The 112,385-nt window shown below is 68.5% G+C and carries 113 protein-coding genes, 3 tRNA genes and 1 pseudogene (2 of these 117 running past the window's edge); 62 read left to right on the plus strand and 55 right to left on the minus strand.

The window, feature by feature from the left end:
- The 3 genes in view from ABZ796_RS00300 to ABZ796_RS00310 are tightly spaced (at most 14 nt apart) and all read right to left on the minus strand, a layout consistent with a single transcriptional unit that may run on beyond the window.
- Positions 1-435, minus strand: the 5' portion of a protein-coding gene (locus ABZ796_RS00300) for a S8 family serine peptidase (protein WP_357333593.1). 1,080 nt of this gene lie to the left of the window's left edge; the window shows 435 of its 1,515 coding nt (coding positions 1-435); its start codon is at positions 433-435; its stop codon lies beyond the left edge, outside the window.
- A 14-nt stretch (positions 436-449) separates the two neighbouring features.
- On the minus strand, positions 450-962 hold the full coding sequence (locus ABZ796_RS00305) for a hypothetical protein (RefSeq protein ID WP_357333595.1): 513 nt from the start codon (positions 960-962) through the stop codon (positions 450-452).
- On the minus strand, positions 962-1,573 hold the full coding sequence (locus tag ABZ796_RS00310; RefSeq protein ID WP_357333597.1) for a sigma-70 family RNA polymerase sigma factor: 612 nt from the start codon (positions 1,571-1,573) through the stop codon (positions 962-964). The genes ABZ796_RS00305 and ABZ796_RS00310 overlap by 1 nt, the downstream gene beginning before the upstream one ends.
- A gap of 290 nt (positions 1,574-1,863) precedes the next feature.
- Here ABZ796_RS00310 and ABZ796_RS00315 point away from each other — a divergent pair, with 290 nt between their 5' ends.
- Both ABZ796_RS00315 and ABZ796_RS00320 read left to right on the plus strand, forming a co-directional pair.
- A complete protein-coding gene (locus tag ABZ796_RS00315; RefSeq protein ID WP_357333599.1) occupies positions 1,864-3,021 on the plus strand; it encodes a peptidoglycan bridge formation glycyltransferase FemA/FemB family protein in 1,158 nt (385 codons plus the stop codon).
- Positions 3,022-3,028: 7 nt separating this feature from the next.
- On the plus strand, positions 3,029-4,081 hold the full coding sequence (locus tag ABZ796_RS00320; RefSeq protein WP_357333601.1) for an alanine racemase: 1,053 nt from the start codon (positions 3,029-3,031) through the stop codon (positions 4,079-4,081).
- On the opposite strand, the gene ABZ796_RS00325 is transcribed toward ABZ796_RS00320, so the two are convergent.
- The gene (locus ABZ796_RS00325; protein ID WP_357333603.1) at positions 4,039-5,475 is read right to left on the minus strand and encodes a glycosyltransferase 87 family protein; all 1,437 of its coding nucleotides are present in this window, start codon (positions 5,473-5,475) and stop codon (positions 4,039-4,041) included. The genes ABZ796_RS00320 and ABZ796_RS00325 overlap by 43 nt on opposite strands.
- Positions 5,476-5,487: 12 nt before the next feature.
- Complete coding sequence (locus ABZ796_RS00330) at positions 5,488-7,953, minus strand: transglycosylase domain-containing protein (RefSeq protein ID WP_357333605.1); 2,466 nt, start codon at positions 7,951-7,953, stop codon at positions 5,488-5,490.
- Between the two features lie 634 nt (positions 7,954-8,587).
- Between ABZ796_RS00330 and ABZ796_RS00335 the strand changes: the two genes are divergently transcribed.
- On the plus strand, positions 8,588-9,238 hold the full coding sequence (locus ABZ796_RS00335) for a PadR family transcriptional regulator (protein ID WP_357333606.1): 651 nt from the start codon (positions 8,588-8,590) through the stop codon (positions 9,236-9,238).
- A gap of 45 nt (positions 9,239-9,283) precedes the next feature.
- A complete protein-coding gene (locus ABZ796_RS00340) occupies positions 9,284-10,366 on the plus strand; it encodes an inositol-3-phosphate synthase (RefSeq protein WP_357333608.1) in 1,083 nt (360 codons plus the stop codon).
- Between the two features lie 83 nt (positions 10,367-10,449).
- Here the strand turns inward: ABZ796_RS00340 and ABZ796_RS00345 are convergent, their stop codons facing one another.
- The 3 genes from ABZ796_RS00345 to ABZ796_RS00355 are packed head-to-tail and all read right to left on the minus strand — an operon-like array spanning position 10,450 to position 13,495.
- Positions 10,450-11,673, minus strand: a complete 1,224-nt coding sequence (locus ABZ796_RS00345; RefSeq protein ID WP_357333610.1) for an ABC transporter permease — start codon at positions 11,671-11,673, stop codon at positions 10,450-10,452.
- Entirely contained in the window at positions 11,670-12,374 is a 705-nt protein-coding gene (locus ABZ796_RS00350; RefSeq protein WP_357333611.1) for an ABC transporter ATP-binding protein, read from the minus strand. The genes ABZ796_RS00345 and ABZ796_RS00350 overlap by 4 nt, the downstream gene beginning before the upstream one ends.
- Positions 12,371-13,495: a hypothetical protein gene (locus ABZ796_RS00355; RefSeq protein ID WP_357333613.1), complete on the minus strand. Its 1,125-nt coding sequence runs from the start codon at positions 13,493-13,495 to the stop codon at positions 12,371-12,373. Before ABZ796_RS00355 ends, ABZ796_RS00350 begins: the two co-directional genes overlap by 4 nt.
- Before the next feature lie 151 nt (positions 13,496-13,646).
- Here ABZ796_RS00355 and ABZ796_RS00360 point away from each other — a divergent pair, with 151 nt between their 5' ends.
- The gene (locus ABZ796_RS00360; protein WP_357333614.1) at positions 13,647-14,930 is read left to right on the plus strand and encodes a helix-turn-helix domain-containing protein; all 1,284 of its coding nucleotides are present in this window, start codon (positions 13,647-13,649) and stop codon (positions 14,928-14,930) included.
- A 6-nt stretch (positions 14,931-14,936) separates the two neighbouring features.
- Here the strand turns inward: ABZ796_RS00360 and ABZ796_RS00365 are convergent, their stop codons facing one another.
- The 3 genes from ABZ796_RS00365 to ABZ796_RS00375 form a co-directional block, all read right to left on the minus strand.
- Positions 14,937-15,392 (minus strand): SRPBCC family protein, encoded by a 456-nt coding sequence (locus tag ABZ796_RS00365; protein ID WP_357333615.1) that lies wholly within the window; start codon positions 15,390-15,392, stop codon positions 14,937-14,939.
- 61 nt (positions 15,393-15,453) lie between these two features.
- The gene (locus ABZ796_RS00370; protein ID WP_357333617.1) at positions 15,454-18,252 is read right to left on the minus strand and encodes a calcium-binding protein; all 2,799 of its coding nucleotides are present in this window, start codon (positions 18,250-18,252) and stop codon (positions 15,454-15,456) included.
- A 116-nt stretch (positions 18,253-18,368) separates the two neighbouring features.
- Positions 18,369-19,796: a CCA tRNA nucleotidyltransferase gene (locus ABZ796_RS00375; protein WP_357334140.1), complete on the minus strand. Its 1,428-nt coding sequence runs from the start codon at positions 19,794-19,796 to the stop codon at positions 18,369-18,371.
- A gap of 74 nt (positions 19,797-19,870) precedes the next feature.
- Between ABZ796_RS00375 and ABZ796_RS00380 the strand changes: the two genes are divergently transcribed.
- From ABZ796_RS00380 to trxA, 5 genes are all read left to right on the plus strand, one after another.
- On the plus strand, positions 19,871-22,042 hold the full coding sequence (locus ABZ796_RS00380) for a DUF6049 family protein (protein ID WP_357333619.1): 2,172 nt from the start codon (positions 19,871-19,873) through the stop codon (positions 22,040-22,042).
- Positions 22,039-23,676 carry a murein biosynthesis integral membrane protein MurJ gene (gene murJ, locus ABZ796_RS00385; RefSeq protein WP_357333621.1) on the plus strand — a complete coding sequence of 546 codons (1,638 nt, stop codon included), beginning with the start codon at positions 22,039-22,041 and terminating at the stop codon, positions 23,674-23,676. The genes ABZ796_RS00380 and murJ overlap by 4 nt, the downstream gene beginning before the upstream one ends.
- A gap of 52 nt (positions 23,677-23,728) precedes the next feature.
- Positions 23,729-25,468: a hypothetical protein gene (locus ABZ796_RS00390; protein WP_357333623.1), complete on the plus strand. Its 1,740-nt coding sequence runs from the start codon at positions 23,729-23,731 to the stop codon at positions 25,466-25,468.
- A 111-nt stretch (positions 25,469-25,579) separates the two neighbouring features.
- Positions 25,580-26,554, plus strand: a complete 975-nt coding sequence (trxB, locus tag ABZ796_RS00395) for a thioredoxin-disulfide reductase (protein ID WP_357333625.1) — start codon at positions 25,580-25,582, stop codon at positions 26,552-26,554.
- A gap of 104 nt (positions 26,555-26,658) precedes the next feature.
- A complete protein-coding gene (gene trxA, locus ABZ796_RS00400) occupies positions 26,659-26,976 on the plus strand; it encodes a thioredoxin (RefSeq protein WP_176883721.1) in 318 nt (105 codons plus the stop codon).
- A 191-nt stretch (positions 26,977-27,167) separates the two neighbouring features.
- Here the strand turns inward: trxA and ABZ796_RS00405 are convergent, their stop codons facing one another.
- A complete protein-coding gene (locus ABZ796_RS00405; protein ID WP_357333626.1) occupies positions 27,168-27,824 on the minus strand; it encodes a GNAT family N-acetyltransferase in 657 nt (218 codons plus the stop codon).
- Between the two features lie 67 nt (positions 27,825-27,891).
- Here ABZ796_RS00405 and ABZ796_RS00410 point away from each other — a divergent pair, with 67 nt between their 5' ends.
- On the plus strand, positions 27,892-29,208 hold the full coding sequence (locus ABZ796_RS00410; protein ID WP_357333628.1) for a PLP-dependent aminotransferase family protein: 1,317 nt from the start codon (positions 27,892-27,894) through the stop codon (positions 29,206-29,208).
- A 184-nt stretch (positions 29,209-29,392) separates the two neighbouring features.
- On the opposite strand, the gene ABZ796_RS00415 is transcribed toward ABZ796_RS00410, so the two are convergent.
- From ABZ796_RS00415 to rsmG, 3 genes are all read right to left on the minus strand, one after another.
- Complete coding sequence (locus tag ABZ796_RS00415) at positions 29,393-30,433, minus strand: ParB/RepB/Spo0J family partition protein (RefSeq protein ID WP_357333630.1); 1,041 nt, start codon at positions 30,431-30,433, stop codon at positions 29,393-29,395.
- A gap of 153 nt (positions 30,434-30,586) precedes the next feature.
- Positions 30,587-31,579: a ParA family protein gene (locus ABZ796_RS00420; RefSeq protein WP_357333632.1), complete on the minus strand. Its 993-nt coding sequence runs from the start codon at positions 31,577-31,579 to the stop codon at positions 30,587-30,589.
- Between the two features lie 89 nt (positions 31,580-31,668).
- A complete protein-coding gene (gene rsmG / locus ABZ796_RS00425; RefSeq protein ID WP_357333634.1) occupies positions 31,669-32,412 on the minus strand; it encodes a 16S rRNA (guanine(527)-N(7))-methyltransferase RsmG in 744 nt (247 codons plus the stop codon).
- A gap of 246 nt (positions 32,413-32,658) precedes the next feature.
- On the opposite strand from rsmG, the gene ABZ796_RS00430 reads away from it, so the two are divergent.
- Together ABZ796_RS00430 and ABZ796_RS00435 are read left to right on the plus strand one after the other, a co-directional pair.
- The gene (locus ABZ796_RS00430) at positions 32,659-32,949 is read left to right on the plus strand and encodes a GIY-YIG nuclease family protein (protein WP_357333636.1); all 291 of its coding nucleotides are present in this window, start codon (positions 32,659-32,661) and stop codon (positions 32,947-32,949) included.
- A gap of 307 nt (positions 32,950-33,256) precedes the next feature.
- The gene (locus tag ABZ796_RS00435; protein ID WP_357333638.1) at positions 33,257-34,012 is read left to right on the plus strand and encodes a L,D-transpeptidase family protein; all 756 of its coding nucleotides are present in this window, start codon (positions 33,257-33,259) and stop codon (positions 34,010-34,012) included.
- A gap of 127 nt (positions 34,013-34,139) precedes the next feature.
- On the opposite strand, the gene ABZ796_RS00440 is transcribed toward ABZ796_RS00435, so the two are convergent.
- Genes ABZ796_RS00440 through rpmH form a run of 5 tightly spaced genes read right to left on the minus strand, consistent with a single transcriptional unit; the run spans position 34,140 to position 36,482 of the window.
- The gene (locus tag ABZ796_RS00440; RefSeq protein ID WP_357333640.1) at positions 34,140-34,634 is read right to left on the minus strand and encodes a R3H domain-containing nucleic acid-binding protein; all 495 of its coding nucleotides are present in this window, start codon (positions 34,632-34,634) and stop codon (positions 34,140-34,142) included.
- Between the two features lie 23 nt (positions 34,635-34,657).
- A complete protein-coding gene (yidC, locus tag ABZ796_RS00445) occupies positions 34,658-35,647 on the minus strand; it encodes a membrane protein insertase YidC (RefSeq protein WP_357333642.1) in 990 nt (329 codons plus the stop codon).
- Positions 35,648-35,651: 4 nt separating this feature from the next.
- A complete protein-coding gene (gene yidD / locus ABZ796_RS00450) occupies positions 35,652-35,969 on the minus strand; it encodes a membrane protein insertion efficiency factor YidD (RefSeq protein WP_357333644.1) in 318 nt (105 codons plus the stop codon).
- On the minus strand, positions 35,966-36,319 hold the full coding sequence (rnpA, locus tag ABZ796_RS00455; protein ID WP_357333646.1) for a ribonuclease P protein component: 354 nt from the start codon (positions 36,317-36,319) through the stop codon (positions 35,966-35,968). Before rnpA ends, yidD begins: the two co-directional genes overlap by 4 nt.
- A gap of 25 nt (positions 36,320-36,344) precedes the next feature.
- Complete coding sequence (rpmH, locus tag ABZ796_RS00460) at positions 36,345-36,482, minus strand: 50S ribosomal protein L34 (protein ID WP_141778545.1); 138 nt, start codon at positions 36,480-36,482, stop codon at positions 36,345-36,347.
- Between the two features lie 549 nt (positions 36,483-37,031).
- Between rpmH and dnaA the strand changes: the two genes are divergently transcribed.
- The 3 genes from dnaA (at position 37,032) to gnd (ending at position 41,602) form a co-directional block, all read left to right on the plus strand.
- Positions 37,032-38,777: a chromosomal replication initiator protein DnaA gene (gene dnaA, locus ABZ796_RS00465; protein ID WP_357333648.1), complete on the plus strand. Its 1,746-nt coding sequence runs from the start codon at positions 37,032-37,034 to the stop codon at positions 38,775-38,777.
- 715 nt (positions 38,778-39,492) lie between these two features.
- The gene (dnaN, locus tag ABZ796_RS00470; RefSeq protein ID WP_357333650.1) at positions 39,493-40,632 is read left to right on the plus strand and encodes a DNA polymerase III subunit beta; all 1,140 of its coding nucleotides are present in this window, start codon (positions 39,493-39,495) and stop codon (positions 40,630-40,632) included.
- Between the two features lie 61 nt (positions 40,633-40,693).
- Positions 40,694-41,602 (plus strand): phosphogluconate dehydrogenase (NAD(+)-dependent, decarboxylating), encoded by a 909-nt coding sequence (gene gnd, locus ABZ796_RS00475; protein WP_357333652.1) that lies wholly within the window; start codon positions 40,694-40,696, stop codon positions 41,600-41,602.
- Between the two features lie 37 nt (positions 41,603-41,639).
- On the opposite strand, the gene ABZ796_RS00480 is transcribed toward gnd, so the two are convergent.
- On the minus strand, positions 41,640-42,038 hold the full coding sequence (locus tag ABZ796_RS00480; RefSeq protein WP_357333654.1) for a DUF2752 domain-containing protein: 399 nt from the start codon (positions 42,036-42,038) through the stop codon (positions 41,640-41,642).
- Between the two features lie 22 nt (positions 42,039-42,060).
- Positions 42,061-42,483: an NINE protein gene (locus tag ABZ796_RS00485; protein WP_357333656.1), complete on the minus strand. Its 423-nt coding sequence runs from the start codon at positions 42,481-42,483 to the stop codon at positions 42,061-42,063.
- Positions 42,484-42,512: 29 nt separating this feature from the next.
- Between ABZ796_RS00485 and recF the strand changes: the two genes are divergently transcribed.
- The 5 genes from recF to ABZ796_RS00510 all read left to right on the plus strand — a co-directional run bounded on the left by recF (position 42,513) and on the right by ABZ796_RS00510 (position 49,903).
- The gene (gene recF / locus ABZ796_RS00490) at positions 42,513-43,658 is read left to right on the plus strand and encodes a DNA replication/repair protein RecF (protein ID WP_357333658.1); all 1,146 of its coding nucleotides are present in this window, start codon (positions 42,513-42,515) and stop codon (positions 43,656-43,658) included.
- Positions 43,651-44,223, plus strand: coding sequence for a DciA family protein (locus ABZ796_RS00495; protein WP_357333660.1), 573 nt, complete (start codon positions 43,651-43,653; stop codon positions 44,221-44,223). The genes recF and ABZ796_RS00495 overlap by 8 nt, the downstream gene beginning before the upstream one ends.
- Positions 44,224-44,567: 344 nt before the next feature.
- The gene (gyrB, locus tag ABZ796_RS00500; protein WP_357334142.1) at positions 44,568-46,631 is read left to right on the plus strand and encodes a DNA topoisomerase (ATP-hydrolyzing) subunit B; all 2,064 of its coding nucleotides are present in this window, start codon (positions 44,568-44,570) and stop codon (positions 46,629-46,631) included.
- Between the two features lie 54 nt (positions 46,632-46,685).
- On the plus strand, positions 46,686-49,349 hold the full coding sequence (gyrA, locus tag ABZ796_RS00505) for a DNA gyrase subunit A (RefSeq protein ID WP_357334144.1): 2,664 nt from the start codon (positions 46,686-46,688) through the stop codon (positions 49,347-49,349).
- Entirely contained in the window at positions 49,349-49,903 is a 555-nt protein-coding gene (locus ABZ796_RS00510; protein WP_357333662.1) for a DUF3566 domain-containing protein, read from the plus strand. The genes gyrA and ABZ796_RS00510 overlap by 1 nt, the downstream gene beginning before the upstream one ends.
- Positions 49,904-50,102: 199 nt before the next feature.
- On the opposite strand, the gene ABZ796_RS00515 is transcribed toward ABZ796_RS00510, so the two are convergent.
- On the minus strand, positions 50,103-50,951 hold the full coding sequence (locus ABZ796_RS00515) for a hypothetical protein (RefSeq protein WP_357333664.1): 849 nt from the start codon (positions 50,949-50,951) through the stop codon (positions 50,103-50,105).
- A 155-nt stretch (positions 50,952-51,106) separates the two neighbouring features.
- On the opposite strand from ABZ796_RS00515, the gene ABZ796_RS00520 reads away from it, so the two are divergent.
- Positions 51,107-51,183, plus strand: a tRNA-Ile gene (locus tag ABZ796_RS00520).
- A 14-nt stretch (positions 51,184-51,197) separates the two neighbouring features.
- Here the strand turns inward: ABZ796_RS00520 and ABZ796_RS00525 are convergent.
- The 8 genes from ABZ796_RS00525 to ABZ796_RS00560 all read right to left on the minus strand — a co-directional run bounded on the left by ABZ796_RS00525 (position 51,198) and on the right by ABZ796_RS00560 (position 56,922).
- Positions 51,198-52,370 (minus strand): tyrosine-type recombinase/integrase, encoded by a 1,173-nt coding sequence (locus tag ABZ796_RS00525; protein WP_357333665.1) that lies wholly within the window; start codon positions 52,368-52,370, stop codon positions 51,198-51,200.
- A complete protein-coding gene (locus ABZ796_RS00530; RefSeq protein ID WP_357333667.1) occupies positions 52,367-52,573 on the minus strand; it encodes a helix-turn-helix domain-containing protein in 207 nt (68 codons plus the stop codon). Before ABZ796_RS00530 ends, ABZ796_RS00525 begins: the two co-directional genes overlap by 4 nt.
- A 12-nt stretch (positions 52,574-52,585) precedes the next feature.
- Positions 52,586-54,217 (minus strand): replication initiator, encoded by a 1,632-nt coding sequence (locus ABZ796_RS00535; protein WP_357333669.1) that lies wholly within the window; start codon positions 54,215-54,217, stop codon positions 52,586-52,588.
- Positions 54,214-54,396, minus strand: a complete 183-nt coding sequence (locus ABZ796_RS00540) for a hypothetical protein (protein ID WP_357333671.1) — start codon at positions 54,394-54,396, stop codon at positions 54,214-54,216. Before ABZ796_RS00540 ends, ABZ796_RS00535 begins: the two co-directional genes overlap by 4 nt.
- Positions 54,393-54,674: a WhiB family transcriptional regulator gene (locus ABZ796_RS00545; RefSeq protein WP_357333672.1), complete on the minus strand. Its 282-nt coding sequence runs from the start codon at positions 54,672-54,674 to the stop codon at positions 54,393-54,395. The genes ABZ796_RS00540 and ABZ796_RS00545 overlap by 4 nt, the downstream gene beginning before the upstream one ends.
- Positions 54,671-55,990: an FtsK/SpoIIIE domain-containing protein gene (locus ABZ796_RS00550; protein WP_357333674.1), complete on the minus strand. Its 1,320-nt coding sequence runs from the start codon at positions 55,988-55,990 to the stop codon at positions 54,671-54,673. Before ABZ796_RS00550 ends, ABZ796_RS00545 begins: the two co-directional genes overlap by 4 nt.
- 174 nt (positions 55,991-56,164) lie before the next feature.
- Positions 56,165-56,491: a hypothetical protein gene (locus ABZ796_RS00555; RefSeq protein ID WP_357333676.1), complete on the minus strand. Its 327-nt coding sequence runs from the start codon at positions 56,489-56,491 to the stop codon at positions 56,165-56,167.
- The gene (locus ABZ796_RS00560) at positions 56,491-56,922 is read right to left on the minus strand and encodes a plasmid replication, integration and excision activator (protein WP_357333678.1); all 432 of its coding nucleotides are present in this window, start codon (positions 56,920-56,922) and stop codon (positions 56,491-56,493) included. The genes ABZ796_RS00555 and ABZ796_RS00560 overlap by 1 nt, the downstream gene beginning before the upstream one ends.
- A 131-nt stretch (positions 56,923-57,053) precedes the next feature.
- On the opposite strand from ABZ796_RS00560, the gene ABZ796_RS00565 reads away from it, so the two are divergent.
- Complete coding sequence (locus ABZ796_RS00565; protein WP_357333680.1) at positions 57,054-57,848, plus strand: GntR family transcriptional regulator; 795 nt, start codon at positions 57,054-57,056, stop codon at positions 57,846-57,848.
- Positions 57,845-58,630 carry a glycosyltransferase gene (locus ABZ796_RS00570; RefSeq protein WP_357333682.1) on the plus strand — a complete coding sequence of 262 codons (786 nt, stop codon included), beginning with the start codon at positions 57,845-57,847 and terminating at the stop codon, positions 58,628-58,630. The genes ABZ796_RS00565 and ABZ796_RS00570 overlap by 4 nt, the downstream gene beginning before the upstream one ends.
- A gap of 670 nt (positions 58,631-59,300) precedes the next feature.
- On the opposite strand, the gene ABZ796_RS00575 is transcribed toward ABZ796_RS00570, so the two are convergent.
- Positions 59,301-59,825 (minus strand): hypothetical protein, encoded by a 525-nt coding sequence (locus ABZ796_RS00575; RefSeq protein WP_357333684.1) that lies wholly within the window; start codon positions 59,823-59,825, stop codon positions 59,301-59,303.
- Between the two features lie 136 nt (positions 59,826-59,961).
- Positions 59,962-60,891, minus strand: coding sequence for an MBL fold metallo-hydrolase (locus tag ABZ796_RS00580; RefSeq protein WP_357333685.1), 930 nt, complete (start codon positions 60,889-60,891; stop codon positions 59,962-59,964).
- A 72-nt stretch (positions 60,892-60,963) separates the two neighbouring features.
- On the opposite strand from ABZ796_RS00580, the gene ABZ796_RS00585 reads away from it, so the two are divergent.
- The 3 genes from ABZ796_RS00585 (at position 60,964) to ABZ796_RS00595 (ending at position 62,204) form a co-directional block, all read left to right on the plus strand.
- A complete protein-coding gene (locus ABZ796_RS00585; protein WP_357333687.1) occupies positions 60,964-61,911 on the plus strand; it encodes a hypothetical protein in 948 nt (315 codons plus the stop codon).
- Between the two features lie 80 nt (positions 61,912-61,991).
- A complete protein-coding gene (locus ABZ796_RS00590) occupies positions 61,992-62,111 on the plus strand; it encodes a DLW-39 family protein (protein WP_357333689.1) in 120 nt (39 codons plus the stop codon).
- 17 nt (positions 62,112-62,128) lie between these two features.
- Positions 62,129-62,204: transfer RNA gene (locus tag ABZ796_RS00595), tRNA-Ala, on the plus strand.
- 90 nt (positions 62,205-62,294) lie between these two features.
- On the opposite strand, the gene ABZ796_RS00600 is transcribed toward ABZ796_RS00595, so the two are convergent.
- Positions 62,295-63,644, minus strand: a complete 1,350-nt coding sequence (locus ABZ796_RS00600) for a site-specific integrase (RefSeq protein ID WP_357333690.1) — start codon at positions 63,642-63,644, stop codon at positions 62,295-62,297.
- Between the two features lie 157 nt (positions 63,645-63,801).
- Here ABZ796_RS00600 and ABZ796_RS00605 point away from each other — a divergent pair, with 157 nt between their 5' ends.
- Positions 63,802-65,478, plus strand: a complete 1,677-nt coding sequence (locus ABZ796_RS00605) for an AAA family ATPase (protein WP_357333692.1) — start codon at positions 63,802-63,804, stop codon at positions 65,476-65,478.
- A 196-nt stretch (positions 65,479-65,674) separates the two neighbouring features.
- On the opposite strand, the gene ABZ796_RS00610 is transcribed toward ABZ796_RS00605, so the two are convergent.
- The 3 genes from ABZ796_RS00610 to ABZ796_RS00620 form a co-directional block, all read right to left on the minus strand.
- Positions 65,675-66,064 (minus strand): ankyrin repeat domain-containing protein, encoded by a 390-nt coding sequence (locus ABZ796_RS00610; protein WP_357333694.1) that lies wholly within the window; start codon positions 66,062-66,064, stop codon positions 65,675-65,677.
- A 553-nt stretch (positions 66,065-66,617) separates the two neighbouring features.
- Positions 66,618-66,860 (minus strand): hypothetical protein, encoded by a 243-nt coding sequence (locus ABZ796_RS00615; RefSeq protein WP_357333696.1) that lies wholly within the window; start codon positions 66,858-66,860, stop codon positions 66,618-66,620.
- Positions 66,861-66,906: 46 nt separating this feature from the next.
- On the minus strand, positions 66,907-67,182 hold the full coding sequence (locus ABZ796_RS00620; RefSeq protein ID WP_357333698.1) for a hypothetical protein: 276 nt from the start codon (positions 67,180-67,182) through the stop codon (positions 66,907-66,909).
- 428 nt (positions 67,183-67,610) lie between these two features.
- Here ABZ796_RS00620 and ABZ796_RS00625 point away from each other — a divergent pair, with 428 nt between their 5' ends.
- Positions 67,611-67,919: a hypothetical protein gene (locus tag ABZ796_RS00625; protein WP_357333700.1), complete on the plus strand. Its 309-nt coding sequence runs from the start codon at positions 67,611-67,613 to the stop codon at positions 67,917-67,919.
- 120 nt (positions 67,920-68,039) lie between these two features.
- The gene (locus tag ABZ796_RS00630) at positions 68,040-68,396 is read left to right on the plus strand and encodes a DUF2750 domain-containing protein (RefSeq protein ID WP_357333701.1); all 357 of its coding nucleotides are present in this window, start codon (positions 68,040-68,042) and stop codon (positions 68,394-68,396) included.
- Between the two features lie 671 nt (positions 68,397-69,067).
- Here ABZ796_RS00630 and ABZ796_RS00635 read toward each other — a convergent pair.
- Positions 69,068-69,706 carry a TetR/AcrR family transcriptional regulator gene (locus ABZ796_RS00635; RefSeq protein WP_357333703.1) on the minus strand — a complete coding sequence of 213 codons (639 nt, stop codon included), beginning with the start codon at positions 69,704-69,706 and terminating at the stop codon, positions 69,068-69,070.
- Positions 69,707-69,827: 121 nt separating this feature from the next.
- Between ABZ796_RS00635 and ABZ796_RS00640 the strand changes: the two genes are divergently transcribed.
- The 3 genes from ABZ796_RS00640 to ABZ796_RS00650 are packed head-to-tail and all read left to right on the plus strand — an operon-like array spanning position 69,828 to position 73,356.
- Complete coding sequence (locus tag ABZ796_RS00640; RefSeq protein ID WP_357333705.1) at positions 69,828-71,180, plus strand: FAD-dependent oxidoreductase; 1,353 nt, start codon at positions 69,828-69,830, stop codon at positions 71,178-71,180.
- Positions 71,177-72,025 (plus strand): SDR family NAD(P)-dependent oxidoreductase, encoded by an 849-nt coding sequence (locus tag ABZ796_RS00645; protein ID WP_357333707.1) that lies wholly within the window; start codon positions 71,177-71,179, stop codon positions 72,023-72,025. Before ABZ796_RS00640 ends, ABZ796_RS00645 begins: the two co-directional genes overlap by 4 nt.
- A complete protein-coding gene (locus tag ABZ796_RS00650; protein ID WP_357333709.1) occupies positions 72,022-73,356 on the plus strand; it encodes an MFS transporter in 1,335 nt (444 codons plus the stop codon). Before ABZ796_RS00645 ends, ABZ796_RS00650 begins: the two co-directional genes overlap by 4 nt.
- Here the strand turns inward: ABZ796_RS00650 and ABZ796_RS00655 are convergent.
- The 3 genes from ABZ796_RS00655 to ABZ796_RS00665 are packed head-to-tail and all read right to left on the minus strand — an operon-like array spanning position 73,329 to position 74,739.
- On the minus strand, positions 73,329-73,946 hold the full coding sequence (locus tag ABZ796_RS00655; RefSeq protein ID WP_357333711.1) for an SRPBCC domain-containing protein: 618 nt from the start codon (positions 73,944-73,946) through the stop codon (positions 73,329-73,331). The genes ABZ796_RS00650 and ABZ796_RS00655 overlap by 28 nt on opposite strands.
- Positions 73,943-74,284 carry a metalloregulator ArsR/SmtB family transcription factor gene (locus ABZ796_RS00660; RefSeq protein ID WP_357333713.1) on the minus strand — a complete coding sequence of 114 codons (342 nt, stop codon included), beginning with the start codon at positions 74,282-74,284 and terminating at the stop codon, positions 73,943-73,945. Before ABZ796_RS00660 ends, ABZ796_RS00655 begins: the two co-directional genes overlap by 4 nt.
- Positions 74,285-74,340: 56 nt before the next feature.
- Positions 74,341-74,739 (minus strand): DUF1304 family protein, encoded by a 399-nt coding sequence (locus ABZ796_RS00665; RefSeq protein ID WP_357333715.1) that lies wholly within the window; start codon positions 74,737-74,739, stop codon positions 74,341-74,343.
- Positions 74,740-74,916: 177 nt separating this feature from the next.
- Between ABZ796_RS00665 and ABZ796_RS00670 the strand changes: the two genes are divergently transcribed.
- Positions 74,917-75,336: a MarR family transcriptional regulator gene (locus ABZ796_RS00670; RefSeq protein ID WP_357333717.1), complete on the plus strand. Its 420-nt coding sequence runs from the start codon at positions 74,917-74,919 to the stop codon at positions 75,334-75,336.
- 3 nt (positions 75,337-75,339) lie between these two features.
- Here the strand turns inward: ABZ796_RS00670 and ABZ796_RS00675 are convergent, their stop codons facing one another.
- The gene (locus tag ABZ796_RS00675) at positions 75,340-75,711 is read right to left on the minus strand and encodes a hypothetical protein (RefSeq protein ID WP_357333719.1); all 372 of its coding nucleotides are present in this window, start codon (positions 75,709-75,711) and stop codon (positions 75,340-75,342) included.
- A 288-nt stretch (positions 75,712-75,999) separates the two neighbouring features.
- On the opposite strand from ABZ796_RS00675, the gene ABZ796_RS00680 reads away from it, so the two are divergent.
- The 7 genes and pseudogenes from ABZ796_RS00680 to ABZ796_RS00710 all read left to right on the plus strand — a co-directional run bounded on the left by ABZ796_RS00680 (position 76,000) and on the right by ABZ796_RS00710 (position 80,813).
- Positions 76,000-77,037: a TauD/TfdA family dioxygenase gene (locus ABZ796_RS00680; RefSeq protein WP_357333721.1), complete on the plus strand. Its 1,038-nt coding sequence runs from the start codon at positions 76,000-76,002 to the stop codon at positions 77,035-77,037.
- Positions 77,038-77,177: 140 nt separating this feature from the next.
- Positions 77,178-78,080, plus strand: a complete 903-nt coding sequence (locus tag ABZ796_RS00685) for a hypothetical protein (RefSeq protein ID WP_357333723.1) — start codon at positions 77,178-77,180, stop codon at positions 78,078-78,080.
- Between the two features lie 22 nt (positions 78,081-78,102).
- A complete protein-coding gene (locus ABZ796_RS00690) occupies positions 78,103-78,981 on the plus strand; it encodes an SURF1 family protein (RefSeq protein WP_357333724.1) in 879 nt (292 codons plus the stop codon).
- On the plus strand, positions 78,978-79,313 hold the full coding sequence (locus ABZ796_RS00695; protein ID WP_357333726.1) for a DUF3817 domain-containing protein: 336 nt from the start codon (positions 78,978-78,980) through the stop codon (positions 79,311-79,313). The genes ABZ796_RS00690 and ABZ796_RS00695 overlap by 4 nt, the downstream gene beginning before the upstream one ends.
- A gap of 78 nt (positions 79,314-79,391) precedes the next feature.
- Positions 79,392-79,901: a peptidylprolyl isomerase gene (locus ABZ796_RS00700; RefSeq protein WP_091044367.1), complete on the plus strand. Its 510-nt coding sequence runs from the start codon at positions 79,392-79,394 to the stop codon at positions 79,899-79,901.
- A gap of 24 nt (positions 79,902-79,925) precedes the next feature.
- Positions 79,926-80,003, plus strand: a pseudogene (locus ABZ796_RS00705) (hypothetical protein); the annotation flags it as partial.
- 3 nt (positions 80,004-80,006) lie between these two features.
- Positions 80,007-80,813, plus strand: coding sequence for a rhomboid family intramembrane serine protease (locus tag ABZ796_RS00710; RefSeq protein WP_357334146.1), 807 nt, complete (start codon positions 80,007-80,009; stop codon positions 80,811-80,813).
- A 144-nt stretch (positions 80,814-80,957) separates the two neighbouring features.
- Here ABZ796_RS00710 and ABZ796_RS00715 read toward each other — a convergent pair whose 3' ends face one another.
- Complete coding sequence (locus tag ABZ796_RS00715; protein ID WP_357333728.1) at positions 80,958-81,419, minus strand: cell division protein CrgA; 462 nt, start codon at positions 81,417-81,419, stop codon at positions 80,958-80,960.
- A 103-nt stretch (positions 81,420-81,522) separates the two neighbouring features.
- Between ABZ796_RS00715 and ABZ796_RS00720 the strand changes: the two genes are divergently transcribed.
- A complete protein-coding gene (locus tag ABZ796_RS00720) occupies positions 81,523-82,251 on the plus strand; it encodes a DUF881 domain-containing protein (RefSeq protein WP_357333730.1) in 729 nt (242 codons plus the stop codon).
- A gap of 154 nt (positions 82,252-82,405) precedes the next feature.
- Here the strand turns inward: ABZ796_RS00720 and pknB are convergent, their stop codons facing one another.
- The 7 genes from pknB to ABZ796_RS00755 are packed head-to-tail and all read right to left on the minus strand — an operon-like array spanning position 82,406 to position 91,178.
- Positions 82,406-84,211, minus strand: coding sequence for a Stk1 family PASTA domain-containing Ser/Thr kinase (pknB, locus tag ABZ796_RS00725; protein ID WP_357333732.1), 1,806 nt, complete (start codon positions 84,209-84,211; stop codon positions 82,406-82,408).
- The gene (locus ABZ796_RS00730; protein WP_357333734.1) at positions 84,204-85,754 is read right to left on the minus strand and encodes a serine/threonine protein kinase; all 1,551 of its coding nucleotides are present in this window, start codon (positions 85,752-85,754) and stop codon (positions 84,204-84,206) included. Before ABZ796_RS00730 ends, pknB begins: the two co-directional genes overlap by 8 nt.
- Complete coding sequence (locus ABZ796_RS00735; protein ID WP_357333736.1) at positions 85,751-87,217, minus strand: penicillin-binding protein 2; 1,467 nt, start codon at positions 87,215-87,217, stop codon at positions 85,751-85,753. The genes ABZ796_RS00730 and ABZ796_RS00735 overlap by 4 nt, the downstream gene beginning before the upstream one ends.
- Positions 87,214-88,647 carry an FtsW/RodA/SpoVE family cell cycle protein gene (locus ABZ796_RS00740; RefSeq protein ID WP_357333738.1) on the minus strand — a complete coding sequence of 478 codons (1,434 nt, stop codon included), beginning with the start codon at positions 88,645-88,647 and terminating at the stop codon, positions 87,214-87,216. The genes ABZ796_RS00735 and ABZ796_RS00740 overlap by 4 nt, the downstream gene beginning before the upstream one ends.
- Before the next feature lie 13 nt (positions 88,648-88,660).
- A complete protein-coding gene (locus ABZ796_RS00745) occupies positions 88,661-89,995 on the minus strand; it encodes a protein phosphatase 2C domain-containing protein (RefSeq protein WP_357333740.1) in 1,335 nt (444 codons plus the stop codon).
- Positions 89,992-90,474 (minus strand): FHA domain-containing protein, encoded by a 483-nt coding sequence (locus tag ABZ796_RS00750; protein WP_141802030.1) that lies wholly within the window; start codon positions 90,472-90,474, stop codon positions 89,992-89,994. Before ABZ796_RS00750 ends, ABZ796_RS00745 begins: the two co-directional genes overlap by 4 nt.
- The gene (locus tag ABZ796_RS00755) at positions 90,471-91,178 is read right to left on the minus strand and encodes a DUF3662 and FHA domain-containing protein (RefSeq protein WP_357333742.1); all 708 of its coding nucleotides are present in this window, start codon (positions 91,176-91,178) and stop codon (positions 90,471-90,473) included. Before ABZ796_RS00755 ends, ABZ796_RS00750 begins: the two co-directional genes overlap by 4 nt.
- A gap of 244 nt (positions 91,179-91,422) precedes the next feature.
- On the opposite strand from ABZ796_RS00755, the gene ABZ796_RS00760 reads away from it, so the two are divergent.
- Together ABZ796_RS00760 and ABZ796_RS00765 are read left to right on the plus strand one after the other, a co-directional pair.
- A tRNA-Leu gene (locus ABZ796_RS00760) sits at positions 91,423-91,509 on the plus strand.
- A gap of 135 nt (positions 91,510-91,644) precedes the next feature.
- Positions 91,645-92,016, plus strand: a complete 372-nt coding sequence (locus tag ABZ796_RS00765) for a DoxX family protein (RefSeq protein WP_357333744.1) — start codon at positions 91,645-91,647, stop codon at positions 92,014-92,016.
- Here ABZ796_RS00765 and ABZ796_RS00770 read toward each other — a convergent pair.
- Positions 92,013-92,666 carry a helix-turn-helix domain-containing protein gene (locus tag ABZ796_RS00770; protein WP_357333746.1) on the minus strand — a complete coding sequence of 218 codons (654 nt, stop codon included), beginning with the start codon at positions 92,664-92,666 and terminating at the stop codon, positions 92,013-92,015. The two genes, ABZ796_RS00765 and ABZ796_RS00770, sit on opposite strands and share 4 nt — an antisense overlap.
- Before the next feature lie 69 nt (positions 92,667-92,735).
- Here ABZ796_RS00770 and ABZ796_RS00775 point away from each other — a divergent pair, with 69 nt between their 5' ends.
- From ABZ796_RS00775 to ABZ796_RS00800, 6 genes are all read left to right on the plus strand, one after another.
- Positions 92,736-93,851: an oxygenase MpaB family protein gene (locus ABZ796_RS00775; RefSeq protein ID WP_357333748.1), complete on the plus strand. Its 1,116-nt coding sequence runs from the start codon at positions 92,736-92,738 to the stop codon at positions 93,849-93,851.
- Between the two features lie 107 nt (positions 93,852-93,958).
- Positions 93,959-96,511: a LuxR C-terminal-related transcriptional regulator gene (locus ABZ796_RS00780; RefSeq protein WP_357333750.1), complete on the plus strand. Its 2,553-nt coding sequence runs from the start codon at positions 93,959-93,961 to the stop codon at positions 96,509-96,511.
- Between the two features lie 66 nt (positions 96,512-96,577).
- Positions 96,578-97,039 carry a cupin domain-containing protein gene (locus tag ABZ796_RS00785; RefSeq protein WP_357333752.1) on the plus strand — a complete coding sequence of 154 codons (462 nt, stop codon included), beginning with the start codon at positions 96,578-96,580 and terminating at the stop codon, positions 97,037-97,039.
- A gap of 24 nt (positions 97,040-97,063) precedes the next feature.
- Positions 97,064-98,257: a cytochrome P450 gene (locus ABZ796_RS00790; protein WP_357333754.1), complete on the plus strand. Its 1,194-nt coding sequence runs from the start codon at positions 97,064-97,066 to the stop codon at positions 98,255-98,257.
- 79 nt (positions 98,258-98,336) lie between these two features.
- Complete coding sequence (locus ABZ796_RS00795) at positions 98,337-98,870, plus strand: helix-turn-helix domain-containing protein (protein ID WP_357333756.1); 534 nt, start codon at positions 98,337-98,339, stop codon at positions 98,868-98,870.
- A 69-nt stretch (positions 98,871-98,939) separates the two neighbouring features.
- The gene (locus ABZ796_RS00800; protein ID WP_357333758.1) at positions 98,940-99,797 is read left to right on the plus strand and encodes an alpha/beta hydrolase; all 858 of its coding nucleotides are present in this window, start codon (positions 98,940-98,942) and stop codon (positions 99,795-99,797) included.
- Between the two features lie 6 nt (positions 99,798-99,803).
- Here ABZ796_RS00800 and ABZ796_RS00805 read toward each other — a convergent pair whose 3' ends face one another.
- The 3 genes from ABZ796_RS00805 to ABZ796_RS00815 all read right to left on the minus strand — a co-directional run bounded on the left by ABZ796_RS00805 (position 99,804) and on the right by ABZ796_RS00815 (position 101,112).
- Positions 99,804-100,193 carry a hypothetical protein gene (locus ABZ796_RS00805; protein ID WP_357333760.1) on the minus strand — a complete coding sequence of 130 codons (390 nt, stop codon included), beginning with the start codon at positions 100,191-100,193 and terminating at the stop codon, positions 99,804-99,806.
- A 27-nt stretch (positions 100,194-100,220) separates the two neighbouring features.
- Complete coding sequence (locus ABZ796_RS00810) at positions 100,221-100,406, minus strand: helix-turn-helix domain-containing protein (RefSeq protein ID WP_357333762.1); 186 nt, start codon at positions 100,404-100,406, stop codon at positions 100,221-100,223.
- Between the two features lie 127 nt (positions 100,407-100,533).
- Complete coding sequence (locus ABZ796_RS00815) at positions 100,534-101,112, minus strand: PadR family transcriptional regulator (protein ID WP_357333764.1); 579 nt, start codon at positions 101,110-101,112, stop codon at positions 100,534-100,536.
- A gap of 16 nt (positions 101,113-101,128) precedes the next feature.
- Between ABZ796_RS00815 and ABZ796_RS00820 the strand changes: the two genes are divergently transcribed.
- Entirely contained in the window at positions 101,129-101,959 is an 831-nt protein-coding gene (locus ABZ796_RS00820) for an alpha/beta hydrolase (protein WP_357333766.1), read from the plus strand.
- On the opposite strand, the gene ABZ796_RS00825 is transcribed toward ABZ796_RS00820, so the two are convergent.
- The gene (locus ABZ796_RS00825; protein WP_357333769.1) at positions 101,937-102,728 is read right to left on the minus strand and encodes an IclR family transcriptional regulator; all 792 of its coding nucleotides are present in this window, start codon (positions 102,726-102,728) and stop codon (positions 101,937-101,939) included. The two genes, ABZ796_RS00820 and ABZ796_RS00825, sit on opposite strands and share 23 nt — an antisense overlap.
- A 135-nt stretch (positions 102,729-102,863) precedes the next feature.
- On the opposite strand from ABZ796_RS00825, the gene ABZ796_RS00830 reads away from it, so the two are divergent.
- The 11 genes from ABZ796_RS00830 to mdo all read left to right on the plus strand — a co-directional run.
- Positions 102,864-104,174, plus strand: coding sequence for an MFS transporter (locus ABZ796_RS00830; RefSeq protein WP_357333771.1), 1,311 nt, complete (start codon positions 102,864-102,866; stop codon positions 104,172-104,174).
- Positions 104,171-104,914, plus strand: coding sequence for a fumarylacetoacetate hydrolase family protein (locus ABZ796_RS00835; RefSeq protein WP_357333773.1), 744 nt, complete (start codon positions 104,171-104,173; stop codon positions 104,912-104,914). The genes ABZ796_RS00830 and ABZ796_RS00835 overlap by 4 nt, the downstream gene beginning before the upstream one ends.
- Positions 104,911-105,864, plus strand: coding sequence for a sugar kinase (locus ABZ796_RS00840; RefSeq protein WP_357333775.1), 954 nt, complete (start codon positions 104,911-104,913; stop codon positions 105,862-105,864). The genes ABZ796_RS00835 and ABZ796_RS00840 overlap by 4 nt, the downstream gene beginning before the upstream one ends.
- Before the next feature lie 26 nt (positions 105,865-105,890).
- The gene (locus ABZ796_RS00845) at positions 105,891-106,820 is read left to right on the plus strand and encodes a 2-hydroxyacid dehydrogenase (RefSeq protein WP_357333776.1); all 930 of its coding nucleotides are present in this window, start codon (positions 105,891-105,893) and stop codon (positions 106,818-106,820) included.
- 89 nt (positions 106,821-106,909) lie between these two features.
- Complete coding sequence (gene mftA, locus ABZ796_RS00850; protein WP_357333777.1) at positions 106,910-107,014, plus strand: mycofactocin precursor MftA; 105 nt, start codon at positions 106,910-106,912, stop codon at positions 107,012-107,014.
- Positions 107,014-107,298 carry a mycofactocin biosynthesis chaperone MftB gene (gene mftB / locus ABZ796_RS00855; protein ID WP_357333779.1) on the plus strand — a complete coding sequence of 95 codons (285 nt, stop codon included), beginning with the start codon at positions 107,014-107,016 and terminating at the stop codon, positions 107,296-107,298. Before mftA ends, mftB begins: the two co-directional genes overlap by 1 nt.
- Complete coding sequence (gene mftC, locus ABZ796_RS00860; RefSeq protein WP_357333781.1) at positions 107,295-108,527, plus strand: mycofactocin radical SAM maturase; 1,233 nt, start codon at positions 107,295-107,297, stop codon at positions 108,525-108,527. Before mftB ends, mftC begins: the two co-directional genes overlap by 4 nt.
- Positions 108,524-109,726: a pre-mycofactocin synthase MftD gene (mftD, locus tag ABZ796_RS00865; RefSeq protein ID WP_357333783.1), complete on the plus strand. Its 1,203-nt coding sequence runs from the start codon at positions 108,524-108,526 to the stop codon at positions 109,724-109,726. Before mftC ends, mftD begins: the two co-directional genes overlap by 4 nt.
- Complete coding sequence (locus tag ABZ796_RS00870) at positions 109,710-110,162, plus strand: creatininase family protein (RefSeq protein ID WP_357333785.1); 453 nt, start codon at positions 109,710-109,712, stop codon at positions 110,160-110,162. The genes mftD and ABZ796_RS00870 overlap by 17 nt, the downstream gene beginning before the upstream one ends.
- Entirely contained in the window at positions 110,159-111,565 is a 1,407-nt protein-coding gene (gene mftF, locus ABZ796_RS00875; RefSeq protein ID WP_357333787.1) for a mycofactocin biosynthesis glycosyltransferase MftF, read from the plus strand. The genes ABZ796_RS00870 and mftF overlap by 4 nt, the downstream gene beginning before the upstream one ends.
- 102 nt (positions 111,566-111,667) lie before the next feature.
- Positions 111,668-112,385, plus strand: partial view of an NDMA-dependent methanol dehydrogenase gene (gene mdo / locus ABZ796_RS00880; protein ID WP_357333789.1) — the 5' portion only. It continues 575 nt past the right edge of the window; 718 of the gene's 1,293 nt are visible here — the first part of the coding sequence; the start codon lies at positions 111,668-111,670; its stop codon lies off the right edge, out of view.

Genomic DNA, 112,385 nt, shown 5'->3' on the forward strand with positions numbered 1-112,385 from the left:
GTTGAGCGGATGCGGGTCGTTAAGGGGATGCGGATCATTGAGCGGCACCGGCACGAGAACGTGCTCCAAACTGACACCGTCGGCACCGTCCGCACCCTCAGCGCGCAGGAACTGAAGGAGCGTCCAGGCGTCAGGGGCGGCAACTGCCTTGCCCGGAACCACACCGAGACGGACTCGCCGAACACCGAAGCGGAGATCGACGGCGTGCGCAGGCTCTGGCTCGGCTTCGACACGCCAATGCAGAGACCGGGCGACGTTCTTGATACGCCGGAACGTGTCCTCGAAGTCCACCGACTTGGAGATCAGAAGCGTGGTCGAGGAGTAGATCGTGGTGCCTGCAGTGACCCCATCCACAGCTACGGCATTGGTCGGGTCGAGGATGCGGGCATCGGCCCCGTACGACCTTGACAGTCGGCGCTCACTCTTGGAATGCACTTGTTACTCCTGGATCAGATCTCGAACGTGGGGGTCAGGAAGGCGGCGGAGCCGTCGGCGGGCTCGAAGCGGAGCCGGATGAGACCGGCGGGCAGCGAGGTGAGCTCGAAGCGGCCCGAGGCGCCGAGGGTGACGGCAACGATCGGCGTACGGACTTCGTCGGCGCGGATGGCGCGGACGGTCATGGGTGAACCGGGGACGACCCAGCCGTCGAGGCGGGCCGTGGTGTCGGTGTCGGACGCGACCCGGACCAGGACGTCGACACCGGACTGCGCGAAGCGCAGGGTGTAGGCGGAGCGGGCGGAGGCGGGAGCCGCGGAGCGGACGCCGGCCGCCTCAGCGCCGGACGAGGACTCCACCAGGAGCATCAGCTCCAGGTCGAGCCCGAGCCCGGACTCCTCGGCGGCGCCGGCGGCGGCCGCCTGCATCCGGGAGATCAGGCCACCCGGGACCGGATCACCGGCGACATAGGCCTGTCGAACCAGGCCCAACAGCTCCTCGCGAGTGGGCTCCTCCGAGCGACCCATCACGACACCTCCCCTTCACCGAGCTGAGCACGGAGTGCGTCCCGCAGCTTCCCGAGACAACGGCCGCGGGTGGGACCGATGCTGCCGATGGGCATCTGGAGCTCTTCGGCGAGGCCGGCGTAGTCGGGCCGGTCGGAGAAGGCGATCACGCGCAGCAGCCGCCGGCACCGTTCCGGCAGCGACTCCACGGCCGCCCAGATGAGCGAGTTGCGGTCGCCCTCGACGACCAGGGACTCGGCCGAGCGCTGTGTCGGGACGCGGGACTCGAGCGCCTCGTCCTCCACAGGTACGTCACGACCGGACCGCTTCGCGACCCGCCAGGCCTCGCGGCGTGTGGTGAGGGTGAGCCAGGCACCGACGGCCGCGGTGTCGAGGATCGAGGAGTGCTTGCGTACGAAGGTGAGCCAGGTGTTCTGGACGACGTCCTCGGCCTGCTCCGGGGTGAGCCGGTAGGAGCGCGCGATCTGCCACAGGACCGGGGTCATGGTCGCGACCAGCTCGTCGAGGGCCGCGGAGTCACCGCTGAGCCAGCGGTCGAAGTCGGCCGTGGCCCGGGACCACACGGTCGCGGGTGCGTCGGCATGACCGACCCCGCGTCGTACCCGTGTCACAGTCCCCTCCTCGACCGGCGGCCTCCGGATCGGCGCCGAGGCGCTGGGGGGCCAGATGGCGCGCGGGCGCGTCATCGTGGTGGTCATAGTTGCTGTCACGGCTCCAAGGAGGCCCAGGCCCCAGCCGTGATACATCTGGTCGCTGACAATAGCGTCTCAGAGCCCCTGACTCACCGGGTAGCGGCGCGATTGTCCCCACATTGGGGCGGTGAGACGCTCACGGGCGGTGGTCCCGACGAGCTCGACCACCGGGATTCGGCCCTACCGCCGGAGCGGGTAGCCTTCTGCGGGTGAGTCTCACCGTGCGCCCCATCACCGCTGCGGAGCATCTCGCCTTCATCGAGAAGCAACCCAGCGTGAGCTTCCTCCAGACCCCCTCGTGGGCCCGGGTCAAGACCGAGTGGCGCTCGGAGTCGGTCGGCTGGTTCGACCAGGGCGGGGCCCTCGTCGGCGCCGCGCTGGTGCTGCACCGGCCGGTGCCGAAGCTGGAGCGGTTCACCCTCGCCTACCTGCCGGAAGGTCCGAGCATCGACTGGTCGGGCGACCTCGCTCCGTGGCTGGAGCCGCTGGCGACGTACCTGAAGAAGAACGGTGCCTTCGGCATCCGCATCGGCCCGCCGGTCACGACCGCGACCTGGAGCGCTGCGCAGGTCAAGGACGGCATCGCCGACGACACCGTCCAGCGGCTCAACCAGCTCACGCCGACGCATCGCGACGCCACCGGCGCGCGGGTCGTCTCGCAGCTCAGGGCGGCGGGCTGGCGGCTCCAGTCCCCCGAGGACGGCTTCGGCGCGGGGCAGCCGCAGTACAACTTCGTCATCCCGCTGGCTCACGAGGACGGCACCTTGAAGACCGAGGACGAGGTCCTCAAGGGGATGAACCAGCTCTGGCGCCGCAACATCAAGAAGGCCGCCAAGATGGGCGTCGAGGTGACCGTCGCCTCCCCCGTCAACCCGGCGGACGGCGACTTCGAGGGTGACCTGAGCGCCTTCCACGATCTCTATGTCCACACCGCGGCGCGCGACCACTTCACTCCTCGGCAGCGAAGCTACTTCAGCACCATGTTCTGGGCGATGTCGACCGAGGACCCGGAGCGGATCAAGCTCTTCCTGGCGCGGCACGAGGGCGACCTGGTCGCCGCCACGATCATGGTCCGCGTCGGGCAGCACGCCTGGTACTCCTACGGCGCCTCCTCGACCGAGAAGCGAGACGTACGTGGCTCCAACGCCCTCCAGTGGGCGATGATCCAGGACGCCATGGCTGCCGGCGCTACCACCTACGACCTGCGCGGCATCACCCCGACGCTCTCCACCGACGACTCCCACGTGGGGCTGATCCAGTTCAAGGTCGGCACCGGGGGCCAGGCGGTGGAGTACGCCGGGGAGTGGGACCTGCCGCTGAACAAGCCGATCTACACGGCCTTCGATGTCTACATGAAGAGGCGCTGATCTCCGTATGCCGCTGAAATTGACCGTTGACGCCGATCGCTGGCGCAAGCACGTCCAGACCTTCGCCGAGGCCACCCCCGGGCTGGTCCCGGTGGCGAAGGGCAACGGCTACGGCCTGACCCTGCGCAAGCTCGCTCACCAGACCGAGTGGCTCGACGGCCTCGGCACCGGCGTCGACACGCTCGCGGTGGGCACCTACAACGAGGTGTGGGAGGTCGCGACCCGGTTCAGCGGATCGATCTACGTCCTCACCCCGTGGCGGCCCTACTCGCCCGAGATCAACCCGGAGATCGCCGACCGGATCATCCACACGATCAGTCGCCCCGAGGACCTGCCGCTGCTGCTGGAGCGCCAGCCCGACGCACGGGTGATCCTGGAGCTGGTCACCTCGATGCGGCGCCACGGGATGACGCCGAGCGACCTGTGGCCGACCGCCGCCGTCGCCCGGGAGCACGCCCGCTTCGAGGGCATCACCATGCACTTCGGCCTCGACGGTGGTTCGCTGGCCGAGGTGCGCGCCCAGATGGACGCGGTCGTCGGCGCCGAGGCCAAGACGGTGTGGGTCTCTCACCTGAGCGCCAACGAGCTGGCCCAGCTGCGCGCGACCTACGGCGACATCGTCTTCCGGCCCCGCATCGGCACCGCGCTGTGGCTCGGTGACCGCGGCGCGCTCACCGTGACCGCGACCGTCGAGGACGTGCACCCCCTCGAGCGCGGATACTCCTACGGCTACCGCGGCCGCACCGCCCTGCGCGCCGGTCACCTCGTGGTCGCCTCGGGCGGCACCGCCCACGGGATCGGGCTCGAGGCGCCGCTGGGCGACACCCACCTGCGCTCCCGGGCGCTCGCGGTCGCCCGCGGTGGGCTCGACGCCATGGGGCAGTCGCGCTCGCCCTACACGCTCGACGGCAAGGCGCTCTGGTTCGCCGAGCCGCCGCACATGCAGGAGTCGATGCTCATGCTTCCCTCCGGCGCGCGCGTGCCGGAGGTCGGCGAGGAGCTCGAGGTGCGGGTGCGCTACACCGCGACCTCGTTCGACGAGATCATCCTGGATTCCTGAGTCTGCGCGCGGGCCTCGGTCCACCGGACCGGATCGCGCCACGGCTCGTAGATCTCGCGGACCACGACCACGACCAGATAGATCTCGGCGGCGACCCGGGCGAGGATCGCGAACCAGTAGACCGGCTGGTCTCCGCCGCTGCTGGCCAGGATGTCCGCCAGGTACCACCAGACCGCGACGAAGTAGAAGAGCTCACCGGCCTGCCAGATGAGCTGGTCGCGCCAGCGCGGCACGGCCAGGACGGCCAGCGGCAGCAGCCACAGGACGTACTGCGGTGAATAGACCTTGTTGACCAGCAGGAACCCGGCGACGATGAGGAAGCCGAGCTGCGCCAGGCGCGGTGTCTCGCGGGCGGTCAGCCCGATGATGAGTACGCCGGCGCACCAGACGATGAAGAAGGCCCAGGAGACGAGGTTGACCGTCTGCGCCGAGATCGCCGCGTCGCCGGCCTGCTGGGCCACGAGCCACAGCGAGCCGAGGTCGGGGCCGCGCTCGGAGTTGAAGCTCCAGAAGACCTTCCACTCCTCCAGGCCGGTTGCCATCGCAGGGAGATTGGCGAGCACCCAGGCGAGCACGGTGGCCAGCGACGCGACCGCCAGGTCGTAGTAGCGGCGGCGCCGGATGCAGATCACCACGAGCCCGCCGAGCAGGAAGAGCGGGTAGAGCTTGGTCGCGCAGCCGAGCCCGATGAGGATGCCGGTCAGCAGCGGCCGGTCACGCGACCACGCCCACAGCGCGCCGGCCACGAAGACCACCGCCAGCATGTCCCAGTTGATGATCCCGGTCGCCGCCAGCACCGGAGCGAGCGCGAAGGCGGCTGCGTCCCAGGGCCGTCGGCGGTGCGTACGCGCCAGGAACCAGGCCGAGAGCAGCGCCGCGACCGCGAAGCCGATCACGTTGACGATGATGAAGACCCGGATCTCGTGGTGCATGCCGGGCAGGCCCCAGAAGCTCGAGGTCTCCACGAGATGACGCTCGTCCTCGTCAGGGGTGTCGGTCAGCCAGTCGGTGACGTGCGAGGTCGCCCAGGCGTAGTAGGAGATGCCGACCGGATACTCCATCACCTGCGGATAGCGGGTCCGGACGTCGGGATCGGAGGAGTAGGGCCACTCGTGCTCGGCCAGGCCGCGGTCGACATAGAGATAGGGCAGGTCGGAGTAGCAGAAGTTGGTGTATCTGGACTCGCCGTTGGTCCAGGTGGCGTTGTAGCAGGTCTGCTTGGAGACCATCCCGATCGCGAAGGTGAGCGCGGTCAGGAGCAGCACCAGGCCGACCGCGCTGAACCAGCGCCGTCGGCCGTGTGCGAGTCCGCCGAGAGGACCGCCCACGGCGGTGGAGGCGGTCCTGACGACCGGATCCTCCGCCGCCGGGGCGGTCACTGGACCATCTGTCACGAAACTAGTGCCCTATCCGGTGGTTGCCCCGTTGCCGCCACCATTATTGCCATCGGCCGGGGGCGAGGACGACTCACAGTCGCCGAACCAGTCACAGGCGGTCTCGGTGACGCTCGGGTCGGTCGCCTCGGGCTCGTCCGGCGTCTGCGACGCGTCCGGTTCGCCGTCGGTCGCGCCGTCCGTGGGCTCCTCGCTGGGCGTCGGCTTCTCGATCGGGATGCACAGACCCTTGCGCTCGTCCTTCTTGGAGCAGTCCTCGGACGGCGTGGGGGTCGGCGTCGGGGTGGTGGTCAACGACGGCTCGTGACCGTCCATCGGCGCCTCGCCGTCCATCCAGGCCGGCTCCGGGAACTCCTCGATGTCGAGGTCGTCGGTCAGCGTGCCCATGATCTGGGCCCACGTCTCGGCGGGGTAGCCGGCTCCGAAGTAGGAGTCGAGCCAGCCGTCGAGCTTGCCCGAGCCCTTGCCACGGACGTACATGACCGCGGTGGCCAGCTGGGGGGTGTAGCCCGCGAACCACGCCGAGGAGACGTCGTCCTCGGCGTTGGTCGCGGTGCCGGTCTTGCCGGCGGCCGGCTGGTTGATCACGCCGGCCGTCTTGCCGGTGCCGTTCTTCACGACCTGCTGCAGCGCGTACGAGGTGTCGTCGGCGACGTCCTCCTCCATCGCCCGCTCCGCACCGTCGCGCTGGTCCCACTCGTAGACGACGTTCCCCTCCGCGTCGACCACCTTCGAGACGAGGTGCACGGTGTTGCGTACGCCGCCGTTGGCGATGGTCGCGTAGGCGTTGGCCATGTTGATCGGGCTGATCGCCTGGCGACCCAGCGTGAGCAGATAGTTCTTCGGGTCGAAGTCGATCGAGTACGCCGGGATCGAGCGGTAGTCGGCCGGCGGGTTCTCGGTGTGCTGCTCGTCCGGCGGCAGGCCCGCCTTCACCGCCATGTCGTAGACGTCCTCGCTGCCGTTGGGCAGTGACGTCGACATCTGGACGAACGAGGTGTTGACCGACTCCTCCATCGCCTTGATACCGGTGATGTGGTCGCCGTAGCCGTGACCGGTCGGATCAGCATCGCTCTGGCCCGAGTTGCGGACGACCCGGTCGGTGCCGGGGATCTCCAGACCACCCTCACCGGTCCAGGTGTCCTTGAGCGAGTAGCCCGCGTCGAGAGCCGCGGCAAGGGTGAACGGCTTCATCGTCGAACCGGCCATGCCGCCCGAGGCCGCCCAGTTGATCTGGGAGTCCAGGTAGTCCTGGCCACCGTAGAAGCCCTTGAGCGCACCGGTCTTCACATCGATCGTGGCGGCGCCCACGTGCAGCTCGTTCTCCGGGTGCTTGGCGTTGACCGCCTTCTTGTCCTCGGGACGTACCTCGGTGACGGCGTCCTGCGCGGCCTTCATCGCCTTCGCGCTGAGCGTGGTGGTGACCTTCAGTCCCTTGCTGTCGATCTCCTCCTCGGTGAAGAGGGGGTTGCCGTTGTCGTCCTTGAGGGACTTCAGCTCGTTCTTCACCAGGGTGAGCGCGTGGCCCTTCTGGCCACCGAGGCGGCTGTCGGCCTTCGGCTTGGGGAACTTGGGCAGCGCCGCCTTCGACTTCTCGAGGGTGGCCTCGTCGTAGTCGCTGAGCGCCTTGCCCTGGCTCTTCAGGTCAGCCATGCCGTTGAGGACGTACTGGTAGCGGCCGAGCAGCTCGGTGCCGCCCGCGTCCGCGCCGGCCTTCTCGGGGTCGAACCCGTTCGGGTTGTTGAGGATCGCGGTCAGCGCCGCGGCCTCCCGGATGTCGAGATCCTGGGCCGACTTGCGGAAGTAGGTCTTCGCCGCGGCCTGGACGCCGTAGGCACCGCGCCCGAAGTAGACGGTGTTGAGGTAGCCGGTGAGGATCTCGTCCTTGGACTTCTGCCGGCTGATCTTGAGCGAGATCACCGCTTCCTTGACCTTACGCGTGTAGGTGCGCTCCTGGGTCAGGTAGAGGTTCTTCACGTACTGCTGGGTGATCGTCGAGGCACCGCCCTGGCTGCCGGTGGTGGCGTTGGAGAAGAGCGTGCGCGCGATGCCCTTGAGGTCGATGCCGTTGTTCTCGTAGAAGCTGCGGTCCTCGGCCGCCACGGCCGCGTCCTTGACCAGCGCGGGCATCTCGTCCGGGGTCAGCGAGTCACGGTTCTGGTCGCCCGCCTGGAAACGGCCGACCTCCTTCTTGCCGCCGGCGTAGTAGACGAAGCTCGACTCCGCCTGGAACGCGGCATTGGCGCTGGGGACCGAGATCATGTTGTAGGAGATGATCACCGCGGCGCTGCCGATCAGGGCCATGACCAGGGCGAAGATCGCCGCGGCCTTGCCGATCCGGACCGCCAGGCCCTTCTTGTCCAGCTCCGGGTCGTTGAACCGGTCCAGCGCAGCACCGAAGGCGGCCTTCGGGTCACGCGGCGGGCGACCGGAACCGCCCTGCTCGGGACGCGCCGGCCGTTGGCCGAGACGGTCCACCGGCGGCTCACCGGGACGACGGGGGCCCGGATAGGGCTGCCGCTGACCAGGACGGGGACCGCCAGGAGGCATCGGGCGCTGGCCGCCACGGGGATGAGGACGACCGCCTGGCGGCTGGCCCTGCGGAGAGCCCTGCGGACCGCCCTGCGGGCGGCGGGGTGCCGGAGGACGACCGCCCGGACCACCCTGCGGTGGGCGCGGTCCGCCCTGGGGTCGTCCTTGCTGCCCACCGAGATCGGGTCTGCGGGGACTGGCGCTGCGGGGGCTGGGCCTTTGAGAAAAGCCGCCGGATGGGTCGCTCACGGGTGTTGCACTGCTCCTGTGACTGCCCGGCACGTGACCGGACGGGCTGACACTGACAATCCCCCGACGTCGCTGAATCCCCCCGAGGGAATCACATCAACCTGACGCGCGACGCTTGCCTGACTTCCCCGGGTGGTTCCTCGGGTAGGTGAACGGCAGCCATCAGCGTACGCAATCGACGCTAGCGCTCCCGCATCCACGCCCAGCGTGCCTCGAGTCACCCGATGTCAACAGTTCGGTGACGGTTGCATCGAAGTGGTCACCTCAGGCTTCGACAGACAAGACTTAGGTCTCTACTTGCCGTCACGGATATATCGGTACGATAGGTCGTATGGCACGTCGCGCAGAGACGATCGAGTTGGCAGTCCTTGGGCTGCTGCACGAGTCGCCTATGCATGGCTACGAGCTGCGCAAGCGGCTCAACCTGATGCTGGGCTGGGGGCGAGTGCTGTCGTACGGCTCGCTCTACCCGGCTCTGAAGAAGATGCTGCGCAAGCACCTCATCGAGGAGGAGGCGCAGTCCGTCACGCCGGTGACCCGGCGGCCGCGGATCGTCTACCAGCTGACGCCGGCCGGAGAGCGTGAGTTCACCCAGCTCATGTCCGAGGTCGGCCCGATGGCCTGGGAGGACGACAACTTCGACATCAGGTTCGCGTTCTTCGGTCGCACCGACATGGAGATCAGGCTGCGCGTCCTCGAAGGACGTCGCAGCCGGCTCCAGGAGCGGCTCGACCGGGTGCAACGCGAGCTTGCCATGACCCAGAAAGAGGTCGACTCCTACGCCCGCGAGCTTCAGCGTCACGGCGTCGAGTCGGTCGAGCGGGAGGTCCGATGGCTCTCCTCTCTGATCGACGCCGAGCGCAACCCCAGGCCTGTGAACGACGAGCAGGCGGCGGGTCGGGGGGATCTGGGGGATGACGATGGCGTACGCGACGAAGCGGACGTCTCGCGCACAGCGCAGAGCAGCCAAGAGAACGAGTGATGACCTCCGGGCCGGTGTCGGCCAGGAGTATTGGAAGGAGCCCCGATGGGTTCGGTTCGTGTAGCAATCGCGGGAGTCGGCAACTGTGCCAGCTCCCTGGTCCAGGGTGTGGAGTACTACAGGGACGCCGACCCGGCGGGCAGCGTCCCGGGCCTGATGCACGTCACGTTCGGCGACTACCACGTCTCTGACGTCGAGTTCGTCGCTGCCTTCGACGTCGACGACAAGAAGGTCGGCAAGGACCTCTCCGAGGCGATCAACGCCTCCGAGAACAACACCATCAAGATCGCCGACGTCCCCTTCAAGGGTGTCGAGGTGCAGCGTGGCCCCACGCTCGACGGTCTGGGCAAGTACTACAAGCAGACCATCTCCGAGTCCGGCCTCGACCCCGTCGACGTCGTCTCGATCCTGCGCGAGAAGAAGGTCGACGTCCTCGTCTCCTACCTTCCCGTCGGCTCGGAGGAGGCGGACAAGTTCTACGCGCAGTGCGCGATCGACGCGGGCGTCGCCTTCGTCAACGCGCTGCCGGTCTTCATCGCCTCCGACCCGGAGTGGGCCAAGAAGTTCGAGGACGCCGGCGTCCCGATCGTCGGTGACGACATCAAGTCGCAGGTCGGTGCCACCATCACCCACCGCGTCATGGCCAAGCTGTTCGAGGACCGCGGCGTCGCGCTGGACCGTACGTACCAGCTCAACGTCGGCGGCAACATGGATTTCAAGAACATGCTCGAGCGCGAGCGCCTGGAGTCCAAGAAGGTCTCCAAGACCCAGGCGGTCACCTCGAACCTCAAGGGCGAGCTGGCCGACAAGATCGACGACCGCAACGTGCACATCGGCCCGTCCGACTATGTGCAGTGGCTCGACGACCGCAAGTGGGCGTACGTCCGGCTCGAGGGTCGCGCGTTCGGTGATGTCCCGCTCAACCTGGAGTACAAGCTCGAGGTCTGGGACTCCCCCAACTCCGCCGGCATCATCATCGACGCCGTCCGTGCCGCCAAGATCGCCAAGGACCGCGGCATCGGCGGCCCGATCATCCCGGCCTCGGCCTACTTGATGAAGAGCCCGCCGGTGCAGATCGAGGACACCGAGGGTCGCGTCCAGCTGGAGGCGTTCATCCGCGGCGAGTAGAACCTCGCCGAGTCGGCGCATCTTGACAGGAAATCCCGCCGAGTCGGCGCGTCATAACGCGCCGACTCGGCGGGATTCTTGGTTCAGAAGCGGATCGCGTCGATGATCTTGACCCGCGCGGCGATCATCGCCGGGAGGATGCCGGCGACCGCGCCGACCGCCAGGGCGACGGCAAGGCCCAGGAGGGCAGCCGAGAGCGGGAACGGCGGGACGTCGTCGATGCCCTCGAGGACGTACTTCTCCACCAGCGGGTTCTTGACCGCGGCCACGGCCAGGAGCACACCGACCAGGCCCGCGACGACGGTGGCCACGACGCTCTCCATCATCACCGAGAAGAACACCCGCCCGGTGGTCGCGCCGAAGCTGCGCCGGATCCCGATCTCACGGATCCGCTGCTGGATGGTCACCAGCGCGATGTTGAGCAGACTCAGCGCGCCGAGGAGCAGGATGATGCCGGCGATCCCGATGATCACCCACTTGATCGGGCCGATCGGGTCCTCGCCGCCCCACGCCAGGTAGTCGTCGCGCTGAGCGTCGACCTGCAACCCCGGGAGCTCGGCCCGCATCGCCATCCCGATCTCGTTGGCGAGCTCGTCGGCACCCTCGATCGGCACCCACATCTCATAGCTCGCGTCCGTGGGTGCTCCGGTCTGCCAGTGCTCGAGCGAGTCGGCCAGCATGAACGCGCGCGGCGTGCCGTAGCCCCGCAGGCTGGTCACGCCGACGATCGTGGCGGTGACCGACATCCCCTGGCCCTTCAGGTCCACCGACGTCGGCAGAGGTGTGCCCCGCAGACCGAGCTTCTTCAGGAACGTCTCGTCGACGACGAGCGCGGGCGACAGGCGCTCCGCGTCCGAGGCCTCCAGCCAGCGGCCCTGCGGCACCACGACCCGGTGGATGGCGGCGTACGCAGGGTCGACGCCCATCAGCTCGACCCGCTTGCTGGTGCTCGCGGTGGTCGCCTTGATGTCGTAGGCGGTGATCCTCGCCGACGCGTACGTCACGTCGAACCGCTCCGCGACCGTCTGGAACGCGGGCCGGACCCGCTCGACGGAGAGCGGCATGCCGCTGGTGGCGTCGTAGGCCATGACCGAGATGTGCGCCGGACGCCCCTCGACCTCATAGGACTCGGTGAACATCTGCTTCGCGATCTGACCGGCCGCGACGGTCGCGGTGATCGAGGCGACCGCCACCGCCACTCCGACCAGCGACAACAGCACGCGGAGCTTGTGGATGCGCAGCTCCTGCCACGCCTCGACGGTCGAGGCGGCCAGGCCGGTGACCAGACGCGCCAGGGCTGCCCTCACGCCACCGCCTCCTCGGTCAACGGGTGCAGCCGACCCTCGGCGAGCCGGAAGCGCCGTCGGGCCAGGGCGGCGACGTTCTGGTCGTGGGTGATCGTGATCAGCGCCGCGCCGGAGTCGTAGGTCGCCTGGTCGAGCAGCTTCATCACCATCGCGCCCGTCTCGACGTCGAGCGCCCCGGTCGGCTCGTCGGCGAGGACGACCGATGGTCTGCGAACCAGGGCGCGGGCGATGGCGATGCGCTGCTGCTCGCCGCCGGAGAGGAACTGCGGCATCGCGTCGAGGCGGTCACCGAGCCCGACCTTGTCGAGCATCGTCGCCGCGATCCGGCGGCGCTGCCAGAACTCCTTGCCCGAGGCGTAGAGGAGCGGTGCCATCACGTTCTCCAGCGCGGTACGTCCCGGCAGCAGGTTGAACTGCTGGAAGACGAACCCGACATCTCGGCCGCGGATCCGGGCGGCCTGGCGGCTGCCGATGTCGGTGACGTTGCGACCTGCCCATTCCAGGATGCCGCCGGTGGGCCGGTCCAGCAGGCCGAGCAGGTTCAGCAGCGTCGACTTGCCGGTGCCGGAGCGGCCGACGATGCCGACATGGTCGCCGCGGCTCACGACCAGGTCGACGCCGGTCAGGATGTGCAGATCCTCGCCGTCGGGGAGCTCTACCGTGCGGGCGACGCCGGTGAGCCTCAGGAGCTCCTCGCTCACATCTCCCCCGCAGGCCCGTCTTCGGACATGCCGTCCTCGGACATCCCCTCGCCCGATTCCTTCGAGCCGGGGACGTACCGCAGCACGGAGTCGCCGGCCTTCAGCCCGCTGGTGACCTCGACGAGCTTGCCGTCGGTGACGCCGAGCTCGACGGGCTGCTCGACCGGGACGCCGTCCTCGCCGACGACCCAGACACTGCCGTCGCGGACCAGTCCGGTGACCGCGGTGACCGGGACGGTGACGACATCGCCGTCGCTCTTTCCGGCGTCGATCGTCATGGTCATCGCCAGACCGTCGAAGACGGTCACCTTTGCGGGCACCAGGCAGCTGATCCGGGCGCCCGTCCCGGAGTCGCCCTCCACCCCCGGCTCCCCTTCCATCATCTCGCCCTCGGGCGCATCGCTGGTGATCGTCTCCGTCGCCGCGTCGCCGATGCTCAGATCGGTGCAGGTGAACGGCTTCGGGCCGCTCTCGATGGTCACCATCGCCCGGTCCGGGTTGCCGGTCAGCCGGTAGCGGTCCAGGGGCGAGATCGCCCCGACCGCGTGGAAGGTCGTGGGACGGATCGAGACGACCACGCCGTCCTCGGTCACCTCGCCCATCAGGTCAGCGGCGTAGCTGCCGACGATGCCGGTGGCGGGAGCCACGACCGTGTACCAGTGGTAGACCGGCTTGGGCGGCGACGGCTCGACCGGTGCGTCGTCACGATCGCCGTCGCCGGTGGCGTCATCGACGTTCCCGGACTCCTCGGCAGGCTCCTCGATCGGGTCGGCCGCCTGGGCGGGCTCCTCCTCCGCGCGCACCTGGAAGAGCTTGTCGCCCTTCCTCACCTTGGCGCCCGTCTCGGCGAACCGGTGGGCCAGCACGCCGGTGACCGAGCTGGTGGCGGAGACCGGCTTGTCGATCACGATCGTCCCGTCGACCGTGAGCGAGTTGGAGATGGTGCCCTTCTCGACGACGACCTCCTCCGGCGGGACCTTCCCCGTCGGCGTCAACGGCGCCCCGTCGGCGTCCTGCGTCGAGCCGGTGAAGGCCAGCTTGAAGAGGCTGACGGCGATGACCAGCCCGATCACAGCCCAGAACGACTTGAAAAGTACGCGGCGCACCGCCGTCTTCGACATGAGCGGACTGTAGTCCCGCGCCATGGTGCCCGGCGGCCCAATTTCGGCCCGGTTCGTCAACACTCGATCCACGTACGCCTCGAACACGTGTTCCATACCCTAGACTCCGGGGCCCGAACGATCGACCGCCTCAGCCCGGGAGAACCCCACGATGCGTCCCGACAACGACACGACCCCGACCGGCAAGGGCTCCACCGCAAGCGGACGCGGCCTCATCCTCTTCGGCGCCGTCTCGGTCGCGCTGATCTCGACGGCCGCCGCGTACGTCGCCATGGTCGGCTTCGGGCGCGACGTGCTCGCCATGGGCGCGATCAACGCCTACGCCTTCGCCGGCGTCTTCGAGCTCTCGCTGGTCACCGTGGCGCTGATGGCCCGCGAGGCGGCCCAGCAGGACCGGCCGGCACAGACCCTGCTGACCCTGACCTGGCTGCTCTCGGCCGCGTCCGGGTTCTTCGCCGGCTGGCACGAGATCCACCTCGGCCACGCCGCCACCGCCGCGGCCTTCCGGTTCATCGTCCCGCTCCTGGCCGCCCTGATGTGGCACCTGGCGCTCGTCGGCGACCGCCACCTGGCCATGGAGCGCTCCTGGTCCGACCTACGGATGGGCGCCCGGATGCACGCTCTCCTGGCCACCCGGGTCGAGTGGCGCCGGGCTCGTGACACGGCAGTGCGGAAGCGTACGGCTTCCTCGCGCCGGAAGCTGGAGCGTGCGCAGAAGCGCTACTGGCGCGCCGAGGCGGTGGCGCTGCGCTCGGTCGCGCCCGGCGCGATGCGTGACCAGATCACCCAGTGGGTCGACGCCTTCGCCGCGGTCGCCGAGGGCACCCGGCAGGCCGACCGGCTGCCGATCACCCTGCCCGACGTGCACGAGGCGCTCAGCGTGCCGGTGGTGCAGCAGGTCCCGCACCTCACGCCCGCTCCCGCTGCCGACCGTGCCATCGAGGCGCCCGCCGACATCCCGTTCGACAGGACCACCGACGCGGTCTCCGACTCGGTCACCGACGTACCCCGCGAGGTGACCCCGGCGCGGGAGACCCGGACCCGCGAGATGGCCTCAGCCCTGTCCACCACCGACACCCGCGCCCGGGTCTCGAGCCGGGTCTCCGATGCCGCTCGCACAGCCGCCGAGGTCGCCCCGGGCGCCGGGATGGCCCCGGAGTTCAGCAACGGCCGCACCGCCACCAAGCCGGTCGACGCCGACGGCACCCTGCTGGACCGGATCTCGTTCCCGGAGAACATCCCCGACCCCGAGCCGGCGATGGACTACCCCGACACATTCCCGGACGAGGAGGAGGACCTGCTCGGCAACCTGCCCTCCGAAGCCTCTGAAGCTGCCCGGATCCTGGTGCGCGCCGGCGCACCGGTCTCGAAGGTGGCCGACAAGCTAGGGGTCTCCACCAGCACCGTCCGCCGCTGGACCAAGGCCCGCGCCTGACGCCGGTCAGCCCTCGAGGTCGGCCTTGAGCTTGGCGAGCGTGGTCGCCATGCCCGTACGCAGCTCCTCGGTGAAATTCTCCTGACCGCCGAACGCGACCTTCGTCAGGGAGCGGGAAAGCGCGGAGATGCCGGTCGGGGTCTCACGGCGGTGGGTCACGACGGTCCCGTCGGCGGTCTCCGCGAGCTGGTAGGACCACACCGTGGTGTTCTCGGTGATCCGGAAGGCGAAGTCGGAGTGCGGGGTGAAACGTACGACCTTGGCGTTGGTCGGCCAGTGCTTCCAACCCTGGTGGTTGATGTTGAGGAACCGCGTCCCCTCCTTGACCTGCCCGAACACGATGGTCTTCACCACCTGCGGGCTCCACGAGGACATCCGCGGAAGGTCCGTGATCGCGGCCCACACCTGGGCCGGCGTCGCGTTGATGGTGGTCGTCGCCTCGAGATCTGTGATCGTCGTCATGCCCGGAACCGTACCGTCAGTATGGCTCCATGGACAGTAGGCGCCCAGATGTCAACGAACCTCAGCCGAGGCTGACCTTGATCTCGATCGAGGTCGAGGTGTCGGCTCCCGCGCCACCGTTGCCGTAGTCCCTGCCTGATCCGCCGTTGAGCCTGTCCGGACGGCTCCCTCCGTAGAGGCGGTCATCCGCGCCGTAGCCATAGAGGACGTCTCGACCGCCGCCACCCTGGAGCACGTTCCTGGCCCCATTTCCCTCGAGCTTGTCGTCGTAGCGGCTGCCGGTCAGGTTCTCGAAGCCGCTCGAGGTGTCGGTGCCGGCACCGCCGCTCGCACGGGTCAGGGACGCGGTGACGCGACCACCGGCGGAGGCGTATGTCACGGTGTCCGTGCCCGCCCCACCGATCAGTCGGTCGGCGCCCGAGCCACCGCTGATCGTGTCGTTGCCGTACGACCCGTTGATGACGTTCGCGCCCGAGGAACCCGTGAGCACGTCCGCGACCGACGAGCCCGTCAGGTTCTCGACCGTGCTGATCCGGTCGTAGCCGGATCCGCCGGTGTTCTGCGACGACGTCGTGGCAAGCGTGACGCGGACCCCCGTGCGGGACGCGCTGGCGTAGGTCACTGTGTCCGTGCCACCGGACCCGATCACGGTGTCATCGCCTGCACCGGGGTCGATCGTGTCGTTGCCGTCACCACCCGTGAGTACGTCGTTGCCGCCCAGCCCGTCGATGTGGTCGTTGCCGGCACCACCGGAGATCGTGTTCGCCGAGCTGCCGCCGCGGAGGTCATCGGCATACCTGCTCCCGGTGACCGCCTCGACCTCGGAGAGGTGGTCGACGGTCTGGAGGTAGTAGTCAGCCGGCATCCAGGCCCGAGCACCGGATTTCGCCGCGGCGTAGGTGACCGTGTCCCTGCCGGTGCCGCCGAACATGTCGTCGCCGTACTCTCCACGCGCCACCGGCGCGCCCACGACCGTGTCGTTGCCGGCGCCGGCCCGCACCTGGTCCACACCCGCGCCGACGTCGAGGCGGTCGTCACCGGCGTCGCCGTGGATGACATCGTTCCCTGTCCCAGCCGTCACTGCGTCGTTCCCGTCGCCCGCGTAGACGGTGTCGTTGCCCGCGCCCAGGTCGACGGTGTCGTTGCCGGCACCGGCCCGCACCGTGTCGTCCCCGGCCCCTCCCTCGAGCCGGTTCGGACGCACGTCTCCGGTGAGGCGGTCGTTACCGGCCGAACCGACGACCCCCTCCACGCCGGCCGGGACCGTGTAGTCGACCCACCCCGAGACCTTCGCGAACGAAGCCATGTCCGTGCCAGAGCCACCGTCGAACCTCGCGGACCAGTAGCTCACCCGGTAGTCGTCGACCTGGAACTCCAGGAGGTCGTCGCCATCTCCTCCGGAGATCGAGTACTCCTCGCAGTAGAGGCGCTGTCCGGCGATGAACCGATCGTCACCGTCGCCGCCGGTCACATCACAGAAGAACCCGGCCTCGACGACGTCGTCGTAGGCCGACCCGACCAGGCTCCACTCGTGACCGTCGGTGGACCCCACGCCGTACGTGTCGGTTCCCTGCCCGACGACGGTCATCTGGTTCTGCGCGAAGGAGCTCGGCGTCATCGTGATCGGGCCTCGTGCAGCCGCATACGAGATCGACGCCTCGATGTCGTCGAAGGTGTCATCGCCTGGTCCGCCGATGAACTGGTCCTTCCCGTCGCCACCGGTGAGGGTCGACCCGCTGACGCCCGCAGCGAGAGTGTCCGCAAAGCGGGAACCGGTCACGGTCTCCGTGCCCGAGATCGTGTCGCGTCCCAGCCCGGTTTCCTGAGCGGTGGTCGTCGCCAGCGAGACCGTCACGGCCACGGGCGAGTAGGCGTAGGTGATCTCGTCCTGACCGTCGCCTAGATCGAGGACGTCATCACCCATGCCCACGTAGGCCTTGTCGTCGCCCGCTCCGCCGAAGAGCTGGTCGTCGGCGACATCCTGGTCGAACGCGTACCCGTCACCCAGGCCGTTCTCGTTGAGCACGTCACCGCCGGCACCGCCGTGGAGGCGATCTGCCCCGGCATCGCCGCTGAGGAAGTCTCGGCCGGCTCCGCCGTGGATGGTGTCCGCCCCAGGGCCGCCGTTGAGCTCCTCGACCGCCCTCCACGAGCCGGGGGCTTCGATCAGGTCGGTCCCGGTGATCGTGTCGTCGCCCTGGCTGCCGGTGACGAACCGTACGCGGGGCGCGGCACCGTCGCGCGCGGCCCGGATGATGTCGGTGCCGGCTCCGCCGGTCACCTTGACGACCATGCGGCCGTCGACCTCGACCGGGTTCAGGTCGATCTCGATCGGGCCGGCGACGTCCGCGTACGACAGATAGTTGGTGTCGGAGCCGATCTCGTCACCGTCGTACGGCCAGGTCACGACGTCATTTCCGGCACCGGGCCGGACGATCCGCGTGTAGTTGCTCAGGCTCGCACAGTTCACGTGGAGGGAGTCGTCCCCGTCACCGCCCAGGTAGACGTTCTCGCCGTCGTCACAGGCCTCGACCACACCGTCGCCGATGGTGTCGTTCCCGGCACCGCCGACCAGCGTGTCGTCGCCGGACTCGCCGAACAGCCGGTCGTCACCTCCGCCACCACAGATGGTGTCGTCGCCGCCGAGCCCGTTGATGGTGTCGTCACCGGGCGTACCGAGGATGACGTCTGCCCCCTCGGTGGCAACGGCACCCGTTGCCGTGTTGAGGTCGATGGTGACCGGAAGACCGTTGCAGTCGGTGGCCTCCGTGTCCGCCGCGCCGGCGGCGGCAATCCCGACGGTCATCAGGCCGGACAGGAGAAGACCACCGACGACGTACGCCGGGGAGAGAACACGCATGTGAGACTTTCGAGCTCGGTGGGGCGAGCCGAAGGGCTCACGCAGCGCCGGACAGCCTCACGACGCGCGGGTTTACGTTAAGACCCAGCCATGCCGAGCAACATAGCCCGAACGGGCTATGCGGAGCGCTCGGACCACCAGTCCAGGAGCCGCTTGGCGGCCTCGTCCTCGGAGAGGACGCCCTCGTCGAGGCGCAGGTCCATGAGGAACTTGTACGCAGCCCCGACCTCGCGACCGGGCCCGATGCCGAGCAGCGACATGATCTGGTTGCCGTCGAGCGCGGGACGGAGGGCGGCGAGCTCCTCCTCCTCGGAGATCCGCTCGATGCGGGCCTCGAGGGCGTCGTAGGTGCGGGCGAGGCGGTCGGCCTTGCGGCGATTGCGGGTGGTGCAGTCGGCGCGGGTGAGGATGTGGAGACGTTCGAGCTGGTCGCCGGCGTCCCTCACATAGCGACGGACCGCGGAGTCGGTCCAGTCACCGTCGCCGTAGCCGTGGAAACGCAGGTGCAGCTCGACCAGCTTCGAGACCGCCTCGATCTCGTCGTTGGAGAATCGCAGCGCCTTCATCCGCTTGCGGGTCATCTTGGCGCCGACGACGTCGTGGTGGTGGAACGAGACCGTGCCGTCGTCGTGGAACTTCCGGGTGCGGGGCTTGCCGACGTCGTGCATCAGCGCCGCGAACCGGGAGACGAAGTCGGGCCCGCCACCGAGGCGCGCCTCCTGGTCGATCGACTGCTCGAGCACGGTCAGGGTGTGCTCGTAGACGTCCTTGTGCCGGTTGTGCTCGTCGCGCTCCATCCGCAGCGCGGTCAGCTCGGGCAGCACCAGGTCGGCGAGCCCGGTCTCGACGAGCAGCGAGAGGCCCCGGCGCGGGAAGGGCGCACAGATCAGCTTCACCAGCTCGTCGCGGACCCGCTCGGCGGAGATGATCGAGATCCTCGAGGCCATGTCCTTCATCGCGGCGACGACCTCGGGCGCGACCGTGAAACCGAGCTGGGCGGCGAACCGCGCCGCCCGCATCATCCGCAGCGGGTCGTCGGAGAAGGAGTCCTCGGGGGTCCCGGGGGTCCGCAGCACCCGGGTCGCCAGGTCGACGACACCGCCGTAGAGGTCGACGACCTCGCGGCCCGGCAGCCGCACCGCCATCGCGTTGACGGTGAAGTCGCGGCGTACGAGATCGTCCGCCAGCGACGTGCCGTAGGCCACCGCCGGCTTGCGGGAGTCGGCTGAGTAGGCCTCGGAGCGGTAGGTGGTGACCTCGACCTGCCAAGGGCCCTTGCGGGTGCCGATGGTGCCGAAGTCGCGGCCCATGTCCCACAGCGCCTCACCCCACGTACGCAGGATCTTCTCGGTCTCCTCGGGGCGGGCCGAGGTGGTGAAGTCGAGGTCGTTGTGCGGACGACCGAGCATCGCGTCGCGCACGGGGCCGCCCACAAGCGCCAGCTCGAAGCCCGATCGAGCGAAGACCTCACCTAGGGAGTCGATCACCGGTGCGATACGGTCCAGTTCAGCAGTCACCGATCGCTGAACATCGGCGACGCTGATCGGGGGAAGCTGGCTGTCGGACACAACGCCGCAGTCTACGAGGACCGCACCCCCTGAAAGATATTCTCGAAGTCATGCCAGTCCGCCAGCATCAGGCGAGGCCGCCACGGCCACGTGGGCGAGTCACCGCCGCACTCGTCCTGACGCTGCTGGCACCCCTTCTGCTGATGCTCCCGGCGCCCGCGCAGGCCGACGAGGAGTCTGTTGAGCCCGACCCGCTCGCGGTGAGCATCGACCAGCTCGACACGGTCAGCCTCGACGGCCGCACCAAGGGCCGGATCACCGTACGCGGCAAGGTCGTGAACACCACCGAGGAGGAGTGGAACGGCGTCAAGGTCTACCCGTTCGTCGGCGACACCCCGATGACCACCTCCGAGGAGCTGGCCGAGGCGGCCGAGATGCCCGCCGACGCGCTGGTCGGTGAGCGGATCGTGGCCGAGGGGGCGTACGCGACGATCCCCGACCTCGCGCCCGGCGAAACCTACTCCTGGTCGCTGACGGTGCCGCGCAAGCTCCTGCACGTCACCGAGCCCGGCGTCTACTGGTTCGGGGTCCACGCGCTGGGCGCGACCACGCCCACCACCGCCGACGGCCGGGCGCGCACCTTCCTTCCGCTGGTCAAGGAGCCCAACAAGCGGGCCAAGGCCGAGAAGGTCTCGCTGGTGATGCCGCTGCGGCGCAGCGTGGTCTACAACGCCGACGGCAGCGTGAACTACCTCCCGGGCTGGACCCGCGACCTGGGCGCCGGCGGACGCCTCTTCCGGATGCTCGAGACCGGCGCCGAGATGCCCGGCCTGACCTGGGCGATCGATCCCGCGCTGATCGATGCCGTACGCAACCTCGCCGAGGGCAACCCCGCCCGCAACCTCGGGCCGACCGACGGTGAGGAGGAGCCGGAGGAGAGCGGGAGTCAGAGCGCGTCGCCCTCTGCCTCCGCGCTGCTGCCGAGCCCCTCGCCCAGCACCGACACCGACGCCGAGGAGACGATCGACGAGGAGGCCGCTGCCGCGCAGCAGGCGGCGACGGTCTGGCTGAGCCGCCTCGAGGACGCGCTCGCCGGCCACGACCTCGTCGCCCTCCCGTACGCCGACCCGGACCTGTCCGCGCTCGCCACGACCGATCCCGACCTGCTGGCCACCGCGCGTGAGCACACGGCCCAGGCGCTCGCCGAGCTCGGCATCAAGGCGACCTCCGCCGTCGCTCCGCCGACCGGCTACCTCGATCGCGCCGCGGTCAACCTGCTCGAGCCGGGTGCGGTCAACCTGGTCAGCGACAAGATGTTCCGCGGCACCACGCCGGTCATCGCCGACCTCGACGGCCACCAGATGATCGTGACCTCTTCGGGTGCTGCCGCCGGTGGGCCCGGACCCAACGACCCGATCGACGCGATCTCGGTGCGGCAGCGTCTCGTCTCCGAGGCCGCCCTGCTCCGCGGCTCCGGCAAGCCGCTGATCGCGGTCCTCCCCGACGGCTGGCACCCTCCGCAGAGCGCCGCCTCGTTCGTCGCCCCGTGGAAGAAGGCCGCCTGGATCTCGTCCTCGAGCCTGAACGAGGCCGTCGCCGGGCAGAAGGCGACGTCGGTCACCGCCGACAAGCTCCGCTACCCCCGCCGTGAGATGAAGGCCGAGATCTCCGCCGACCGGATCGGGACGGCCAACGAGCTCATCGGCGCCGGCGAGATGTTGCAGCGGATCCTGACCCACAACGACGAGGTCGCCTCCGACATCGCCAACGAGGCCCTGACCACGACCTCCTACTCCGCCCGCAAGGGCGACGCCGACCCGGCCGCCGACGCGCTGAGCGCGGTCAGCTCCGAGCTGAGCTCGATCACCGTGGCCGTACCGCCGAAGGTGATCCTCTCCAGCATGAAGGGCGGCGAGTTCCAGGTCACCCTGAGCAACGAGCTCGACGAGCCCGTCACGGTGCGGCTGGACGCGATCACCGACGAGTCGCTGCGGGTCGCGACCTCCGAGCCCGTCCAGCTCGACGCCAACTCCAAGGCCAGCTTCAACCTCGCCGCGAGCATGCGCGACACCGGCACCCACACCGCCCTGATCGTCGTCACCGACACCAAGGGCAACCCGCTGGGCGCCCACGCCTCCGTCCCGATCCGTCCCTCCCAGGTGAGCGGGGTGATCTGGTGGTTCGTCGGGACCGGCTGCGCGCTACTCTTCGCGGCGATCGCCGTGCGACTCACCCGGCGCATCATGAAGGCCAAGAAAGCACGTACGTCAGGAGTGTTGTGACAGCCACCGAGCAGAAGTCCGGCGGAGGCTCGGTCCTGGCCAACAGCGCGGTCATGGCCGCGGGGACGCTGTTCTCGCGGGCCAGCGGGTTCATCCGCTCGGCTCTCCTCGTCGCAGCCCTGGGTTCCGGCCTGCATGCCGATGTCTTCAACATCGCCAACACCGTGCCCAACATGCTCTACATCCTGCTGGCGGGCGGCGTCTTCAACGCGGTGCTCGTGCCGCAGCTGGTGAAGGCGCAGAAGAACGACGCGGACGGCGGCGCGGCCTACACCGACCGGATCATCACGCTCGCCGGGCTGTTCCTCGGTGCGGTCACGATCCTCCTGGTGATCGGTGCGCCGCTGCTGATGCGCCTCTACCTCGGCGCCGACTGGTACAACGCCGATCACGAGGCCCAGCTCGAGTCGGCCATCGACTTCGCCCGCTGGTGCCTGCCGCAGGTCTTCTTCTACGGGATGTTCGTGCTGGTCGGGCAGGTGCTGAACGCCCGCGGCAGCTTCGGCCCGATGATGTGGGCCCCGATCGCCAACAACATCATCGCGATCTCGACGCTGGTGATCTACCTGGTCGTCTTCGGGCCCTCCGACGTCGGTGGCTTCACCACCGGCCAGGAGATTCTGCTGGGGCTGGGCTCGACTCTCGGGATCGTCCTCCAGTTCCTGCTGCTCCTACCGGTGCTGTACAAGGTGGGGGTTCGCTTCCACCCGCGCTTCGACTTCCGCGGAGCCGGGCTCTCGCAGACCGCGAAGCTGGGCATGTGGACGGTGCTCTTCGTGGTCGTCAACCAGGTGGCGTACACGATCGTGACCCGGCTCGCCTCGACCGGTTCGGCCGCGGGCGGCACCGGTTACACGGTCTACTCCAACAGCTTCCTGGTCACCCAGGTTCCCCACTCGATCATCACGGTGTCCCTGGCGACGGCGATCCTGCCGCTCCTGTCGCGCTACGGCGCCGCCGGGGAGCTGCCTGAGCTGGGCCGTACGCTGTCGCACCAGCTGCGAAACGCGCTCGCCATCGTGATCCCGATCGCCGCGCTCCTCCCGGTGCTCTCCGAGGACATCGCCCACATCCTGTTCGGCTACGGCGCCGGAGCCGACGCGTTCAAGGACTATGCCCCGACGCTGTCGGTCTTCGCCGTCGGGCTGGTGTTCTTCACGATCCACTACCTGCTGCTGCGCGGCTTCTACTCGCTGGAGAAGAACCGCACCGTCTTCTTCATCCAGTGTGCGGTCGCCACCACCAACATCGTCGCCGCGCTGCTGCTGACCAGGGCCTTCTCCTCGGAATACACCGCACCCGCGCTCGCCGGCGCCTACACGCTGTCCTACCTGGTCGGCTCCGTCGTCTCGTACGTCGTGCTCAAGCGCACCCTCGGCGACCTCGACGGTCGCGGGCTGCTCGGTTTCCTCGCCCGCCTGGTCATGGTGACGGTGGTCGCCGCTGCCGCCGCATGGCTGCTGCGTACGGCACTGGGCATGATCAACGACGAGCCGACGATGGTGCTGGCCTTGATCGGGGCCGCTATCGTCGGGGCGCTGCATCTCGGCATGCTGCTCCTCGGGGCGCAGGCTGCCCAGGTCAAGGAGCTGACCACGATGGTGCAACAGGTTGCCCGACGGCTGCGCCGTTGACCATCGGACAGCCTCATCACTGTCTGGCAAGGTCTGAAAGAATGGGTCCGATATGGAGTTCACGCAATCAGGCGACGTACTCGCCGGCAGATACCAGCTGACGGATCTGCTGAGCGAGTCCCGTGAGGGACGCTTCTGGCGCGCCCAGGACGCGGTGCTCGGTCGCCCGGTTGCCGTGCACGTCCTCGACGCCCGCGACGAGCGCGCGCCGCGCCTGATGGCCGCGGCCCGCAACTCCGCCGCCGTCGGCGACCCGAGGATGCTGCGCGTCCTCGACGCCGCCCAGACCGACCAGGTGGCGTACGTCGTCAACGAGTGGGGCGAGGGCGCCTCGCTGGAGAACGCGTTGGCCGCCGGTGGACCGCTGCCGCCGCAGCAGGCCGCCTGGATCGCCTCCGAGGTCGCCGACCTGCTCGTCCTGGCCCATGACCAGGGCCACGCCCACGGTCGGCTCAACCCCGAGGCCGTGCTGCTCGACGACCTCGGCGCGGTGCGTGTCATCGGCTTCGGTGTCGACGCCGCGCTGCACGGGATCGACCCCGACACGCGTGACTCCCAGCGACGCGACCGGGTCGACGCCGTCGGCGTCCTCTACGCCGCACTGACCGGCAAGTGGGCCGGCGAGACGCTGTCCTCGATGCCTCCCGCGCCGCGCGACCACGGCCGCGTGCTCCGCCCCCGGCAGGTACGCGCCGGTGTGCCGCGGCCGCTCGACGACCTGTGCGACCGGGTGCTCGGCAGCGGTGCCGACATGCCGCCGCTGACTGCGGCCGAGCTGCACTCCGCGCTCGCCGGCTTCTCCGGTGAGCCGACCGCCCCGCTCAACCGGCCATCGGCGGTCGACGAGGAGACCCAGGCGATGGCTCCGCCGACCCAGGCCGAGCCGGCCGAGGCGCGGGCCGCGTCGAACGCCATCGGCGTGGCTCCCGACGCCGTACGCCCGCAGCGCCAGCGGCCGTCCTCCCCGCCGCCGATGCAGGACCCGACCCCGTCGAAGCCGCTGTTCGCCGACGAGACCCCGGGCTACGTACCGCCGCAGCGCCCCCAGCAGGCGCCTCCCGCCGCCCGGCGGCCGGTGGCCCCGGATGCCTCCTACAACGGCTGGCAGGGCCCGTGGACCGGCGCCAACGTACCGATCGCCGAGGAGCCGGACTACAACCAGAAGCCCGGCGCCAGCTGGCTCCGCATCGCCATGGGCGTCGCGCTCGTGGTCCTGGTCCTCATCGCCGGCTCGATCGCCTGGAACATCATCAGCGACGACCCCAACACCACCGCCGAGAACCCCGGCACCGGCAACAACGGCGGCGACAGCACCGCTGAGGCCAAGCCGACCCCCATCAAGGGCATCACCGCCAAGGACCTCGACCCCCACGGCGACCCGCCCACCGAGACGCCCGATCTGGTCGACCTCGTGGTCGACGGTGACACGAACGGGCTGGCGTGGCGTACGTCCCGCTACAACGACCAGATCGGCGACCGCCCGCGCTCGCTCAAGCCCGGCATCGGCTTGGTCCTCAACCTCAAGGGCGAGTACGCCATCGACTCCCTGAAGTTCAACATGATCGGCGAACCCACCGAGATCGAGGTCTACGTCGGTGACTCCCCGTGGAGCGATGACCCCAGCGGCACCCCTGCCGCGAAGGGCAGCGTCGGCACCGAGGGCGAGATCAAGGTCGACGACGCCCCCGAAGGCAGCTACGTACTCGTCTGGATGACCGGCCTGCCCCAGGTCGACGGCGGCTATCGGGCCGAGGTCAAGGAAGTCCAGGTCCTCGGCACCCCCGTCTCCTGACGAGACGTCGCTCCCGTCGGCCGAGGCGTCCCCCGCCGTTCAGGGCCCTGGAATGTACGTGGCCTACGATCTGTTGTGCAGTTCGCCAGCCACACCTGAGGAGCCTTTGAGATGCCGACCCCGTCGTCCCCGACCGACCCCCGCAACGTGATCGTCGTGGGTTCCGGCCCGTCGGGCTACACCGCAGCGGTCTACAGCGCCCGTGCCGGACTGCAGCCGCTCGTCTTCGAGGGCTCGGTGACCGCCGGCGGTGCCCTGATGAACACCACCGAGGTCGAGAACTTCCCCGGTTTCCGTGACGGCATCATGGGTCCTGAGCTGATGGACAACATGCGTGCCCAGGCGGAGCGCTTCGGTGCCGAGCTCGAGCCCGACGACGTGGTCGAGGTGGACCTCACCGGGCCGGTCAAGATCGTCAAGACCGCGACCGACACCCACTACGCGAAGTCCGTCATCCTCGCCACCGGCTCGGGCTACAAGAAGCTCGGCCTGCCCCGCGAGGACGAGCTCTCCGGCAAGGGCGTCTCCTGGTGTGCGACCTGCGACGGCTTCTTCTTCCGCCAGAAGCCGATCGTGGTCGTCGGCGGCGGTGACTCCGCCCTGGAGGAGGCCCTCTTCTTGACCCGCTTCGGCTCCTCGGTGACCCTGCTCGTACGCCGCGACGAGCTGCGCGCCTCCAAGATCATGCAGGAGCGCGCCTTCGCCGACCCGAAGCTCGAGATCGCCTGGAACTCCGTGGTCGAGTCCATCAACGGCGAGCACTCCGTGGAGAGCATCACCGTCAAGGACACCAAGACCGGCGAGCTGCGCGACCTCGAGTGCGCCGGGCTGTTCATCGCGATCGGCCACATCCCGCGGTCCGAGCTGCTCGTGGGCCAGGTCGACCTCGACGACGAGGGCTACGTCCTGACCAAGGACGGCTCCACGGCCACCAACATCGAGGGCGTCTTCGCCGCCGGTGACCTGGTCGACCACGTCTACCGCCAGGCGATCACCGCCGCCGGCACCGGCTGCCAGGCCGCGCTCGACGCCGAGAAGTTCCTCGCCCACCAGGCCCACGCCGAGGCGGCTGCCGCCTCGGCCTGAGCCGGGCCCCTACGGTGGGAATGCGCGATGCAGACCCAGCGTTCTGACCACAGACCTCCCCAAACACGTCCCTACCCGAGAAGGAACCCATCGTGGCTGACAACATGACCGCCGTGACCGACGCCGAGTTCGACTCGACCGTTCTGAAGTCCGACAAGCCCGTACTGGTCGACTTCTGGGCCGAGTGGTGCGGCCCGTGCCGCCAGGTCTCCCCGATCCTCGAGGAGCTCGCCGGCGAGCACGGTGACAAGGTCACCTTCACCAAGATGAACGTCGACGAGAACCCGGTCACCCCCTCCACCTACCGCGTGACCGGCATCCCGACCATCAACGTCTACCAGGGCGGCGAGGTCGTGAAGTCCATCGTCGGCGCCAAGCCGAAGGCCGCGCTCCTCAAGGAGCTGCAGGAGTTCATCGGCTGACAACAGCTGTCACCCGCATGGCGCGCCACTGTCACAGTGGCGCGCCATCGTCATTTCGCCGAGACGTCACCCCCGTCGGCCGAAACGTCACTTACGTCGGCCGAGTTGGCACTTGTTGCGGGCGAGATTGCTGTTGCGCGGCAACGAGGTGGTCTCGACAGGCTCGACCGCCTACGTTTCACGGGAAACATTCACTCGCCGTCGCGGTGCAGCTCGGTGGAGGCCGGGGACGGGTGGCTGCGTGGACGTACGACCTCCCGCAGCCGCTCCCAGGCGGACTCGAAATCGTCGATCCAGGTGACCGTCTGCTTCAGGTCCATCCGCATCCGCGGGACGGTGGGGTGGTCCCGGTGGGTCTTGAACCCGACCCGTCCGAGGAAGTCGGCGGGGGCGGCGCAACGCCGGCCGTGGATGCCGCTCAGCGGCCCCACGTCACCGAAGGCCTCGATCGCCCGGAACTGACCGCGTTGCACCAGGTCACGGGCCATTCCCTGGACCAGCATCCGGCCGATCCCGCCGCCGACATGGCGCGGGTCGATCCACACCGTGGTCATCAGGACCGCGTCGGCAGAGACCGGCCCGGACGGGAACGAGGCCACTCGCGGGACGAAGACCGGCGGCGCGTAGAGCACGAAGCCCACCGGCGTACCGTCCACCACGGCCACCCGGCCGCACGATCCCCACTCGCGGAGCACCTCGGAGATCCAGGCCTCCTTGACCCCGATCGTCTGCGCGGAAGAGACGCGGCGATGGCCGACGGGATCGCGCTCCCAGAACAGACAGGCGCGGCACGGCGCCGGGACCTCGGCGAAGAGGTCCAGCGTCAGCGGCAGGATGCGGCGTGCCATGTCTCACCCTTGTTCATCGGTTAAGGGTCTGTCACCAGCGTATGCGATCCTTCATGATGGTGACACCATGACTGATCTTCCCCAGCGCGCAACATCATCCCGCCTCGACCCCTACGCCGACCGCTACGCCGCACGCACGGCAGGTATGACGGTCTCGGAGGTGCGAGCTCTCTTCGCAGTCGCAGCGCGCCCGGAGGTCGTCTCGCTGGCCGGCGGAATGCCCAACATCTCCAGCCTCCCGCTGGACGTGGTCGGGGACTCGATCAGGGACCTGGTCCTGACCCAGGGCCCGACCGCCCTGCAGTACGGCGGCGGTCAGGGCGATCCGGTCCTGCGTGAGCAGATCTGCGAGGTCATGCGCCTGGAGGGCATCGAGGCCCACCCCGACGACGTCGTCGTCACCGTCGGCTCCCAGCAGGCCGTCGACCTCGTCACCCGCGTCTTCTGCGACCCCGGCGACGTCGTGATCTGCGAGGCTCCTTCGTACGTCGGGGCTCTGGGTGTCTTCAAGGGCTATCAGTGCGACATCGTGCACGCCGAGGTCGACGCCAGCGGCCTGATCCCGAGCGCGCTCGAGCAGGCGATCGTCTCCACGAAGTCCGCGGGCCGCAAGGTGAAGTTCCTCTACACGATCCCGAACTTCCAGAACCCGACCGGCGTCACCATGACGCCCGAGCGCCGCACCCAGATCCTCGAGATCTGCCGGCGCCACGACATCCTGGTCCTCGAGGACAACCCGTACGGCCTCCTCGGCTTCGACGACGAGCCCCGCCCGGCGATGCGCGCGCAGGACCCGGGTGTCATCTACCTCGGCTCCTTCTCCAAGACGTTCTCCCCCGGCCTGCGGGTCGGCTGGGCCCTGGCGCCCTCCGCGATCCGCGAGAAGCTCGTTCTCGCCCAGGAGTCCGCCACGCTCTGTCCGCCGCCGTTCAACCAGATGGCCGTCTCCGCCTACCTCGCCAACCACGACTGGCAGGGCCAGATCAAGGAGATGCGGGAGATGTACCGCGAGCGCCGCGACGCCATGCTCAACGCGCTCGAGGACTACATGCCCGCGGCGTGTACATGGACCAAGCCCGACGGCGGCTTCTTCGTCTGGCTGACGCTCCCCTCCGGCATCGACAGCAAGGCGATGCTGCCTCGTGCGGTCACCTCGCGCGTCGCGTTCGTCCCCGGCACCGGCTTCTTCGCCGACGGCTTCGGCGCCTCCTCGATGCGGATCTCCTACTGCTATCCCACCCCGGAGCGGATCCGAGAAGGCGTACGTCGCCTGGCGGGTGTCATCGAGGCCGAGATGGAGCTCCTGGAGACCTTCGGTGCCACCGGCCCCATCCCCGGCCTTCCCATCCGCGGCGCCGAGCACCCCTCGACGAACACGCAGTAGGCCAGCGTCGGGTGGTCGAGCCTGTCGAGACCACCTGATCCCGTTCAAGGGTCAACTCGTCAAGCTCGATGTCTGGTGGTCGAGCTTGTCGAGACCACTCCGGGCTGGGTCATCTCGACAAGCTCGACGACCGATTCGAAATCCCTCTAGCTATTTGTCGACAAAACGCTTTAACGCTTGATGGCTAAATGGCTTCGTCGGGCGCGGGCGACATCAGCTCGACGATCCGACGCAGGTCGTCCAGCGTGGCGAACTCGACGGTGATCTTTCCCTTGGAACGGCCCAGATCGACCTTGACCCGAGTGTCGAAGCGGTCCGAGAGCTTGTCGGAGATCTCCTTGAGCCCAGGAGCAGTCGGCTTGGCTCGCCTCACCCGCGGCGTGGCGAAGGCGTCACCCTCCGGGTCGCCCAGGGCGACGATCTCCTCGAGGCCGCGTACGGAGATGCCCTCCGCGACCACCTTCTGAGCGAGCTTGTCCTGCTGCGGCTCGCCGTCGACCGCGAGCAGGGCGCGGGCGTGACCCGCCGAGAGCACCCCGGCGGCGACCCGGCGCTGGACCGACGGGGAGAGCTTCAGGAGCCGGATCGTGTTGGAGATCTGCGGCCGCGACCGGCCGATCCGCTGGGCGAGCTCGTCGTGGGTGCACTCGAAGTCGTTGAGCAGCTGCTGATAGGCCGCCGCCTCTTCGAGCGGATTCAGCTGTGAGCGGTGCAGGTTCTCCAGGAGCGCATCCCGGAGCATGTCGGTGTCGTCGGTCTCGCGGACGATCGCCGGAATGACTTCGAGGCCGGCCTGCTGGGTGGCGCGCCACCGGCGCTCACCCATGACCAGCTCGTAGGAGTCGGTCGCCACTTTCCGGACGACGATGGGCTGCAGAAGGCCGATCTCGTTGATCGAGTGGACCAGCTCGGCCATCGCCTCCTCATCGAAGACCTGACGCGGCTGCACGTGGTTGGGATGGATCTGCTTGACCGGCAGCTCGGCGAAATAGGCGCCGTCGACCGGCGCCAGATCCGAATTCTCGATCTGGCGGCCTGCCGTCGAGTCGGTGGACCCCGGGTCCACGGATTGGCCAGAAGTCGCTCCAGCGGAAAGGTCCAAATGCCGGACGTCCGGCTGGACAGAAGCGCCGTCCGCCGATTCGTTCCCGCCAGCAGGAGGAGCGGTCGGGATCAGTGAGCCCAGACCTCGTCCGAGACCACGCTTCGGCGGCTGCTTACTCATTCTTCATGTCCCCCATGTCAGATTCTTGCTGCTTTGCGGGTGGTCTCGACAAGCTCGACCACCGGGGTTCCGCCCGCTTTGCGGGTGGTCTCGACAGGCTCGACCACCGGTGGGTTGCCTGCCTTACCAGCGGTCTCGACACGCTCGGTCACCTCAGTGCTCGACCTGTTTGGCGAGTTCCTTGGCGGCCTCGAGATAGCTCAGCGCACCCGGCGAGCCGGGGTCGTACGTCATCACCGTCTGGCCGAACGACGGCGCCTCGGACACACGCACGGCGCGGGGGATGAAGGTGCGCATGACCGTGTCGCCGAAGTGCTCACGCACCTCCTCGGCGACCTGCGACGCGAGGCGGGTGCGGGCGTCGTACATCGTGATCAACATCGAGGAGACCTTGAGGGTCGGGTTGAGCGCGGCACGCACCATCTCGACCGTCTTGAGGAGCTGGCCCAGACCCTCCAGCGCGTAGTACTCCGCCTGGATCGGGATCATCACCTCAGTGCTCGCGACGAGCGCGTTGACCGTGAGCAGGCCCAGGGACGGCGGGCAGTCGATGAGGACGTAGTCCCACCGGTCCTCGGCGTCACCGACCCGGGGGGACTTGGCCAGTGCCTCCTTCAGGCGCTGCTCACGTCCGTCCTCCTCGACGAGCTCGACCTCGGCGCCGGCCAGGTCGATGGTCGCCGGCACCAGCTCGAGGCCCTCGAGCTTCGGGACCGGTACAACGACGTTCTCGAGAGTGGCCCCCTCGACCAGGACCTCGTACGTCCCCGGCGTGCCCTGGAAGTGGTCGACGTCGAACGCGGTGCAGGCGTTGCCCTGCGGGTCGAGATCGATGACCAGGACCTTCTGACCGAGCTGAGCAAGCGCCGCGGCGATGTTCACCGTCGACGTGGTCTTGCCGACGCCACCCTTCTGGTTCGCGGAGACGATCACGCGGGTGCTCGCCGGGCGCGGCAGCGGTGGCCGGTTGCTCGCCGCACCCCGCGCCAGGAGCGTGTGCTCGGCAGCGGCCGCCAGCGGCGTCGCCTCCGTGGCGAAGTCGTTCTCGAGAGAGGCGATGTCCCCGGCCGTACGGAGCCTGATCGACACCGGTTCGTCGGTTTCACGTGAAACGGCGTTCTGTGGGCTCTCGTCGTCGTACGGCATGTTTCCTCATCCTCATCGTTCGGTCATCGAGCTTGTCGAGATGACGTCTCACGCCCGAAAGCTCGTGGTCTCGACAAGCTCGACCACCTTCAGCGGCGACGGCTCTTCTTTCGGGACCCGCCCTTGGGCCCCTTCTGGCCGCCGCCCTTCGGGACCGGCGGCCAATCTACCCGTGCAGGATCCGACCAAACCACCCGAACCGCGACAGTTGTCGTCTCCAAAACGCCTACACCGAGCTCCGAGACCGTCGGCGGCGCGCATCCCCACTTCCTCAGGGCCGCATCGGCCTCGTCGATCTCGGCGTCTATGCTCGACCCCTTCATCGCGACGAGTGCTCCGGTGGGAACGACCAACGGCATCGACCAGTCGAGCAGCTTGCCCAGGCCGGCGACGGCTCGCGAGGTCACGACGTCGAACCCGAGCTCGCCGTGGAAGGCATCCGCCCTCCCCCGCAGCACGGTGACGTTCTCGAGCCCGAGATCCTCGGCGACCTCCTCGAGAAAGGTCGTACGCCGCAGCAGCGGCTCGATCAGAGTGATCTGCAGATCCGGCCGGGCGATCGCGAGAACCAGGCCAGGGAGTCCCGCACCGGACCCGATGTCCGCCACCGCGACTCCCTCGGGGATCACCTCCCCCAGCACGGCGCAGTTGAGGATGTGCCGATCCCACAGCCGCGGAACCTCCCGTGGTCCGATCAGACCCCGCACCACCCCCGCATCGGCGAGCCAGGCGGCGTACCTCTCCGCGAGCTCCAACCGATCAGCCGGAAAGACCTTCTCCGCCCGAGGGTCGAGCCCGCCCAGACCACCCAAGTCCCCACGTTCCTCGCTCACACGCAAACTGTTTCACGTGAAACGCACAACCAAGAACTCCCCATGACCACCGGTGGTCGAGCCTGTCGAGACCACCACCCCACCCGGTGGTCGAGCCTGTCGAGACCACCACCCCACCCGGTGGTCGAGCCTGTCGAGACCACCGCCCCACCACACAGAGGTCTCGACAAGCTCGACCTCCGGGACCACACGGTCTCGACAAGCTCGACCTCCAGACCTGTCGGTGGTCGCACTCATGATGAGGACATGGCTTACACCTACATGCTTCTCTGCGCCGACCGAACTCTCTACGTCGGCAGCACGACAGACCTCGAACGCCGCATGTCCGAGCATCGCATCGGGCTCGGTTCGGAGTACACCCGCCATCGCCTGCCTGTGGAGCTGGTCTGGTACGAGCAGTACGACGACGTCGAGCATGCCTTCCAGCGGGAGAAACAGATCCAGAACTGGAGCCGGGCCAAGCGACTGGCGCTCGTCAGAGGGAAGCCCGGCGAACTCCCCCGCCTGGCCAACACCTCGACGACCCCGCACCCCTGACACTTTCGGGAGCAAGGGTCATCTCGACAAGCTCGATGACCTCGGGGTCGAGCTTGTCGAGACCACCCGTTTCACGTGAAACACACCCCGCTGGAGACGCCTGGAAGAACGTCAGCCCAACGAATCCGCGGAAGGGTTCCGAAAGGCGTCGTGGGGGCGTCGGGTGCGCTAAAGTCCGCGAGCAGCCTCGCGAATCTGATGCAACCGCGCACGCTGCTCGAACGTCTTAGTCGTAGAAGGTCGCACTCTGGGTGCGACTCCAGCGGCCCGTGCGACCGGGCCACCATCCATGACCCACGGAGCTGATGTGAACGTCCGTAGAACCCCGGTGGCGATCTTCCTCACCACCATCCTCGCCTTGGGATTTTCCCTGGGCTCGATCGCGGCGCCGAGCAGCGCCCGGGCCAGTGCCCCGTCAGCCTCCGTCGGACAGACCGGGCTGCACACGGCGTACAAGGCGCTCTATCAGCAGGGCTCCACCGGCCTCGGGGTGCGCAAGATCCAGGCTCGGCTCAAGGAGCGGCGCATCTACAGCGGTCGGGTCACCGGCAACTACGGTTCGAAGACGACCGGTGCGGTGAAGGCCTTCCAGCGCAACCAGCGTCTGGCCATCACCGGCAAGGTCAACCAGCGCACCCTCGACCGGCTCCGCTCGCTGACGAAGACGCCGACCGACGCGGCGCTCTACAACCTCGACCGTCGCTGCCTCACCGGCCGCGTGCTCTGCGTCGACAAGACCGACCGCCGGATGCGCTACGTACGCGGTGGCAAGATCGTCCGGGCGATGGACGCTCGCTTCGGTTGCTCGGACACCAAAACTCGCGAGGGCGCGTTCAAGGTCTATCGGAAGAGCCGCAACCACGTCTCCTCGATCTACCACACGCCGATGCCGTACGCGATGTTCTTCAACGGCGGCCAGGCGGTGCACTACTCGTCCGACTTCGACGCCCGCGGCTACAACGGCTGCTCCCACGGCTGCGTGAACGTACGCAACAAGTCGTCGATCGCCTGGGTCTTCGACCAGATCCGCGTCGGTGACCGGGTCGTCGTCTACTGGTCCTAGCCGCACCACCCGCACGCGGTCCGTGGTCTCGACAGGCTCGACCACCGCACGTTCCACGTGAAACACCCCAACAAAGAGATCGCCCCTCGTGCCACACGGCACGAGGGGCGATCTGTTTGTGTCAGCGTCAGTCAGGCAGGACGACCACGTAACGTCGCGGCTCGACACCGGAGGACTCCGAGGTGAGCCCGGCGGCGGCGACGGCGTCGTGGACGACCTTCCGCTCGAAGGGCGACATCGGCTTGAGCGAGACGGGGGCCCCGGACTCCTTGACCTTCGCGACGGTCTCCTCGGCGAGCGCCATGAGCGTCGAGCGACGGTCGGCACGGTAGCCGCCGACATCGAGCATCAGGCGGGACCGCTCGCCGGTCTCGCGGTAGACGGCGAGCCGGGTCAGCTCCTGGAGCGCGTCCAGGACCTCGCCGTGGCGGCCGACCAGCTGCTGCAGGTCGCCGCCGACGATCGAGACGGCCGCACGGTCGCCTTCGACGTCCATGTCGAGGTCGCCATCGAGGTCGGCGATGTCGAGAAGCTCCTCGAGGTAGTCCGCCGCGATGTCACCCTCCTGCTCGAGCTGCTTGAGGCGGGTCTCGTCGCTGACCTCCTCCACAGTCTCAGTCACGGTCTCGCTCACATCCTGAGTCGTCACTTGGTTCCCCCATCCTTCTGGGTCGTGGAGCGACCGGCGCTCGTGCCGGCCTTCTTCCGCTGGCTCCTGGTCTGGCTCTTGGGCTGGGTGCGCTGCACGGGACGCTTCTCGGTCTCCGCCTCGTTGGCCTCGGCGATGTCGATCTCCGCGTCGGGCTGCCCCTTCTTACGGCGCTTCTCCCGGTCGCGCTCCTGCTTGGCGTCGAACGCCGGCGTCCCCGGTGCGGGGTTGTTGCGGATCACGTAGAACTGCTGGCCCATCGTCCACAGGTTGGAGGAGGTCCAGTAGAGGATCGTTCCGACGGGGAAGGCGATACCACCGACGGCGAAGACGACGGGCAGCACGTAGAGCAGCAGCTTCTGCTGCTGGGCGTACTGTCCGGTCATGGCGTCGGCCGGCATGTTCTTGGACATCAGCTGACGCTGCGTGAGGAAGGTCGTCGCGATCATGGCCACGACCAGGAAGCCGGTCAAGAAGTACGTGCTCATGTGGTCGGCCGTCGTGAACTGGTCCGAGAGCAGCGACCCGAGCCAGGTCGACGTCGCGAACTCGTGCGCCGCTTCGTCGCTCAGGAAGCCCTTGCCGATTCCGTCCGAGGCGTGCTCGAGCATGCGGAACAGCACGAAGAAGATCGGCATCTGCAGCAGCAGCGGCAGGCAGGACGCGAACGGGTTGGTGCCCGAGTCCTTGTAGAGCTTCATGGTCTCGTTGGCGAGCTTCTCGCGGTCGTGACCGTACTTCTTCTGCAGCTCCTTGACCTTCGGCTGCAGCAGCTGCATGTTGCGGCTGGAGTTGATCTGCTTGACGAACAGCGGGATCAGCAGCGCGCGGATGGTCACGGTCAGGCCGACGATGGCCAGGGCCCACTGCCAACCTTCAGACGGAATGACGTACGAGAACGCCTTCTGCCATACGAGCAGGATGCCCGAGATGGCGTAATACAGCGGTGTTGCGATCCATCCGAACAGATCGCCTATGGCTCCCACGGAATCAGGCTCCTCGGTTTGGGGAGTCCGCACTTACACGGACAAGGTCTTCAGGGTCTCTTCGCATTTTCTGCGGGGTTGGCACGGGATCGAAGCCCCGGGTCTTCGCCCAGGGGACACAGCGGGCCAGACGGCGCGCCGTCAACCAGCTCCCGCGCCAGGGGCCGTGCGTCTTGACGGCCTCGAGCCCGTACGCCGAGCACGACGGGTAGTAGCGGCACACGTCGCCGTAGAGCGGGCTGATGAGAGTCCGCCACACGTGGAGCAGTCCGACCAAGGTGTAGGCCACCGCGGCGTTCACTCCACGCACCAGCGACCTCATCGGAGCACTCGCTCCAGGCAGCGCCGCAGATCGGCGCCCAGGTCGTCGTACTCGGCGTCGGCGGCGGCAGGAAGCGCACGGACCACAAGCACAGCAGAGCCCGGGAGTCCGCTCAGGGACTCCCGGGCCTGATGACGCAGTCTGCGCTTCACACGATTCCGGACGACGGCCGGACCTACGGCCTTGCTCACCACGAAGCCCACCTGCGGCTCGCCGTCCCGGCCGGCATCCGTGCCGGTTCCGGGGACGAGCAGGTGGACCACCAGGCTCTTCGAGCCCGCGCGCTTGCCCCGCCGTACTGCTTCTTTGAAGCCCGACGAATCAACCAGTCGGTGGCGACGTGGCAACACGCGCGTGGTGGCTGAGGCCGCGGCCTCAGACGGTCAGGCTCTTGCGACCCTTGCGGCGGCGCGTCGCGAGGATGGCACGGCCGGCACGGGTGCGCATGCGCAGGCGGAAACCGTGCGTCTTGTGACGGCGGCGGTTGTTCGGCTGGTAAGTACGCTTGCTCACGGGGTGCTTCCTTAGTTGTGTGGTGGCCGGCTGCTCACCGGCGGGTCATCAGGGGGGTCGCCCTCGGTGGTTCCAGGTGGGCCGTTTCAACAAGCACCGCCCGTCCGCGCCCCGGCGACCAAGGCGTGGACATGCGGCACCCGTAGATTCCGGGCGACCTAGCAACGGTACGTGGATCGCGAAACCACGGTCAAACTCACGCCCTATCACACCTGTGTGATTCGCCCCCAACCTGTGGAGGACGGGTTGCCCGTGACCCTCGCCAGCCGGTAACTTCGTCCTCTACCGAGGTTTCCCTGCACATCGTCAGGAGCATCGGCCGCATTCGGGGGGATGCCACGCTGGGAACTAATTTTCCCACCTGACCTGCCGAAACGGTCGGATTCTCGAGAGCGGCGACGTGTCTCGGTTGGTCTCCGATGCCTACATTCGGGGATGCTCCACAGCTTGTGGAAAAGTCTGTGGAGGATGTAGACCAGACCGCTGCATCAGTCCAGGCTGCATCAATACACGACCACCCACCCGAGCCATCAGGGAAGGCAGGAACCTGTGGAGCACTCCGGCCTAGCGCCAGAACCACAGCCAGATCTCCAGTCCGCATGGACGAAGGTGGTCGCCGAGCTCCCGCCGAACCAGCGGGCCTGGCTCCGGGACAGCGAGCCCCTGACCCTGCACGGGTCGACCGCGATCGTCGAGGTCCCCAACGACTTCACCCGCAACCAGATCGAGGGCCGCCTGCGTGGCTCCCTGGAGCGGTCGCTGGGCGAGATCTTCCAGCGCGAGATCCGCATCGCGGTCACCGTGAACCCCGATCTCGACGTCACCCCGGATCCCGACACCCAGGCGATCATGATCTCCGAGCGGGAGATCGCCGCCGCGGACGCTGCCGCCGCCGCTGCCCTGCAGCAGCAGTCGCCATTCTCAAACAGCGCAGTCCCGAACCAGTCGCCCTTCCCGCATCAGTCGGTCTACCCGCCCAACTCGCCCGGGCTGATCCCCGGCGTCCCGCCGGCGACCGCGCCGCACGACGAGCCGGGTGCGCCCGCGGCGTACGCGGCCCCGCAGGCCCCCATCGCTCCGCCTCCCGCTCAGCAGCCGGCTCCGCCCGCGGCTCATGACGACGTACGTCCTGGATATGGCGACATGTCGACAAATCCCCCGGCTCCTCCGGTGGCCCCCGTCGAGGAGCCGGTTCCGCCGCGGCCGCTCGTCCCGGGTCCGCCCACACGGCCGAGCGAGCCGAGCCACAACGTCCTCGAGACCCGCCTGAACCCGAAGTACACCTTCGAGACGTTCGTCATCGGGTCCTCCAACCGGTTCCCGCACGCGGCCGCGGTCGCGGTCAGCGAGGCGCCCGGCAAGGCGTACAACCCGCTGCTCGTCTACGGCGAGTCGGGTCTGGGCAAGACCCACCTGCTGCACGCGATCGGCCACTACGTGCGGAGTCTCTACTCCGGGGCGAAGGTGCGCTACGTCAGCTCGGAGGAGTTCACCAACGAGTTCATCAACGCGATCCGCGACGACCGACAGGACCGCTTCAAGCGGCGCTATCGCGATGTCGACGTCCTGCTGATCGACGACATCCAGTTCTTGGAGGGGAAGACTCAGACGCAGGAGGAGTTCTTCCACACCTTCAACACGCTCCACAACGCCAACAAGCAGATCGTGCTCACCTCCGACCGTCCGCCCAAGCGGCTCGAGGCGCTGGAGGACCGGCTGCGCAACCGGTTCGAGTGGGGCCTGATCACCGACGTCCAGCCTCCCGACATCGAGACCCGCATCGCGATCCTTCGGAAGAAGGCCGCCATGGAGCGGCTCACCGCTCCGCCGGACGTGCTCGAGTTCATCGCGAGCAAGATCCAGACCAACATCCGTGAGCTCGAGGGTGCGCTGATCCGGGTGACGGCGTTCGCCAACCTCAACCGGCAGGACGTCGACCTCACGCTGGCCGAGATCGTCCTCAAGGACCTGATCCCCGAGGGCGGCGAGCCCGAGATCACCGCCGGCCTGATCATCGCCCAGACTGCCGCCTACTTCGGGCTGTCGATCGACGAGCTCACCGGCCCCTCGCGTGGGCGTCACCTCGTCATGGCCCGCCAGATCGCCATGTATCTGTGTCGCGAGCTCACCGAGGACTCCCTGCCCAAGATCGGCAAGCACTTCGGCGGCCGCGACCACACCACCGTCATGTACGCCGAGCGCAAGATCAACCAGTTGCTCGCCGAGCGCCGGGCCGTCTTCAACCAGGTCTCCGAGCTCACCAACCGCGTCAAGATGCAGGCGCGTCAGGCCTAGAGCCGAACAGAACGTACGCGGCAGCGACTCCACCACCGGTGGTCGAGCTCGCCGGGATCACTCGACCGTGGCTCACGGGGTGGTCTCGACAGGCTCGACCACCGGTCTTTTGCGTCCTCCCGCCAGGTCCTTCGGCACCTCGTCCTCGTGGTGGGCTGTTCGCGTTTTGAGATTTCCAAAACCCACAGGACGAGATTTCCCAGGTTGTCCACAGCCCACAGGCTGGGTGGAACCTGTGGAGAACCGGCCGTTCAAATGGGATGGAAAAGGGGATGGCCTGTGCACAAAACACTCGAACGGGCCGACAACTCTCCACAGCCCACAGTGACGTGCGTCATTTCAGCATGGCGTCCACATCCCCTGTGGAATCACATTTCCCGGGATGACCAGGGAAGACGCCGCTCATCCACATTTCCCACAGATGCTCTTACGACGTACGAAACTATTTAGATCCATGGATCCTCGGTGAAATTCCACGAACGCCCTTCCCTGGGGACAACCCGCACGGCGAACCGAGTGCACAGGTCCGCCTGTGCAGACCCGACACAGCTGAGCGCTTACCGGTTGTCGGCGGTCCGTGGCAGGATGCGTACTCCAGGTCATGTCAACGCGGGGGCGTTCCGGAACCGGTGTCGTCTTCCCCAGGGTTCAAGCACAGCCCGGCGCGCATGTCCTCATACGCCCCGATGTCGAGTTAGAAGAAGGACAGGTCATCGTGAAGTTCCGCGTCGACCGCGACGTGTTCGCGGATGCTGTCGCCTGGGCTGCCCGCAGCCTTCCGGTCCGCCCCAGCACCCCGGTGCTCTCAGGTCTCCTGATCGAGGCGGGTCACGAGGGCCTGGTGCTCTCGACATTCGACTACGAGACCTCCGCGCGGGCGACGCTCTCGGCCGAGGTCGCCGACGAGGGCAAGGCACTGGTCTCCGGCAAGCTGCTCGCCGACATCTGCCGCAGCCTCCCGGCCAAGCCGGTCGAGATGGTCACTGACGGCGCCCGCGTCTCGCTCACCTGCGGGAGTGCGCGCTTCAGCCTCCAGACGATGCCGGTCGAGGACTACCCGACCCTTCCGGAGATGCCGACCGCGGCCGGTACGGTGAAGTCGGAGCTGTTCGCCCATGCCGTCGCCCAGGCCGTGACCGCGGCGGGTCGCGACGACATGCTCCCGGTGCTGACCGGGGTGCGCCTCGAGATCGAGGGCTCCACGATCTCGCTGCTCGCCACCGACCGTTTCCGGCTCTCCCACCGCGAGCTCGAGTGGAACCCGGCGACTCCCGACGAGAGCCTCGCGGCGCTGGTGCCCGCGAAGGTACTCGGTGACACCGCCAAGTCGCTGACCAGCGGCAGTGAGGTCACCCTCGCGCTGTCCACCACCGGCACCGGCGAGGGCATCATCGGCTTCGAGGGCGCGGCCGCCGGCGGCGTACGTCGCACCACGACGCGCCTCCTCGACGGCGAGTTCCCGAAGGTGCGCAGCCTGTTCCCGGCCGAGCACCTGACCACCGCGCTGGTCGACAAGGCCTCCCTGATCGAGTCGGTCAAGCGCGTCGCCCTGGTCGCCGAGCGCAACACCGCGGTCCAGATGGTCTTCGAGGACGGCGTGCTCACCCTCGACGCGGGTTCCGGCGACGAGGCCCAGGCGTCCGAGTCGATCGAGGCGACCATGGAGGGTGAGGGGCTGACGACCGGGTTCAACCCGCAGTTTCTCCTCGACGGGCTGCAGGCCATCGACCAGCAGGTCGTCGAGCTCGCGTTCACCCAGGCTCCGAAGCCCGTGGTGATCAGCGGCAAGCCGGCCGAGGGCGGCGAGGACCCGGGGTTCCGCTACCTGCTGATGCCACGGCGACTGCTCTCCTGACTCACCCCCTCATTAGGGTGGTCTCGACAGGCTCGACCACCGAAGAGCAGCTCGACCACCCGTGGATAGGAAATCTCGTATGCACATCGGACTCGTGGGTCTCGGCAAGATGGGTGGCAACATGCGCACCCGGCTGCGGGAGGCTGGTCACACCGTCGTCGGATACGACCGCAACCCGGATCTCGCCGACGTGGCGAGCCTGGCGGAGCTGGTCGAGGCGCTGCCGAGTCCCAAGGTGGTCTGGGTGATGGTGCCGGCGGGTGACCCGACGCGTTCCACGATCGCCGAGCTCAAGGAGCTTCTCGGCGAGGGCGACCTGGTGGTCGACGGCGGCAACTCGAAGTACACCGATGACGCCAAGAACGCCGCGAGCCTGGCCGAGAACGGCATCGGCTTCGTCGACTGCGGCGTCTCCGGCGGCGTCTGGGGTCTGCAGAACGGCTACGCCCTGATGTACGGCGGCTCCGATGAGGACGCTGCCAAGGTGATGCCCGCGTTCGAGGCGCTCAAGCCGACCGGCACCGAGGACGGTCTGGTCCACTGTGGCTCCACGCCCGGCGCCGGCCACTTCTCCAAGATGGTCCACAACGGCATCGAGTACGCGATGATGCAGGCCTACGCCGAAGGCTGGGAGCTCCTCGACAAGGTCGACATCGTCGACAACGTCCCCGAGATCTTCGCCTCGTGGCGCACGGGCACTGTCGTACGGTCCTGGCTTCTCGATCTTCTCGTCGACCAGCTGCGTGCCGACGAGCACCTCGACAAGATCAAGGGGTACGCCGACGACTCGGGCGAGGGCCGCTGGACCGTCGAGGCAGCGATCGAGAACGCCGTCCCGCTGCCGGCCATCTCGGCCTCGCTGTTCGCGCGGTTCGTCTCGCGGCAGGAGGACGACCACGCCATGAAGGCGATCGCCGCGATGCGTAACGGGTTCGGTGGGCACGCGGTCATCTCGGAGTCCGAGGCCTGATTCCTCGGGGTGGTGGTCTCGACAAGCTCGACCACCGTCAGATGGGGGCGATGGCTCCGGTCATGGTCAGGATCAGGCGCACGGCGCCGTAGGCGACGAAGAGTGCGAAGAGGCCGAGGACGACGCGGCTCTTGACGAGCTTGTCGAGGTCGGTCGGCCGCTTCCCGCTCAGCCGGGAGCGGACCGAGACCACGGCCAGAACGGCGACGGCCAGGATGAGCACCGGCCCGAACCAATTGCTCGCCAGAGAAGAGCCGATGTCACCGTGCATCAGGTAGACCCAGGACCGGGTCAGACCGCAGCCGGGGCAGGGCAGCCCGGTGAGGGCACGGAACGGGCAGAGCACCGGGCCGTCCTCGATGCCGCCGGCCGGCAGGAGCGCCGCGATCACGATCCCGCCGATGCCGATGGCGGCGGTGACCTCCGTGGAGCTCACCGCCGCGAGGCGTCGGTGCAGGTCAGGCGAGGGGTTTGCCGTCGACATCCGGGAACTTTCGCACGATGACGAGGATGAGGTCGATGATGGTCCAGATCCCGAAGCCGCCACAGGTGACCAGCTTGAGGATGCCGAGACCGATCTGCCCGACGTAGAACCGGTCGACACCGAGCGACCCGAGAAAGATCGAGAGCAGCAGCGTGACCAGCCACTCGCGGCTCGAGAAGACGCCGGGGATCTGTTTCACGGGAAACCATTGCTGGTCGGTGCCGAGGCTCGCCGGGGTGTCCGACTTGATCTGCCCAGCCGCAGCCATCTGAGCGAGCTGCTGCACCGGGTAGGGCCCGTGGACCTGGCCCATCACCGACAGGTAGAAGGGCCCGGCCGGCGCGCTAGGGGCGGGTTGCCCTGGAGGCGGGCCGTACGGGTTGGGAGACTGGGTCATGCAGGCACCTTAACGAGAGAGGAAACCCGATGTACGTCTCACACCTCTCTCTGCATGACTTCCGCTCCTATCCGAACGTGGAGGTCCCGCTGGAGGCAGGCGTCACCGCCTTCGTCGGGAGGAACGGCCAGGGCAAGACCAACCTGGTCGAGGCCATCGACTATCTCTCCCGCCTGCAGTCCCACCGGGTCGCCACCGATGCGCCGCTGGTCCGGGCCGGCGCGGAGCAGGCGGTCGTACGCGCCGCCGTCGTGCGTGACGGTCGCACCGCGACGCTCGAGGTCGAGATCAACGCCGGCCGCGCCAACAAGGCCCGGATCAACAGGAGCCCGCTCCCCCGCACCCGCGACCTGGTCGGCCTGGTCCGCACGGTCGTCTTCTCCCCCGAGGACCTGACCCTCGTCAAGGGGGACCCCTCCGATCGGCGGCGCTTCCTCGACGACCTGATGATCCTGCGCGCACCCCGGCTGGCTGGCGTACGCAGCGACTACGACCGCGTCCTCAAGCAGCGCAACTCGCTGCTGAAGACCGCCGGCCTCGCGCGCGGATCCGCTCGCGAGGGTGCGCTCGCCACCTTGGCCGTCTGGGACGACCACCTCGCCGGCATCGGTGCCGAGATCCTCGCCCAGCGGCTCTCCCTGGTCGAAGCGTTGAAGCCGTACGTCGGCAAGGCCTATGAGACGGTCGCCCGCGGCGCGAGCCGCGACGACGCCGAGATCACCTACAAACCGGTGGTCGAGCCTGTCGAGGCCACCCCGACCGTCGAGACCCTCCGCCAGGCGATCCTCGCCGAGCTCGCCCGCCGCCAGAAGGACGAGCTCGACCGCGGCATCAGTCTCGTCGGTCCCCACCGCGACGACCTGCTCCTCCACATCAGCGCCGGCGCCGAGCGCCTCCCGGTCAAGGGCTATGCCAGCCACGGCGAGTCCTGGTCGTTCGCGCTGGCGCTGCGGTTGGCGGCGTACGACCTGCTGCGGGCCGACGGCGACGACCCGATCCTGATCCTCGACGACGTCTTCGCCGAGCTCGACAGCCAGCGCCGGGTCCAGCTGGCCGAGCTGGTCGCCGACGCCGAGCAGGTCCTGGTCACCGCGGCGGTCCCCGAGGACGTACCCGCTGCTCTTGCCGGTGCCCGCTACCACGTCACGGCCGGTGAGGTGACCCGCGGTGAGTGACCAGGAACCGGTGGTCGAGCCTGTCGAGACCACCGCCGAAGGCGGTGAGGAGGAACCCGAGAAGCGCCCCGACGGCCTCGACCTCGCCCGCTCCCTGACCCGAGCCACCGCGAAGATGCCCGCGCCGAAGGCAGGGATGCGGAAGAAGCGGCGTACGCCGGACAACGCCACCCGGCGCGGCACGGTCTCCGGTGCCCGGCCCGACGACCGCGACCCTCAGCTCATCGACTCGGTGGTGAGCCGGATGGTCAACGACCACGGCTGGGACACCTCGCTGCGTGTCCATGGGGTGATGGCCCGCTGGCCCGACATCGTCGGCGAGGAGATCGCCGACCACACCACCCCGGAGTCGTACGCCGACGGCAAGCTCTCCGTACGCACCGACTCCACCGCCTGGGCCACCCAGCTCAAGCTGCTGGCACCCAACCTGGTGAAGCGTCTCAACGAGGAGCTGGGCCACGGCACCGTCCTCGTCATCGAGGTGCTCGGACCGCATCTGCCCTCGTGGAAGAAGGGTCCCCGAGGCGTACGCGACGGTCGCGGGCCGCGCGACACCTATGGCTGAGAGCGGGTCGCGAACATGTGTTCGAGGCTGAGTTCGTGAGCCGCGATCTGCCGCTCTGAGCGCCCCGTGGACGTATAGGGACTCACCGAGCCCCCTGCTGAGGGCGCAGAGATGCCGTCAAGAGACGTACAGACGGCTATTTCGGTCACAGTTGCCCCTCAGGGAAGGCGGCATGCGTGGAATCCGGGGTTCTACGGGGTAATATAGAGGTTGGGTCGATCGTCCTAGGTTTTACTTCCCCGGCGCTGGTCGGCCCGTTGCATGCCCGACCGACACCATGTCCGATTCCGGACCGAAATGACAGGTGGATCGCACCGGTGACCGCTGCCGACCAGACGACTCCTATGCCGGACGACAAGACCACAGACGGAGTCGAATACGACGCGTCTGCCATCCAGGTCCTTGAAGGGCTCGAAGCGGTCCGCAAACGACCGGGTATGTACATCGGCTCGACGGGTGCCCGCGGCCTGCACCACCTGATCTGGGAGATCGTGGACAACGCGGTCGACGAGGCCCTCGCCGGCTACTGCGACACCATCAAGGTGACGCTGCGTGAGGACGGCTGGGTGAGCGTCTCCGACAACGGCCGAGGCATCCCGACCGACACCGCGGCCGGCCAGGAGATCCCCGCTGCGACCCTCGCGCTGACCGTGCTCCACGCCGGTGGCAAGTTCGGTGGTGGCGGCTATAAGGTCTCCGGCGGTCTGCACGGCGTCGGCTCGTCCGTCGTGAACGCGCTCTCGACCAAGCTCCACATGGAGATCAAGAACCGGGGCCGGCTGTGGGAGCAGGAGTTCACCCGCGGCGTACCCGACTACGACCTCCGCGAGGTGCGCGAGCTCGAGGAGGGCGAGCGCACCGGCACCACGATCTCCTGGATCGCCTCGAGCGACATCTTCGAGTCGACCGACTACAACCTCGAGACGATCTCGAGCCACTTCCGCGAGACCGCGTTCCTCAACAAGGGCCTGCGGATCGAGCTGCGTGACGAGCGTCCGGAGGCCTCCGCGCTGGCCGAGGCCGTCGAGGACGGCACGATCGAGTCCGACACCGACAGCGCCGACGAGCTGCACAGCTCCGGCAACGGCGAGCGGGTGCTGGAGCAGTCCTTCTACTACGAGCGCGGTCTGGCCGACTACGTCGACCACCTCAACAAGCGCAAGACCCCGGTCTCCAGCATCATCGCCTTCGAGACCGAGACCGACGAGAAGGCGCCCAACCCGATGAGCGTCGAGATCGCCATGCAGTGGCAGGCGTCCTCCTACAACGAGTCGGTCCACACCTTCGCCAACACGGTCAACACCCCCGGCGGCGGCACCCACGAAGAGGGCTTCCGCGCCGCGCTCACCACCCTGGTCAACCGCTGGGGCGAGGAGTGGGGTCTGATCAAGAAGAAGGAGGACCGGCTCACCGGTGACGACATCCGTGAGGGTCTCACCGCGATCATCTCGGTGAAGATCAGCGAGCCGCAGTTCGAGGGCCAGACCAAGGACAAGCTCGGCAACACCGAGGTCAAGGGCTTCGTGCAGGGCGCCGTCAACGACCAGCTCGGCGCCTGGCTGGAGCAGAACCCGGCCGAGGGCAAGGAGGTCATCCGCAAGTCGATGGCCGCGGCCTCGGCCCGGATCGCGGCCCGCAAGGCCCGTGACCTGGCGCGCAACCGCAAGGGCATCGGTGGCGGTGGCGGCCTGCCCGGCAAGCTCGCCGACTGCCAGTCGACCAACCCCGAAGAGTGCGAGATCTTCATCGTCGAGGGTGACTCCGCGGGTGGCTCGGCCAAGTCCGGCCGCGACCCGCGCATCCAGGCGATCCTCCCGATCCGAGGCAAGATCCTCAATGTCGAGAAGGCCCGGATCGACAAGGTGCTGGCCAACCAGGAGGTCCAGTCGATCATCTCCGCGCTGGGCACCGGCGTGCACGACGACTTCGACATCAACCGGCTGCGTTACCACAAGATCGTGATGATGGCCGACGCCGACGTCGACGGTCACCACATCAACACGCTGCTGCTGACGCTGCTGTTCCGGTTCATGAAGCCGCTGATCGAGCAGGGCTACGTCTACCTCGCCCAGCCGCCGCTCTACCGCCTGCGCTGGAACAAGCCGGCCGAGCACGAGTTCGTCTACTCCGACGCCGAGCGCGACGCCCTCATGCGTGACGGCCTCGAGCAGGGCAAGAAGCTGCCCAAGGAGAACCCGGTCCAGCGCTACAAGGGTCTGGGCGAGATGAACGCCGACGAGCTGTGGGAGACCACGATGGACCCCTCGCAGCGGCTGCTGCTGCAGGTCACCCTCGAGGACGCCGCCCACGCCGACGAGATCTTCTCGATCCTCATGGGCGAGGACGTCGCCGAGCGACGCTCCTTCATCCAGCGCAACGCCAAAGACGTACGTTTCCTGGACATCTGATCCGGCCAAAGAAACGATTGAGCGAGAGACGACACAGTGACTGAAACCCCGGACATGCCCGGCGGCCGGATCGAGACCGTCGAGCTTCAGGCCTCGATGCAGGCCAGCTACATCGACTACGCGATGGCCGTCATCGTCGGCCGCGCGCTGCCGGACGTACGCGACGGCCTCAAGCCCGTCCACCGGCGGGTGCTCTACGCGATGTACGACGGTGGCTACCGCCCCGACCGCGGGTTCTCCAAGTGCGCCCGCGTCGTCGGTGAGGTGATGGGTAACTACCACCCCCACGGCGACTCGGCGATCTACGACACCCTGGTCCGGCTCGCGCAGCCGTGGGTGCTGCGCTACCCGCTGATCCACGGCCAGGGCAACTTCGGCTCGCCCGGCAACGACCCGGCCGCGGCCATGCGTTACACCGAGTGCCGGATGGCGCCGCTGGCGCTGGAGATGGTCCGCGACATCACCGAGGACACCGTCGACTTCGGCCCCAACTACGACGGCCGCTCCCAGGAGCCGTCGATCCTGCCCGCGCGCTTCCCGAACCTGCTGGTCAACGGCTCGGCCGGTATCGCGGTCGGGATGGCGACCAACATCCCTCCGCACAACCTGCGTGAGGTCGCCTCCGGCGCCAAGTGGGCGCTCGAGCACCCCGACGCGACACGCGAGGAGCTCCAGGACGCGCTGATCGAGCGGGTCAAGGGCCCCGACTTCCCCAACGGTGCGCTGATCGTCGGCCGCGAGGGCATCGAGCAGGCCTACCGCACCGGTCGCGGCTCGATCACCCAGCGTGCGGTGATCGACGTCGACGAGGACAACAAGGGCCGCACCACCCTCGTCATCACCGAGCTCCCCTACATGGTGAACCCGGACAACCTCGCCCAGAAGATCGCCGACCTGGCCGACACCGGCAAGGTGCAGGGCATCGCGGACGTCAAGGACAACACCTCCTCCCGCACCGGGCAGCAGCTCGTGGTCGTGCTCAAGCGCGATGCGGTCGCCCGGGTCGTACTCAACAACCTGCTCAAGCACACCGAGCTGCAGACCAACTTCTCCGCCAACATGCTGGCGCTGGTCGACGGTGTGCCGCGCACGCTCTCGATCGACCAGTTCATCTCCAACTGGGTCGAGCACCAGATCGACGTCATCCGGAGGCGTACGGCATTCCGGCTGCGCAAGGCCGAGGAGGACGCCCACATCTGGCGCGGCCTGGTCAAGGCGCTCGACCAGCTCGACGCGGTCATCGCGCTGATCCGCTCCTCCCCCGAGGTCGACGACGCCCGCCAGGGCCTGATCCGGCTGCTCGACATCGACGAGGTCCAGGCCAACGCGATCCTCGACATGCAGCTGCGTCGCCTCGCGGCGCTCGAGCGGCAGAAGATCATCGACCGCCTCGCCGAGCTCGAGCTGATCATCGCCGACCTCGAGGACATCCTCGCCAACGTGACCCGTCAGCGTCAGATCGTCATGGACGAGCTCGACGAGATCGTCGCGAAGTACGGCGACGACCGGCGCACCCAGATCATCGCCGCCGACGGCGACCTCTCCATGGAGGACCTCATCCCCGATGAGGAGCTGGTCGTCTCGATCACCCGCGGTGGCTACGCCAAGCGCACCCTCGCGAACGAGTACCGCACCCAGAAGCGCGGTGGGAAGGGCGTACGCGGCGCCACCCTGCGCGGCGACGACGTGGTCGAGCACTTCATCTCGACCACCAACCACCACTGGCTGCTCTTCTTCACCACCGCCGGCCGGGTCTACCGGATCAAGGCCTACAACCTGCCCGAGGCGGCGCGTGACGCCAAGGGTGGTCACGTGGCCGGGCTGCTCTCGTTCCAGCCGGACGAGTCGATCGCCCAGGTGCTCGCGATCCGCGACTACGAGCAGGCGCCCTACCTCGTGCTCGCCACCCGCTCCGGTCTGATCAAGAAGACCCGGCTCGGGGACTACAACTCGCCCCGTCAGGCCGGCGTCATCGCGATCAACTTCCGCGAGGACGACGACGAGCTGATCGGCGCCGAGCTGGTCAACTCCGAGGACGACATCCTGCTGGTCTCCCGCAAGGGCCAGGCGATCCGGTTCCGCGCCGACGACAACCAGCTGCGGCCGATGGGCCGGGCGACCTCGGGTGTCACCGGCATGAAGTTCCGGGAGGGCGACTCGCTGCTGTCGATGTCGGTCATCCGGGCCGAGCACGTCGCCGCCGAGATCGCGGCCGGGCTCTCCGAGGCCAACGAGGACACCGCGGACGTTGCGGCTCCTGTCTCCGGTGCCGAGTCGCCTGACGAGGTCAAGGAGCAGTTCGTCTTCACCATCACCGATGGCGGGTTCGCCAAGCGTACGAAGATCTCCGAGTACCGGCTGCAGTCCCGCGGCGGTCTGGGCATCAAGACCATGGCCCTGGCCAACGCCGACCGCGGCGGTCTGGTCGGTGCGTTCATCGTGGTCGACGGCGACGAGATCCTCTCGATCACCGCGACCGGCCAGGTCGTACGCAGCCCGATCAACGCCGACTTCCGGCCGACCGGTCGCTCCACCCAGGGCGTCAAGTTCGTCTCGCCCAAGAAGGGTGACTCGGTCGCCGTCGTGGCGCGTTCCGTCGAGGCCCGTGAGGTCGACGATGACGTCGTCACCGGGACAGAGGTTGCAGATGATGTAACAATCGGTGGAGACGACGAGCACGGAGCGTCGTCCGAGACCACGACGGAAGATGAATCCTGATGACGGACCGCACCGCCGACCGCACGACCGGGGGAGTCGCGATGACCGAGCGGAACGAGACCGCACAGCCGGTGACCCAGCGGATCACGGACACGGTTGCCAACGCGGCCAGGCGTACGACCTCCGCGGTGGCCTCGACCGCCCGCACCTCCGGCCCAGCCGGCGCGGAACGGGACGCGGTCAGCGGCTCGTCGCGTCGGGCCCGGTTGAGCCTGAGCCGCATCGACCCGTGGTCGGTCATGAAGATGGCCTTCCTGCTCTCGATCGCGCTCAGCGTCGTGGTGATCGTCGCCGTCTTCGTGATCTGGTCGGTGCTCGGCGCCGCCGGCGTGTGGGACTCGATCAACCAGGCGGTCCAGGACGTCGTCGGTGACTCCAGCGCCGGCTGGAACGTGCAGGACTACCTCGGCCTCCCCCGCATCATGGGCTTCACCATGGTCGTCTCGGTGGTCAACATCGTCCTGATGACCGCCGTCGCCACCCTCGCTGCGTTCCTCTACAACATGGCCGCCGCGCTCCTGGGCGGCGTGGAAGTAGAGCTCACCGAGAACTGAGCCACGCTCGAACCTGCAACCTGGGGAGGGTTGTCCGAACACCGTTCGGATGGCCCTCCCCAGGTTCATTCGTTCAGCGGGCAGGTTCGGCCGCAGCTCTGCTGTGTCCCGCTCCAGCCGTTTCTGGTGAGGATCCGTCCTATGCGGGCCGCCGTCTGACACGGGGTGTCGAACACCTGGTGGAACCGCAGTCGCGCGGTCACCGTCCCGAGCTCGGCGAGATCGTCCAACGAACGATCGGCATCACGGGCCTGGTCGCGCCAAGAGTCGTGGCCGAGGCACCATCGAGCTCGACCACCAGGGCATACCCGTCGTACTCGATGTCACGGAACTGGTCGCCCGAAGCACCGATACGTGGCGATTGGCGCCGTCCCGAGGGGAGACCGTGCGCCCGCTCGACCTTGGTGAGATAGCCGTGCTCGAGCACCGAGTGCGTGCCGGTCGCGAGGTCGTCGACCAAGCCTTGGATGAGCTTCCGGCGGCGTAGGGAGCGTGCGCGGTTAAGGGCTTCCCGGAGCGTGGTCGCGGTGACGTAGGACCGGCTCGCCACCTCGGCAACCCGCGCGATCGCATCGATCTCGGTCCTGGCTTCGTTCGCCATCGCCAGAGCGTTGTCCTCGACCTTCAGGCGCGGTGGAGTGCCTCCGTAGGCCTTGCGTTCGAGGTCGCGCATCCGGTGGACGACGATGCCGGGCTGGGGCATCACCTTGCGGGAATGGTCGATGGCGACGTGGATCGCACGACCGTCATCGCGCCCCCGCGGAGCTTCGAGGCTCTCGCGGCACAGCACGGCCGGAGCGGCGTAGAGCACCGCGGCCCACGCCCGCTGCTCCCAGGTGAGCGGCCCGGTGTGGGTGATGTAGACGCGCGGGTGCACCCGGCGGAGCTCGTTGCGGCGTACGGACCTCTCGATGTCGATCCTGCTCAGGCCGCCGGCGGTGAGCTGGGCATAGGTCGCGACGCCGTCCTGCATCCGTCGCTGAGCGTCCAGCATCCGCGCCGCATCCTCGCGCGCGGAGATCGTCTGCCGGTCCTCCGAGTCGGACATGTTGGCACCCTAACCCTGGGGAGGTCTGTCCGAACCAGGTTCGGAAGGACCTCCCCAGGGACGATGGGATGTCATCGTTTTGGTGCCTCGGGCAGCAGCCGGGTAATGTTTCCTCTCGCCTGCTGGTAGGGGCTTCCACCCTCCAGTTGGCGCCTGCGCTTATAGCTCAGACGGTTAGAGCACCACACTGATAATGTGGGGGTCGGAGGTTCAAGTCCTCCTAAGCGCACCACTCGTTTCCGCAGGTCAGAGGCTCCCATCGGGGGCCTCGCCTTCGTTTTCGGGGCTGTCATCCTCGTCAGATGCCCCCAGGGTGCCCCCGAGCCTCTCAGCGGAGGACCAGAGGTTGTCGTCGACGAGGTGCCCGTAGAGGTCCATCGTCATGGCTGCCGAGGCGTGCCCCAGGATGCGCTGCAGGACCTTCGGATCGGCACCGGCAGCGAGCCAGAGTGAGGCGCAGGTGTGCCGGAGGTCGTGAACCCGAAGGGCGGGCCGGTCGATCTTCTTGATTGCCTCAGCCCAGCCGACCGAGCGCTTCCAGTTCCGCTCAGACAGCGGGCCACCGCGCGGGGCGTGGAAGATCCAGTCGTCGGGGTCCTTGCCCTTACACCAGCGGTCGAAGATCGGGACGAGTTCTTCAACGAGCGGGGCGGTCCGAGCACGCTTGCTCTTGAGCGTGTCGACGTAGAGCGAGCCGGTTTCCATGCTCGACAGCACCGCGCGTTGCAGGCGTACGCCGTGCCCGGGGACCCTTAGCCGGTCGCGGACCTGGAGCCCGGCGAGTTCGCCCCAGCGGGGGCCGAGGTAGGCCAGGACCTTGACGATGTCGCCATAGTCGAGGGCATCGGCGGGGTCGTCCTCGGTGATGGTCGAGCAAGCCTCAGCCAGCGCGAGCACCTCCTTGCTGGTCAGGAACTGGCCCTCGCGTCGGACCTTGCCTGAGGTAGGTGCCGCGACCCGCTCAGCCGGGTTCTTCGTGATCCGGCCGTCCTGCACTGCGAAGGCGAGCAGGCCCCGGAAGACCGCCAGGTGACGAGCGACCGTGGACTGTGCTGCACCGGAGGCGATCAGCCGACCAACCCAGGTTGCAATATCGGCCGAGGTGATCGAGGCGACCGGGACCTTCCCGAACTTCGGCTCGATGTGGTTGCGCCAGGCGGCCACTTCGAGAGCGAGGGTCTTGCGCTTGAGGCTGTTGCGGGACTCCAGCCAGTCGACGGCGACCACCGAGAGCGCGACCTGACCCCGGCGAGGGTCGTGCCACTCCCCCAGGCGTAGGCGTCGCTTCTGGTCGTCCTCCCAGGCCTCAGCATCGCGTTTGCGGTCGAAGACCGAGGTAGCGACTTCTCGGCCGTGATGCTTCACCCGAGCGCGATAGCGGACCTTGCCGCTCTTGGTGGTGTAGCGCTGCACGCTCATGCGGCAACCTCCTGCTCTTGCTGCTCAGCAACCCAGGCGAGGACGGCCGAGCGCTGCCAGGAGAGGCGACGCCCGATCTTGACCGCCGGAGCGAACCGGCCTTCCTGGCGAAGCCACTTGATGGTGATGACGGGGACCCGCAGGAATTCGGACACCTCGTCAATGGTCATCAGCGGCTCCAGGCCGCCAGTCTCTGCACTCATCGGATCTTCCTTTCATCGGTTGGTGTTCTTGGTCTGGGCCTTCCACTGGTCGTACTCGCGGGCACGGGCAGCGGCGGCCAGGGCGAGGGCTTCGTCTCCGGGGTGGGTCCAGCCGACGCCTTCGAAGGCCCACCGGCTGATGACGAGGGTGGTGTCTTCGTCGTCGGCCAGGAGGCGGGCTTCGAGTTCGCCGAGGTCGAGCAGCGCGGCCCGGGCGTCCTGGTCGGTCTTGGAGGCCTCGATGAGTTGGCGGTACTTGGCACGAGCGCGACGCAGGCGACCGAGGCTGATCGAGTAGCGCCGCGACTTGGTGGAGAAGTGGCCCCGGAAGCCGAGCATGTGGGCCCACTTGCCGAGGTAGTAGTAGGGGTTGTTCTCCTTGCCGTCCCGGTCGGTGTGCAGCCCGTAGTGGCGGCGGGACCTGGCGGCGAGTTCGCGGCACCTCGAGGAGAACGCGGCGATGTGTTCGCGGGGCTCGTCGAGGCTGTTGGTGCTGATCGAGTTGGCGTCTTTGGTGGCGTACTTGGCGAGGTACCCGGCGACCTGGCCGGGGGTGAGGGGGCCGTTGGGGTCGTCGGTGCGGTGCCCGTCGCGGACCACGCGGATATCGAGCTGCTGTCCCCAGCGCAGGACCCGGGCGGGGTCGTCGGCGTCGATGGGGTCGGCGGTGAACTCGATTCGGCCGGCCGCGTGCTCCAGGAGCCGACCGAGGGTGTGACCGTCGATCGGAGCAGGTGACCCCGGACCGTCAGGGCCGTCGAGGCGGATGAGGGCGTGGAAGTGGACGAGCCCGCGGGCTTGGTATTCGGCGACCTTGGCGAACTGCACCGCGGCGAGGTCGGCCAGGCAGGGCAGCGGGGTGGGGTTCTTCTTGGTGGGCTTGCGTCGGGTCTCGGTGACGCCGAGGTGATCGGCCAAGGCCCGGCGTAGCGCGATGGTCGTGCGGCGCCACAACTCGGGGGCGTGCCACTGCCACACGATCGCGCTGTCGAGGTCGTGACACTCGTGGCACAGGGGCGCGCCATTGATCGAGTCGTCCTCGCCGTGGATGCTCATGCAGGACAGCGGGCGGCCGTGTTCGCAGGTCACCGGCTGTCCGGGCCTGGCCGAGCGAGGCCGACACCTTCCGCCAACACGCTGGCCGTTCTTCGGTCGGGGGCCGTGGACGTGGCCGAAGGTGGGGGCGGTGAAGGTGACGAAGAGCAGCGGGTTGTCTGCCACCGTGTCCGGGATCGTCTTCCCCCCGACGAGCCCGGCGTTGATCATGGCGAAGGTGTCGCGGGCGTAGACCCGGGAGCAGGCCGGGCACACATCAGCGCGGCGGTTGCCGCAGGGCCGGTAGAGCACCCCGAGCGGGGCATTCGCGGACGAGAACGCGCCGACGAGATCCCCGGTTCGGGCGTCGAAGGTCTCCGAGGCCCCGGTCAGCCGGATGGGGTGGGCGCAGTACCCGACCGATGCGGCGGTCTCGGACCAGGCGTCGAAAGTGCCATCCAGGAGCCGGGCAGCAGTCGAGGCGAACTCGGCGTCGGAGAGCCCGGACAGATCCAGCGGCGCATCCTCCCCATACCCGGGGAAGGTGCCCCGAGCCGGAGACGATGCGTCACTGTGGATGCCCGGTGCATCCAGGGTCGAAGCAGTCACCACAACAGCCCCTGACCATCAGCGGTGACCGTGGAGCGAGCGGGATTGGCGGTCTGGAGCCACCACACGTCACAGCCGGGGCAGTGGTGTCCGTGGCGGACCTCGTGGAGCGGGTCCTGGTCACAGGTGTGGTTGTGGACGTCGGTGTCCTTGGTCGCGGTGCAGGTCGTCGCGTTCATGCCGCACCGTCCAGGAGTGAGGTCGCGGGGAGAGCGTCGAGCAGGTCGAGCAGGTCCTCAGGCGCGGGGGCCTGGTCGACGCCGCACCACCAGCCACCGGTGACGCGGTTCCGCGTGGCGTAGGCCTGGCAGGCGAGCCGGACCGGACAGCCGTCGCAGGTCTCTCGCATCAGGTCGACCAGGACCGTGGGGACCGCGCTGGTGTCCGAGGTCCAGGGCAGACCGCGCTTGTCGGTGGCGGCACAGGCCGCGTCGTTCATCCAGGCCGGGGTAGTCATCGCGCACCCCCATCGGTCAGGGAGAGCGGCATACCCGAGGCGTCCACGGCATCCGGGATGGTCACCAGGTCCGGGGTCGCGGGGTAGAGCGAGGCCAGACGCCGGATGAGTTCATCGGGCCAGTAGTCGGCGCGGATGCGGTCGGTGGAGCCGTCCTCGTCGATGATCCAGGCCGTGCCCTGGGCGGCCTTGAGGATCCGGTGTGCAGCCGCCTGGGTGGCCATGCCGTCACCGAGGACCATGTTGGTCTCCATCGCGGAACGGACCCGCAGGGCGATGGTCTGGGTGAACAGACCGCGCATGTCGATAACCTCCTTGCGGGGGTCCTGGACGAACGCGCACACCACGACACCCACCGCGCGACCGATCGAGAGAAGCCGCTTCAGGAGCCGCTCGGCCTCCTTCTTGATCTCCGGATCGGCGTACGCCGTCAGCGAGGCCAACTCATCGATGACCAGGAGGTAGAGCGGGTCACCCGGGCCGGGCTTGTGGTTACGAGAGATGCCCTGGAGCGCTTCGGTGCGCTGGTCGGCGATGGAGACCAACTCCCGCAGCATCTCCACCGCCCGGTCACCCTTGACAGCAATCTTGGTGAACAGCGGAGCGCCCATCATCAACTCCATGCCGCCCTTGAGGTCGATCCCGAAGGCCCGCACCGCATCCACCGAGATAGCGGGCGAGAGCGAGCCGACGATGCCCCACAGGAACGACCCCTTACCGGCACCGGAGGCACCCACGACGAGGGTGTGACGCTGCTCGACCTGGAGGTGGAACGGCTTGCCGTTCTGACGGCGACCGAGCAGAACCGTCTCTGTCTGCATCCGGGGCTCCGGCATGACAGCGGTTGCGGGCTTGGTGATGAGGTCGCGCATCACGAGCTCGAACATCACCGTGGAGCCGGGGCGACGCTTGGCGGGGTAGACCCGGTAGGAGTCGGCCTGATACGTGGCCGCGAGTTTGGGGGCGAAGGCCTCCAGGTCGGCCAGGGCCTGACCGCGACGGGTGCGGACCTTGAGGGTCACCGAGTGGGCCGAGGTGATGACTCGCTTGAGGCGCGGGTCGCGCCATTTCTCGATGGATTCCTCACCCACGCCCATGCGCTTGACTCGCTTGGTCCGACGCTTGGACAGACCCGATTCACGGGCGAGGCCCTTCCAGGTGCACCGGAAGACCAGCCACCACCAGGCACGCCGGACGAGCATGCCCAGCCAGACCAGCGCCGCGAGGGTCGGTTTCCGAGTGGCGGGGATCGCGATCAGGACCGCGAGCGCCAGGGCGACCAGGCCGCCGAGGCTGTAGACGAGTGTTTCGTTCATGACTTGCTGCCTTTCCAGAGTTGCCGGGGTGGAGTCCCGCCAGCCGCCGCGCGCTTCCCTTCACGCGACGGCCAGCGGGAGCCTTCGGGGTGCCACGTCGTGCTCAGTCGAAGAGCACGCGGGCGACGAGGTAGAGCAGGCCGAGGACCATCACGACGCCGAGCGCGGTGCCCATCAGGCCCTCGCCTCGGTGGTCTCGTAGGCGACGACGCTGATGTCGATCGGGCTGTCGGTGGCGTGGTCGACCAGGCCGATGTAGTCGTGCATGACCTGGCCGTCGATGACCGGGCCGACGTAGTGCCCCGTCAGGCCGAGCGCATCGGCCAGGACCTGAGCCTCGTCGATGGTGCGCATGGTGACCCGCACTTCGGCGAGCAGTCGCTTACCGCCGAGCGTGCTGCCGTCCTCGAGAATTTCCAGCGAGACGAGCCCCGGGGACTGGACGTCGATCTGCGGCAGGCGCTCCATCACGTTGCCCAGGAACTCCAGTTCGGCCCACATCACGCAGCCGCCTTCGAGGTCGTACCCGCAGCGGGCTTACGAGCGCCGGGGGCCTCCATGCCCGTGGCCGTGAGGGACCACATCAACTTGGGACGGTTGCCGGAGTCGTCGATCCACGGGACACCAACCAGGTTCGTGAACACGACCGGGACGAACGGGAGACCCGTGTCGTTGGCCGGGGGCACCGGCTGGTGCTTGGCGAGGATCTTGACGTTGACCGTCTTGTCGTTCTTGCCCGCCTCCGGGTCGGCGTCGAGGACCGGGACGGTCCAGGTCGGGAGACCGGTCTCCTTGTCGATCTTCTGCGGACGGGTCCCGTCCGGGAGCGGTGCCGCCTCCCAGTCCTGGACCTGCTCGACCGCGCCGACGACGAACGCGCCAGCCGAGAACACCAGGTCGTTGCCGAGGTTCATCTTGCGAGGGATAGCCATTGCCCTAGTCCTTCTCTGTTGGTGAGGACTCCTTCAGTCCTCTATAGGACTATAGGAGCATAGGACTGGGCAGGCTGTCAACCAGTCCTCTAAAGGACTAGGCTGGATTCATCCAGGAAGGAGGCCCCCAGGTGGCCGCAAAGTTCGACAGGATCGCCGCTGACCTGCGGCATCGCATCGAGGCGTCCGAGTTGCAGCCGGGCGACCGGCTCCCGAGCGAGACTGCGCTTCTTGAGGAGTACGGGGTCAGCCTCGGCACTCTGAGGCGTGCGCTCGATTTGCTCGAAGCCGAACGGCACATCCAGAGGGTGCACGGACGCGGGACCTTCGTACGGTCTCGCCGCACCCGCTTGGAGCGCTCGTCGACCCGCTACCAGTGGGAGAAGAACCGAGTTGGCCTCAGCGAGGAAGAGCGGCTGTCAGAAGGGGCATCTGAGAAGGACACCGGGCTTCCCCTGGAGCGCTTCGTCTTCTCCGCACGCTATGAAGAGGCCAAGGCGGACGAGGACTTGGCGGATGCGCTCGGGGTAGAGGTCGGCACTCCTCTCTTGCGGCGTACGTACCGAACGCGCGTTGACGACGAGTCCGCGCCGTTCGCTCTTGTCGTCTCACACCTGGTCGTTTCGCACATCGAGGGGAACCCTCGCCTCATGGACGAGAGCGCCGAACCGTGGCCAGGTGGCACTCAGCATCAGTTGTCTACTGTGGGTATCGAGGTCGAGCGCATCACGGACCGCGTGCTCGCTCGGCCGGCCACGGCAGACGAAGCCCGGGAGTTCGATGTAGCACCCGGCGAAGCGCTCCTGGTCGACCGCAAGACGACGTTCAGCACGGATGGCCGCGTCGTCGAGGTTGCAGACAACAAGTGGCCAGCGGACCGCATGGCGCTGTCCTTCGAGACGACACTGGAGAAGGCGAGTCGATGAGCGACAACCGAATCTCAGTCATCACACCGGTGCACGCGCCGTCAGTCCCCTACCTCATGGACGCCTACGAGTCTCTCCGGAGGCAGGAGTTGCCGGAGTCCTGGCGCTGGGAGTGGCTTATCCAGTGTGATGGGCCGATCGCCGACAGCCTCCCGGACCCGATCCGCACGGACCCTCGATGCGCGATCGACGAGAACCGTCCCTCAGGGCCGGGTCCGACTCGAAACATGGCATTCGCTCGCTCGACTGGCTCCATCATCCGGAACCTGGACGCTGACGACCGTCTCACTGATGGGGCGCTGGCTCGGGACATTCGTGCTCACCAGGAGCACCCCGAGATCGGTTGGACGACCTCGACGGCGTACGACTGTGACGACGAGACGGGCGAACTTTCGCGATGGGTTCACGGCGACCCGGAGCCCGGCCTGGTCGAGCCCGGATGGGTGCTGAGGGTCTGGGAGGACAACGATTGGAAGTGGCTTCCCAATATGCCCACCTCCATGAGCATCAAACGGGACCTGCTTCTGAGGCTCGGTGGCTGGATGGCTTTGCCGACGAGCGAGGACACCGGACTCCTTGTCGCCGCCAGTGCCCTAGCGTCGGGGCATCTGGAGGCAGAGCCCGGCCTGATCTACCGCAAGCACAACGCCCAGGTAACGGCCTCGCCCGAGCACCTGGACACCGCACATGCCGAACAACGACGGACCCTCATCGTCGCTCGTGCACGAGCGCTTCAAGAACTCGTGCAGGCATCGCGAGAGACGAGCCCAACGCCCTCATGACGAGCCGACCGGTTCCAGCCGCATCCCCTGTTTCGTGAGAACTTTCTCTACTGACTCAAGGCGGCCTTCGGCCGCGTGCGCGGCCTCCGGGGGCGTGCGGCCTGGCGGCCGGTCCCCCTACGTGCCGCGCAAATGAAGAAGAGCGCCCAGTCCGTAGACCAAGCGCTCACTCTCCAGGGCCAGCAGCTAGAACCGTTCGACCCGCCGAGGTCGTTGCTTCTCACTCACGAGCCACACCAGTTCTTCCGCCGATGACGAGGGCGGGGGCCACCGTGGCGGCGTACGCTCTCCAGCCCTCGTCGAGTCGATCAGGCGTAGGCTTTCGTACGTCAGGGGCAAGCCCCCGAACCCCCGCCAAGGGGGCCAGGTGCCGGAATGGGTGACGCTCCGCCCCCGCGATACAGACTCCCGAACGTGCCCCCAGGATGCCCCCGCTGCATCGAATCGGCACCTGTTGAGCCATGCCGAACCATGACGTTCGACCGCGTAGCAGCAGGGGCAGGAGAGAGCCGCCCCCGGCGAGTATCTGGCTGATAATGTGGGGGTCGGAGGTTCAAGTCCTCCTAAGCGCACAGCACTCGCCCTGAACTCCGGTTCGGGGCGTTTCTGCTTTCAGGCCTGGCTTCCGGCCTCTGTCGCGGTGACCCGCGCCGCGCGACTCATGACGGTCCTACGGGTCCGTGGGAAACCAGACGGAGGCCTGACCACACTGGTCGGTAGTGCGTTCGCCTTGCTCGGGTATCGCGTGGAGGCGGCTGATCGAGACCAGGTATCGGCCTGGGCCGGCTGACTTGAGGTCGCGGTCGTACGAATCGTGGTCGTACGGGAAGACCTCCACGTACTCATCAAAACGCTCGTCCTCGTGACTGACAAGGCACAACACGTGCCAGTCTGCATCTTCGGGAGCGGCCGTCCCCTCCATCCAGCCCTCGGTGGACGGGAAGCGTTCGCGATAGAACTCGACCAGTTCAGCCTGCTCGGAGCTCCCGATATCGATCACGACCTCCAGGCCCCGCATGGGGTCGTCGTCGTCCCAGCCCTTCGCGTCCGCGATGACCGTGGCGTTGGGTGGCACGGGCGGCTCGTCCGGGTAATCGAAGTCCGCACCGTAGATCGGGGCACACGCTGTTAGCGCGGTCATGCCGATGAGGCACGAGGCCAGGCCAAGCGCGCGCAGGAGTGGGCGATCCGTCACGCAGTCACCCAATCAGTCAGACGCAATCGGCGCGCCCGAATCCAGACGAGACGCGATGCTGTCCCCAGTTCTGGCGACCCGCAGCTGTCGCATCAATCGACCGAGCAACCCAAGCCATCAGCGCCCCTGAGTCGTTTCAGAGCCGGCTGGACGCGTCGTGGTCGTGGGTCGGGACGACCCGCATGAGGTGGCGAGCCAGGTGCAGACGGTGGAGGGTGGCGAAGGCGGCGTCGCGGTCCTCGTCGACGAGGTCTCCGGGGAAGGCCGGCTTCTGCCTGATCAGGTCGATCTGGTCGTAGTGCCAGGCGGCGTCGCCGGCGATCAGGACCCAGCCGGAGGCGGTCCGGGCGAGGACGCCGATGCTGCCCGGCGTATGACCGGCGAGCTCGACCAGCAGGACGGAGCTGTCGCCGAACAGGTCGTGGGAGGCGGTGAAGGTGGCGACGGGCGGGCCGTCGAGGTCGTACGTCTCCACCGGGCGGCCATCGGTCAGGGCCGGACGTACGCCGCCGACGGGCGGGCGACCGGGGCCGAGGATCCAGTCGCGCTCGGTGGTCCGCAGGTGCACCGGGAGGCCGGGCAGGTCCAGGAGACCGCAGACGTGGTCCCAGTGCGCGTGGGTCGGTAGGGCGAAGTCGGGCCCGACCTGCGCCGCGTGGAGCGAGTTGACGGTGGGCACCGTGTCCGAGGGCGGCGTGACCAGGCGGCGTAGCAGCACCGGGAGCTCGCTCAGCGCTCGATCGGGGGCGTCGCGGCAGTAAGAGGGATCGACGACGAACGTCGCCTCGGGATGACTGATGACGAAGCAGGTCATCGCGTTGCGTACGCGCCGTACGAGACCGGCACCCTCGATGAGACCGCCGGCAGGCAGGGCGCGCGGCACCTGGGGCATCGTTCGTACCGTCACCGTTCGATCACCAGGAGGCAGCCCGGCGTCGGTGATCGCGGCGAGGAGGCGTTCGTCCGGGCGCCGCGGACGCAGCAGTCCGCGGCAGAAGCCACCCAGGGCGCCGAGCATCTCGCGGGTCGTCGGTGTGGCAGGAGAGGCAGTGGGATCGCTCGTCACAGAGGGAACGTACCGACCCGCGGACGGTACGCCATCCGCCCAAGGTAGGAACCGCATGCGAACATCGGCATCATGACGAAGATCGACCTTCCGTTCGACCTCGACTCCATCCCGGGCCGTACGCGCCGATGGGTCCGAGGCGGGATGAAGCGCACCGACAGGTGGGGGCGGAGGCTGGGTGGGCGCGTCGGCCCGCTCATCCCCAACACGCTGGCCACCGGTGGCGCCGACGACTGGACGCCGCAGGGGCTGGGCTATGACCCGGAGACCAATCTGCTGGCCCAGAGCTACTACTCCCATGACAAGGGATCGGCGCTGGTGCTGGTCGGTCTGAAGAGCGGCAAGACCGTCGCCGAGGTGCTGCTGGTGGGCCACCACGGCAAGGCGGGCCCGGGTCACGCCGGCGGCGTCGCGGTCGACGGCGACGACGTCTGGGTGTCCAAGGGCGCCGGCGGCGGCACCGGCAGGCTTTACCGCTACTCGCTGTCCGCGATCCGCGAGGCGGAGAAGGCCGCCGAGATCGAGCCGATCGAGGCGCCGGTGAAGGTGGCGGCCGGCTCCTACTGCCGGATCCGTGGCAACCAGCTCTACGTGGGCGGCTTCGGCAACCAGACGCTGTTCGCCTACGAGAAGGGGGCGAACGGTGAGTGGGACTTCTCCGAGCCGGTCGTCTCGACCACCACGCCGCCGAAGGTGCAAGGCGTCGTCGTGCGCCGCGACGAGTACGTCTTCTCCTCCTCGTTCGGCCGGCACCGGCCCAGCACGATCTTCGTCTGTGAGCGGAAGCCCGACGGCAGCGTCGGCGCGGTGCGACGCAAGTTCAAGTTCCCGAACATGGCCGAGGCCATCGTCGAGGTCTCCGGCGAGCTCATCACCACCTACGAGTCCGGCGCCTCCCCCTACAGCCGGCCCTCGGCGCGCGGGTTCGGGATCCTGACCGGCCGGATGTGGGCGAGCACCCACATGACCCTCACCCCCATCGCCTCCCTGGGCCTGGCGCCCGACCCCGAGGCCGGTTGATTTCGTACGCTTCATGGCGGGCCGGTACGCTTTCCGGGTCTAACGGGCAGCGATGCTCACCACGACTCGCAGGAGAAGACATGAAGAAGATCGTCCTCGTACTGCTGGCCGCGGCTGGCATCCTCCTCGCCAAGAAGAAGCTCGACCAGTCCAACCCCGAGAAGGGTCACTGGGCCGAAGCGACCGACAAGGTGAACTGACCGACGGACACCCGTCCGGGGCGTTGGCGCAATTGGTAGCGCACCTGCTTTGCAAGCAGGGGGTTAGGGGTTCGAGTCCCCTACGCTCCACCAGGTCAGAGGCTAGTTTCAGCCTCGCGACCAGGCCGAATCGGCCAAGTACAGCAGCAAAGTACAGCAACGAGTCCGCTGAAGTGCGCTCGATCATGACGCCTCCGGACCACGCTCGAACTGCTCGCCGAGGCGCTGCAGAGCTTCGAGGGTCTTCTTGTTCGTCGCCTTCGCGTAGATCTCCATCGTGGTCGAGATCTTGCTGTGGCGAAGGATCGCCATCGTGATGCGCGGGTGCACTTCGAGCGCGACCAGGAGCGAGGCGCACGCCTTGCGAGTGGCGTGAACGGTCGTCTCCCGAACTCCAGCCTTCTTGATCCGAGCCTTGAACGCGCGGTGGAAGTTGCGCGGATCGACAGGCCCACCGAGGCGCGTCGTGATGACAAGGCCCGAGTTCTCCCAGGCATCCCCCGCCTTCAGCTTCCACTGTTCCTGGAGCAACTTCTGACCACGCAGCGCCCGGACAACCGGCGCAGGCAGAGGAAGTGGGGCCTCCGATGCGGCCGTCTTCAGACGCCGGCGGACCAGGCGACCGTTCTCCCGCTTGATCTGCCATTCCAACGAGGCCGTACCGGTGTCTGAATCCTCATCGAGCTCGACCTCATCCCAACCGAGACCCAGCAACTCGCCCTTCCGCAGCGCGAACAGCAGGAGCAGGACGTACGCCGCATACCACTGATCCCGGTCATCCTCGGCGCTCTCCAAGAACTGCCGCGACTCCTCGACCTCCCAGACGGGATCCTTCGACTTCCGAGGTACCGGCACCTTGAGCAGCGACGCGACGTTACGTGTCACCAGGTCGTCGCGGACTGCAGACGAGAGCATGCTCAAGAGCACCGTCCAGGCCTGGTGACGTGTCCACTCCGAGGCGATCTGCTCACAGCACTCCCCCTTCGCGCAGCATCGCGCCTTGCCGGTCTCGGCACGCCGAGCGTCCTTCTCCTGAGCGCAGCACTGGCACCGGGTCTTGTGGTCGTTGAACCACTTCTGCACGTCCCGCAGCGTCAGTTTGTCCAGGCGCTTCTTGCCGAGGTACGGAACGATGTAGAGCCGGGTGAACATCTCGTAGTTCTCGTAGGTCTTGTGCACCAGAGTATCCCGTTCGGATTCGGTAGTCTTGTGATGGCGGTCAGCCATTTGATTGATGAGTACTGGCTTTGACCGGGCTTCTAGTTGAGCCATCCATCCGCTATTGCAAGAGGTGCAGGCAACCTTCAGAACCGTGTCAGCAGCAGGTGCCGGACGATTCTTGATCTCGACAGGCATCACCTTGAGGCCCGACACCTCTTGCATGCCGTAGCTCAGCCCGGTGTTCCAACTGCTGGCAAGGTCGCCCTCTGGTCCTGTATGGCGGCTAAGCCATTGCGGCCAGAGGTGCTCCCGGGTGAGACGGGAATCGGAATCGCAGAAGATGCACGTACGACGCTTGCTGTTGTCCGCCACGCCGAGGAGTCTGCCGCGGCCTCGAGTCGCGATCTTGGCGACTACGCTGGCGCGGTCCCCAATATCGGGGATGACCGGCTTGCGCCGTGGTGATGATGACCCATCAGCCTGCTCGAATCAGCACCGGGCCAACGTGTTGATCGTCTAACGTGTCGCTGTGACCCAGAGCGCCCCCATCCACCAGCTAAAAGTTCGACTCCAGTCGTTGACGATGAGCGGTGGTGACGTCTTGCCGATCTCACCCCAGGGCGTCACGTGCATTGTCGGCGGCAACAACGTTGGAAAGTCGACCCTGTTGCGTGATATCGAGGCATTTCTCGGACCTGAGGGGCATTACGCTAAACCGCTGGCGCTCAAGGGGCTCAGTCTGCATAAAGATCCGCTTGAAGACGAGCATGCCGCGCGGGCCTACCTTGACGATCATGCATTTCGATTGCCCCAACAGCCATCGCGGCCCCAGGCGTACCAGTCGGCGCTAGGTGCTGCCCAGACCACCGCCGAACAGTTGATGATTTCGTACCGAGATCGAACGCACGGCCTAGGTGGCGTTTCGAACTTTTTTGTCTGGTACGCAACCGCAGGACAGCTGGCCAACTCGGTCGTCAGTGGCCTTGGCATGATCGGTGAACCGATGGTCGGTAGCCCGATCGCCCGGCTCTACCGCGATCCGAGCCTCGAGGACGAGCTCTCGCAACTCGCTCGCGACACATTCGGCGAACCCCTAGTTCTCGACCGAGTAAATGGGGACGTCAGGCTCCGCGTTGGGGACCCAGGTGTCGAGCCGCCCAACTTCCGCTGGCCCTCCGTCGAATACGCAAACGCTGTTCGTGATCTCACGCCGTTGAGCGAGCAGGGCGACGGGCTCAAGAGCTTCTTCGGGCTGGCCCTCAACGTCATCGCCAACTCCGCGCAAATCCTACTCATCGACGAGCCCGAGGCCTTCCTGCATCCGTCACAGGCCAAGGCTCTTGGGCGATGGCTCGGTCAGCAGGCTGTCGGACGCGACCTACAGATCATTGTCGCGACACACGATAAGGACTTCGTGCTAGGACTTGTCGGTGCGGCGGAGCAAGCCGACCTATCGCTCGTCCGACTTACTCGCGATGGATCCGCGACACATGCGACGACAATCAGGCACGATAAGATCACGGCCACGTGGAACGATGCCGTACTTCGGTACTCGAACGTCCTCCAGGGCCTGTTTCATTCAAGAGTTGTCATCACCGAAGCAGACGCTGACTGCCGGTTCTATGGCGCCGTGCTCGATCAACTCGGGAACGAGGAAGGGATGCGCCCACTGGTGGACGACACCTTGTTCGTTCCAGGCGGCGGCAAGCAGGGTATTCCGGCGATGGCTAAAGCCCTCGCCGACCTCAGGGTAGAGACCTTCGCGATCGTCGACTTCGACACGCTTAATAACAAGCGTGTGCTTAGTGCCATCGTGGACGCAGTTGGAGGTTCCTGGAGCGACAAGCTGCAGAACCTCTACGTCGTGGTCACCAACGCCGTGAACGCCACGAAGGGCGGACTTTGGGACTCCCTGAAAAAGCAAGGCCTCGCCGCTATGCCGCCTGGCGACGTGTATAGAGCCGCCACCGACCTCCTGAACGCCCTGCAGGAGATGCGGGTCCTCGTGGTGCCCGTGGGCGAGATGGAAGGCCTCGACCGCTCCATCGGCTTAGAAAAGAGTGCCTGGGTCAACGCGATGCTCGCGGACAACCGCCACATCACTTGCGCGGAGGCTCGTTCGCTGCTTTCCCCGCTCCTGCGTGAAGTCGAGAACTCAGTCCGCCCGGCCGCACCGACCACGGAGTCTGATTTGCCGTTCTCGTGAGAACTTTCTCTACTGACTCAAGGCGCGCTCCGCGCGCTGGCCCGCCGCCGGCGGGCCAGGGACCCCCGCGCTCCGGGCATGCGGCCTGGCGGCCGGTCCCTACGCGCACCCCCGTCCCTCCGGCTATGGGCCAAAACGAGAAGAGCGCCCCAAGCCCGTAGGCAAGGGACGCCCTCGACCAGGCGCAGCAGCTCCATCAACGCGTATCAGCGAACAGCCTCACGACCTGGTCTTTCCCCAGCGTCGTCGCCATCTCCCTGGCCGTCTTGCCGGCGCCATTGACGATATCCGGATCCGCGCCAGCCTCGACAAGGCAAGCCACCGTGTCGACCGACCCATCCGAGCTGAACACAGCACGCCACAACGCCGTATTACCGAAGCGATCTTGTGCATTCACGGGCGCGCCAGCAGCCAGAAGGACCCGAACTGCCTCAGCCCACGACTGCTGGGCAGCGAAATGCAATGCCGTGAAACCCTGCTGATCAGCAGCAGCGACATCGTCTCCAGCCGACAGACGCGCCTCGATACCAGGCACGTCACCCTCCAACGCGCGATAGTGAAGCTCCTGACGCCCAGCGCGATCCATACCCGCAAGTCTCACCTGTCCTGCGGCTTCAGCGCCACAGTTACGTACGTATCCCGGTTCGACGGCGTTGGCTGTCGCGTCGGCCGCCAGGCACTGCGACTCGCTGATGACGAGGGGGCGGGAGCTGCTGCTGACGGTGGCGACACTCCCCGCGACGCTTCTAGCCTCGATAATGTTGGGCAGCGTGGGGGCGAGCCCCCAGACCCCCGCAGATGGGGCCACTCTCGGGAAGACGTAACGCTTACCCCTGCCACCTGCCGCCCCAGCGTGCTTGAGAGCTAGAACGAAGATGACGACCAGGAGCCGCCCGAGGGTCGCGCCGACGTACAGCAGAGAAGTACAGCAACGATGGCGAAGTACAACACCGATCCATGCTCGAAATCGGCTCTGGCCAGCGCTCAAACGGTGCTCAGCGATGGTGTCGCCGACACTTTGCAAGCAGGGGGTTAGGGGTTCGAGTCCCCTACGCTCCACCCACCCTGACCAGGCAAAACGCGAAAGCGACTGGGCTGGAGTCAGTGGCCGAAGGGCCAAATCCTGACGAACTGCCTGACTACGCCACGTCATCGTCGTCACCTTCCTCGTCCTCGGTGTCTTCGCCGGCGTCCTCGAGGGAGAGCGGAAACACGCTGTCCATGACGCTGGCTCCAGACTTGATAACCGTGCGCAGTTCGTGCCGGTAGACGAGCCCAGTTACCGCCGTGCCCTTGTGGCCCATGGGTCGCGAGATTTCCTCGACCGGTATCGCTCGCTCAGACAAGATCGAGACGAAGGAATGCCGCAGCTCGTACGGCACCGCCTGAACATCCTCGGCGAAGGCCGAGAGTGCGGTGCATCAAGGATCAACGCAGTAGGTAGGCGAACGAACGTCCGACGGCGTTGATCAACACAGCGATCGCGGTCAGCCCGGTGATCGCCGTCCACAAGATCCTGTTGAGCCATTCCAAGCCGCTCAGCGGAGCGTCGGCACTCACTTCTCTTGGCTGTCGACGGCCGAACGAGAGCGTGCGCTCCGTCATCTCCATCAGTTGCCTGTTGTGGGGAACGCTCCACCGCCACCAGGCGTAGGAGGCGAGCCCGAGCAGAGCCCCCGCAATGAACGTCGCAAGTATGTTCATATGTCATCCCCGTTCACCCGGTCGGGCAAACCTAGCGGGTGAGAGCCCCGCGCGGGAAGAACGTCACAGCACCGGCCATTAGGACGCCGCCAGCGAGGAAAGCGCGGCGTCGAGCCCGACAACTGAGGCCACCGTGCCCTCAACGCTGTTTCCCGCTCGAACCATGTCTTGTACGACCGGGGCAAGCTCCAGAACCTCCGCCAAAGGGGGCCGGTGCCCGACGAAGTGGCGCTCCGCGCCCGCGATACGGGCTAAGTAGATGTACAGCAGCGAAGTACAGCAACGATGGCAAAGTACAGCACAGATCGATGGCCGAAAAGGCGGCTCTGGCGTCGGCCAGTCACGTGCCCTGATCGCGCAAACCCCGACGAGGCCGTGTGTCGTCGGCTAACTTTGGCGCGAACACTCTGTCGGGAGGACCGGGTCTGGTGGTCGCGCTCAGCTTCGTCACCGGGGCCATGCTGGCACTCGGCGCCTTTCTCGCCTGGTTGTCACTGATGTGGTGGCGCTGGATCGTTCAGTACAACCGACGACTGTTCGACAAAGAGGTTCATTCGGGGTGGCCCGTTCAATTCGAGTGGCGACGCCTTGAGTGGCAGGAGTTGAAGCCAGGCGAGAAGCTGAATCAGGTCTTCGGCACTGTGTTCCTTGCCGCGCTGGCCGTGATGGTTCTCGCTGCAGGCCTGTCGGGATGTGTGCGGATCCTGATGGAATTGGTTGGAATGGTGCTCCAGTGAGTGGCCGTCCCCGTGCGGTCGTGATGTGTGATCCGCCAACTGACGTGCGACAGACCTCCGATAACTGGTCCGCGACACCTACGACGCCCTCAGCGCCCCGTCGGGTGACAGACTGCCTGAATGTCTGTCGCCGCCGCACAAGCTGCAGCCTTTTACGCCGAGGTCGCCGAGTCGGACCTGGTCTTCACAATCCGTGACGAGGAAGGCTTCCCCGCGCCGATGACCCCGTCCGGAGTCCGGTCGCAGCCGTTCTGGTCGAAGCGGAGCCGGGCTGAGTGCATCATCAAGAATGTCGCCGCGTACCAGGGCATGCACGTGGTTGAGGTGGCTCGTGACGACTGGCTCAACAAGTGGCTTCCTGGCCTCGAGTCGGACGGGATGCTCGTCGGCATCAACTGGAGCGGCCAGGCTGCAACCGGTTATGACCTCTCGCCGAGTGACGCTGTCCGAAACGTCAGTGCTCTCACGCAGGGGTGACGCGCTCGAATCGTCCGTCCTCAGGACGTAGTTGCGACCAATCAGCGACCGGTATCGCACATCGATGCAGCGCACGCCTGCTCTCCATCGCACGCGAAACTTTCTCTACTGACTCAAGGCGGCCTGGTGGCGGGCCCCTACTTGCCGCGCAAATGAAGAAGTGCGCCTCAGTCCGAAGACCTAGACACTCACTCCCTCCGGCATCATTCACCCATGCCGATCAGCCCCATGCGTTGCTGCGACGAGCTCCACGAGCAGGCCGAGCTCAAGTGCGACATGCATCCCGAGCCAGGATCGTGCGGCGACTACCTCATCGGCTACAGCCCCGAGTTCGACGAGCACGGCATCTGGGTCCACAACGGCCCTGACGGATCCGCCTACTCGTGGCACCACATCCACTTCTGCCCGTTCTGCGGAACCGAACTGCCCGAAAGCCGCCGAGACGAATGGTTCGACCGCCTCGAGGAACTGGGGATCGAGGAGGCACGCCCCGAAAGAGATGCTCGCCTACGGCTGGTGGCGGGCCGCAGCCAACTAGCAGGCCACCAAGGTCAGGCGACGCATCCGACAGGGGTTAGGGGTTCAAGTCCCTACGCTCCACCACCTCCGATCAGGGGTGACCAACGTGGTCGCCCCTGATTCTCACTGGACGTACGTGGGGTTCCGGCTGGTCAGCCGGGCGTCGTCGGGATCACTCTGTCGATGACGGTGTGCAGGTGGTCGCGGAAGCGGTTGAGGGTGGCGGGGTCGCCGGTCGGGACGCGGTTGCCGTCGGTATCGATGAAGCCGGCCTGGGCGAACGAGTGGGCCGTCCACACGATGGTGAAGACGAGCATCTCCACGTCGACGTCGGCACCGATGCCCGCGCGGGACAGGGCGGTCCGGACCGCGCTCGCGACGTCGGCGATCAGCGGACCGGCGAGGTCGCTCTCGAACTCGATGAGGTCCTTGCCCTCGGAGAGCCAGCGGCGCATCCACAGCGCCGGCACCTCGCGGTGTTCGAGGCAGAAGCCGAGGTACGCATCGACGAAGTCGATCAACCCGGCCATGGTCTCGGCAGGGGTCGGACCTGTGGACTCGAGGTGCTTCAGTGCGTCGAGCACGACCGTGCGCTGGGCCTCGTGGGCGCGGCGCATGACCTCGCGGTAGAGCTGCGGCTTGCTCCCGACGTGGTAGGCGACGGTGGCGATGTTGAGTCCGACGGCGTCAGCGATCGCGCGGGTGCTGGTGGCGTCGTAGCCACGTTCCGCGAAGAGATTCGTCGCGGCGACCATGATCCGCTCTCGACTGTGGGTGTCGTCGACGCTCATGGCCCGAGGATAACTGTCTCCATCACTTGTTGGAGAAATCCTCGGAAGAACCTTGTCCTGCTCTCCATCATGCGATTGACTGACGCCGATTCGGAGACATCCGGAGACTTCAGGAGGGTTCATGGACATCACCGACGTGGCGGTGATCGGTGCCGGCGCGGCCGGGCTGACCGCGGCGAAGGCGTTGCTCGAGGAGGGGCTCTCGGTCACCGTGCTCGAGCGCGGTGACCGTCCGGGCGGGCTGTGGGCACGCGAGAACGCGAGCGGTCTGTCGTCCGCCTACGACAGCCTCCATCTCAACACCAGCAAGGGCCGGACCGAGTTCGCCGACTTCCCGATGCCTGCCGACTGGCCCGCCTACCCGTCCGCGGACATGATCGCGAGCTACCTGGCCGCCTACGCCGACGAGCACGGCGTGACCGGGCGGATCCGCTTCGGCGCGACCGTCACCGGCGTACGCCGCACCGGCGAGGGGTGGGAGGTGACCGTGACGGGTCCCGACGGCGTGGTGGCCACCGGGACCCACGACGCCGTGGTGGTCGCGAGCGGCCACAACTGGGACCCTCGCTGGCCGGACCCGGCCTACCCCGGAGACTTCTCGGGCCGCCAGTTGCACGCCCATGACTACCGTTCGCCGAGCGTCTTCGCAGGTAAGCGGGTGCTGGTCGTCGGGATGGGAAACTCGGCGATGGACATCGCCGTCGACGCCTCGCAGGTCAGCGACGGACCGGTCCTGCTCTCGGCGCGGCGCGGGACCCACATCGTGCCGAAGTACCTCTTCGGCCGTCCGGCAGATGCAACCGGCGCCGCCCTCGCGCGGCTCCCCTGGCGTCTCCGGCAGCGGATCGCCGAGACGATGCTGCGGGTCGCGGTCGGGCGGCCGGAGGCGTACGGACTGCCGGCGCCGGCCGGCGGACTGTTCCAGAACCATCCGACGATCAGCGACACGATCCTGCACCGGCTGACCCATGGCGAGGTGGTCGCGCGGCCGGGGATCGAGCGCTTCGACGGCACCACTGTCAGGTTCACGGACGGCAGCGCGGAGGAGGTCGACGTCATCGTCTGGGCGACCGGCTACCAGGTCAGCCTGCCGTTCCTGGGCAGCGAATGGACGGGCGACGACCCCGAGTCGATGCAGCTGTTCATGCGGGTCTTCCACCTCGAGGACCCCACGCTGGCATTCACCGGCCTGATGCAGTCGACCGGTGCCGCGCTGCCGGTCGTCGAGGCCCAGGCCAAGCTCGCCGCGGCCTGCTTCAGCGGCCGCTACCGGCTCCCCGCGCCCGCCGCGCAACGGGCCGCGGTGACCAAGGCGTACGCCGCGGCACTGGCGCGGTGGGGGACGAAGCGGCCGATGATGCGCATCGACTTCGACCAGTACGTCGCCGCGGTGCCGCGGGAGATCGCGGCGGGCATCGGTCGTGCCGCCCGACCTCGGACGCCATCGATCACCAGTGAGGAAGCCCGCGCATGAGCAACCGGAGCAGGCAGAGCCAGCAGGACGTACGCGGCAAGCGGGTCCTGATCACGGGAGCGTCGGGCACCATCGGCCGCGCGCTGGGCGCCCGGCTGGTCGCCCAGGGGGCACTGGTCGTCGGGCTCGACCTCCACCCGATCGGCGATGAGCCCCATCCGGTCATCACGTGCGACATCACCGACGACGCGGGCGTCGTGACGGCGGTCGCCGAGGCCATCGAACGGCTGGGCGGAGGGCTCGACGTCCTCGTCAACAACGCGGGCATCGGTGGTCCGGCACCCGCGGAGCTGCCTCCCGGCGAGGAGGTACGCCGCCAGCTCGACATCAACCTGGTCGGCACCTGGCGGGTCACGGCGGCATGCGTCGACGCGCTCGTCGCGAACCGTGGCCGCGTGGTGATGGTCGCCTCGCGGATGGCCGTGCTCCAGCTGCCGCTGGCTGCTGCGTACGGTGCGTCCAAGCGGGCGATGGTCGCCTACGCCGATGCGCTGCGCCACGAGCTCGGCACCCATGTCGGGGTCACCTGCGTCTATCCGTCGGCGGTGCGCAGCCCGATCCACGACTCGACCGCGGCCGCCGGGCTCTCCCTCGAGGGGATGAGCACCTACGAGCCGCTGGAGGGCGTCGTGGACGCGATCGTCCGCGCCGCCCTGTCGACCCGCGTACGCCGCGACGTCACCACCACGCGCAAGGGAGCGATCGAGTTCTTCATCGCCCGCCACCTGCCGGCGGTCTCGGACCGCATCGTGCGACGCACCCTGGCCGAGCGTGCGCGCGCCGGCGCCTTCGACGCCGCTGACCTCGCCGCCGGGGTCGTGCGCAGGCATCGGGAGCTGGCATGACCACGCTGCCGGCCGTGCGCCGAGCGCCCGTCGGGACCTTGTCGGAGTACGGCATCGGCTCGATCGGGATGGGCGTCTGGGTCACCGTCCCGGGCCTGTTGCTGCTCTACTTCCTCACCGACGTGCTGGGCGTCGCCCCCTTCCTGGCGGGCCTGACGATCCTGGCGCCGAAGGTGATCGACGTGATCGTCCATCCGATGCTCGGCTCGCGCTCGGACCGCGAGGCCGTACGCCTCGGGCACCGTCGCTCGATGATGACCCGCGGGGCCCTGCTCGGTGTGGCGCTGGCAGCGCTGTTCGCCGTCCCCGCCGGGCTCGACGGCTGGTCGGCCGCAGCCTGGGTCTGCTGCTGGTTGGTCGTCGGCAACCTGCTCTTCGCGAGCTTCCAGGTGCCCTACCTGACGACGGCGTCGGACCTCGACATCGGCTATCACGAGCGCACCCGCGTCTTCGTCTACCGGATGGCCTTCCTGACCGTCGGGCTGCTCGGTGCGGGGGTGGTCGCCCCGGCGCTGACGGCATCCGGCACCCGCTCGGCGTACGGCCTGATGGCTGTCGTCCTCGGTGTCGTCATCGTCGTGACCGCGTTCGTCGCCATCCGAGGCGTCCGGCGGCTCACCGCTGCGTGTGGGGTGCGGCCTCCGGAGCCGGGATCGGCCCACTCGGTGCTCGACGACCTCCGCGTCGCCTGGAGCGACCGCAGCTTCCGGTTCCTGGTGCTGTCCTACCTGCTGACGGGTACGACCACCCATCTGTTCCTGGCCGCGCTGCCCTTCGTGACCGACCACATCTTCGACGACAAGAAGCTCACGGCGCTGCTGATGGGCCTGTTCCTCGGCCCCGCGCTGATCGCCGGACCCGGCTGGCGTGCCCTCTCGCGCCGGATCGGCAAGCAGCGCGGGCTGCTGCTGTGCCAGTCGATCTTCGTGGTCGGCTCGCTCGTGCTCCTGGCCGGGGCGGCGGTCGGGATCGTGGTCACCGCTCCCGCGGTCGTCGCCCTCGGTGTCGCCTTCGCCGGCCTGCAGCTGTTCGCGTTCTCGATGGTGCCCGACGTGGTGGACGCCGCCCGCTCCGCCGGCGTCTCCCGTGCGGGTGCCTACACCGGAGCGTGGACGGCGACCGAGGCACTCGGCACGGCGCTCGGCCCCTACCTGTACGCCGGGGTGCTCGGCATCGGTGGCTTCGTGTCGGGCACCGCCGGCGAGCAGATCGTGCAGCCGCACTCGGCGCTGGTCGCCGTGCTGGTCGGGTTCACGATCGTTCCCGCCGTCCTGATGAGCGGGGCGATCCTCCTGCAGCGCCGTTACGAGCTCGACCCGACCGCCTCTTGAAGCAGGGAGGCGTACGCGGGTCGCAGCTCGTCGGACCGGGCCATCACCTGCTGGACGACGAGGGCCGAGGCTTCCTCGGTCAGGGGTGCGGGGCCGTCGTCGAGAAGACCGGCGAGGTGGTCCAGGCAGACGTGCCAGCCGACGGCGGTGTCTGTGTTCGGGGTGGGGTCGCCGAACCAGGTGGTGAAGGTCAGGCGGGTGCCGTCGTCGGTGGGCTCGAGGTCGAAGCGGAGCATGTCGGTCAGCTCCTCGCGACCGTCCATCCCCCAGGTGAACTCGAAGGTCCGGGGCGGGTTCCACACCCGCAGCTCTCCTTCCGAGACATAGCTGCTCGGGTCGACACCCATCTCCTCGATCGCGTCGGTGGTGCTCGCCAGCTCGAGGCCCTCGGGCCAGAACGGGAGGCTCAGGCGCGCTCCGGCGGCACGCTCACCGACGATGTCGGTCGGGAACCAGTGCCGCAGGCCGTCCGGCTCGGTCAGTGCCCGCCACACCTTCTCGGGTGAGTGGCGCAGCAGGCGTACGTAGCGAAGGCCTGTCCGCTCGCCGTCGCGGAGCACCTCGCCCATGGGTCCGGTCGTCGTGGTCATCTCTCGGTCTCCTCCTCGTGTTCAGGGTCATCGAGCTGGTCCAGGTGTCGCTCGAGCGCATCCAGACGATCGGCCCACCTCCGGCGGTACGGCGCCAGCCACTCCTCCAGCTCCCGGAGTCGCTCGGGGTGGAGCCGGTAGTGACGGCGCGGTCCGTCGACGCGTACGTGAACCAGATCTGCCTCACCCAGGGTCCGCAGGTGCTTGGACACGTTGGGCTGGGCTAGCCCGAGGGTCTCCGCGAGCTCACCCACCCCCATCTCGCGCTGACAGAGCAGGTCCAGGATCTGTCGACGGGTCGGGTCGGCGATCACGCTGAAGACGTCTCGGGTGGGCACGCCTCAAACATGCCGCAAATGGAATATGCCTGTCAAGGCATGTCTTGTACGAGCGCTCAGACCGCGATCGCGATCAGCGCGATCGCGGGTAGGACAGAGGACGCGACCGTGCCTCTGACGCTGCCGCCGCGCGGGAGCCAGAAGCCGAGGGCGTCGGCGACGCCCATGAACAGCGAGGCGAGCAGCATGTAGATGCAGGTGACGACCACGACGGTGATGCCGGTGGACTCGTCGCCGACGTTGACCATCCACAGGCCGATGAGCGTGCCGACGCCGGCGAGGGCGTTGCGGGCGCCGATGCAGAACGACCACAGGTGGACGTTGCAGATGCCGTGCGGCTCGATCCCGAGGAACCGCTGGACCTCGGGGCGGTGGATGAAGAAGGCTTCGAAGGGGAAGACGGCGATGAGGATCAGTGCGGAGATACCGGCACTGAGCTGTGCGACTGCGTTCATGGTGACCTGCTCGGGACGGGCCTCGGCGCGCGAGGCTACGGAGATCGTGGAAGCAACACGCGTCCGGCGGAGCCCCGTGAACAGACGGCCGTCTGGACACCGGAGAGCGGTATGATAGTCAGTCTTGCTGACTATATTGATCAGGGTGCCGCACAGTGTCAAGGGTCAAGGGGTTCGATGGACGTCGCAACGCTCATGCTCATCGCCTACCGGGCGATGGACGAACGGGTCATCTCCGCGATGCGGGACGCCGGCTACAACGTGACCGTCGCGCAGGCTCGGCTCGCCCAGCGCATCGCCGAGGACGGCTCGCGCCTGGTCGACCTGGCCGAGCAGGCCCAGGTCACCAAGCAGACCGCGAGCGTGCTGGTCGCGGCGCTGGAGCGCGAGGGGCTCGTCGAGCGGGTCCCGGACCCGGTCGACGGCCGTGCGCGGCTGATCAGGTTCACGGCGGCGGGAGAGGGTGCCGCTGACCGTGCTCGGGAGGTGGTGATGGGCGTCGAGCAAGAGTGGAACGATCACCTCGGTCCCCGCTTGGCGTCAGCCCTGCGGGAGGCGCTCACCTCGCTGCGTGAGCTCGTCGATCCGTACCGGTGACGCTCAGCCGGCGGTGGCCAGCAGGAGGACGAGCCCGACGACGTAGAGGGCGACCGCGAGCACGCCGCCGGCGACCACGACCAGGACGGCGAGCTTCTTGCGGGCCAGGCGGACGATCCCCCAGATGCCGAAGACGAGCCAGCAGATCCACGGGGTGAAGACCATCACCGCGACGCCGATGTTCATCATCGTGTAGTTGCAGGAATCGGAGCATCCGTCGCTGGCCATGATGGAGAGCGCGCCGAAGAAGCTGGCCATGACGCTCGCGCCGAAGCCGAGCACGATCAGGACGATCGTCAGCACCACATCGGCCGACGAGCCACCGAACCCTGCCGTTGTTCGCGGTGGTGTCCCCGGAGGCGTCGTCGCTGTCATGGTGCTCAGGATAGGGGCCGGAACGGGCGGTGCGATTCTTCGGGAAACCGCGCCAGACAGGCAAATTGCTGGTAACCGACAGACCGCAATGAAGATACATTCCCTAAACAGGTTCGCGGCGATTGCGCAAGGGGCCTAATACCTATCGTCTCGATATTTGGACCTATCACTCGTTTGAATTCCGTACGGCGGAACAAAGTGGTCTCGAACTTAGGAAACCCTTTGGTGTGGGCGCCAGGAAACGCTTCTGACGAACCCCTCCACCGCAAAGTCCGAGAGGTCAATGTTGTGGGCGCAGAGTCCGTAGTCACCCGGGTCGAGATGACCCCGGCAGAGTCCCAGGCCGCAGCCGAGCTGTCGGAGTCCTTGCTCGCCCGATTCGAGAGCCCGGTCTCCTCGGAGTTCCTCGAGACCGCGCCGTTCCTCGGCGGTCAGCTTCCGGAGAGCGTCGCCCAGGCGATCCGCGCATTCCGCTACGGCGATGCGACCGACGCCCTGGTGATCAGTGGCCTCCCGGTGACCGCCGGCCCGACCCCGCCGCACTGGAACCACCCCGACGCCCAGGCGCCGCACATGGCCGACTTCTGGCTCGCCCTGATCATGGCGCAGCTCGGCGACGCCGTCTCCTGGTCCTCGCTGCAGGGCGGCCAGCTGGTCAACAACATCCTGCCGATCCAGAAGCAGGAGAGCCTGCAGACCGGGCACAGCAGCGACGTCGTGCTCGACCTGCACATCGAGGACGCGTTCAGCAACCTCCGCTGCGACCACCTTGGGCTGATCTCGCTGCGCAACGAGGACATGATCCCGACCACCGCGGTCGGCATCAGCTCGATCGACGTGACCGGCCCTGAGTACGCTCCGCTGTTCGAGCCGCGCTACGTCATCCACCCCGATGACGAGCACCTGCGCAACCTCCGTGAGGCCGGCGTCAACGAGGGCGAGCTGCTCGCCGCGCCGACCGCGGTGCTCTCCGGCTCCCCCCAGGCCCCCGACGTCCGGCTCGACCCGCCCTACATGGCGGCGCTGCCGGGTGACGTCGAGGCCGACCGGGCGCTCCAGCTGCTCATCATGGAGCTCTCCGCGAACGTCGAGGACGTCGCGCTGGCCCCCGGCGAGATCCTCATCGTCGACAACCACCGTGCTCTGCACGGCCGCAAGCCCTTCACGGCTCGCTACGACGGCACCGACCGTTGGCTCCGCCGCCTCACGACCGTCAAGGACCTGCGCCGCAGCCGGGTCGCTCGGTCCGAGGCTTCCTCGCGGATCATCGACCCGGTGCTCGAGCCTCTTCCCGCATCCCTTGAGGTCACAGGCGCTGGTCGCTGACGCTCGGGATCCAGGAGGCCGCAGGCGCGTTCCGCCTGCGGCCTCCATCTATTTCGCGAGGGCCCGGCCCGGAGACAGGCGCCTTCTCAGTGGGACGGATGTGCCACCTACCGTGACGGCGATCGGGAATACTCGTTGGGGTGAACGTGAGGCGATGGGGCATGTGCGTGCTGGCCGTCGGGCTGGCGCTCGCGCTGGTCGGCTGCGGGGACGACAGCGAGCCGAAGAAGCCGGACGCGGCGGCGTCGGAGGACACCTACCCCGTGTACGCCGCGACCATGGACCCCGCCCAGGCAGCCATGACGTTCGTGCCGGTGGGCGCGAAGACGCTGGCGGTGACCGACTACGACGAGGTGAAGTCGCTCTTCGGGCTCGATGACATCACCAGCCGGTCCAGTCCCGCGGACCAGCGTGACCTGTGGAACCGGGCCGACAACGAAGCTGCCCAGGTCAGTGGTGGTCTGCTGCGTGGGGTCGACCAGCGCCTGCAGGACACCTACAAGTGGGGCGCGGCCGACGTGACCTGGGAGGCCAGGTTCACCGGGGATGGCAAGGACGGCTTCGTCATCAAGGTCTCCGACCGGGTCAAGCCGGAGAAGGCGATCAAGGCGGGCGTCGGCCCGCTGAAGGGTGCGAAGTTCGACCCGGAGACCCACCTGATCACCAAGCACACCGCAACCCCCGACGCCGAGAACTGGGCCGCGCAGCAGACGATGCTCGCCGTCGCCGGTGGCCCGGCCACCTCGACGTACGTCGTGAAGGGCTGCGCCGAAGGCGGGCCGAAGGAGAAGACCCGGCTGGCGCCGGTGGAGGCCTACTCGGTCGAGTTCGGCGGCGGGCTGGCCACGCTGCGTCTGGGCGAGGACCGTGACGACCTGTTCTACCGGCTGAAGCTGGGTGATCAGGTCGCTGCGTACAAGAAGGTCTTCACCCACGGTGTCGCCGACCCGTCCTCGGGGCGGATCGGGTTCCGGGTGAAGAGCCCTGTGACGGCTTCCACCCTGGTCACCAGCGAACCCGTCCCATTCGCGGTCTGTGACTAGGTCCCCGTACTCTGGGGGTGCTATGGCCGCCCAGACCAGTCCCCCGCGCAGTGCCTTCTTTCGTGGGGTCTTCTCCCCCAGGTTGTGGGGTGCGCACGCGCTGATGGTGATCTTCGTGACCGGCGCGGTGCTGCTCGGGGTCTGGCAGTATGAGTCGAGCCAGCAGGACAAGCAGGACCAGGTCGCGGAGCTGGTGCATGCGAAGCCGAAGGCGTTCACCGACCTGATCGGCCCCAACGATGCCTTCCCGTGGGAGCAGATCGGCCGCCCCGTGACCATCTCCGGCATCTGGATGCCCGAGGAGACCATCTTCATCGACGGGATGGAGCGAGGGTCTCAGGTCGGCTTCTGGGCCGTCACGCCGGTGCTCGTCGAAGACACCGGGTCGGCCGTCTACGTCGTGCGCGGCTGGACCCCTGAGGTCGGCACCGCCCCCCCGGCGCCGCGCGGCCACGTGACCGTCACCGGCTGGCTGCAGCCCAGCGACTGGACCGATGTCGCCGACGACCGCAAGTCCGACAACGTCTTCCCGCAGCTGGACGTCTCCGACCTGATCTCGCGCACCAGCTACGACCTCTACAGCGCCTACGTCGTGCGCTCGCCGGTCGAGGACAACTGGCCCGCCAGCTCGATGCCGGTCAACGACGGCGCCACGGACGTCGCCGACGTACCCGCGCCGCAGCTGCCCGAGCCGGAGGCAACGACGGGGCTCCGCAATCTCCTCTACGCGATCGAGTGGTGGCTGTTCGGGATCTTCGGGATCTACGTGTGGTGGCGCTACGTGCGTGACACCCTCCGCCCCCGGCCCGACGACGAGGGCGACGATGGCGACGAGGGCAGCGGCAGCGAAGAAGACCCTGAGAAAACCACTCAGGATCTGCGCGTACGCTCAGACGCGTGAACAAGCTGTTCGGCACCTACAAGGTGCTTGCGTACGTCGTGGGTGTGCTGCTGCTCGTCGGCACGATCTCCTCGCTGTTCAAGTATCTGCTCCCGGAGGGCACCGCCCTGCAGTCCTTCGGAGAGGCGATGACGCCGCTGTGGGTCGCCCACGGCTGGATCTTCATCATCTACGTGATCGTCGCCTTCCTGCTGACGCAGAAGGCCCGCTGGACGATCCCCGAGTTCCTGCTGATGATGATCGCCGGCCTGATCCCGGGGCTGATCTTCTGGGTCGAGCGCCGGGTGGCCGCCCGGATCGCACCCAAGCTGACCGCGGACGCGACCTCCTGACGTCTGGCCCGCGACCGGCGTTGTGGGAGGATCGAGGGGTTACATCCCGTACCAATCCCAATGTCGGAAGGGCAGGTCATGGCTGACCAGAAGGCCATCCTCCACACCAATCACGGTGACATCACGATCACCTTGTTCCCCAACCATGCTCCGGAGACGGTCGCCAACTTCGTCGGCCTCGCGACGGGGACCAAGGAGTACACGGACGACGCCGGCCGCTCCGGTGTCCCCTACTACGACGGTCTCGGCTTCCACCGCGTCATCGACGGGTTCATGATCCAGGGCGGTTGCCCCCTGGGCACGGGTACGGGCGGCCCGGGCTACACCTTCAAGGACGAGCCGCACCCCGAGCTCACCTTCGACAAGCCCTACCTGCTCGCGATGGCCAACGCCGGCCCCGGCACCAACGGCTCGCAGTTCTTCATCACCACCGGCCAGGCGCCGTGGCTGAACTTCAAGCACACCATCTTCGGTGAGGTCGCCGACGAGGAGTCGAAGAAGGCCGTCGACTCGATCTCCAACACCAAGACCGGCGCGATGGACCGCCCGGTCGAGCCGGTCGTCATCGAGACCGTCGAGATCGTCTAGTTGTCCGACTCGACCCCGGTCGGGGTGCCGGTCTGCTACCGCCACCCCGACCGTGAGACGCATATCCGCTGTCAGCGCTGCAGCCGGCCCATCTGCCCTGACTGCATGACGGGCGCCTCGGTCGGCTTCCAGTGCCCCGAGTGCGTGCGTGAGGGCCACAAGTCCGTACGCCAGCCCAAGCGCTTCACGGGCGCGCGGGTCGGGTTCCGGGCACTCCCGGTGACCTTCTCGCTCATCGGCGTCAATGTCCTGGTCTGGCTGAGCATCATCCTCACCGGCGGGTCCGGGTCGAGGATCGCCGACTTCCTCGCGATCCGTCTGCAGGGCTACTGCCTCACGCCGGACGGCGGGTTCGCGGTGCCCAACGACGTATGCCGGGCGAGCGGCTACACCTGGATGCCAGGAGTCGATGACGGAGCGCTCTGGCAGCTGCTGACCTCGACGTTCACCCACGTCTCGATCATCCACCTGGCCGTGAACATGCTGTCGCTCTACATGCTCGGCTCGTTCCTCGAGCCGATCGTGGGCCGGCTGCGGTTCCTGGTCTTCTACCTGATCTCCGGCCTGGCGGGCTCTGCCCTGGTGGTCTGGGCCGCGGCACCGGCCGGGTCGACCGTCGGCGCTTCCGGCGCGATCTTCGGTCTCCTGGGCGTCCTGGTGGTGCTCTTCGTCAGGGCCGGGCAGTCGCTCGCCCCGCTGCTGCCGGTGCTCCTGATCAACGCGGGCATCACCTTCTTCGGCAGCGGCATCTCCTGGCAGGGCCACGTCGGTGGCTTCGTCGGCGGTCTCGTCGTCGCGGTCATCTTCACCCAGTTCCGGGCGGACCGGAAGGCGCCGTTGCAATGGGCCGCGCTGGGTGCCTTCACGTTGGCGCTGCTTGCGCTGATCGGCGTACGGATCCTGATGTTCTGACGCCTTCGAGGTAGGTGTTTTCGGGGCGTTTTCACCGCGTGCGCAAATCCACAGGTGTGGATGAGGCTGTGGAGAACTACACCCGTGTAACGCAAAGCGGCGCAAACCAAAGGTTTGCGCCGCTTTCGCAGGTCTACGGAGAGGTCATTCCCACTTCGTCGCGAAGGTGAAGCCGACCGCCATGAAGCCGATGCCGACCAGGAGGTTCTTCTGGCCCAGATCGTTGAAGACCCAGATCTTGTCCAGGTGGTCGTTGGCGAAGACGTAGAAGACGCAGATCCAGATCAGGCCGATGACGAAGCAGCCGAGCATGCCGATGACCACGCCGCGGCCGCGGCCCAGCGGGGTCTTCGGGTGGGCGGCGACGGCCAGGCCCAGGAAGAGCAGGATGAAGCCGATCAGGTAGTTCCACCCCTCGAGCTTCTGCACCGGCTTCGGCCCGGTGAAGTCGCCGCCGACCTCGTTGGGGCGGACCCCGACGTAGTAATAGGCGATCCAGCCGATGCCGAGGGCGATCAGCAGCAGGGCGACCCCGAAGCGCGGAGTGAAGATCGGCTCCTTGGGAAGGTCGAGATCACTCTTCTTCGAGAGCTTGAGCTTGGCCACGGGTGATGCTCCTCAGACAAATGTGATTGCTGCGCATACCCTAATGGTCGTGAGCTCCGGAACCCAGGCTAACCCCACCTCTAAACCAAAGCGATGGTCCCGCGTGACCTCGTGGAGGGTCGGTACGCCCATCGTGGTGCTGCTCTGCGGCGGTCTGCTCGCGGTGAGCTTCGTGAACGCGGACGGCACGGACCTGCGTCCGGGCCGTTACGAGGACCTCGCGACACTCGTCGACGGGGAGCGGATCCGCTACAACCGCCTCGAGGCCCAGCTGGCCGACCTGCAGAGCGAGGTGGACGGGCTCACCAGCGGCGTCACCGACAAGGACGTCAAGAAGCTCCAGCATCAGTCCGCGAGGCTCGCCGACCCCGCCGGCACCTCCGACCACAGCGGCGCCGGCATGCAGATCGTCCTGGGCGACGCGCCCTCGGAGGTCCAGCAGAGCTACACGGGTGACGACCCCAACTCGCTCGTCGTGCACCAGCAGGACATCCAGGCGGTCGTCAACGCGCTCTGGGCGGGTGGCGCCGAGGCGATCACGATCGCCGGCAAGCGGATCATCACCACCACCGGTATCAAGTGTTCCGGCAGCACGGTGCAGCTCGACGGCGTCCCCTATCCCCAGCCGTACGTCATCGAGGCGGTCGGCGACCCCGATCGGCTGCAGGCCGCGATCGACCGCGACGACCACGTGCAGAACTACCGGGCCGACGCCAGCGACCCCAACGTCCAGATCGGCTGGTTCAACAAGCCGCTGACCTACCTCACCGCTCCGGCCTACGACGGCCTGCTCGACGTGAAGTACGCGAAGCCGCTTCCTCAGGAGAAGTGAGCCCGCCGGTCGAGCCGCCGGAGCCGCTGGGCCGAGGCGTGTCAAGCGTTGTATCGAGCTTGCCGAGATGACCAACACGGTCCCATCGGCGCTCGATGGGACCGTGTTGGTCTCGACACCGCTCGCTGGCGCTCGCGAGCTCGACCAGCGTGGGTCAGGGCACTGCCGGGCTGCTCGGCGGGAGCGCCGGGTCACACGTCGGCGGGTCACCGGGCTCGGCCGTCTGGGTGGCCGAGGCCGACGGGTTGGCCGGGTCGGTGCCGGGCACGAGGGTCTGACAGCTCGGCAGGGCCTCCTCCTTCGTCGAGACGAAGATGATCACCTGGCCGTCCTGTGCGAGCGGCGTGCCCTTGGTCGGCGTCTGCTCGACGACGGTGCCCTTGGGCTTGTCGGTGTTGGGCTCGTCCTTGCGGACCGGCGTGAAGCCGGCGTTGCGGAGGATCTCCTCGGCCTGCTCTGCCGTCTTGCCGACGACGTTGGGGACCTTGTTCGGGCCCTTGGAGACGGTGAGGGTGACGACGGTGGCCTTGCCGGTGGTGACGCTCTCGCCGTCGCTCGGGTCGGACTCGATCACGATGCCCTTGTCCTTGTCGGACTCGACCGTCTCGATCTTCACCGTGAAGTTGTAGGGATCGCCCTCGAGCAGCTCCTTGGCCGTCTTCTGTGGCGAGCCGACGACGTTGGGCATCTCGCGGTTCGGTGGACCGGTAGAGACTGTCAGGGTGACGGTGCTGCCCTCCTCGACGTCCTGCCCTGCGGACGGGTCCTGGGAGATCACCACGCCGACCGCGACCGTGTCGCTCGACTCCCTCTCGACCGCACCCTTCAGCTTGGCCGTGCTCAGCTCGGCCATCGCCTTCTCCTGGGTCAGGCCGGTCACGTCAGGGGCCGGCGTGGTCTGCGGGCCGAGGGCAGCAGGCAGGAAGTAGGCGCCCAACCCGATGAGGCCGACGATGACCAGACCGAGCAGGATGAGCACCCACGGGCGCGGGCCCTCGGAGCGGTCGTCCTGGGGCGGGTAGTAGCCACCGTTGGTGGGGTCGCCGTAGGGGCCGACCGCACGGTTCTGGGCGACCTGGGTCTGGTCCATGCTCGGCGGCACGGTCGCCTGGACCGGTCGTCCGGCGAGGTAGCGCTCGATGTCGGTGCGCATCGCCTGCGCGGACTGGTAACGATCCTCGACCCGCTTGGCGAGCGACTTCATCACGATCGCGTCGAGCTCACGGGTCAGCGTCGGGTCATGGGCCGACGGAGGCTGGGCCTGCTCGCGTACGTGCTGATAAGCCACCGAGACCGGTGAGTCGCCCACGAACGGCGGACGGCCGGTGAGCAGCTCGTAGAGGAGGCAGCCGGCCGAGTAGACGTCGGAGCGGGCGTCGACCTGCTCGCCGCGGGCCTGCTCGGGGCTCAGGTACTGCGCGGTGCCGACGACGGCCGCGGTCTGCGTCATCGTGGACTGGGCGTCGTTGAGCGCCCGGGCGATGCCGAAGTCCATCACCTTCACGTCGCCGGCCGGCGTCAGCATGACGTTGCCCGGCTTGATGTCGCGGTGGATGATCCCGTTGCGGTGGCTGTAGTCGAGCGCGTTGAGTACGTCGGAGCTGATCTCCAGCGCCCGCTCGGGCAGGATCTTGCGACCCTCACGGAGTACGTCGCGCAGCGTGCGGCCGGCGACGTACTCCATCACGATGTAGGGCTGGGCGACGCCGTCGTCGGACTTCTCCTCGCCGGTGTCGTAGACCGACACGATCGAGGGGTGGTTGAGCTTGGCCGAGGACTGCGCCTCGCGCCGGAAGCGCGCCTGGAAGGTCGCATCGCTGGCAAGATCGACCCGCAAGCGCTTGATCGCGACCACGCGGCCGAGCCGGTGGTCGGTGCCCTTGCGGACCTCCGCCATGCCGCCGCGGCCGAGCAGCTCACCGACCTCGTAGCGACCGGCCAGGAGGGCTCCCTCAGCCATTGCCTACCCCGTTGCCGTTCCCGTTGCCGGGGGTGTTCTCGTCGCCGGGGAGGTCAGGGAAGACCCAGCCGTCGGAGGAATCTCCGTCGGTCGGCTCCTCCTCGTCGCTCTCTTCCTCGTCGGGCTCCTCGGCGGGAGGCTGCTCGACCACGGGGCGCTCGCCGTAGTAGCGGATGGTGATCGGGTCGCCCTCGTAGAGGTTGCGGGTCGGGTCGAGGCCGGAGACGGTGTCGGGCTCGTAGCTGCCGTCGTTGTCCTGGACCGCCACCTTGACCTTCAGACCGAGGTCGCTCAGCTCGGAGCGCACCTCGTCGACGTTGCGGCCGACGTAGTCGTCCTCGTCGATCTCGACGGCCTTCGGCTCCTCCTCGGGCTCCTCAGACGGAGTGGGCTTCGCGGAGGCCGAAGGGGTAGTGGACGTGTCGTTGGCCGGAGTCTTCGGATCCCCGGCGAGGGTCGAGATGATCCAGATGACCGCGATGATCACGGCCACGAGCATCAGGATCACGACGATGTTGAACGGCTTCTTGTACCAGGGCTTCTGCTCGTCGTCCTCGTCGTAACGGTCGTAGGGGTCCTGGTAGCGAGGCGGCGGCGGACCGTCGGGACCGCCGGCGCCGCCCTGCATGCCGACGAAGTTCTGGGTGGACGAAGGCGAGGGCACCGGGTCCATGACCGACGTCGCGGTCGCGTCGCCGGGCGCCGCAGCGACGACGGTGGTGGCATCGGCGTCCGCGTCGGCGGCGCCGTGGCCGATCATCGCGCTCGTGAATGCGGCCGCGTCGGCGTAGCGGAGGGTGGGGTCCTTCTGCAGGCTCCGCATCACGATCGCCGCCAGATCGGCCGGGACGTGGTCGGGCAGCGGTGGGACCGGGTCGTGGAGGTGGGCGATCGCGGTCGCGACCGGGGTCTCCTTCTGGAACGGCCGGTAGCCGGCCAGGCACTCGAAGGCGACCACACCGAGGGAGTAGACGTCGGAGGCCGGCGTGGCCTTCTCGCCACGCGCCTGCTCGGGGCTGAGGTACTGAGGCGTGCCCATCACCTGGCCGGTGCCGGTGATGCCGGTCGACGCCTGGGCACGGGCGATGCCGAAGTCGGTGACCTTGACCTTGCGCTGCGGGGTGACCAGCAGGTTGGCGGGCTTCACGTCGCGGTGGACGATGCCGGCGCGGTGGGCCGCGGCCAAGGCGTCGCCGGCCTGACCGAGCAGGTCGCGGACGACCTCGGGGGCGAGGGGACGACCGTCACGGAGCAGCTCGGAGAGCGGCTTGTGGTCGACGAGCTCCATCACCAGGAACGGCCGCATCAGGCCGGAGGCGGTCGGCATCTCGCCGACGTCGTAGACGGCCACCACGTTGGGGTGGTGGAGCGCCGCTGCATGCTTCGCCTCGGACTCGAAACGGGACCGGCCGATCGGGTCCTCGGCGTGCTCGGGCTTGAGGAGCTTGATCGCGACCTCGCGGTTGAGGGTCGTGTCGGTCGCCCGCCACACCTCGCCCATCCCGCCGGTGCCGATGAGCTCGTGGAATACGTAACGACTCATGAGATCGCTGCCTCCATCATGGCCTTCGCGATTGGGCCGCCCAGCCGTCCGCCGGCGATCTCGCTGCGCTCGGTCCCACTCTTCTGGACCATCACGGCAACCGCGATGGACGGGTTCTCCGCCGGGGCGAACGAGGTGAACCAGGCGTACGGCGCACGTTCCTTGGTGCTCTGTGCGGTGCCGGTCTTGCCGGCGACGCTCACCCCGTCGATCGCGGCCGCCTCGGCGGTACCGTTGTCGACGGTGCTGACCATCATCTGGGTCAGGATCTCGGCGGTGTCCTGCGAGACCGCGGGCTGGTTGTCGATAGTGGTCGGGTTGCCCTGGTCGATGACGTCGAGGGACGAGGAGGTGACCCGGTCGACGAGGTAAGGCTTCATGACCTCGCCACCGTTCGCGATGCCTGCCGAGACCATCGCCATCTGCAGCGGGGTCGCGATCACGCTCTGCTGACCGATCGCGGCGCGGGCCTGCTCGGCCTTGCCGTCGTTGTCCGGGTACTGGCTGACGGCCAACGGGCCGATGTCGTCCAGGTAGTCCTGGCCGAACCCGAACGCCTCGGCCTGGTCCTGCATCTCCTCGTCGGAGAGCTCCATACCGAGCGAACCGAACGCGGTGTTGCACGAGACCTCGAGAGCGCGGGTGAGGGTGATCTCCTCGCCTCCGCAGCTGGTGCCGTTGAGGTTGGGCAGGTCGGTGTCGGTGCCGGGCAGGTCGAGCGAGGCGCCGCCATAGACCTTGCTGTCGCCGTCCATGCCGAGGTTCTCGATCGCGGCCGCGGCGGTGACCAGCTTGAAGGTCGATCCCGGCGGCAGCGCGGTCTGGATGGAGCGGTTGAGCAGCGGCTCGTTGTCGTCCTTGGCGAGCTGGTCGTAGGACTTCTTCGCGGACCCGAAGTCGTGGGTCGCCAGCTTGTCGGGGTTGAAGGTCGGGGTGGAGGCCATCGCCAGGATCCGGCCGGTCTTCGGCTCGATCGCGACCGTCGCCGCCTGGACGTCCTCACCGAGCGCGGTCAGGCCCTCGTACGCAGCGTCCTGGACCTTCGAGTCGATGGTGAGCTCGACGTTGCCGCCGGCCGGCTCGGAGTTGGTGACCAGGTCGACCAGGCGGTTGGTGAAGAGCTTGTTGTCCTGGCCCGACAGCACCGAGTCCTGGGAGCGCTCGATCCCGGTCTGGCCGTAGGAGTAGGACATGAAACCCGTGATCGGGGCGTACTTCTTGCCGCCCGGGTAGGTGCGCTGCCACTCGTACTTGTCGTCGCTCGGCTTGCTGGTGGCGATCGCCTTCTTGCCGACCAGGATGTCGCCGCGCTGCTGGGAGTAGGCCTCCTCGGTGACCCGGCGGTTGTCGGCTCGGTCGTTGTACCAGCTGGCCTTGAAGAACTGGACGTACGTCAGGTTCAGCATCAGCGCCACGAACAGGATCAGGCAGCCGACGCTCAACGTCCGGATGGGGCGGTTCACTTGGTCATCGCCCCTTTGTCGAGCTTGACGATCTGGGTCTCCTCGGCAGCGAGATCTTCATCGGACGGTGCCGTCGGCAGTGGACGGCGGGACTGGTCCGAGACGCGCAACAGCAGGGCCACGATCACCCAGTTGGCGACCAGCGAGGATCCACCATACGAGAGGAACGGTGTGGTCAGACCGGTCAGGGGGATGAGCCCGGTCACGCCGCCGACGACCACGAAGGTCTGCAGCGCGACCGAGGTGGCCAGACCGACGGAGAGCAGCTTGCCGAAGTCGTCGCGGGCCACGATCGCGGTACGCAGGCCGCGCTCGACGATCAGGCCGTAGCAGAGCAGCAGGGCCAGCAGCGCGGTCAGGCCCAGTTCCTCGCCGATCGCCGGGATGATGAAGTCGGAGTTGGCGTAGGGGATCCGCCACGGTTCGCCCGAACCGAAGCCGCGCCCGATCATGCCGCCCCAGCTCATCCCGAAGAGGCCCTCGACGAGCTGGCCCGAGGAGGTCACGCCATCATCGCCTACGGGGTAGTACTTGAACGGGTCGAGCCAGGTGAACACCCGGACGCGTACGTGGCTGAAGAGACTCAGCGCGGCGAAGACACCGCCCGCGAAGAGCAGTCCACCGACGACGATCCAGCCCTTGCGCTCGGTCGCGACGTAGAGCGTCACCACGAAGAGGCCGTAGAAGAGCAGGCTGGAGCCGAGGTCGCGCTGCAGCACCAGGATCGCGAGGCTGATCACCCACATCATCAGCAGCGGGCCGAGGTCGCGGCCGCGCGGCAGGTCGATGCCGGCGAAGCGGCGCCCGGCCAGGGCGAGCGCGTCGCGGTGGACCGCCAGATAGCCGGCGAAGCAGATCACCAGCAGCACCTTGGCGACCTCACCGGGCTGGAAGCTGACCGGCCCGAGGTTGATCCAGATCCGTGCGCCGTTGATCTGCTTACCGATGATCGGGAGCATCGGCAGGATCAGCATGACCACCGCGCCGAGGCCGGCGGTGTAGGTGAACCGCTGCAGCGTCCGGTGGTCGGGCACGACGAAGAGCGTGATCAGGAACAGCACCACGCCGATCGTCATCCAGATCAGCTGCTGGCGGGCGAAGGCGTCGGACTCGCTCGCCCCCGCGGCCAGGTCGAGCCGGTGGATGACGGCCAGACCGAAGCCGTTGAGCATCGCCACCAGCGGAAGCAGCACGGGGTCGGCGTACGGAGCCAGGAGGCGTACGCCGATGTGGGCCGCCACCAGGAGCGCGACCAGCCAGGTGCCGTAGCCGACGATGTCGACCGGGATCTTCTCCTGCACCCCGAGGCCGACCGCGGCGTACGCCCCGATCCCGACCGCGAGGGCCAGGATCAGCAGGACCAGCTCCGCCCCCCGGCGTGACCGGTGGACGAAGACGGGCATGGAGCTCGCCGGAGTGAAACCACTCATGCCGCCACCTCGCTCATGACCCGCTTCCCGCGTCGGCGGCGCTCTGGTCGGCCAGCGACTGCACCTTCTCCTGGGCGCCGGCCAGGTCCTTGCTGTGGATGCCGTCCTCGAGCTGGTTCTGGTAGGTCTCGGCCAGGTCGGCGACCTTCAGGTTCGAGGTCTGGTAGGGCTCGGAGAGGTCGAGGCCGATCATCGTGGTGGGTACGCCACGGAAGATGGTGACGTTGCCGTCCTGCTCGCCGATGTACCACTGGTTCTGCGACCAGACGAACGCGGTCGCGACCGCGATCCAGACGACACCGAGGACGGCCATCAGACCGAACGCCCAGCGGAGCTTCAGATACTTGGCCGGCGCCTGGAGGGCGTAGCGCATCTCCTCCGGGTCGGAGGCGATCGCACCGTCGGGGATCTCTTCGTCGATCGGGTCCAGCTCGCCGGTGTCGCCCATCCGGTGACCGCGGAACAGGGCGGTCATCTGGCCGGTCTTGGTGGTCCTCCGCTTGAGCTCGGCCGCCGCACCCACCATCTGGGCCTCGAGACCCGGGGACGGGATGGTGTCGCTGGGCACCACGTCGGCGACCACGCAGGTCACGTTGTCGGTGCTGCCGGAGTCGAGGGAGACCCGGACCAGCTCGACGGCTGCGTACTCGGGCGTGCCGGTGGCCAGGATGTCGGCGATCCGCGGGTCGTCGACATAGCCGCAGACACCGTCGCTGCAGAACATCAGCCGGTCGCCGGCGGCGAGATCGACGATGAACAGGTCGGGCTCGAGCTCCCGGGTGCCGTCGAGGGCCTTGAGGATCAGGTTGCGGTGGGGGTGGGTCTTGGCCTCCTCCTCCGTGATCCTCCCCTCGTCGAGAAGCGTCTGCACGAAGGTGTGGTCGTGGGTGACCTGGTGGATCGCGCCGTTGCGGAGCAGATAGGCGCGGCTGTCGCCCACGTGGCCGACGGTCAGCTTGGAGCCGTCGAAGAGGCCGACGGTCGAGGTCGTGCTGGTGCCGTTGAGCGTCGGGTCGTGGTCGACCAGATGGCCGATCTCGTCGTGGGCCATGTGCAGCGCGTGCGAGACCAGGCCGATCAGGTCGTCGTCGACCAGCCCGAGGGCCGGCTCCTCGTCGAGCTTGCGCAACTGCTGGACGGCGGTGCTGGAGGCGATGTCGCCGCGGGCAGCGCCGCCGACACCGTCGCAGACCGTCAGCAGCCAGGGGCCGGCGTACCCGCTGTCCTGGTTGTCCTTGCGGACCCGGCCGACGTCCGAGACCGCCGCGAACTCGAGGCGGAAGGGTCGTCCGTCGGCAGCGCCGGGGCTAGCAGCGGGGTCGGGCGTGGGGTCGGTCGCAGCGGTCACTTGCGCAGCTCCAGGATTGTTTTACCGATCCGCACCTGGGTCCCGAGAGAGATGGCGGTCGGCTGATTGATCCGGACGGACCCGATGTAGGTGCCATTGGTCGATCCGAGGTCCTCCACGAACCACTGGTCGCCGGAGACGGCGATCCGGGCGTGGCGGGTGGAGGCGTAGTCGTCGTCGAGGATGATCGCGGCATCGCTGCCGCGGCCGATGACGATGGGGGCCTGCGAGAGCGGCACGGTCACCCCGGCGTTGGAGCCGGTGGTGACCGCCACATGCGTGGGTACGCCGCGCCGCGGGGCCCTCGCCGCGGCAGCCTTGCCGCGAGCAGGCGGGGCCGCGGGCTGACCGCCGGCCGAGGCGTTGGTGACCCGCGCGCCGAACATGTCGGAGCGGATCACCGACAACGCGGCCAGCACGAAGATCCACAGGATCGCCAGATAGGCGACCCTGATCAGGAACAGGGTCAACTCGCTCAACTGCGCTCCTCCACGATGTGCGCGGTGATGACGGTGGTGCCGATGCGCACCTGAGAGCCGTCGTCCAAGGTGGCACTCGCCATCTTCTGCCCGTTGACCAGCATGCCGTTGGTCGAGCCGAGGTCATAGACCTCGACGCGCACACGGTCGCCGGCCTGCTTCGAGCGGAACTCGATGTGGCGGCGGCTGATGCCCGGGTCGTTGATGCGCAGGTCGGCGTCCGTCCCACGTCCCACGACGAGGTTGCCGTGGAGCGGGTGCCGGGTGCCGTTGATCTCCAGGTAGGCCTGCGCGCGGCTCACCTGGGTGTCGCTCATGTCTGCGCCCGAGACCGCCGCCTGGGCGCGGCTGCGCACCCGGAACCGGCCGATCGTCAGGTCCTTCGCCTCGCCGAACTCGATGCTCACGCGGCCCGGGAAGACGAACCCCTGCGCCTCGGCGTGGTCCATCAGCTGGCGCTTCAGCTCTTCCTTGAGGTGGGGTCCGTAGGACTCCAGCTTGCTCAGGTCGCTGGCGGACAGCTCCACGAAGAAGTCGTTGGGGACCAGGCGCCGCTGGCGGCTGAGCACCTGGGCGTTGTTGTCGATCTCGCGCTGGAGCGCGGCGACGATCTCCACCGACTTCACCTCGGACCGGAACGCCTTGGCGAAAGCGCCTGAGATGAGCTGCTCCAGCTTCTGCTCGAACTTCTGCAGGCCGCTCACGTTGTTGCGCTCCTCTCAGGTGCCGGGGGTGGGCCGGTCGGGGTTGATGGTCAGTCGCGTACGGGCACAGTGGTCCCCGGGATTCGGCCCGATCGTATCGGTGCACCCTAGGGGATCTGCCACTTCCCGCATTCTGCGTGGTTTCGATCCTCCCACGATCCGGTGACCACCAGCGCCAAGGCGGGCGGGGTGCCGTCGTTTTGGGTCGGCGGGCGCCTGTGGGCTAACGTTTCCTCTGCTGCACGCGCGAGTGGCGGAATAGGCAGACGCGCACGGTTCAGGTCCGTGTGTCCGAAAGGACGTGGGGGTTCAACTCCCCCCTCGCGCACCACCACGAAGGCCCCGGTCGATGACCGGGGCCTTCGGCGTTTCAGGTGACGCGACCTCTGCCTCGATGTCACAGATCGGCCCGGTGCCCCGTCGGAGGGTGAGGAACATCGAGATCATCTGACAACAGGGAGACATCATGAACATCGCGCTGTGGGTTGTCGCCGGCGTATTCGCGTTCGGCTACATCGCCGGCGGCATCGTCAAGCTGACGATGCCCTATGAGAAGTACGCCGCGAAGCTGCACTGGCCCGAGGACTTCACGCCCGGCAACGTGCGGTTCATGGGCGTCGTGGAGGTCCTCGGTGGCATCGGGCTGGTCCTGCCGGGGCTGGTCGGCGTGGCGCCGGTGCTGGTGCCGGTCGCGGCATCGTGCATGGCGCTCTACATGGCCGGCGCGATCACGGAGCGGATCCGGCGGGCCGAGTACAAGGAGCTGCTCGGCGACCTGGTGTTCCTGGCGGCGATGGTCTTCGTCGCCTGGGGGCGCTTCGCGATCGAGCCGTTCTAGCGGCCGGGGTCGGTGAACGAGGACATCAGGATCTCGATGGTCGCCATCAGGCGGTCCTTGTCGTAGCGATCCGGGTCCTCGAGGGTCAGCCGGGCGAACTCCTCGGCGGTGACCAGCGTCAGGTGGGCAAGGAGGTCGACATCGACCTCCTTGCTGTCATCTCCGGTGGCACCGTGCCGCTCGAGACCTTCCTGGAAGGCATCGGCGAGGTAGCCGCGGATCAGCTCCCGGGTCGCGTCGATGCGGTCGCGTACGACGGCCGGGGCGTTGCGGGTCAGGCCGAGCACGGGGCGCCACACGTCGGGCTCCTTGCGCACGATGTCCAGCAGAGCGGCGTACGCCTCGAGCGCCCAGTCGGCGACGGCCTGGTCGCCGCCGGGCTGGGGCATCAGGCGGACGGCGGAGGCGAGGGCGCGGCGCTGGGTGCGGTCGAGCAGGGCATGGAGGAGCGGCTCGAGGCCGTCGTACGCGCTGTAGACGACCGGGCGGGTGACCTCGGCCTCCTGGGCGATCGCCTCGATGGAGACCGACTCGTAGCCGTCGCGCGCGATCACCCGCAGCGCTGCGTCCAGCAGATGCTCGCGTCGCTGCTCGACCGGGAGCCGTGGTGCGTAGCGGCGTTTTGCCCGTGGCGGTGTGTCGGGGGTCACCTGGACACAATATTACAGAGGTGTAGATTAAGCTGAACCTACAGTGGTGTAGCAAAGAGGAGAAGCACGATGGTGTTCGGTGTCAAGACTCGCCAGCAGCTGATGAAGCAGTACGAGCCCATGGCCGACTACGGGTTCCTCGGGCCGGACTCGGTGGCGTGGAAGGTGTGGAGCCACCCGACCTCGTACGTCCTGGGCTTCGCTCGTTCCGTCACGATCGAGCACTTCGACCCCAACCTCGCCGCCGCCGTGGTCCAGTCCGGGGGCGTGAAGTACCGGCCCTCGACCCGCTACGGCCGTACGCTGCGTTACTTCGCCATGCAGCTGTTCGCCGGCGCCGAGCAGACCTGCCGGGCCGCCGACGTGCTGGTCAAGGTGCACTCCAAGGCGATCGGCCACGACCCGGTGACGGGTGGTGAGTACGACGCCAACAAGCCGTCCTCGCAGCTGTGGATCCACATGACGGCGTGGCATTCGATCCTCAAGTGCTACGAGATGTTCGGTCCGGGACGCCTCTCTGAGGACGAGGAGAACCGGTTCTGGGCGGAGTGCCGTGAGATCGCGAAGCTGCAGACGATCGATCCCGCCACCGTGCCCGCCAGCCGTGACGAGGTGCACCAGTACTTCGAGGACTGGCGCCCGCACCTGGCCGCGTCCGAGGCGGCCCAGGACATGATCCACTTCATCATCCCGCTGAAGGTCGCGCTGCCGCCGGCGATGCCGGCGTGGCAGAAGACGCTCCTCGCGCCGACGATGTGGGTGATGAGCAAGGGGGTCATCTCGACGTACCCCCGCTACATGCGGGAGATGGCCAACCTCCGCCAGGGGCCGCTCCTCGATGCGGCGGTGCGCCTCCCGAACAAGCTCCTCCACGGCCTCCTCTTCCGCTCCTTCAACGCCCGGCTCGTGCTGTTCGGCCTGCTCGCGCCGCAGGCCACGCCGGTCGCGGCCCCGGCCATCCTCGGCATCCCGCCGGTGAGCGACCGGGTCTGGGAGGTCCGCGAGGCACAGGCCCACTTCGGCTTCGACCACCCCGGCGCCGCGCACCCCGACCTGCGGGCCAAGCAGCGGGTGCGGGTCTTCGACAAGGGCGAGAGCCCCAGCGACGAGGGCCTCCTGGAGTCCCAGCAGCACATCGGCTCGATGGACGTGCACGCGGCAGCCCGCGTCGGACGCGCGTCCTAGAAGAGTCGGCAGGGCGCTCCGCTGCGCAGGGGGTGGCGGAGCGCCCTGCGCGGTTGATGCGCATTTTGAGTGATGCGCCCACCGAACCGGGTGGCTAGCCTGACGCCATGGAGCGGCCGTGGCCGCTGACCGGCCGGGACGAGGAGCTGCGGAGGGTCGCGGCGGCGATCCGGCCCGGTGCGGCGGGCGTCATCGTTGCGGGTCCGGCGGGGGTGGGGAAAACCCGGCTCGCCCGCGAGGCGTTGGCGGCCGCGGCCGGTCACGGGGGACCGGTCGTGTACGCCCAGGGGAGCTCGGCCGCCCGACCGTTCCCGCTGGGTGCGTTCGCCGGTCTGCTCGACGTCCCGCCCGGCGAGGCCGCCGAGACCATCGGCCGGGCGCTCGACCAGATCACCCGGCAGCTGCCGAGGGTGCTGATGGTCGACGATGCTCAGCTGCTCGACGAGCACTCCGCGATCGTGGTCCACCGGGTGGTGGCCCGGCGGATGGCTCCGGTCCTGATCACGCTCCGCACCGGGGAGCCCGCTCCCGACGTCGTGACCTCGCTGTGGAAGGACGAGCACCTCCCGCGCCTGGACCTGGCGCCTTTGGCCGCCGAGGAGAGCACCCGGCTGATCGCCCGGGTCCTCGGCGGTCCGGTCGACACCGACTCCGCTCATCGGCTGTGGACGATGACCGAGGGCAGTCCGCTGTTCCTGCGGCACCTGCTGGCCGGGGAGCTGGCAGCGGGACGGTTCACCGTGGCGTCCGGGATCTGGCGCTGGACCAGCGAGCCGGCGATCTCCCCCGAGCTCGCCGGCCTCCTGGAGCGGGAGATGGGGGACCTCGCGGCCGGGGTGCGAGACGTCGTCGACCTGGTCGCCCTGGTGGAGCCGGTCACGGTCCCGACGCTGTCCGCGCTGACCTCAGGGACCGACGTCGAGGAGGCGGAGGACCGCGGGCTGGTGCAGACGGACGGCCTGGTCGCCCGCCTGGCGCACCCCCTCTACGGCGAGGTACGCCGCGCCGCGATGGGCACGCTGCGCGCCCGCCGCCTCCGCGGCCGGGTGGCACAGACCCTGGACCCGGAGCCGGATCCGATCCCCCGGGCCGTACTGACCCTCGACTCCGACCTGCCAGCGGAGCCGGCGCTGTTCCTGCGGGCCGCCGAGGCCGCGACCCGGATGTATGACCTCCCGCTGGCCGAGCGGCTCGCGCGGGCGGCCGCGGCCACCGGGGACCTCGCGGCCAGGGTCGTGCACGGCGCCGCGCTCTCCTGGCTCAGCCGTGGCGAGGAGGCCGAGGCGATCCACGAGGACATCGTCGCCACCACGTCCGACCCGGGCGTGCTCGCGATGGTGCAGCTCCATCGCGCCGGCAACCTGCTCTTCACGATGGCCCGGCCCGCCGAGGCCCATCAGGCGCTGGCCGCGGCGCGGGCAACCGGAGCCGCCCCGGCTCACGTCGCGGCCATGTCGCTCGTCCTGGGTCTGGTGGACGGCAAGACCTCGACCGTACTCGCCCGTGCGCCGCAGCTGCTGCGGAGCGAGCTTCCCGACGATCTGGCCGCCATCCTGGTCGCCACCGCGGCATCCGCGGCGGCCGCCGTCACCGGCGAGCACGAGCTCCTCGACGAGGCCGCCGTCGTGGGTGGGCTGACCGCCGACCGGGTGCCGACCGTCATCCCCGGCTTCGGGCTCGCCGACTTCCAGGTGCTCGGGCACCGTCTCGCCGGCACCCCCGACCGAGGCGCGGACCTGGCCCGGAGGATGCGAGCGGCATCAGCCGATCTCCCCGGGCCGGCCCGGCTCATGGGACTCGTCGTCGCAGGTCACGCCGCCCTCGCCCAGGGTCGGATACGTGACGCGCTGCTCTCCTTGCGCGAGGCCTGGGCCGGTCTGGAGGGTTCGGGGCACGAGTTCGGGTTCCGGTGCCGTACGTTGCTGGCGACCGCCCTGGCGCAGGCCGGTCGGCCGGAGGACGCCGCGCCGCTGCTGGCCGGCGTCGCGGCCGGGCACCATCCGGCGTACCGGCTCCATCTGCCTGATGACCGGCTGGCGCTGGCGTGGGGTGCGGCGGCCGAGGGGTGGAGGACGGAGGCGATCGGGCACGCTGTCGCCACGGCTGATCTGGCTCGCGAGGCGGGTTCGCCCGCGTACGAGGTCCTTGCCTGGCAGACCGCGGTCCAGTTCGGCGACACGACCGTGGCGCCGGTCCACCGGCTCACGCCGCTCGCCGGGCTGGGCCCTCGCGCCGACGCGGCCCTGGCTCATGCCCGGGCGTGGGCGGAGGAGGACGGCGACGCCCTTCTCCGGGTGGCCCATGCGTGGGCCCGGCTCGGTGATCTGGTCGCCGCGGGCGACGCGGCGGCGCAGGCCGCCGACGTGCAGCGCCGCGCGGGGCGGCAGGGGTCGGGCATGACCGCGGCGGCCACCGCGGCGAAGCTGGCCGAGAGGTCAGGTGCCCGCACCCCGGCGCTGATGGTCGCCGCCTGGCCGCTGCCGCTGACTCCGCGCGAGCGCGAGATCGCCGTCCTGGCCGCCCGAGGGTTGTCGAACAAGGACATCGCGGCGCGGCTGACCCTGTCGGTGCGCACGGTCGAGGGGCACCTCTACCGGGCCGGCCACAAGCTGGGCGTCTCCGAACGCGCCGCCCTGGCGGACCCTCTCGGAGTCGAGTAGCCCACTACTCGCACCACCCCGGCTCCGGCGGCGGATGCTGACAAGCACCCAACCGAAGGAGGAGCCATGAGCACCACCTATGTCCGGCCCGACGAGGGCCGGCACACCCCGATGGTCGACGGCGACCACATCGCGAAGGCGGCCGTCAAGGACGCCCAGGGGGCCTTCGAGGTCTTCGAGGTGATCGCACCCGCCGCCCCGATGTCGCCGCCGCACGTCTCGCCGTGGAGCGGGGTGCTGTACCTGCTCGAGGGCCGCATCACGGCGTACGTCGACGGTACGTCCTACGACGTCGAGGCCGGCGGACTGGTCGTCTTCCCTGCCGGCATCCCAGCCACCTTCGAGGTCGTCGGCGACTCGGCCCGGGCCCTCGCGATCACCACCGGTGACGGCGCCGGCAAGTTCTTCGCCGACTTCGCGGCCTCCGTCCCCGCGGACCTCCCGGCAGCCGACTCGATGGCCGCGATCCTGTCGGTCACCGAACGCCACGGCGTCGCGCTGGCAGGAACACAGCCATTGACAAACTAGCCAACCATGTTGATTGTGTGAGACATGACAAGTGATGTGTCTCATCCGGTCGCCGCGTACGTCCCTCCGACCGGACCCTCCTGGGTCGACCCGTGGCCGATGTACGCCGCGCTGCGCGAGCACGCGCCGGTCCACCACGTCGCTCGGGGCGACTACTGGGTCCTGACCAGGCACGACGACGTCTACACGGCGGTCCGTGACCACGAGACGTTCAGCTCGGTCGGCGGCCTGACGACCGCTCATGACGAGCTCGAGCGGATCGGCCTGGCCGACAACCCGCCGATGGTGATGACCGACCCGCCGGCCCACACGGCGTTCCGGAAGCTGGTGAACCGCGGGTTCACGCCGAAGCAGGTCGAAGACGTGACTCCCCGGGTCACCCAGTTCGTCGTGGAGCGGGTCGAGCGGATCCGGGCAGCGGGCGGTGGCGACATCGTCGAGGAGCTGTTCAAGCCGCTGCCGAGCATGGTCGTGGCCCACTATCTCGGGGTTCCCGAAGCCGACTGGGGTCGCTTCGACGGGTGGACCGACGCGATCGTGACGGCCAACGCGGCGCAGGACGAGAGCATCGGAGCCGGTGCCGCCGCCGAGCTCATGGGCTACTTCGCCGAGCTGATCGAGCTGCGCCGACGGGAGCCCGGTGACGACACCGTCTCCCATCTCGTCGCCGCCGGAGAGGCCGACGACGACGTCGGTCTGCTCCGGGTGCTCGCCTTCGCCTTCACGATGGTCGCGGGCGGGAACGACACGACGACCGGGCTTCTGGGCGGCGGCCTGCCGCTGCTGGCGGACCGACCCGACCAGCGCGCGCTCGCCCTCGACGACGTCCCGGCCGCCGTCGAGGAGCTGCTGCGGCTCACCTCGCCCGTGCAGGGGCTCGCCCGGACCACCACCCGCGACGTCACGCTCCACGACGTCACCATCCCCGCCGGGAAGAAGGTGCTGCTCTGCTACGCAGCGGCCAACCGCGACCCCCGCGCCTTCGGTGCCGACGCCGAGGAGCTCGACGTCACGCGCAACCCTCGCCAGATCCTGACCTTCGCCCACGGGGCGCATCACTGCCTCGGCGCCGCAGCCGCCCGGATGATGGGCCGGGTGACGCTCACCGAGATACTCACCCGGATGCCGTCCTTCACCGTCGACCACGGCTCCCTGGCGTGGGCGCCGGGGAGCTACGTACGCAGGCCCGTCAGTCTCCGCGTCGAGGTGACCGGATGAGCGAGCGTCAGCGAGCGACAATCCCATCCCTCATGCGATCGCTTCCGTATTCTTGCGCTCGCGCTACGGAGGCGATCGCATGAGCTGGTTGGAGGCGGAGCGGACCGAGCTCGCCGCCGAGCGGATCCTCGACGCCGCGGGCGCGCTCTTCATGGAGCGTGGTGTCGACAAGCCGGGCATGGACGAGGTCGCCCGCGCGGCCGGGTGCTCGCGGGCGACGCTCTATCGCTACTTCGAGAACCGGCAGGCCCTGATCCACGCCTTCGCCCATCGCGAGGCGCGGCTGATCACGAAGGAGGTCGCTCAGGTCGCGGCCGACGTGACCGAGCCCCGCGGCCGCGTCGTCGAGTCCGTCCTCGCCTGCCTCGCGGCTGTGCGCGAGCGCCCCCACCTCGCCGCGTGGTACGCCGGTGACAGCACCCTCCTCCGCGAGGTGCTCCGCGACTCCCCGATCATCCGCGGGACCGCGCAGACCTATCTCGCCGCCGACGCAGAAGACCCTGACCTCGCCGACTGGGTCCTGCGCATCATCCTCTCGTTCCTCACCGACCCCGGCGACGACGAGGCGCAGGAGCGCCGTCTGCTGGAGCGGTTCCTGACGATTCCTGGGTGAACACCGGTCGGGCGCGGCTAGCGTTTCAGGTACGGCCACGTGGCCGACTTCTCCGAAGGGAGCACCACCATGTCCACCCTCACCTCCCGGGAAAACGACGAGATCGAGCGAGCCAACGCGGACGGACGGCCCGTCGTCGCGTTCGTGCACGGTCTCTGGCTCCTGTCCAGCAGCTGGGACCGCTGGCGTGCCCTCTTCGAGGAGAACGGCTACGCGACGATCGCTCCGGGCTGGCCCGACGATCCCGAGACCGTCGAGGAAGCACGCGAGCGGCCCGAGGTGTTCGCCCACAAGATGGTCCAGGCCGTCACCGACCACTACCTGGAGGCGATCGGCGCGCTGACCGCCAAGCCGGCCGTCGTCGGACACTCCTTCGGTGGGCTGATCGCCCAGAAGATCGCCGGCACGGGTGCCTCGGTCGCGACGGTCTCGATCGACCCGGCACCGGGCCGAGGCGTGCTCCCGCTGCCGCCGTCGGCGCTCAAGGCCGGATCGCCGGTGCTCGGGAACCCGGCCAACGCCCGGCGGTCGGTCACGCTGACCTTCGAGGAGTTCCGGTACGGCTGGGCGAACGCCCTCACCGAGGAGGAGTCCCGGCAACTGTACGACGAGTTCCATGTCGCCGCCTCCGGGGTCCCCATCTTCCAGGCCGCGGTCGCCAACCTGAACCCGTTCAGCGAGACCAAGGTCGACTTCAAGGCCGAGGACCGCGGGCCGATCATGCTCATCTCCGGGGAGAAGGACCACACCGTGCCGCACGCGATCACCCACGCGGCGTACAAGAAGCACGCGCACAACGCCCACGCCGTCACCGAGTTCGTCGAGATCCCGGGCCGTGGCCACTCCCTGACCATCGACAGCGGCTGGCGCGAGGTCGCCGAGACCGCGCTCGGCTTCGTCCAGAAGCACCACCCGGCCGCCGGCTGATTCCCCTCAGGTCGCCCGGCCACGACGTCGTGACCGGGCGCTCGGGACCAGCAGGCTGAGCAGGATCTGGCGCGGGGTGAGCGGCGGGACGTCGATCGGGTGGGCGCCCTCGGGGCGGAACGCGTCGAGGTAGAAGGCCAGGTTGCGCCGCCAGGCCTCGGGGGCGGTGGCTCCGGTCACCTCGGGGACGAGGTCGGAGCGGACCGCGCCCGAGTCCACCGCCCGCCGCACCACAGCCTCGATGGTCTGCTGGATCTCCGTGCGCAGGACGGCGAGCTCGGAGCCACCCTCGAAGTGGGTGGACATCAGGTTGACGTAGCCCGAGGCGGCGGCCTCCAGCTCGCAGCTGGAGGTGAGGTACGCGACCAGGCCATCCCACGGGTCCTCGGCCGACAACGCCGCCCGAGCGGTGGCGAGATGGGCCTACAGGGGCTCGGTGAGGACGGACTTCCAGAGCTCGACCCGGTCGGGGAAGTGGCGGTAGAGGGTGCCGGAGCCGACGCCGGCCTCAGCCGCGACGTGGTCGAGGGGCGCGTGGATCCCGTCGCGCTGGAACACGGCCTGGGCGGCCGCGATCGGCACGTTGCTGTACTTCCTCGGGGCCGTCATCGCGCACGTCCGCGTGCGGGACACCTAGATCGCTCCGGCCGCGGTCTTCGCCGTCGTCTCGGTCGCGATCATCGCGCTGCGTACGGTCTCGGCCTGAGTGGCTGTGGTTCGCGCGGAGCCGCCCCGGCTACCCGGGTCGCCCAGCAGCGGCGAGCTCCGCGCGCATCCACGCGCACCACTCCAAGGACGTACGTCGTGACCGGATGCCGCCCTCGAGCGTGATCCGGCTGGCGAACAGCGGGTTCGAGGGATCGCGGGCCCCCGGCTCCTCGGCGATCTCGGCCAGCTCGTCGAGATAGCGGTCGAGGACGCTCCGGTGGGCGGCTTCGAGCCTCCCGACCAGGTCGTCGGCGGCGTCGGGCTCGACGGTCCAGAGGGACCACAGCCGGAGGACCTCCAGGTCCCGGACGGGCTGCGGCTCGAGCTCTCCGACGACCCAGGCGGCCAGCGCGTCCTGGCCGGCCCGGGTCGTCCGATACCGCTTCGTCGGCCGGGGACCGGCTCCGTCGATGACCTCGTGCTCGACCAGCCCGGCGGCGTCGAGACGGTTCAGCTCCGGGTAGATCTGGGAGTGGCGGGCGGTCCAGAAGTAGCCGATCGGCTGACGCATCCGCTGCGCGACCTCGTAGCCCGTGCTCGCGCGCCGCGCGAGCAGGCCGAGGATCGCGAAGCCGAGGTTGGAAGTGGTCGCCCCGGAATCGCTCATATGTCAATATTGACATATGCGGAGCGTGAGGGGCGTAGCGGCCGGGGCGGTGATCCTCGGCCTGGTAGTGGCCGGGTGCGGCGCGGAGAACGGTGCCGACAGCGGTGCCGACGGGGATGGCGAGCCCAGCCCGGCGAAGGTGTCGGGCCCCGCGCTGCCGACGGACGGCCCGTACGTCGAAGGTGAGCTCCGCGGCTGTTTTCTGCCGGAGACCGACGCCGGGGTGGAGCCGATCCAGGTCGCCGGCAAGGACCTCGAGCTGCCGGCCATCCGTTTCTCCCCGCCGGACGGCCGCGATCCGTCGGCGGTGCTGGTGATGCTTCACCAGACCGACGGAGACCGCTGCGGCTGGGGTGACTTCGCGATCCTGGCGGCTCTCGAGGGTGTCGCCGGCCTCTCGTTCGACCAGTGCGGCTACGGCTCCGCCGACTGCGGGACCAAGGATCTCGACGACCCGGTTCCGCAGGTGCGGGCCGCGTTGAGCGAGGTCGAGAAGCGGTGGTCGGAGGTGCCGGTCGTGCTGGTCGGCGCCTCGATGGGAGGTAGTCAGACCGTACGAGCCGTCGCTGCCGGAGTGGAGGTCGACGGCTGGGTCGACCTGTCGGGGCCGTCGACGTGGGCCGGCGTCGACCTTTCCTCCGTCGCCGACACGATCCGGACGCCCGGTCTGATCGCGATCGCCGAGGACACCGACGGTGCCGAGGAGGCCGACGCCGCCCAGGCGCTGGCGCAGGCCACGTCCTCGGAGTTCCTGCCCGCCGAGGCAGGCCATGGCTGGGAGTTGGTCGTCGAGGAGGGCCGGCTCTCGCCGCTCGGTCAGCAGGTCATCGCGTACGCGACGAGGTGATCGGCAGGACGATCGAGAGCTGCTCGGCGGCAGCCTGGAGGTGCGGGAGCAGCTCGACCATCCGGGCCATCTCCATCCGGTAGGACGGAGCGGCGATCGAGACTGCGGCGACGGCGTGACCGTCCGGGCTGAGGACGGGGACACCGAGCGCTCGGATGCCGATCTCGTGCTCCTCGTCCGCGACGGCGTACCCCTGCTCGCGCACCTGGTCGATCATCTCCGCGAAGGCGGCGCGGTCGGAGATCGTGCGGGGCGTCATCGCGACCAGATCCAGGTCGTCGACCAGCTCCTTCCGCTCGGCGTCGGGGGCGTACGCCACCAGAACCTTGCCCATCGAGGTGCAGTGCAGCGGGCCGAGGCCGCCCGGGGTGCCGATCACGCTGACCTGCTGAGGTCCCTGGACGTGGTGGACGTAGAGCTGGTTGTGGGCCGAGCGGACCGACATCAGCGACGTCTCGCGGGTCTGCTGGGTGAGCTCCTCCAGTGCCGGCAGCGCCGAGCCGGCGAAGCCGCGGCGATGGGCGACGTACTGGGCCAGGGAGAAGACCTTGAGCCCGAGGGCGTAGCGCTTGCTGTCCTCGTCGAAGGTCGCGAAGCCGTCGCGGATCAGCGCCGCCGCGAGCCGGTGGCAGGTGCTGAGCGGGAAGCCGGTCTCGCGACTGAGTGTCGAGAGCGGTACGCCGGAGGGGTAGGCGCTGAGGTGGTCCAGCAGGAGCAGCGCCTTGCCGACCATGTCGCGCTTGGCTCCGGCGTCGGTCGTGTCGTCCATGAACGGCATTCTTCCATATCGTGGAAGCGATATCTGAAAGATGGAAGGAATGCGTTGACGGGTCGATGTGGCCGCCGCCACACTCGCATGGTGAAAGTGACTTCCGCCACGCGGGAGTGGAGCGAAAGGACCCCGATGACCACCTCCGACCTGCGCGCCGAATCCGGCGCGACGGCGATCGGTACGCAGCGCTGGGCGCGCCTGCTGCCGATCGTCTTCATCACCTACAGCCTCGCCTACCTCGACCGCTCCAACTTCTCCATCGGCATCGCCGGCGGGATGGCCGAGGACCTCGCGATCACGCCCGCGGTGTCCGCGCTGATCGGCGCGGCGTTCTTCCTCGGCTACTTCGCCTTCCAGATCCCGGGGGCCATCTACGCCGAGCGGCGCAGCGTCCGCTCCCTGATCTTCTGGAGCCTCCTCGCCTGGGGCGTGCTCGCCTCGGTGCAGGGACTGCTCAGCTCGGCGACCGCGCTGATCGTCGTACGCTTCCTGATCGGTGTCGTCGAGGCGGCGGTGCTGCCGGCGATGGTGATCTTCCTCAGCCACTGGTTCACCAGCCGCGAGCGCGGCCGTGCCAACACCTTCCTGATCCTCGGCAACCCGGTCACCGTGCTGTGGCTGACGGTCGTGTCCGGCTTCCTCATCGAGGCCACCGACTGGCGGTGGATGTTCATCATCGAGGGCCTGCCCGCGATCGCCTGGGCGTTCGTCTTCCGGGCGATGGTCAGCGACCACCCCCAGCAGGCGAAGTGGCTCAACGCCCCCGAGCGTGACGCCGTCATCCAGCAGCTCGACCAGGAGCAGCGCGCGCTGACGCCGGTCAAGGGCTACGGTGAGGCGTTCCGGTCGCGCAACGTCATCCTGCTCTCGCTGCAGTACTTCCTGTGGAGCGTCGGCGTCTACGGCTTCGTCTTCTGGCTGCCCTCGATCGTGAAGGCGGCCTCGGGTGAGGGCATCGGGATGTCCGGGCTCATCTCGGGGATCCCGTACGTCCTCGCCGTCATCCTGATGGTCGTCAACAGTCGCGCCTCGGACCGTGCTGGGACGCGCGGCCGGTTCGTGTGGCCGTGGCTGCTGGTCGGTGCGGTGGCGTTCTACGGGTCCTACCTGCTCGGCCCCGACCAGTTCTGGCTCTCCTTCGTTCTGCTCGCCGTGGCCGGCGGTGCGATGTACGCGCCGTACGGGCCCTACTTCGCGCAGATCCCCGAGTTCCTGCCGCGCAACGTGGCCGGCGCGGCGATCGCGCTGATCAACTCCTTCGGTGCGCTCGGCGGGTTCGCCGGCAGCTACCTCGTCGGATGGCTGAACGGCACGACCGGGAGCACCGACGCGTCGTTCCTGCTGATGGCGGGCTGCCTGGCGCTGGCCGCCGTGGTGATGCTGCTGGTCAAGGCGCCGGCCGCGGAGTCTGTGCCGGAGCCCGCTGCGGAGACCGCTCGATGAGGATCGCCCGCATCGAGCATCCTGGCGGGATCGACCACGCGGTGGTCGAGGCCGACGGCTACCGGCTGATCGAGGACCTGTACGCCGACGAGATCCGCCGCCTGGACTGGTGGGTGGCCGTTGCCGAGGCTCGGCTGCTGGCCCCCGTCGAACCGCGCACGGTGGTCGGGATGGCGCACAACACCGGGCCGGGCGACCGGCTGCTGCCGCCGCAGGCGTTCCTCAAGCCGGCCCGGTCCGTGATCGGTCCCGGTGATCCCGTGCCGGTGTCGGCCGACCTCGGCCTGGTCCACGCGGAGGCCGAGCTCGCGGTCGTGATCGGAGGCTCGGGCTCCGTGCTGGGCTACACGGTCGCCAACGACGTCACCGGGCGCGACCTGCAGGCCCAGGACCCGCTGTGGACGCAGGCCAAGGGACAGCGCGGGTTCACCCCGCTCGGGCCCTGGATCGAGACCGACCTCGATCCTGCTCACGAGAGCGTCGGTCTCGAGGTGGACGACGCGACAGCGCCGCCGGTGGGCACGGACCGGCTGGCCCGCAGCGTCGCCGAGGTCGTCGAGTGGGTCAGCGGCTTCCTCCCGCTCGGTCCGGGCGACGTGATCCTGACCGGCGCCCCGGGGACCAGCCTGCCGATCCGGCCGGGACAGCAGGTCACCGCGAGCGTCGCGGGCATCGGGGAGCTGGTCAATCCGGTGGTCGAGAGCGTGAGCGCGCAGCACACAGAGAGAGGTGCCGCATGACCGGCGTCGACGTGGTCACCTTCGGTGAGGCGATGGCGATGTTCGTCGCCCAGGAGAGCGGGCCCCTGCACCGGGCGGCGACGTTCGTCCGGGCGACCGCCGGGGCCGAGACCAACGTAGCGACCGGGCTGGCCCGACTGGGCCATCGGTCCGGCTGGATCGGGCGCCTCGGGGACGACCCGCTCGGCCTGTTCATCGAGGAGGAGCTCGACAGCTGCGGGATCGACCTGACCCGGGTCGAGGTCGACCACGCCGCGCCGACCGGCTTCCAGCTGAAGTCGCGGGCCGACGGCGGCGATCCCGAGGTGGTCTACTTCCGGCGCGGGTCGGCGGGCAGCCGGCTGGCGTGGAGCGAGCCGATGGAGGCGTACGTCTCCTCGGCCCGTCACCTCCACCTGACCGGCATCCCGCTGGCGATCTCCGAGACGGCACGAGACTTCGCGTTCCAGGCGGTGGCCGCGGCCCGGGCGGGCGGCGCGAGCGTGTCGTTCGACCCGAACCTCCGGCCGGCCCTGTGGGCGAGCGAGCCGGAGATGGTCGCCGTCGTGAACGAGGTCGCGGCCCTCGCCGACTGGGTGCTGCCCGGGGTGGAGGAGGGGCGGGTACTGACCGGCCACCGCGAACCCGAGCGCATCGCCGAGCACTATCTGGCCGCCGGGGCGACGCGGGTCGTCGTCAAGAACGGCTGCGACGGGGCCGTCGCCTTCGGGCCGGAAGGCACCCTCCGGCAATCGGCGTTCCAGGTCGAGGCGGTGGATACGGTCGGTGCCGGCGACGGGTTCGCCGCCGGGCTGATCAGCGGCCACCTGGACGGGCTGGGGATCGGGTCGGCGCTCGAGCGGGCCGCGGCCGTCGGGGCGCTGGCCACGACCTCGGCCGGTGACAAGGACGGACTGCCGGATCGGGCGTGGCTGGAGCGCTTCCTCGCGAGCAGCTCGGTCCCTGCGTGATGACTTCGACGAAAGGAAACAGCTCCATGCGTGTACTCGTGCCGTGGGCCCACCTGGAGGATCAGATGGGCGGCTGGCCGGCCGGCCTGCAGGTGGAGGTCTTCGACGGCACCGGCACCCCGCCGGCCGACGTCTCCGACGTGGAGCTCTACGTGCTCCCCTATGGTCAGAGCGCGGGCCGCGACCTGCTGCCGCGGATGACCGCGCTCCGCGCCGTGCAGAGCCTGAGCGCGGGGGTGGAGAAGGTGCTCCCGCTCATCGGCCCCGAGGTCACGCTCTGCAACGGGCGGGGCCTGCACGACGCCAGCGCCGCCGAGCACGGCCTCGGCCTGATCCTCGCGGCCCAGCGGGAGCTGCCCCGCTGGGTGCGTGACCAGGACGCCGGCCGCTGGGCCCCCGAGCACACCCGCTCGCTGGCCGACTCGCGGGCGGTGATCGTCGGGTACGGCTCGATCGGCGCCGCGCTCGAGCAGCGGCTGCTCGCGGGCGAGGCCGAGGCGGTGCGGGTCGCGTCCACGGCGGACCCCGTCCGGGACGTGCACGGCGTGGACGAGCTGCCGAGCCTGCTGCCCACTGCCGACATCGTGGTGCTGACGCTCCCGGAGAAGCCCAGCACGATCGGCCTGATCGGCGCCGAGCTGCTCGCGCTGCTGCCCGACGGTGCGCTCGTGGTGAACATCGGCCGGGGCCGCACGCTCGACACCGAGGCGCTCCTCGCCGAGCTCTCCACCGGGCGGCTGCGGGCCGCGCTCGACGTCGTCGACCCCGAACCGCTCCCCGCGGATCACCCGCTGTGGTCCATGGCCGGCGCGATCGTGACGCCGCACGTCGGTGGCGGCGCGGCGACCTTCTACCCACGTGCCGAGCGCCTGGTGGCCGAGCAGCTGCGGCGCTTCGCCGACGGCCGCCCGCTGCTCAACGTGGTGCCGCGATCGGGCGTGGCCACACCTCCCTGATCCTGCCCGCAAACCTCTCCGATCGGGGAGGTTGCTCCGCTCACGCCGTCACTAACGTGCGAACGGTCACCCCGTGAGAGGAGCAGCAGATGGAACCCCAGAACGAGTCGAACCCGGCCGACGTCGCGGCTGACGTCGCCACCGAGGACCTCATCGAGGAGGTCTCGATCGACGGAATGTGCGGCGTCTACTGATGTCCGACCGCATGCTCGAGGAGCCGTGGACACTCTCGCCCTCGGTGGCGCTGCGTCCCGAGCCCTTCGGGGCGCTGGCCTACCACTTCGGCAACCGGAAGCTGACCTTCCTCAAGCGGCCGGAGCTGGTCGAGGTGGTCCGGCTCCTCGAGCATCACCCCCGTCTCCGCAACGCGCTGGACGCCGCCGGCATCCCGCCGGAGCAGCACGACGCGTACGCAGCGGCGCTCCGCGCCCTCGCCGAGACCGACATGATCCGCCCCCGCCACCAGGAGGCAGCGTGACCCTCGCACCAGAACGCCCCACCACTCCCCAGGGCCGCCCCGCAGGCGGCAGCCTCGTCGAGCAGTTCGAGTTCGGCCTCGACGCCCCGATCTGCCTGACCTGGGAGCTGACGTACGCCTGCAACCTCGAGTGCGCCCATTGCCTGTCGAGCTCGGGGCGGCGCGATCCGCGCGAGCTCAGCACCGAGCAGTGCAAGGCCGTCATCGACGAGCTGCAGCGCATGCAGATCTTCTACGTGAACATCGGCGGCGGGGAGCCGACGATCCGGCCCGACTTCTGGGAGCTCGTGGAGTACGCCGTCGACCACCAGGTCGGCGTGAAGTTCTCCACCAACGGCTTCCGGATCACTCCCGAGCGCGCGGCTTTCCTGGCCTCGACGGACTATGTCGACGTACAGATCTCCCTGGACGGCGCGACGGCGGACGTCAACGACCGGGTCCGCGGCGCGGGCTCCTACGACACCGCGCTGAAGGCGCTGGCGAACCTCCGCGACGCCGGCTTCTCCGACGCCAAGATCTCCGTGGTCTGCACCCGGGAGAACATCGGCCAGCTCGACGACTTCAAGGCGATCGCCGACGAGTACGGCGCCACCCTGCGCCTCACCCGGCTGCGCCCTTCGGGCCGCGGCGCGGACGTCTGGGACGAGCTGCACCCGCTCCCCGAGCAGCAGCGTGAGCTCTACGACTGGCTGATGGCTCACGGCGAGGACGTCCTCACCGGCGACTCCTTCTTCCACCTGGCCGCCTACGGAGAGTCACTCCCCGGTCTCAACCTCTGCGGCGCCGGACGGGTGGTGTGCCTGATCGACCCGATCGGCGACGTCTATGCCTGCCCGTTCGCCATCCACGACCAGTTCCTGGCCGGCAACCTCCTCGGCGAGGGCGGCTTCAAGGAGGTGTGGCAGTCCTCGCCGCTGTTCACCGAGCTGCGCTCGCCGCAGACCGGCGGAGCCTGCACCAAGTGTCAGCACTTCGACGCCTGCCGCGGTGGCTGCATGGCCGCCAAGTTCTTCACCGGGCTGCCGCTGGACGGGCCGGACCCGGAGTGCGTCCAGGGCTACGGCGAGACGGCGCTGGCCGGCGACCGGCTCGTGCCGCAGGCGAGCAAGGACCACTCGCGCAGTCAGGCCAGCCGCAACGCACCGGTGCTGCTCAACCTCGGTGCCACCCGGCGCCGCCCCGTCTCGGCCTGCAACGAGGACCCGCTCGCCGGAGGTGACCTGTCGTGAAGCTCGAGAATCCCTGGAAGCGCAACCCCTGGTTCGAGTCGGTCGCGGTGGCTCAGGAACGAGCCCGGCGCCGGTTGCCCAAGCCGGTCTACGGCGCCCTGGTCGCCGGCTCCGAGCGTGGCCAGAGCATGACCGACAACCAGGCCGCCTTCGCCGAGCTCGGCTGGGCGCCCCACGTCGTCGGACAGCACGCCAAGCGCGACCTGGGCACGACCGTCTTCGGCCACTCCGTCCCGCTACCGGTCCTGATCAGCCCCACCGGGGTCCAGGCCGTACATCCCGACGGCGAGGTCGCGGTCGCCCGGGCCGCCGCGGCCCGCGGCACCATCATCGGGCTGTCCAACTTCGCCTCGAGGTCGGTGGAGGAGGTGACGGCGACCGGCGCGACCACGTTCTTCCAGATGTACTGGACCGGCGACCGCGACACGATCGTCCAGCGCATGCAGCGGGCCCACGCCGCCGGCGCCCAGGGGCTGATCGCGACGCTCGACTGGTCGTTCTCGATCGGCCGTGACTGGGGCAGCCCGGAGATCCCGGAGAAGGTCGACCTGCGCACGATGATGCGGCTGGCGCCGCAGGTGGCGGCCAGGCCCCGGTGGGCGTGGCAGTTCGGACGTACCGGCTCCTTCCCGGATCTCACCGCCCCGAACCTCGCCCCGCCGGGCGGGAGCGCGCCGACGTTCTTCGGTGCCTACTACGAGTGGATGACGACCCCGCCCCCGACCTGGGAGGACGTCGCCTGGATGCGCAAGCAGTGGCACCAGATCAGTGGCACCCCGTTCGTGCTGAAGGGGGTCTGCCGGGTCGACGACGCGCTCCGCGCCGTCGATGCCGGGGTCGCCGGCATCTCGGTGTCCAACCACGGCGGGAACAACCTCGACGGCACCCCGGCCGCGATCCGGATGCTCAAGCCGATCGCCGACCGGGTCGGCGACCAGGTCGACGTGGTGATGGACGGAGGCGTACGCCGCGGCTCGGACGTCGTCAAGGCGCTCGCGCTCGGTGCGAAGGCGGTGCTGATCGGCAGGGCCTATCTGTGGGGCCTGGCGGCGAATGGCCAGGCCGGTGTCGAGAACGTCCTCGACGTGCTGAGCGGTGGCATCGACTCGGCGCTGCGGGGGCTGGCGGTCGGGTCGGTCACCGAGCTGCGGCCCGAGCACCTGCTCGTCCCGGACGGCTTCCATGTACACACTGGGTGACGCCACCTGGCCGCAGGTGCACAGAGGGTCCGTCCTGCTGGTGCCCGTCGGCTCGTTGGAGCAGCACGGGCCGCACCTGCCCTTCGACACCGACACGACGATCGCGACCGGCTCCAGCGGCGAGCGGCAGTCCGCCTGCTGGCTGCCCTGCCGTACCGAGGAGTTCGACCTGCACGCCGGCCGCACCGAGACGTCCCTGATGCTGCACCTGCGCCCGGAGGCCGTCCACATGGATCTGGCCGAGCCCGGTGACACCCGGCCGCTCGCGGAGATCCTCCCGCTCATGCGGGCGGGCGGGGTCGCGGCGGTCTCCGTCAACGGCGTGCTCGGCGACCCGACCGGCGCCACGGCGGCGCAGGGAGCCGAGGCGCTCACCCTGATGATCGAGCAGACCACCATGGACGTACTGGCTCCCGGCGGCGTGGCAGTGGGGTGAGATACCCGACCGGCTTCCGAGCCCGAGTCCGCGAGGACGTACGCCGCATCGACCGGCGGCTGCTGGTCGGTGGGTCGCCGCTGCGTGCCGTGCGGCTCACCGACGCCGCGCTGCGACTGCTCGAGGACGGCGAGATCACCGTGGTCGACGCGGCCACCGCCGCCCTCGCCGCGCGGCTCGTCGACGGCAACCTGGCCGATCCCGTGCTCAGCGGCGAGGGGGTGGATCCGGGTGAGCTCACCGTCGTGATCCCGGTACGCGACCGGCCCGACCAGCTCGACCGCGCCCTCTCCTCGCTGGGCGGCCTCCACCGCATCGTCGTCGACGACGCCTCCCGCGACCCCGATGCGGTCGCCGCGGTCGCCCGTCGTCACGGTGCCCACCTCGTGCAGCTGCCGGAGAATCTCGGCCCCGCCGGGGCGCGCAACGCCGGCCTGCGCGCGGTACGCACCCCGTACGTCGCCTTCGTCGACTCCGACGTCACGGTCGCGGCGAGCACGCTCCGCAACCTCTCCCGCCACTTCGCCGACAGCCGCGTCGCGCTGGTGGCGCCGCTGGTCCGCAGCCGCGCCCGCAGCCGGTCGCCGCGGTGGTTCGAGCGCTTCGACGAGGACGATTCCTCCCTCGCCCTCGGCACCCGTGCCTGCGTCGTACGCCCTGGGGCCGCGGTCGGCTGGCTGCCCAGCGCCTGCCTGGTGGGGCGTACGGACCGGCTCGGGGCGGGGTTCGAGGAGTCGATGCGGGTGGGCGAGGACGTCGACCTGGTCTGGCGGCTGGTCGAGGCGGGCGAGGTCGTCCGCTACGACCCGGAGCAGGTGGCCTGGCACGACACCCGGACCACGATCCGCGGCTGGCTGGGCCGCAAGTACCTCTACGGAACCGGCGGCGCCGACCTCGCCGTGAGACACGGCCGCAAGGGTGCCCCGGCGGTGATGACGGCGAGCATGGCGGCGACCGCGGCCGCGCTGCTGGTGCGCCGCCGGTGGTCCCTCCCGGTCGCGGCGGCCGGGATCGCCTACGGCGTCCTCTCGCTGCGACGACGACTGCCGGAGACCCCCGGCCGGGACCGGCTCGCGGTCCAGCTCTGCGCCCAGGGCCTCGGCTGGACGGTCCGCCAGGAGGCCGCGCTGCTGCTGCGGCACTGGTGGCCGCTCACCGTGCTCCTGGCCCCGCACAGTGCGCTGATCCGGCGTGCCCTGGCCGCTTCGCTGGTCGTCGACGTGGTCGTCTCCCAGGTCGACAACCCCGGCACGCGTTACCGCCCGCTGGCTCGGCGGCTCGACGACATGGCGTACGGCGCGGGCCTGTGGGCCGGCGCTCTGAGAGCGCGTTCGGTGACCTGTCTGCTGCCGCGCCGACCTGGCCAGAAGACCGGCCAGGGAGGCACCTCTCCCAACGGGTAGGTAGACCCCTCCCGGGCCGGGCTGTTTCCCGTTCCTCGCCTGTTCGCGGCTCTGTCGGCGTACCTAGTGTGCTGAGCGTCACACCACCAACGGAGGTTTGCCATGCAGGTCGACGAACTACTCAAGCCCTTCCCGATCAAGGAGTTCCACCCGTTCCCTCGCGCCCTCATGGGCCCCGGCGCTCACGAGATGATCGGGCCCGAGGCCCTCAAGATGGGCTTCCGCAAGACCCTGGTGATGACGTCCGGCCTGCGTGGCACGGACATCGTCACCAAGATCGTCGAGTCGATGAAGTACCACGGCCTCGAGGTCGTCGTGTACGACAAGGTCGAGTCCAACCCCAAGGACTACAACGTCATGGACTCGGTGAAGCTCTACCAGGAGAACGAGTGCGACTCGTTCGTCTCCATCGGCGGCGGCTCGTCGCACGACGCCTGCAAGGGCGCGCGCATCTCGGTCGCCCACGACGGCCGCAACGTCAACGAGTTCGAGGGCTTCAACATGTCCGAGAACCCGAAGAACCCGCCGCACATCGCCGTCTCGACGACGGCCGGCACCGGGTCCGAGACGTCCTGGGCGTACGTCATCACCGACACCACCACCGACCCCGACAACCCGCACAAGTACGTCGCCTTCGACGACGCCTCGGTCGCCAGCCTGGCGATCGACGACCCGGTGCTCTACTACGACTGCCCGGTCGACTACACCGCGCAGTGCGGCTTCGACGTCCTGGCGCACGCCAGCGAGCCGTACGTCTCCCGGATCAACTTCCAGCCCTCGCTCGGCAACGCGCTGCACGCGATCAAGCTGACCTCGGAGA

The sequence above is a fragment of the Nocardioides sp. NPDC047086 genome (assembly GCF_040643685.1).
In the GTDB taxonomy this organism is placed as follows: domain Bacteria; phylum Actinomycetota; class Actinomycetes; order Propionibacteriales; family Nocardioidaceae; genus Nocardioides.

Bases quoted from the DNA above. Each gene is read 5' to 3' on its own strand.
- ABZ796_RS00305 (WP_357333595.1), bottom strand. From the start codon at position 962: ATGGGTCGCTCGGAGGAGCCCACTCGCGAGGAGCTGTTGGGCCTGGTT.
- ABZ796_RS00320 (WP_357333601.1), top strand. From the start codon at position 3,029: ATGCCGCTGAAATTGACCGTTGACGCCGATCGCTGGCGCAAGCACGTC.
- ABZ796_RS00335 (WP_357333606.1), top strand. From the start codon at position 8,588: ATGGCACGTCGCGCAGAGACGATCGAGTTGGCAGTCCTTGGGCTGCTG.
- ABZ796_RS00340 (WP_357333608.1), top strand. From the start codon at position 9,284: ATGGGTTCGGTTCGTGTAGCAATCGCGGGAGTCGGCAACTGTGCCAGC.
- ABZ796_RS00355 (WP_357333613.1), bottom strand. From the start codon at position 13,495: ATGTCGAAGACGGCGGTGCGCCGCGTACTTTTCAAGTCGTTCTGGGCT.
- ABZ796_RS00360 (WP_357333614.1), top strand. From the start codon at position 13,647: ATGCGTCCCGACAACGACACGACCCCGACCGGCAAGGGCTCCACCGCA.
- ABZ796_RS00365 (WP_357333615.1), bottom strand. From the start codon at position 15,392: ATGACGACGATCACAGATCTCGAGGCGACGACCACCATCAACGCGACG.
- ABZ796_RS00370 (WP_357333617.1), bottom strand. From the start codon at position 18,252: ATGCGTGTTCTCTCCCCGGCGTACGTCGTCGGTGGTCTTCTCCTGTCC.
- ABZ796_RS00380 (WP_357333619.1), top strand. From the start codon at position 19,871: ATGCCAGTCCGCCAGCATCAGGCGAGGCCGCCACGGCCACGTGGGCGA.
- ABZ796_RS00390 (WP_357333623.1), top strand. From the start codon at position 23,729: ATGGAGTTCACGCAATCAGGCGACGTACTCGCCGGCAGATACCAGCTG.
- trxB (WP_357333625.1), top strand. From the start codon at position 25,580: ATGCCGACCCCGTCGTCCCCGACCGACCCCCGCAACGTGATCGTCGTG.
- trxA (WP_176883721.1), top strand. From the start codon at position 26,659: ATGACCGCCGTGACCGACGCCGAGTTCGACTCGACCGTTCTGAAGTCC.
- ABZ796_RS00405 (WP_357333626.1), bottom strand. From the start codon at position 27,824: ATGGCACGCCGCATCCTGCCGCTGACGCTGGACCTCTTCGCCGAGGTC.
- ABZ796_RS00410 (WP_357333628.1), top strand. From the start codon at position 27,892: ATGACTGATCTTCCCCAGCGCGCAACATCATCCCGCCTCGACCCCTAC.
- ABZ796_RS00415 (WP_357333630.1), bottom strand. From the start codon at position 30,433: ATGAGTAAGCAGCCGCCGAAGCGTGGTCTCGGACGAGGTCTGGGCTCA.
- ABZ796_RS00420 (WP_357333632.1), bottom strand. From the start codon at position 31,579: ATGCCGTACGACGACGAGAGCCCACAGAACGCCGTTTCACGTGAAACC.
- ABZ796_RS00430 (WP_357333636.1), top strand. From the start codon at position 32,659: ATGGCTTACACCTACATGCTTCTCTGCGCCGACCGAACTCTCTACGTC.
- yidD (WP_357333644.1), bottom strand. From the start codon at position 35,969: ATGAGGTCGCTGGTGCGTGGAGTGAACGCCGCGGTGGCCTACACCTTG.
- ABZ796_RS00485 (WP_357333656.1), bottom strand. From the start codon at position 42,483: ATGACCCAGTCTCCCAACCCGTACGGCCCGCCTCCAGGGCAACCCGCC.
- recF (WP_357333658.1), top strand. From the start codon at position 42,513: ATGTACGTCTCACACCTCTCTCTGCATGACTTCCGCTCCTATCCGAAC.
- gyrB (WP_357334142.1), top strand. From the start codon at position 44,568: ATGCCGGACGACAAGACCACAGACGGAGTCGAATACGACGCGTCTGCC.
- gyrA (WP_357334144.1), top strand. From the start codon at position 46,686: ATGCCCGGCGGCCGGATCGAGACCGTCGAGCTTCAGGCCTCGATGCAG.
- ABZ796_RS00510 (WP_357333662.1), top strand. From the start codon at position 49,349: ATGACGGACCGCACCGCCGACCGCACGACCGGGGGAGTCGCGATGACC.
- ABZ796_RS00515 (WP_357333664.1), bottom strand. From the start codon at position 50,951: ATGTCCGACTCGGAGGACCGGCAGACGATCTCCGCGCGCGAGGATGCG.
- ABZ796_RS00525 (WP_357333665.1), bottom strand. From the start codon at position 52,370: ATGAGCGTGCAGCGCTACACCACCAAGAGCGGCAAGGTCCGCTATCGC.
- ABZ796_RS00530 (WP_357333667.1), bottom strand. From the start codon at position 52,573: ATGAGTGCAGAGACTGGCGGCCTGGAGCCGCTGATGACCATTGACGAG.
- ABZ796_RS00540 (WP_357333671.1), bottom strand. From the start codon at position 54,396: ATGAACGCGACGACCTGCACCGCGACCAAGGACACCGACGTCCACAAC.
- ABZ796_RS00545 (WP_357333672.1), bottom strand. From the start codon at position 54,674: ATGACTACCCCGGCCTGGATGAACGACGCGGCCTGTGCCGCCACCGAC.
- ABZ796_RS00550 (WP_357333674.1), bottom strand. From the start codon at position 55,990: ATGAACGAAACACTCGTCTACAGCCTCGGCGGCCTGGTCGCCCTGGCG.
- ABZ796_RS00555 (WP_357333676.1), bottom strand. From the start codon at position 56,491: ATGTGGGCCGAACTGGAGTTCCTGGGCAACGTGATGGAGCGCCTGCCG.
- ABZ796_RS00560 (WP_357333678.1), bottom strand. From the start codon at position 56,922: ATGGCTATCCCTCGCAAGATGAACCTCGGCAACGACCTGGTGTTCTCG.
- ABZ796_RS00570 (WP_357333682.1), top strand. From the start codon at position 57,845: ATGAGCGACAACCGAATCTCAGTCATCACACCGGTGCACGCGCCGTCA.
- ABZ796_RS00585 (WP_357333687.1), top strand. From the start codon at position 60,964: ATGACGAAGATCGACCTTCCGTTCGACCTCGACTCCATCCCGGGCCGT.
- ABZ796_RS00590 (WP_357333689.1), top strand. From the start codon at position 61,992: ATGAAGAAGATCGTCCTCGTACTGCTGGCCGCGGCTGGCATCCTCCTC.
- ABZ796_RS00610 (WP_357333694.1), bottom strand. From the start codon at position 66,064: ATGGATCGCGCTGGGCGTCAGGAGCTTCACTATCGCGCGTTGGAGGGT.
- ABZ796_RS00620 (WP_357333698.1), bottom strand. From the start codon at position 67,182: ATGAACATACTTGCGACGTTCATTGCGGGGGCTCTGCTCGGGCTCGCC.
- ABZ796_RS00630 (WP_357333701.1), top strand. From the start codon at position 68,040: ATGTCTGTCGCCGCCGCACAAGCTGCAGCCTTTTACGCCGAGGTCGCC.
- ABZ796_RS00635 (WP_357333703.1), bottom strand. From the start codon at position 69,706: ATGAGCGTCGACGACACCCACAGTCGAGAGCGGATCATGGTCGCCGCG.
- ABZ796_RS00640 (WP_357333705.1), top strand. From the start codon at position 69,828: ATGGACATCACCGACGTGGCGGTGATCGGTGCCGGCGCGGCCGGGCTG.
- ABZ796_RS00645 (WP_357333707.1), top strand. From the start codon at position 71,177: ATGAGCAACCGGAGCAGGCAGAGCCAGCAGGACGTACGCGGCAAGCGG.
- ABZ796_RS00650 (WP_357333709.1), top strand. From the start codon at position 72,022: ATGACCACGCTGCCGGCCGTGCGCCGAGCGCCCGTCGGGACCTTGTCG.
- ABZ796_RS00655 (WP_357333711.1), bottom strand. From the start codon at position 73,946: ATGACCACGACGACCGGACCCATGGGCGAGGTGCTCCGCGACGGCGAG.
- ABZ796_RS00665 (WP_357333715.1), bottom strand. From the start codon at position 74,739: ATGAACGCAGTCGCACAGCTCAGTGCCGGTATCTCCGCACTGATCCTC.
- ABZ796_RS00670 (WP_357333717.1), top strand. From the start codon at position 74,917: ATGGACGTCGCAACGCTCATGCTCATCGCCTACCGGGCGATGGACGAA.
- ABZ796_RS00675 (WP_357333719.1), bottom strand. From the start codon at position 75,711: ATGACAGCGACGACGCCTCCGGGGACACCACCGCGAACAACGGCAGGG.
- ABZ796_RS00690 (WP_357333724.1), top strand. From the start codon at position 78,103: ATGGCCGCCCAGACCAGTCCCCCGCGCAGTGCCTTCTTTCGTGGGGTC.
- ABZ796_RS00700 (WP_091044367.1), top strand. From the start codon at position 79,392: ATGGCTGACCAGAAGGCCATCCTCCACACCAATCACGGTGACATCACG.
- ABZ796_RS00710 (WP_357334146.1), top strand. From the start codon at position 80,007: ATGACGGGCGCCTCGGTCGGCTTCCAGTGCCCCGAGTGCGTGCGTGAG.
- pknB (WP_357333732.1), bottom strand. From the start codon at position 84,211: ATGGCTGAGGGAGCCCTCCTGGCCGGTCGCTACGAGGTCGGTGAGCTG.
- ABZ796_RS00730 (WP_357333734.1), bottom strand. From the start codon at position 85,754: ATGAGTCGTTACGTATTCCACGAGCTCATCGGCACCGGCGGGATGGGC.
- ABZ796_RS00740 (WP_357333738.1), bottom strand. From the start codon at position 88,647: ATGAGTGGTTTCACTCCGGCGAGCTCCATGCCCGTCTTCGTCCACCGG.
- ABZ796_RS00765 (WP_357333744.1), top strand. From the start codon at position 91,645: ATGAACATCGCGCTGTGGGTTGTCGCCGGCGTATTCGCGTTCGGCTAC.
- ABZ796_RS00775 (WP_357333748.1), top strand. From the start codon at position 92,736: ATGGTGTTCGGTGTCAAGACTCGCCAGCAGCTGATGAAGCAGTACGAG.
- ABZ796_RS00780 (WP_357333750.1), top strand. From the start codon at position 93,959: ATGGAGCGGCCGTGGCCGCTGACCGGCCGGGACGAGGAGCTGCGGAGG.
- ABZ796_RS00785 (WP_357333752.1), top strand. From the start codon at position 96,578: ATGAGCACCACCTATGTCCGGCCCGACGAGGGCCGGCACACCCCGATG.
- ABZ796_RS00790 (WP_357333754.1), top strand. From the start codon at position 97,064: ATGACAAGTGATGTGTCTCATCCGGTCGCCGCGTACGTCCCTCCGACC.
- ABZ796_RS00795 (WP_357333756.1), top strand. From the start codon at position 98,337: ATGAGCTGGTTGGAGGCGGAGCGGACCGAGCTCGCCGCCGAGCGGATC.
- ABZ796_RS00800 (WP_357333758.1), top strand. From the start codon at position 98,940: ATGTCCACCCTCACCTCCCGGGAAAACGACGAGATCGAGCGAGCCAAC.
- ABZ796_RS00810 (WP_357333762.1), bottom strand. From the start codon at position 100,406: ATGACGGCCCCGAGGAAGTACAGCAACGTGCCGATCGCGGCCGCCCAG.
- ABZ796_RS00815 (WP_357333764.1), bottom strand. From the start codon at position 101,112: ATGAGCGATTCCGGGGCGACCACTTCCAACCTCGGCTTCGCGATCCTC.
- ABZ796_RS00820 (WP_357333766.1), top strand. From the start codon at position 101,129: ATGCGGAGCGTGAGGGGCGTAGCGGCCGGGGCGGTGATCCTCGGCCTG.
- ABZ796_RS00825 (WP_357333769.1), bottom strand. From the start codon at position 102,728: ATGGACGACACGACCGACGCCGGAGCCAAGCGCGACATGGTCGGCAAG.
- ABZ796_RS00830 (WP_357333771.1), top strand. From the start codon at position 102,864: ATGACCACCTCCGACCTGCGCGCCGAATCCGGCGCGACGGCGATCGGT.
- ABZ796_RS00835 (WP_357333773.1), top strand. From the start codon at position 104,171: ATGAGGATCGCCCGCATCGAGCATCCTGGCGGGATCGACCACGCGGTG.
- ABZ796_RS00840 (WP_357333775.1), top strand. From the start codon at position 104,911: ATGACCGGCGTCGACGTGGTCACCTTCGGTGAGGCGATGGCGATGTTC.
- ABZ796_RS00845 (WP_357333776.1), top strand. From the start codon at position 105,891: ATGCGTGTACTCGTGCCGTGGGCCCACCTGGAGGATCAGATGGGCGGC.
- mftA (WP_357333777.1), top strand. From the start codon at position 106,910: ATGGAACCCCAGAACGAGTCGAACCCGGCCGACGTCGCGGCTGACGTC.
- mftB (WP_357333779.1), top strand. From the start codon at position 107,014: ATGTCCGACCGCATGCTCGAGGAGCCGTGGACACTCTCGCCCTCGGTG.
- ABZ796_RS00870 (WP_357333785.1), top strand. From the start codon at position 109,710: ATGTACACACTGGGTGACGCCACCTGGCCGCAGGTGCACAGAGGGTCC.